Source organism: Enterobacter sp. DC4 (assembly GCF_000568095.1).
Lineage (GTDB): Bacteria > Pseudomonadota > Gammaproteobacteria > Enterobacterales > Enterobacteriaceae > Enterobacter > Enterobacter pseudoroggenkampii.
In genome coordinates this window covers 1-115343 of sequence record NZ_AZUB01000006.1, presented here as the reverse complement: position 1 = coordinate 115343, position 115343 = coordinate 1, and the positions used below count along the sequence as shown (strand labels likewise).

Annotated in this window: 98 protein-coding genes and 3 tRNA genes (1 of these 101 running past the window's edge); 31 read left to right on the top strand and 70 right to left on the bottom strand. The window is 55.8% G+C overall.

Annotated elements, in window-relative coordinates:
- From ispF to cysG, 8 genes are all read right to left on the bottom strand, one after another.
- Positions 1–60 carry the 5' portion of a 2-C-methyl-D-erythritol 2,4-cyclodiphosphate synthase gene (gene ispF, locus P349_RS06840; protein ID WP_008499607.1) on the bottom strand. The gene continues 420 nt to the left of window position 1, outside the view, so the window shows 60 of its 480 coding nt (coding positions 1–60); its start codon is at positions 58–60; the stop codon falls past the left edge of the window.
- On the bottom strand, positions 60–770 hold the full coding sequence (gene ispD, locus P349_RS06845; protein WP_024909255.1) for a 2-C-methyl-D-erythritol 4-phosphate cytidylyltransferase: 711 nt from the start codon (positions 768–770) through the stop codon (positions 60–62). Before ispD ends, ispF begins: the two co-directional genes overlap by 1 nt.
- 19 nt (positions 771–789) lie before the next feature.
- Positions 790–1101, bottom strand: coding sequence for a cell division protein FtsB (gene ftsB, locus P349_RS06850; RefSeq protein ID WP_008499609.1), 312 nt, complete (start codon positions 1099–1101; stop codon positions 790–792).
- Between the two features lie 166 nt (positions 1102–1267).
- Entirely contained in the window at positions 1268–1594 is a 327-nt protein-coding gene (locus P349_RS06855; RefSeq protein ID WP_008499610.1) for a DUF3561 family protein, read from the bottom strand.
- Between the two features lie 58 nt (positions 1595–1652).
- Positions 1653–2258 (bottom strand): adenylyl-sulfate kinase, encoded by a 606-nt coding sequence (gene cysC, locus P349_RS06860; protein WP_010434543.1) that lies wholly within the window; start codon positions 2256–2258, stop codon positions 1653–1655.
- Entirely contained in the window at positions 2258–3682 is a 1425-nt protein-coding gene (gene cysN / locus P349_RS06865) for a sulfate adenylyltransferase subunit CysN (RefSeq protein WP_032648081.1), read from the bottom strand. The genes cysC and cysN overlap by 1 nt, the downstream gene beginning before the upstream one ends.
- 9 nt (positions 3683–3691) lie before the next feature.
- Entirely contained in the window at positions 3692–4600 is a 909-nt protein-coding gene (cysD, locus tag P349_RS06870) for a sulfate adenylyltransferase subunit CysD (RefSeq protein ID WP_006811770.1), read from the bottom strand.
- Between the two features lie 9 nt (positions 4601–4609).
- Positions 4610–5968 carry a siroheme synthase CysG gene (cysG, locus tag P349_RS06875; protein WP_032648082.1) on the bottom strand — a complete coding sequence of 453 codons (1359 nt, stop codon included), beginning with the start codon at positions 5966–5968 and terminating at the stop codon, positions 4610–4612.
- Positions 5969–6205: 237 nt separating this feature from the next.
- Here cysG and P349_RS06880 point away from each other — a divergent pair, with 237 nt between their 5' ends.
- Positions 6206–7249 carry an aminopeptidase gene (locus P349_RS06880; protein WP_032648085.1) on the top strand — a complete coding sequence of 348 codons (1044 nt, stop codon included), beginning with the start codon at positions 6206–6208 and terminating at the stop codon, positions 7247–7249.
- A gap of 70 nt (positions 7250–7319) precedes the next feature.
- On the opposite strand, the gene cysH is transcribed toward P349_RS06880, so the two are convergent.
- Genes cysH through cysJ form a run of 3 tightly spaced genes read right to left on the bottom strand, consistent with a single transcriptional unit; the run spans position 7320 to position 11587 of the window.
- A complete protein-coding gene (cysH, locus tag P349_RS06885; RefSeq protein WP_024909260.1) occupies positions 7320–8054 on the bottom strand; it encodes a phosphoadenosine phosphosulfate reductase in 735 nt (244 codons plus the stop codon).
- Between the two features lie 15 nt (positions 8055–8069).
- Complete coding sequence (gene cysI, locus P349_RS06890) at positions 8070–9782, bottom strand: assimilatory sulfite reductase (NADPH) hemoprotein subunit (protein WP_032648087.1); 1713 nt, start codon at positions 9780–9782, stop codon at positions 8070–8072.
- Positions 9782–11587: an NADPH-dependent assimilatory sulfite reductase flavoprotein subunit gene (gene cysJ / locus P349_RS06895; protein ID WP_032648088.1), complete on the bottom strand. Its 1806-nt coding sequence runs from the start codon at positions 11585–11587 to the stop codon at positions 9782–9784. The genes cysI and cysJ overlap by 1 nt, the downstream gene beginning before the upstream one ends.
- A gap of 306 nt (positions 11588–11893) precedes the next feature.
- Here cysJ and queD point away from each other — a divergent pair, with 306 nt between their 5' ends.
- Positions 11894–12256, top strand: a complete 363-nt coding sequence (gene queD, locus P349_RS06900) for a 6-carboxytetrahydropterin synthase QueD (RefSeq protein WP_014885039.1) — start codon at positions 11894–11896, stop codon at positions 12254–12256.
- A gap of 86 nt (positions 12257–12342) precedes the next feature.
- Here the strand turns inward: queD and queE are convergent, their stop codons facing one another.
- From queE to P349_RS06915, 3 genes are read right to left on the bottom strand one after another with little or no spacing between them, the layout of a single operon-like run.
- Positions 12343–13014 (bottom strand): 7-carboxy-7-deazaguanine synthase QueE, encoded by a 672-nt coding sequence (gene queE / locus P349_RS06905; protein ID WP_023333236.1) that lies wholly within the window; start codon positions 13012–13014, stop codon positions 12343–12345.
- Positions 13015–13068: 54 nt separating this feature from the next.
- A complete protein-coding gene (locus P349_RS06910; RefSeq protein WP_032648091.1) occupies positions 13069–13776 on the bottom strand; it encodes an N-acetylmannosamine-6-phosphate 2-epimerase in 708 nt (235 codons plus the stop codon).
- Positions 13776–15335 carry a maltose/glucose-specific PTS transporter subunit IIC gene (locus tag P349_RS06915; protein ID WP_024909264.1) on the bottom strand — a complete coding sequence of 520 codons (1560 nt, stop codon included), beginning with the start codon at positions 15333–15335 and terminating at the stop codon, positions 13776–13778. Before P349_RS06915 ends, P349_RS06910 begins: the two co-directional genes overlap by 1 nt.
- Positions 15336–15500: 165 nt before the next feature.
- Between P349_RS06915 and P349_RS06920 the strand changes: the two genes are divergently transcribed.
- Positions 15501–16325 (top strand): MurR/RpiR family transcriptional regulator, encoded by an 825-nt coding sequence (locus P349_RS06920; RefSeq protein ID WP_024909265.1) that lies wholly within the window; start codon positions 15501–15503, stop codon positions 16323–16325.
- 358 nt (positions 16326–16683) lie between these two features.
- The gene (locus P349_RS06925; RefSeq protein WP_032648092.1) at positions 16684–17793 is read left to right on the top strand and encodes an SDR family oxidoreductase; all 1110 of its coding nucleotides are present in this window, start codon (positions 16684–16686) and stop codon (positions 17791–17793) included.
- 53 nt (positions 17794–17846) lie between these two features.
- Here the strand turns inward: P349_RS06925 and eno are convergent, their stop codons facing one another.
- The 5 genes from eno to rlmD all read right to left on the bottom strand — a co-directional run bounded on the left by eno (position 17847) and on the right by rlmD (position 25528).
- Positions 17847–19145 (bottom strand): phosphopyruvate hydratase, encoded by a 1299-nt coding sequence (gene eno / locus P349_RS06930; protein WP_024909267.1) that lies wholly within the window; start codon positions 19143–19145, stop codon positions 17847–17849.
- 82 nt (positions 19146–19227) lie between these two features.
- Positions 19228–20865, bottom strand: coding sequence for a glutamine hydrolyzing CTP synthase (gene pyrG / locus P349_RS06935; protein ID WP_032648095.1), 1638 nt, complete (start codon positions 20863–20865; stop codon positions 19228–19230).
- A 223-nt stretch (positions 20866–21088) separates the two neighbouring features.
- The gene (mazG, locus tag P349_RS06940) at positions 21089–21880 is read right to left on the bottom strand and encodes a nucleoside triphosphate pyrophosphohydrolase (protein WP_032648097.1); all 792 of its coding nucleotides are present in this window, start codon (positions 21878–21880) and stop codon (positions 21089–21091) included.
- A 66-nt stretch (positions 21881–21946) separates the two neighbouring features.
- Complete coding sequence (gene relA / locus P349_RS06945; RefSeq protein ID WP_024909268.1) at positions 21947–24178, bottom strand: GTP diphosphokinase; 2232 nt, start codon at positions 24176–24178, stop codon at positions 21947–21949.
- 51 nt (positions 24179–24229) lie between these two features.
- A complete protein-coding gene (gene rlmD, locus P349_RS06950) occupies positions 24230–25528 on the bottom strand; it encodes a 23S rRNA (uracil(1939)-C(5))-methyltransferase RlmD (protein WP_032648099.1) in 1299 nt (432 codons plus the stop codon).
- 57 nt (positions 25529–25585) lie between these two features.
- Between rlmD and barA the strand changes: the two genes are divergently transcribed.
- The gene (gene barA / locus P349_RS06955; RefSeq protein ID WP_024909270.1) at positions 25586–28345 is read left to right on the top strand and encodes a two-component sensor histidine kinase BarA; all 2760 of its coding nucleotides are present in this window, start codon (positions 25586–25588) and stop codon (positions 28343–28345) included.
- Between the two features lie 97 nt (positions 28346–28442).
- Here barA and P349_RS06960 read toward each other — a convergent pair whose 3' ends face one another.
- The 8 genes from P349_RS06960 to syd form a co-directional block, all read right to left on the bottom strand.
- Complete coding sequence (locus P349_RS06960) at positions 28443–29582, bottom strand: glycerate kinase (protein ID WP_032648102.1); 1140 nt, start codon at positions 29580–29582, stop codon at positions 28443–28445.
- 77 nt (positions 29583–29659) lie between these two features.
- Positions 29660–30997, bottom strand: coding sequence for a glucarate dehydratase (gene gudD, locus P349_RS06965; RefSeq protein WP_032648104.1), 1338 nt, complete (start codon positions 30995–30997; stop codon positions 29660–29662).
- Positions 30998–31012: 15 nt separating this feature from the next.
- Complete coding sequence (locus P349_RS06970) at positions 31013–32353, bottom strand: enolase C-terminal domain-like protein (RefSeq protein WP_032648105.1); 1341 nt, start codon at positions 32351–32353, stop codon at positions 31013–31015.
- Positions 32353–33708, bottom strand: coding sequence for a galactarate/glucarate/glycerate transporter GudP (gene gudP / locus P349_RS06975; RefSeq protein ID WP_024909274.1), 1356 nt, complete (start codon positions 33706–33708; stop codon positions 32353–32355). The genes P349_RS06970 and gudP overlap by 1 nt, the downstream gene beginning before the upstream one ends.
- Before the next feature lie 307 nt (positions 33709–34015).
- Positions 34016–34465 (bottom strand): flavodoxin, encoded by a 450-nt coding sequence (locus P349_RS06980; RefSeq protein WP_032648107.1) that lies wholly within the window; start codon positions 34463–34465, stop codon positions 34016–34018.
- 24 nt (positions 34466–34489) lie between these two features.
- A complete protein-coding gene (gene truC / locus P349_RS06985; protein ID WP_024909276.1) occupies positions 34490–35266 on the bottom strand; it encodes a tRNA pseudouridine(65) synthase TruC in 777 nt (258 codons plus the stop codon).
- Positions 35263–35592, bottom strand: a complete 330-nt coding sequence (locus P349_RS06990; protein WP_023309024.1) for a YqcC family protein — start codon at positions 35590–35592, stop codon at positions 35263–35265. Before P349_RS06990 ends, truC begins: the two co-directional genes overlap by 4 nt.
- Positions 35593–36223: 631 nt before the next feature.
- Complete coding sequence (syd, locus tag P349_RS06995; RefSeq protein WP_032648111.1) at positions 36224–36769, bottom strand: SecY-interacting protein; 546 nt, start codon at positions 36767–36769, stop codon at positions 36224–36226.
- Between the two features lie 69 nt (positions 36770–36838).
- Between syd and queF the strand changes: the two genes are divergently transcribed.
- The 5 genes from queF to xni all read left to right on the top strand — a co-directional run bounded on the left by queF (position 36839) and on the right by xni (position 43274).
- Positions 36839–37681 carry an NADPH-dependent 7-cyano-7-deazaguanine reductase QueF gene (gene queF / locus P349_RS07000; protein ID WP_021241894.1) on the top strand — a complete coding sequence of 281 codons (843 nt, stop codon included), beginning with the start codon at positions 36839–36841 and terminating at the stop codon, positions 37679–37681.
- Between the two features lie 116 nt (positions 37682–37797).
- Complete coding sequence (ppnN, locus tag P349_RS07005) at positions 37798–39162, top strand: nucleotide 5'-monophosphate nucleosidase PpnN (RefSeq protein WP_008499641.1); 1365 nt, start codon at positions 37798–37800, stop codon at positions 39160–39162.
- Positions 39163–39677: 515 nt separating this feature from the next.
- A complete protein-coding gene (locus P349_RS07010; protein WP_024909280.1) occupies positions 39678–40973 on the top strand; it encodes an HAAAP family serine/threonine permease in 1296 nt (431 codons plus the stop codon).
- 65 nt (positions 40974–41038) lie between these two features.
- A complete protein-coding gene (sdaB, locus tag P349_RS07015; RefSeq protein WP_032648113.1) occupies positions 41039–42406 on the top strand; it encodes an L-serine ammonia-lyase II in 1368 nt (455 codons plus the stop codon).
- A gap of 112 nt (positions 42407–42518) precedes the next feature.
- Positions 42519–43274, top strand: coding sequence for a flap endonuclease Xni (xni, locus tag P349_RS07020; protein ID WP_032648115.1), 756 nt, complete (start codon positions 42519–42521; stop codon positions 43272–43274).
- Between the two features lie 109 nt (positions 43275–43383).
- On the opposite strand, the gene rlmM is transcribed toward xni, so the two are convergent.
- The 4 genes from rlmM to P349_RS07040 all read right to left on the bottom strand — a co-directional run bounded on the left by rlmM (position 43384) and on the right by P349_RS07040 (position 46406).
- A complete protein-coding gene (gene rlmM / locus P349_RS07025) occupies positions 43384–44484 on the bottom strand; it encodes a 23S rRNA (cytidine(2498)-2'-O)-methyltransferase RlmM (RefSeq protein ID WP_023309030.1) in 1101 nt (366 codons plus the stop codon).
- Complete coding sequence (locus tag P349_RS07030) at positions 44477–44872, bottom strand: DUF423 domain-containing protein (RefSeq protein ID WP_023309031.1); 396 nt, start codon at positions 44870–44872, stop codon at positions 44477–44479. Before P349_RS07030 ends, rlmM begins: the two co-directional genes overlap by 8 nt.
- A 39-nt stretch (positions 44873–44911) precedes the next feature.
- Positions 44912–45829 carry a glycine cleavage system transcriptional regulator GcvA gene (gene gcvA, locus P349_RS07035; RefSeq protein ID WP_024909282.1) on the bottom strand — a complete coding sequence of 306 codons (918 nt, stop codon included), beginning with the start codon at positions 45827–45829 and terminating at the stop codon, positions 44912–44914.
- A gap of 349 nt (positions 45830–46178) precedes the next feature.
- On the bottom strand, positions 46179–46406 hold the full coding sequence (locus tag P349_RS07040) for a YgdI/YgdR family lipoprotein (protein ID WP_008499648.1): 228 nt from the start codon (positions 46404–46406) through the stop codon (positions 46179–46181).
- Between the two features lie 192 nt (positions 46407–46598).
- Between P349_RS07040 and csdA the strand changes: the two genes are divergently transcribed.
- On the top strand, positions 46599–47804 hold the full coding sequence (gene csdA / locus P349_RS07045; RefSeq protein WP_032648116.1) for a cysteine desulfurase CsdA: 1206 nt from the start codon (positions 46599–46601) through the stop codon (positions 47802–47804).
- Complete coding sequence (gene csdE, locus P349_RS07050; RefSeq protein WP_024909284.1) at positions 47804–48250, top strand: cysteine desulfurase sulfur acceptor subunit CsdE; 447 nt, start codon at positions 47804–47806, stop codon at positions 48248–48250. The genes csdA and csdE overlap by 1 nt, the downstream gene beginning before the upstream one ends.
- Here the strand turns inward: csdE and tcdA are convergent.
- Both tcdA and mltA read right to left on the bottom strand, forming a co-directional pair.
- Positions 48241–49047, bottom strand: a complete 807-nt coding sequence (gene tcdA, locus P349_RS07055; protein WP_006811804.1) for a tRNA cyclic N6-threonylcarbamoyladenosine(37) synthase TcdA — start codon at positions 49045–49047, stop codon at positions 48241–48243. The two genes, csdE and tcdA, sit on opposite strands and share 10 nt — an antisense overlap.
- A 75-nt stretch (positions 49048–49122) precedes the next feature.
- Positions 49123–50220, bottom strand: a complete 1098-nt coding sequence (gene mltA / locus P349_RS07060) for a murein transglycosylase A (RefSeq protein ID WP_023309035.1) — start codon at positions 50218–50220, stop codon at positions 49123–49125.
- A 208-nt stretch (positions 50221–50428) separates the two neighbouring features.
- On the opposite strand from mltA, the gene P349_RS07065 reads away from it, so the two are divergent.
- From P349_RS07065 to P349_RS07075, 3 genes are all read left to right on the top strand, one after another.
- Positions 50429–50505, top strand: a tRNA-Met gene (locus P349_RS07065).
- 44 nt (positions 50506–50549) lie between these two features.
- A tRNA-Met gene (locus tag P349_RS07070) sits at positions 50550–50626 on the top strand.
- A 44-nt stretch (positions 50627–50670) separates the two neighbouring features.
- A tRNA-Met gene (locus tag P349_RS07075) sits at positions 50671–50747 on the top strand.
- Between the two features lie 87 nt (positions 50748–50834).
- On the opposite strand, the gene amiC is transcribed toward P349_RS07075, so the two are convergent.
- On the bottom strand, positions 50835–52088 hold the full coding sequence (amiC, locus tag P349_RS07080) for an N-acetylmuramoyl-L-alanine amidase AmiC (protein ID WP_032648118.1): 1254 nt from the start codon (positions 52086–52088) through the stop codon (positions 50835–50837).
- 227 nt (positions 52089–52315) lie between these two features.
- On the opposite strand from amiC, the gene argA reads away from it, so the two are divergent.
- Positions 52316–53647: an amino-acid N-acetyltransferase gene (gene argA / locus P349_RS07085; protein ID WP_008499655.1), complete on the top strand. Its 1332-nt coding sequence runs from the start codon at positions 52316–52318 to the stop codon at positions 53645–53647.
- A gap of 34 nt (positions 53648–53681) precedes the next feature.
- Here the strand turns inward: argA and recD are convergent, their stop codons facing one another.
- From recD to rppH, 12 genes are all read right to left on the bottom strand, one after another.
- Positions 53682–55502 (bottom strand): exodeoxyribonuclease V subunit alpha, encoded by a 1821-nt coding sequence (recD, locus tag P349_RS07090; protein WP_032648119.1) that lies wholly within the window; start codon positions 55500–55502, stop codon positions 53682–53684.
- Entirely contained in the window at positions 55499–59041 is a 3543-nt protein-coding gene (gene recB, locus P349_RS07095; protein ID WP_032648121.1) for an exodeoxyribonuclease V subunit beta, read from the bottom strand. Before recB ends, recD begins: the two co-directional genes overlap by 4 nt.
- Complete coding sequence (gene ptrA / locus P349_RS07100; RefSeq protein ID WP_032648123.1) at positions 59038–61905, bottom strand: pitrilysin; 2868 nt, start codon at positions 61903–61905, stop codon at positions 59038–59040. Before ptrA ends, recB begins: the two co-directional genes overlap by 4 nt.
- A 140-nt stretch (positions 61906–62045) precedes the next feature.
- Positions 62046–65420 carry an exodeoxyribonuclease V subunit gamma gene (gene recC / locus P349_RS07105; protein WP_032648124.1) on the bottom strand — a complete coding sequence of 1125 codons (3375 nt, stop codon included), beginning with the start codon at positions 65418–65420 and terminating at the stop codon, positions 62046–62048.
- A gap of 12 nt (positions 65421–65432) precedes the next feature.
- A complete protein-coding gene (locus tag P349_RS07110; protein WP_032648126.1) occupies positions 65433–65756 on the bottom strand; it encodes a prepilin-type N-terminal cleavage/methylation domain-containing protein in 324 nt (107 codons plus the stop codon).
- Positions 65741–66142 carry a DUF2509 family protein gene (locus P349_RS07115; protein ID WP_032648128.1) on the bottom strand — a complete coding sequence of 134 codons (402 nt, stop codon included), beginning with the start codon at positions 66140–66142 and terminating at the stop codon, positions 65741–65743. The genes P349_RS07110 and P349_RS07115 overlap by 16 nt, the downstream gene beginning before the upstream one ends.
- Positions 66139–66699 carry a prepilin peptidase-dependent protein gene (locus P349_RS07120; RefSeq protein WP_032648130.1) on the bottom strand — a complete coding sequence of 187 codons (561 nt, stop codon included), beginning with the start codon at positions 66697–66699 and terminating at the stop codon, positions 66139–66141. Before P349_RS07120 ends, P349_RS07115 begins: the two co-directional genes overlap by 4 nt.
- Positions 66693–67154 (bottom strand): prepilin peptidase-dependent protein, encoded by a 462-nt coding sequence (locus tag P349_RS07125; RefSeq protein WP_032648132.1) that lies wholly within the window; start codon positions 67152–67154, stop codon positions 66693–66695. Before P349_RS07125 ends, P349_RS07120 begins: the two co-directional genes overlap by 7 nt.
- A gap of 184 nt (positions 67155–67338) precedes the next feature.
- On the bottom strand, positions 67339–68133 hold the full coding sequence (thyA, locus tag P349_RS07130; RefSeq protein WP_032648134.1) for a thymidylate synthase: 795 nt from the start codon (positions 68131–68133) through the stop codon (positions 67339–67341).
- Between the two features lie 6 nt (positions 68134–68139).
- Positions 68140–69015 carry a prolipoprotein diacylglyceryl transferase gene (lgt, locus tag P349_RS07135; protein WP_023309046.1) on the bottom strand — a complete coding sequence of 292 codons (876 nt, stop codon included), beginning with the start codon at positions 69013–69015 and terminating at the stop codon, positions 68140–68142.
- A gap of 193 nt (positions 69016–69208) precedes the next feature.
- Positions 69209–71455 carry a phosphoenolpyruvate--protein phosphotransferase gene (gene ptsP, locus P349_RS07140; RefSeq protein WP_024909296.1) on the bottom strand — a complete coding sequence of 749 codons (2247 nt, stop codon included), beginning with the start codon at positions 71453–71455 and terminating at the stop codon, positions 69209–69211.
- A 12-nt stretch (positions 71456–71467) separates the two neighbouring features.
- Positions 71468–71998, bottom strand: coding sequence for an RNA pyrophosphohydrolase (gene rppH / locus P349_RS07145; RefSeq protein WP_013098553.1), 531 nt, complete (start codon positions 71996–71998; stop codon positions 71468–71470).
- A 683-nt stretch (positions 71999–72681) separates the two neighbouring features.
- Between rppH and mutH the strand changes: the two genes are divergently transcribed.
- The 3 genes from mutH (at position 72682) to P349_RS07160 (ending at position 74893) form a co-directional block, all read left to right on the top strand.
- A complete protein-coding gene (mutH, locus tag P349_RS07150; RefSeq protein ID WP_032648136.1) occupies positions 72682–73374 on the top strand; it encodes a DNA mismatch repair endonuclease MutH in 693 nt (230 codons plus the stop codon).
- A gap of 128 nt (positions 73375–73502) precedes the next feature.
- Positions 73503–73721, top strand: coding sequence for a YgdI/YgdR family lipoprotein (locus P349_RS07155; RefSeq protein ID WP_008499668.1), 219 nt, complete (start codon positions 73503–73505; stop codon positions 73719–73721).
- 131 nt (positions 73722–73852) lie between these two features.
- Positions 73853–74893 (top strand): NADP(H)-dependent aldo-keto reductase, encoded by a 1041-nt coding sequence (locus tag P349_RS07160; protein WP_024909298.1) that lies wholly within the window; start codon positions 73853–73855, stop codon positions 74891–74893.
- A gap of 93 nt (positions 74894–74986) precedes the next feature.
- On the opposite strand, the gene lplT is transcribed toward P349_RS07160, so the two are convergent.
- Both lplT and aas read right to left on the bottom strand, forming a co-directional pair.
- Positions 74987–76180, bottom strand: coding sequence for a lysophospholipid transporter LplT (gene lplT / locus P349_RS07165; protein ID WP_032648138.1), 1194 nt, complete (start codon positions 76178–76180; stop codon positions 74987–74989).
- Positions 76173–78332, bottom strand: a complete 2160-nt coding sequence (aas, locus tag P349_RS07170; RefSeq protein ID WP_032648140.1) for a bifunctional acyl-ACP--phospholipid O-acyltransferase/long-chain-fatty-acid--ACP ligase — start codon at positions 78330–78332, stop codon at positions 76173–76175. Before aas ends, lplT begins: the two co-directional genes overlap by 8 nt.
- A gap of 425 nt (positions 78333–78757) precedes the next feature.
- On the opposite strand from aas, the gene galR reads away from it, so the two are divergent.
- The gene (gene galR, locus P349_RS07175) at positions 78758–79774 is read left to right on the top strand and encodes an HTH-type transcriptional regulator GalR (RefSeq protein WP_032648142.1); all 1017 of its coding nucleotides are present in this window, start codon (positions 78758–78760) and stop codon (positions 79772–79774) included.
- On the opposite strand, the gene P349_RS07180 is transcribed toward galR, so the two are convergent.
- Complete coding sequence (locus tag P349_RS07180; protein WP_032648144.1) at positions 79735–80220, bottom strand: GNAT family N-acetyltransferase; 486 nt, start codon at positions 80218–80220, stop codon at positions 79735–79737. The genes galR and P349_RS07180 overlap by 40 nt on opposite strands.
- Positions 80221–80441: 221 nt before the next feature.
- Here P349_RS07180 and P349_RS07185 point away from each other — a divergent pair, with 221 nt between their 5' ends.
- On the top strand, positions 80442–81479 hold the full coding sequence (locus P349_RS07185) for a LacI family DNA-binding transcriptional regulator (protein WP_032648146.1): 1038 nt from the start codon (positions 80442–80444) through the stop codon (positions 81477–81479).
- Here the strand turns inward: P349_RS07185 and lysA are convergent.
- Positions 81449–82711: a diaminopimelate decarboxylase gene (lysA, locus tag P349_RS07190; protein ID WP_032648148.1), complete on the bottom strand. Its 1263-nt coding sequence runs from the start codon at positions 82709–82711 to the stop codon at positions 81449–81451. The genes P349_RS07185 and lysA overlap by 31 nt on opposite strands.
- 121 nt (positions 82712–82832) lie before the next feature.
- On the opposite strand from lysA, the gene P349_RS07195 reads away from it, so the two are divergent.
- Positions 82833–83765, top strand: a complete 933-nt coding sequence (locus tag P349_RS07195; RefSeq protein WP_032648150.1) for a LysR family transcriptional regulator — start codon at positions 82833–82835, stop codon at positions 83763–83765.
- A gap of 19 nt (positions 83766–83784) precedes the next feature.
- On the opposite strand, the gene P349_RS07200 is transcribed toward P349_RS07195, so the two are convergent.
- On the bottom strand, positions 83785–84333 hold the full coding sequence (locus P349_RS07200) for a flavodoxin family protein (protein WP_032645441.1): 549 nt from the start codon (positions 84331–84333) through the stop codon (positions 83785–83787).
- 190 nt (positions 84334–84523) lie between these two features.
- Between P349_RS07200 and P349_RS07205 the strand changes: the two genes are divergently transcribed.
- A complete protein-coding gene (locus P349_RS07205) occupies positions 84524–84916 on the top strand; it encodes a winged helix-turn-helix transcriptional regulator (protein WP_081758216.1) in 393 nt (130 codons plus the stop codon).
- A gap of 15 nt (positions 84917–84931) precedes the next feature.
- On the opposite strand, the gene P349_RS07210 is transcribed toward P349_RS07205, so the two are convergent.
- The 7 genes from P349_RS07210 to P349_RS07240 form a co-directional block, all read right to left on the bottom strand.
- Positions 84932–85624, bottom strand: a complete 693-nt coding sequence (locus P349_RS07210) for an aspartate/glutamate racemase (RefSeq protein ID WP_024909311.1) — start codon at positions 85622–85624, stop codon at positions 84932–84934.
- A 90-nt stretch (positions 85625–85714) separates the two neighbouring features.
- Complete coding sequence (wzz(fepE), locus tag P349_RS07215) at positions 85715–86839, bottom strand: LPS O-antigen length regulator Wzz(fepE) (RefSeq protein WP_032648152.1); 1125 nt, start codon at positions 86837–86839, stop codon at positions 85715–85717.
- A 215-nt stretch (positions 86840–87054) separates the two neighbouring features.
- Complete coding sequence (gene araE / locus P349_RS07220; RefSeq protein WP_032648154.1) at positions 87055–88470, bottom strand: arabinose-proton symporter AraE; 1416 nt, start codon at positions 88468–88470, stop codon at positions 87055–87057.
- A gap of 312 nt (positions 88471–88782) precedes the next feature.
- Entirely contained in the window at positions 88783–89544 is a 762-nt protein-coding gene (gene kduD, locus P349_RS07225) for a 2-dehydro-3-deoxy-D-gluconate 5-dehydrogenase KduD (protein WP_032648156.1), read from the bottom strand.
- 63 nt (positions 89545–89607) lie between these two features.
- Positions 89608–90444: a 5-dehydro-4-deoxy-D-glucuronate isomerase gene (gene kduI, locus P349_RS07230; protein ID WP_032648157.1), complete on the bottom strand. Its 837-nt coding sequence runs from the start codon at positions 90442–90444 to the stop codon at positions 89608–89610.
- A 235-nt stretch (positions 90445–90679) separates the two neighbouring features.
- Positions 90680–91858 carry an acetyl-CoA C-acetyltransferase gene (locus P349_RS07235; RefSeq protein WP_024909316.1) on the bottom strand — a complete coding sequence of 393 codons (1179 nt, stop codon included), beginning with the start codon at positions 91856–91858 and terminating at the stop codon, positions 90680–90682.
- A gap of 93 nt (positions 91859–91951) precedes the next feature.
- Complete coding sequence (locus tag P349_RS07240) at positions 91952–92818, bottom strand: LysR family transcriptional regulator (RefSeq protein ID WP_032648159.1); 867 nt, start codon at positions 92816–92818, stop codon at positions 91952–91954.
- A 105-nt stretch (positions 92819–92923) separates the two neighbouring features.
- Here P349_RS07240 and P349_RS07245 point away from each other — a divergent pair, with 105 nt between their 5' ends.
- Positions 92924–93385 carry a multidrug/biocide efflux PACE transporter gene (locus P349_RS07245; protein ID WP_024909318.1) on the top strand — a complete coding sequence of 154 codons (462 nt, stop codon included), beginning with the start codon at positions 92924–92926 and terminating at the stop codon, positions 93383–93385.
- Positions 93386–93504: 119 nt separating this feature from the next.
- On the top strand, positions 93505–94734 hold the full coding sequence (locus tag P349_RS07250; protein ID WP_032648161.1) for an amino acid permease: 1230 nt from the start codon (positions 93505–93507) through the stop codon (positions 94732–94734).
- 55 nt (positions 94735–94789) lie between these two features.
- Here P349_RS07250 and P349_RS07255 read toward each other — a convergent pair whose 3' ends face one another.
- A complete protein-coding gene (locus P349_RS07255) occupies positions 94790–95242 on the bottom strand; it encodes an Lrp/AsnC family transcriptional regulator (protein ID WP_029742214.1) in 453 nt (150 codons plus the stop codon).
- A gap of 115 nt (positions 95243–95357) precedes the next feature.
- Between P349_RS07255 and P349_RS07260 the strand changes: the two genes are divergently transcribed.
- Positions 95358–95969: a LysE family translocator gene (locus P349_RS07260; RefSeq protein ID WP_032648163.1), complete on the top strand. Its 612-nt coding sequence runs from the start codon at positions 95358–95360 to the stop codon at positions 95967–95969.
- A gap of 27 nt (positions 95970–95996) precedes the next feature.
- On the opposite strand, the gene P349_RS07265 is transcribed toward P349_RS07260, so the two are convergent.
- Together P349_RS07265 and yjdI are read right to left on the bottom strand one after the other, a co-directional pair.
- A complete protein-coding gene (locus tag P349_RS07265) occupies positions 95997–96269 on the bottom strand; it encodes a GNAT family N-acetyltransferase (protein WP_008499687.1) in 273 nt (90 codons plus the stop codon).
- A 10-nt stretch (positions 96270–96279) separates the two neighbouring features.
- Positions 96280–96510 (bottom strand): 4Fe-4S mono-cluster protein YjdI, encoded by a 231-nt coding sequence (gene yjdI, locus P349_RS07270; protein ID WP_008499689.1) that lies wholly within the window; start codon positions 96508–96510, stop codon positions 96280–96282.
- Between the two features lie 249 nt (positions 96511–96759).
- Between yjdI and P349_RS07275 the strand changes: the two genes are divergently transcribed.
- The 5 genes from P349_RS07275 (at position 96760) to P349_RS07295 (ending at position 103249) form a co-directional block, all read left to right on the top strand.
- The gene (locus tag P349_RS07275; protein WP_032648167.1) at positions 96760–98400 is read left to right on the top strand and encodes an ATP-binding protein; all 1641 of its coding nucleotides are present in this window, start codon (positions 96760–96762) and stop codon (positions 98398–98400) included.
- Positions 98384–99079 carry a response regulator gene (locus tag P349_RS07280; RefSeq protein WP_032648187.1) on the top strand — a complete coding sequence of 232 codons (696 nt, stop codon included), beginning with the start codon at positions 98384–98386 and terminating at the stop codon, positions 99077–99079. The genes P349_RS07275 and P349_RS07280 overlap by 17 nt, the downstream gene beginning before the upstream one ends.
- Positions 99080–99247: 168 nt before the next feature.
- Entirely contained in the window at positions 99248–100336 is a 1089-nt protein-coding gene (locus P349_RS07285) for an ABC transporter substrate-binding protein (protein ID WP_032648169.1), read from the top strand.
- 80 nt (positions 100337–100416) lie between these two features.
- Positions 100417–102186 carry an ABC transporter permease gene (locus P349_RS07290; RefSeq protein WP_023294491.1) on the top strand — a complete coding sequence of 590 codons (1770 nt, stop codon included), beginning with the start codon at positions 100417–100419 and terminating at the stop codon, positions 102184–102186.
- Positions 102179–103249 (top strand): ABC transporter ATP-binding protein, encoded by a 1071-nt coding sequence (locus tag P349_RS07295; RefSeq protein ID WP_032648170.1) that lies wholly within the window; start codon positions 102179–102181, stop codon positions 103247–103249. The genes P349_RS07290 and P349_RS07295 overlap by 8 nt, the downstream gene beginning before the upstream one ends.
- 210 nt (positions 103250–103459) lie before the next feature.
- On the opposite strand, the gene P349_RS07300 is transcribed toward P349_RS07295, so the two are convergent.
- The 9 genes from P349_RS07300 to P349_RS07320 all read right to left on the bottom strand — a co-directional run.
- Positions 103460–103912: a hypothetical protein gene (locus tag P349_RS07300; RefSeq protein WP_032648172.1), complete on the bottom strand. Its 453-nt coding sequence runs from the start codon at positions 103910–103912 to the stop codon at positions 103460–103462.
- Between the two features lie 236 nt (positions 103913–104148).
- Entirely contained in the window at positions 104149–104502 is a 354-nt protein-coding gene (locus P349_RS07305) for a hypothetical protein (RefSeq protein WP_050597510.1), read from the bottom strand.
- Positions 104499–104747, bottom strand: a complete 249-nt coding sequence (locus P349_RS26405) for a hypothetical protein (protein WP_071995320.1) — start codon at positions 104745–104747, stop codon at positions 104499–104501. The genes P349_RS07305 and P349_RS26405 overlap by 4 nt, the downstream gene beginning before the upstream one ends.
- A 99-nt stretch (positions 104748–104846) precedes the next feature.
- Positions 104847–105035: a hypothetical protein gene (locus P349_RS26870; protein ID WP_238550732.1), complete on the bottom strand. Its 189-nt coding sequence runs from the start codon at positions 105033–105035 to the stop codon at positions 104847–104849.
- A gap of 6 nt (positions 105036–105041) precedes the next feature.
- Positions 105042–105206: a hypothetical protein gene (locus P349_RS26865; protein WP_238550733.1), complete on the bottom strand. Its 165-nt coding sequence runs from the start codon at positions 105204–105206 to the stop codon at positions 105042–105044.
- A gap of 413 nt (positions 105207–105619) precedes the next feature.
- Positions 105620–106231, bottom strand: a complete 612-nt coding sequence (locus P349_RS07310) for a hypothetical protein (RefSeq protein ID WP_071995319.1) — start codon at positions 106229–106231, stop codon at positions 105620–105622.
- A complete protein-coding gene (locus P349_RS26860; protein ID WP_238550734.1) occupies positions 106221–106355 on the bottom strand; it encodes an HNH/endonuclease VII fold putative polymorphic toxin in 135 nt (44 codons plus the stop codon). The genes P349_RS07310 and P349_RS26860 overlap by 11 nt, the downstream gene beginning before the upstream one ends.
- A 661-nt stretch (positions 106356–107016) precedes the next feature.
- Entirely contained in the window at positions 107017–107472 is a 456-nt protein-coding gene (locus P349_RS07315) for a hypothetical protein (RefSeq protein ID WP_032648175.1), read from the bottom strand.
- A 3-nt stretch (positions 107473–107475) separates the two neighbouring features.
- The coding region (locus tag P349_RS07320) for a hemagglutinin repeat-containing protein (RefSeq protein ID WP_193745670.1) at positions 107476–115343 on the bottom strand (7868 nt) is incomplete at its 5' end.

The window sequence follows — 115343 nt, the reverse complement described above, 5'->3', positions numbered from 1 at the left end:
AATGATAATTGGGCCTTCTCCGCCAAAGGCGTGTACATCAAAACCGTGTCCAATTCGCATTATGCCTTCTCCTGATGGGTCGAACGGGTAAGATAGAATTCCGCGAGCTGTAAATCTTCCGGACGCGTCACTTTAATATTATCAGCGCGTCCTTCAACAAGCTCAGGGTGGAAACCGCAATATTCCAGCGCAGAGGCTTCGTCCGTGATGGTTGCACCTTCTCTAAGCGCACGCGTTAAGCAATCGTGGAGTAATTCGCGGGGGAAAAATTGTGGCGTCAGCGCGTGCCATAAATCGACGCGATCGACGGTGTGGGCGATAGCCTGTTTACCCGGCTCGGCGCGCTTCATGGTGTCGCGCACCGGTGCGGCCAGAATCCCGCCAACCTTGCTTGTTTCGCTCAGGGCCAGCAGACGCGCAAGGTCGTCCTGATGCAGGCACGGACGCGCCGCGTCATGCACCAGCACCCACGGCGCGTTTCCGGCGGCCTGAATGCCCGCCAGCACGGAATCGGCGCGCTCGGCGCCACCGTCAACGACGGTAATCTGTGGATGATTTGCCAGCGGCAGCTGCGCAAAGCGCGCATCGCCAGGGCTGATAGCGATGATCACCCGCGTCACCCGTGGGTGCGCCAGCAGCGCCGCCACGGCGTGCTCGAGGATCGTTTTATCGCCAATAGAGAGGTACTGCTTGGGACATTCTGTCTGCATGCGCCGGCCAAAACCTGCGGCCGGCACCACGGCGCATACGTCCGAAAAAGTTACTGCCATGTCGTAATCCTGGGCCTGATTATCGATTGTTTTGTGCTGAGCCCTGATTGCGTTTAGACGCATCCGGAACCAGACGATAAAAGGTTTCGCCCGGCTTAGTCATACTGAGTTCATTGCGTGCGCGTTCCTCAATCGCCTCTTGCCCGCCATTGAGGTCATCAATTTCAGCAAAGAGTTGATCGTTTCGCGCCTTAAGTTTGGCGTTTGTTGCCTGCTGAGCCGCGACGTCATCGCTCACCCGGCTATAGTCGTGCAGTCCGTTCTTACCGAACCACAGCGAATATTGCAGCCAGATTAGCAAAGCCAGCAACAGCAGCGTTAGTTTACCCATCCTGCCCCCTGAAAAACGGCATCATCATCCCAAGACTTCCCCAGAGCACTACGCCGGGGTAACAGAGATGCCGCAACATCGCGGGCAAATGTACCACATTTTTTCCGCAGAATCGTCCTGCACAATATCGTTACACAGTTGGTTACGGTTTGAATTATGGCTGAAGTTAGCCCATGAGCCACAAAAATAACAGACCAAACATCAGAACCACCGTCACAATCGTGACCACGGTGCTGTACAGGAGCTTACCGTTGAGCAGCGAGTGCAGCGCAATGCCGACGACAACCGCCACGGGCATCAGCGCCAGAAAGAAAGGCCAGGTGTAGAGAAAGAAGAACAGCGTGTTACCGCCGTAGATGAGAAACGGGATACCCAGCGCCAGCAACCATGAGACGAAGCCGATGATGGCCCCAGGAAATGACCAGGTCGTTTCGTCGTCGGTCGCGAGCGGCTCCGACCCGGTGGTGGTGATGTAATGTTCACTGTTGCGCATAGCTAGTCCTGTGACCGTGACTCATCGTTCGGGAAGACAGCTCCCGAACGATACCGTCTCAGGATCTGATAATATCGTCCCGTCTGAGCAGGTCTAATAATTGGCTTACTAAATTTGTTACCAATTGTTGACCCTCCAGGTGAATTTCAGGCGATTCAGGCGCTTCGTATACCGCGTCAATTCCGGTGAAGTTTCGCAGTTCTCCGGCACGCGCTTTTTTGTACAGCCCTTTCGGGTCGCGCGCTTCGCAAATCTCCAGCGGCGTATCAACAAACACCTCGATAAAGCGATCCTGGCCCACGCGTTCACGCACCATCTGGCGCTCGGCGCGGTGCGGAGAGATAAACGCGGTCAGCACCACCAGCCCGGCGTCAGCCATCAGGCTGGCCACTTCGCCCACCCGGCGGATGTTCTCTTTACGGTCGTCGTCGCTAAACCCTAAATCGCTGCACAGGCCGTGACGCACGTTGTCACCATCCAGCAGGTACGTGCTTACGCCCTGCTGATGCAATGCCTCTTCCAGCGCGCCCGCCACCGTTGATTTACCCGAGCCGGACAGCCCGGTAAACCACAGCACAACCCCACGGTGACCGTGGAGCTGTTCGCGCTGGGCGACGGTGACCGGATGAGGATGCCAGACGACGTTCTCATCATGGGCGGCCATTACTTGCCTCCCAGCAGATCGCGTGCGCCCCAGTGCGGGAAGTGTTTACGCACCAGCGCGTTCAGTTCCAGCTCGAAGGCACTGAATTCAGACGCCACGACAGACTGTTTAATCGGTTCGCGGACCATACCGGCCCCGACGGTAACGTTGGTCAGCCTGTCGATAAAGATAAGCCCCCCCGTCACCGGGTTCTGCTGATACGGATCCAGCACCAGCGGTTCGTCGAAGGTCAGATCGACCAGACCAATGCCGTTCAGCGGCAGTTCGGTAACCTCGCGCTGGGTGAGATTGTTGATGTCCACCTGGAACTGAATACCGTCCACGCGGGCGCGGGTTTTCTTGCCGGCAATTTTGATGTCGTAGCTCTGGCCCGGCGTCAGCGGTTGCTCCGCCATCCACACCACATCCACGGAAGCCCCCTGTACAGCGGCCAGCGTTTCCTGGGCATCCACCAACAGATCGCCCCGGCTGATATCAATTTCGTCTTTCAGCACCAGCGTTACGGCTTCACCGGCGCCCGCTTCCTGCAGGTCACCGTCGAAGGTGACGATGCGGGCGATGGTCGATTCCACGCCGGATGGCAGCACCTTAACGCGCTGGCCGACCTTCACGGAACCTGACGCGAGGGTGCCTGAGAAACCGCGAAAATCGAGGTTTGGACGGTTCACGTACTGCACCGGGAAGCGCATCGGCTGGGTGTCGACCACGCGCTGGATTTCAACCGTTTCCAGCACCTCAAGCAGCGTCGGGCCGCTGTACCACGGCATGTTCGCGCTCTGGGACGCGACGTTATCCCCTTCCAGCGCCGAGAGCGGTACAAAGCGAATATCCAGATTGCCCGGCAGCTGTTCGGCAAAGGTCAGGTAGCTCTGGCGGATCTCCTCGAACTTCTCTTCGCTGAAGTTCACCAGATCCATCTTGTTGACCGCCACCACCAGATGTTTGATCCCCAGCAGCGTGGAGATAAAGCTGTGACGACGGGTCTGATCCAGCACGCCTTTACGCGCGTCCATCAGCAGGATGGCCAGGTCGCAGGTAGAGGCGCCGGTTGCCATGTTACGGGTGTACTGCTCGTGCCCCGGCGTGTCGGCGATAATAAATTTGCGTTTCTCGGTAGAGAAATAGCGGTAGGCCACGTCGATGGTGATGCCCTGCTCACGCTCCGCCTGCAGGCCGTCCACCAGCAGGGCCAGATCGAGTTTTTCCCCCTGGGTACCGTGACGTTTACTGTCGTTATGCAGGGAAGAGAGCTGATCTTCGTAAATCTGGCGCGTATCGTGCAGCAGGCGGCCAATCAGGGTACTTTTACCGTCATCCACGCTGCCGCAGGTCAGAAAACGCAGCAGGCTTTTATGTTGCTGCGCGTGCAGATAGGCTTCCACGCCGCCTTCGTTGGCAATTTGTTGAGCAATAGTGGTGTTCATGGCGGCTCCTTAGAAATAACCCTGACGTTTCTTCAGCTCCATGGAGCCTGCCTGGTCGCGGTCAATCACGCGCCCCTGTCGCTCACTGGTGGTGGACACCAGCATCTCTTCAATGATCTCCGGCAGCGTCTGCGCGCTGGATTCCACCGCGCCGGTCAGCGGCCAGCAGCCGAGGGTGCGGAAACGGACCATCTGTTTCTTGATCACTTCACCCGGCTGCAGGTCGATGCGATCGTCGTCGATCATCATCAGCATGCCGTCGCGCTCCAGTACCGGGCGCTCGGCGGCCAGATACAGCGGAACGATCTCGATGTTTTCCAGATAGATGTACTGCCAGATATCCAGCTCGGTCCAGTTAGAGAGCGGGAAGACGCGAATGCTTTCGCCTTTGTTGATCTGACCATTGTAGTTGTGCCACAGCTCCGGGCGCTGGTTTTTGGGGTCCCAGCGGTGGAAGCGGTCGCGGAAGGAGTAGATACGCTCTTTGGCGCGGGATTTCTCTTCGTCACGGCGCGCACCGCCAAAAGCAGCGTCAAAACCGTATTTATTCAGCGCCTGCTTCAGCCCTTCGGTTTTCATGATATCGGTATGCTTGGCGCTGCCGTGCACGAACGGGTTAATGCCCATCGCCACCCCTTCCGGGTTTTTATGCACCAGCAGCTCGCAGCCGTAGGCTTTGGCGGTACGGTCGCGAAACTCATACATCTCGCGGAATTTCCAGCCGGTATCCACGTGCAGCAGCGGGAACGGCAGCGTGCCCGGATAAAACGCTTTACGCGCCAGATGCAGCATGACGCTGGAATCTTTACCGATGGAGTACATCATCACCGGGTTAGAAAACTCGGCGGCCACTTCGCGGATGATATGGATACTCTCCGCTTCGAGCTGCCGCAGGTGTGTAAGACGTTTTTGGTCCATAACCGTTCCTTAAGCCAAATTTACGACAGAAGAACCAAAGCCTTCTGTATCGGTTGTGTGTTGGAACCAGGCGAGCGTGCTGTGCAGCTGCACCACTTCTCCCACCACGATCAGGGCGGGCATCGGGGCGTCTTTCGCCAGGGTTGCAAGATGTTCCAGGGTGCCCGTCGCAACGTGCTGATCGACGCGCGTGCCGCGAGAAATGACGGCAACGGGCGTCGTCGCCTCGCGACCGTGCTGAATAAGCTGTTCGCTGATATCCGCCGCCTTCATCGTGCCCATGTAAATCGCCAGCGTCTGGCGGCTCTGGGCGAGATGGGACCAGTCGAACGGTGTGCTGTCGGCCTTGTAGTGGCCGGTCACAAAGGTCACGCTCTGGGCGTAATCGCGGTGGGTCAGCGGGATACCGGCGTAGGCCGTTACCGCAGAGGCCGCCGTAATGCCCGGCACCACCTGGAACGGTACACCCGCTTCGGCTGCCGCCTGCAGCTCTTCGCCGCCGCGACCGAAGATAAACGGGTCTCCCCCTTTCAGGCGCACCACGGTTTTACCCGCTTTGGCGGCGTCAACCAGCATCTGGTTGGTGTCGTGCTGCGGCACAGAGTGCTCGCCAGCCCGTTTGCCGACGCAGATTTGCTCCGCGTCGCGACGGATCAGCTCGCGCACGCCGTCGGTAACCAGATGGTCGTAAAACACCACGTCCGCGTCCTGCAGCACCTGCAGTCCGCGCAGCGTCAGGAGCCCGGCATCGCCCGGTCCTGCGCCTACCAGAATGATCTCCCCGCCGGTGCTGCCGGGGTTATCCAGTTCGTCTTCAAGAATTTTCTGCACCGCCGTCTCATTGCCGGCATGCATCAGGCTGGCAAAGCGGCCGCGAAACACGCGTTCCCAGAAGCGACGGCGTTCCGTCACGCTGGTCAGGCGGGTTTTCAGATGGTTGCGCCAGTAGCTGGCTTTTTCCGCCATGCGCCCGAGGCTGGTCGGCAGCAGCGCTTCGATTTTTTCCCGCAGCACGCGCGCCAGCACCGGTGCGGTACCGCCGGAGGAGATCGCCACCAGCAGCGGCGAACGGTCAACGATCGACGGGAAGATAAACGAGCATAAAGGCTGGTCGTCCACCACGTTCACCAGGCGGTAGCGGGCCTGAGCGGCCTCGGAAATCCGCCGGTTCAGGTCGCGATCTTCGGTCGCCGCAATCACCAGCACGACGCTGTCGATTTGGGATTCATCGAAATCCGCTTCTGCTACTACCCGCACCTGCGCCCCTGCGCGCTGCAGAAACGCAATTTTGCGATCGGCAATTTCACCCGTGCCAACAACCAGCACCGGCTTCTCTTTTATCGCGGCAAATAAGGGCAGATAGTCCACAAGCAACAACTCACTAACAACGAGGAATAGAGGGACTATAGGGGGCGGCTTAGACCGAATGAAATTACGAATTGGAATGAGTAGTTACTCAATGGAATAACGCCGTGAAAAAGCTAATACCAAAAAGTGCTTAACACGCGAAATTTCGGGCATTTAAGAGCAATTCAAATTGTGTATGGACGATCACAGTTTCATACTAAGCGGGTTATTATTTTGCTCAGTTTTTAAGGACTCACTATGTTCTCCGCAACGCGCCACCGTATTGCTGCCCTGGCGCTCGGCGTTTGCTTTATTCTTCCTGCCCAAGCAAAAAACCAACCTTATGGTGAAATCGCCACTATGCAGGCGCGGCATATTGCCACCGTCTTTCCTGGCCGTATGACCGGTTCGCCTGCGGAAATGCTCTCCGCGGACTATCTTCGCCAGCAGTTTGCCGGAATGGGCTACCAGAGCGACATCCGGTCGTTTCACAGCCGCTACGTCTATACCTCACGAAACAAAACGAAAAACTGGCATAACGTGACCGGCAGTACGGTTATCGCGGCGCATGAAGGTAGCGCAAAAGAGCAAATTATTATTATGGCGCACCTTGATACCTACGCCCCGATGAGTGACGCCGATACGGATAACAACCTCGGCGGGCTAACGCTGCAGGGCATGGACGACAACGCGGCAGGCCTGGGCGTGATGCTCGAACTGGCCGAGCGGATGAAGGATATTCCAACCCAGTATGGTATCCGTTTCGTGGCCACCAGCGGTGAAGAAGAGGGCAAACTCGGCGCTGAGAATCTCCTTAAACGCATGAGCGCTGAGGAGAAGAAAAATACGCTGCTGGTGATCAACCTCGATAACCTGATCGTCGGCGACAAGCTCTATTTCAACAGCGGGCAAAGTACGCCGGGTACCGTGCGGAAACTGACGCGAGACCGTGCGCTGGCGATTGCCCGCAGCCACGGGGTTTATGCCACCAGCAACCCCGGCGGTAACCCGGATTACCCGCGAGGAACGGGCTGCTGCAACGACGGGGAAGTGTTCGATAAGGCGGGCATTCCGGTCCTATACGTGGAAGCGACAAACTGGGCGCTGGGCAAAAAAGATGGCTACCAGCAGCGGGCTAAATCGAAAGCCTTCCCGGACGGGACAAGCTGGCACAACGTGATGCTGGATAATCAGCATCACATCGATCGCGCGCTGCCGCAGCGGATTGAACACCGCAGCCGTGATGTGGTGAAGGTGATGCTGCCGCTGGTGAAGGAGCTGGCGAAAGCGGGGAAAGCCTGATGTTTTAAAGCCTGGTGCGGCCTGATGCCCTCACCCCAACCCTCTCCCACAGGGAGAGGGAGGATAAGGATCACCCTTCATGCAACCCGCACTCGCGCTTCAGCCCAAAGAATCGCGTCTCTTCTTCCGCCATTCCCGGTTCCCATTTGCGCGTGGTGTGGGTGTCACCCACCGACAGATAGCCCTGGTCCCACAGCGGATGGTACTTCAGCCCGTGCTTTTGCAGATACTGATACACCGTCCGGTTATCCCAGTCGATAATCGGCAGTACTTTAAACACCCCGCGCTGGACCGCCAGCACCGGCAAGGTTGCCCGGCTGCCGGACTGCTCGCGGCGCAGGCCAGCAAACCACGTCTGCGCATTGAGCTCTTTCAGCGCCCGGTTCATCGGCTCAACTTTGTTGATCTCATTGTATTTCTCAATGCCCTCAACGCCCTGTTCCCACAGCTTACCGTAGCGCGCCTCCTGCCAGGCCGCGCTTTCCGTCGCGCGGTAAACTTTGAGGTTCAGCTTGAGCTTGTCCGTCAGCTCGTCAATAAACTGGTAGGTTTCCGGGAACAGGTAGCCGGTATCGGTGAGGATCACCGGAATGTCCGGACGGATCTGATTCACCAGATGCAGGCTGACCGCCGCCTGAATACCAAAGCTCGACGACAGCACATAGTCTCCCGGCAGGTTTTCCAGCGCCCACGCCACGCGCCCTTCGGCGTCCAGCTTTTCAAGGTGGGCATTGGTTTCTGCGAGTGCCAGAATGCGTTCGACTTTTGGCAATGCGTTAAGCGCGTTTAGATCGAGTACGGACATAATTACCTCTCGTGGTTACTCCCAGAAATCCCTTGCGGGATCGAGCACCGGGCGAATGATGCCCGCACGCACCGTAAAGTCGCCGAAGCCTTCACCCGCTTCACGCTCTTTCGCCCAGCGCCCGACAAGCTCGTCGATGGAATCAAGAATTTCCGGCTCGGTGATGTTCTCGCGGAACATACGCGGGATGCGCGTACCGATTCGGTTACCGCCCAGGTGCAGGTTATAACGCCCCGGCGCTTTCCCCACCAGACCCAGCTCGGCCAGCATCGCGCGGCCGCAGCCGTTCGGACAGCCGGTGACGCGCATAACAATATGCTCGTCCGGAATACCGTGTTTTTCCAGAATCGCTTCTACCTTGTCAGTAAATGACGGCAGGAAACGCTCCGCTTCGGCCATCGCCAGCGGACAGGTCGGGAACGACACGCAGGCCATTGAGTTTTCACGCTGCGGCTTCACCGCATCCATTAACCCGTGATCGCGCGCCAGCTTCTCGATCTTCGCCTTCTGGCTCTCCGGCACGCCGGCAATAATGAGATTCTGGTTAGCGGTAATGCGGAACTCGCCTTTATGGATCTTAGCAATTTCCAGCAGACCGGTTTTCAGCGGACGGCCCGGATAATCCAGAATACGGCCGTTTTCGATAAACAGCGTCAGGTGCCATTTATTATCGATGCCTTTCACCCAGCCGATGCGATCGCCGCGACCGGTGAATTCGTAAGGGCGGATCGGCTCGAATTTGATGCCCGCGCGACGCTCCACTTCCGCTTTGAACGTCTCAACGCCCACACGCTCCAGGGTGTATTTGGTTTTCGCGTTTTTACGGTCTGTACGGTTGCCCCAGTCGCGCTGGGTGGTCACTACCGCTTCCGCCACGGCCAGCGTGTGCTCCAGCGGCAGGAAGCCGAACTCGCTTGCGGTGCGGGCGTAGGTTTTCTTGTTACCGTGCTCAATGGAGAGGCCGCCGCCCACCAGCAGGTTAAAGCCAATCAGCTTGCCGTTTTCGGCAATCGCCACGAAGTTCATGTCGTTGGCGTGCAGGTCGATATCGTTCTGCGGTGGAATAACGACCGTGGTTTTAAACTTACGCGGCAGGTAGGTCTGGCCAAGGATCGGCTCTTCGTCGGTGGTGGCGACTTTTTCCTGATCGAGCCAGATCTCCGCATAGGCGCGCGTGCGCGGCAGCAGGTGCTCGGAGATCTTCTTCGCCCACTCGTACGCTTCGGCATGCAGCTCGGATTCATACGGATTCGAGGTGCAAAGCACGTTACGGTTCATGTCGTTGGCGGTCGCCAGCGCGTCCAGCCCAACGGAGTGCAGCATCTGGTGCACCGGCTTGACGTTCTTCTTCAGAATACCGTGGAACTGGAAGGTCTGACGGTTGGTCAGACGGATGCTGCCGTAGATTGTGTTCTCACCGGCAAACTTGTCGATCGCCTGCCACTGTTTGGTGGTAATCACCCCGCCCGGCAGACGGCAGCGCAGCAGCATCGCGTGACGCGGCTCCAGCTTCTGTTCTGCACGCTCGGCGCGGATGTCGCGGTCGTCCTGCTGGTACATGCCGTGGAAACGGATCAGCAGGAAGTTGTCGCCTTTGAAACCGCCGGTGAGACCGTCATTCAGATCTTCAGCAATGGTGCCGCGCAGATAGTTGCTTTCCAGCTTCATGCGCTCGGCGTCTGTCAGTTTACCTTCGACCACCAGTGGCCCTGGATGTTTTTCGCTCATTAGTAGACATCTCGCTGATAACGGCGCTCAACGCGCAGCTCACTTAAAAATTCATCCGCCGTTTCGGCATCCATACCGCCGAATTCGGCAATCACTTCCAGCAGTGCCTGCTCAACGTCTTTCGCCATACGATTGGCGTCGCCGCAGACATAAATGTGGGCACCGTCATTGATCCAGCGCCACAGCTCTGCGCCCTGTTCGCGCAGTTTGTCTTGTACGTATACTTTTTCTTTCTGGTCGCGGGACCAGGCCAGGTCGATGCGGGTCAGAACGCCTTCTTTCACATAGCGCTGCCACTCAACCTGGTAGAGGAAATCTTCGGTAAAGTGCGGGTTGCCGAAGAAGAGCCAGTTTTTACCCGGCGCTTCATCTGCCGCGCGCTGCTGCATAAAGGCGCGGAACGGCGCAATGCCGGTGCCCGGGCCAATCATGATGACCGGGGTTTCCGGGTTCGCAGGCAGGCGGAAGTTGTCGTTGTGCTCGATAAAGACGCGCACTTCGCCCTCTTCTTCCACGCGATCCGCCAGGAAGCCTGATGCCCCACCCGTGCGGGCGCGGCCTTCGATATCGTAGCGCACCACGCCGACGGTAATATGCACTTCACTCTCCACTTCAGCCTGGGAAGAGGCGATGGAGTACAGGCGCGGGGTGAGCGGGCGCAGCAGACCGATCAGCGCATCGGCATCCAGCTGAGCCGGAGAGAAGCGCACCATATCGACAATCGGCGTCGTCGCGGCGTAATGCTGCAGCTTCGCTTTATCGCCCACCAGCGGCAGCAGGGATTCGCTGCGCGTCAAGGTGGCATAGTTTTCGACGATATTCGGGGTGTTCACCGTCAGTTCGAAATGCCACTGCAGCGCCTCTGAAAGCGGCTGGGTTTTGCCGTCAACGGTGACAGGCTCGTCGCCTTTCAGCCACAGCAGCTCAACCAGTTCTTTCACCAGCGCCGGATCGTTCTGATACCAGATACCCAGCGCATCGCCCGGCTGATAGCGCAGGCCCGAGTCGCCCAGATCAATTTCGATATGGCGGACATCTTTTTCTGAATCGCGGCCTGTAATTTTCTGGTTCACCGACAGGCTCGCCGTCAGTGGAGCCTCTTTGGTGTACGGGCTGGTGTGGATGTCGTTAACAGCACCCGTCGCGGTGAACGCGGCCTGCGCCGACGTCTCTTTCGGCACGCGCGCTTTTAACACCTCAACGATGCGGGCGCGCCATTCGGCGGCGGCGGCCTGGTATTCGACATCCGCGTCAACGCGGTCCAGCAGGCGCTCCGCGCCCAGCTCCGCCAGCTTGCTGTCGAAGTCTTTGCCGGACTGGCAGAAGAATTCATAGGAGGTATCGCCCAGGCCAAAGACGGCAAACGCCGTGCCATCCAGCTTCGGCGCTTTTTTCGAGAACAGGAACTTGTGCAGGGCCACCGCTTCTTCAGCGGGTTCACCTTCACCCTGCGTAGAGGCAACCACCACCAGCAGTTTTTCTGACGCGATTTGTTTGAATTTATAATCCCCGGCGTTGACCAGGTTCACGTTCAGTTTGGCGGCCAGCAGGTCGTCACGCAGCGCCTCGGCCACGCGGCGGGCATTGCCGGTCTGCGAGGCGGAAATCAGGGTAATGGCCGGAATTTCAACGGCCGTTACCGGTGCACCCGCCACAGCGCCAGGCTGCTGATTGAGCATTCCCCAGAAATAACCGGAGACCCAGGCAAGCTGAGTGGGAGAAAAATCAGAGGTGGCAGCCTGAAGGCGCGCCAGTTGCTCCGGGTTCAGGGGAAGCAAGTTTGAAGGTGGGGCCTGTGTTGTCATGCGTCGTTATGTTCCAGTAGCCAAGCGGACTTTAAGCGAATAAATCCAAACTGAAGATAAGGTTAACGGCGAGGATAATAACAATTAAAGAAGGGATGGAAATAATAAATAACCAAATGGACTAACCTGTTTTGGTTGTCATGCTTAGCGATAAAACCGATTAAATAACATCATGAAATAAAACAACAAATAGCGATAAACACCCTTAATACGAGGCGGTTGCCGCTCAGAGCCGTTTTAGTTAATGCTAAAAATTGTGCTTTCCGGTACTATGCGGCGGTTTTTTCCGCATTACTGAGAGCGATCATGTCCACCACACTGTTTAAAGATTTCACCTTCGAAGCCGCCCACCACCTTCCGCATGTCCCAGAAGGACATAAATGCGGCCGTCTGCACGGGCATTCGTTCATGGTGCGTCTTGAGATCACCGGTGAAGTTGATCCGCATACCGGTTGGATCATGGATTTTGCCGAGCTGAAGGCGGCGTTTAAGCCGACCTACGATCGGCTGGATCACTACTACCTGAATGAGATCCCGGGCCTTGAAAACCCGACCAGTGAAGTGCTGGCAAAATGGATTTGGGATCAGATGAAGCCGCTGGTACCGCTGCTGAGCGCGGTGATGATCAAAGAGACCTGCACGGCAGGCTGCGTGTATCGCGGAGAGTGATGCTTGCCGGGTGGCGCTGACGCTTGCCCGGCCTACAAGAGCATCGAACCATAGGCCCGGTAAGCGCTCGCGCCACCGGGCTTTTTTTATGCAATATTCAGATACTTGTGCGTCTGCATCGACAGGCGCCAGTTGCGCGCAATACAGGTTTCAATGCACAGGCGCGTCGCGTCATCTTTCTGGCTGATCGGCTGAAGCGCAATGACGCGCTGCTTTTCATCCGTCAGCGTGGCCAGCAGTTCATCCAGCGCTTCGATATCACGCACGCGCCCTACCGGGTGCTTAATCTCATCCGCGCGTTCCAGCGCCTGAGACAGCACGTCATACCCGCCGCGCATATTCACTTTTGGCGATACCGTCACCCAGGTCGTGTGTGAACAGCGCACTTCATGGGTGCCGCTGGTTTCAATCTGGCAGCTGTAGCCGTTCTTTTCGAGCAGCTCGGTCAGCGGAGTCAGATCGTGGATGCAGGGTTCACCGCCGGTGATCACCACGTGGCGTGCCGTCCAGCCCTGACGACCAATAATGGCCAGCAGATCTTCGGAACTGCCCGCCCCCCACTTATCGCTCTCTTTGGTTTTCGCCAGAATGCTAAACAGCGACACTTCCCGATCTGCGAGCTTATCCCACGTATGTTTGGTATCACACCAGGCACAGCCAACCGGGCATCCCTGTAAACGAATGAAAATAGCGGGAACGCCGGTAAAGTAACCCTCGCCTTGCAGGGTCTGGAACATCTCGTTAATCGGGTACTGCATAGTCATCTCAGTAAAGGGGATAAACGATAAGTATCGCAGATCCCCGCCGGATGGTCATGCTCCATCGGTGCTTTGCGCGCCAATCGCCGCCATAAACCGTTCCGTGATTTGCTGTGGGCGGGTGATCGCACCGCCGACGACGACCGTATGCGCGCCCAGCGCCAGGCATCTGGCCGCGCGTTCAGGCGTATCCACGTTGCCTTCGGCAACCACGGGAACCGTCACGGCCGCCAGCACCGCTTTCAGGAACGCGCAGTCATTGTCAGGCAATGTATGACCCTCGGTTTCCGCCGTGTAGCCGTAAAGCGTGGTGCCGACGCAGTCAAAGCCCAGCACCTGCGCCGTCACGGCTTCGTCCACGGAGGCGATATCCGCCATCAGCCGCACCGCGGGATAGCGTGAGCGGATGCGCGAGACCAGCGTTTCCAGGGATTCTCCGCCGGGACGCTCCCGCGCCGTCGCATCAAGCGCAATGATTTCCGGAGAGACGCTCATGAGCTCATCCACCTCTTTCATCGTGGCGGTGATAAACACCTCGCTTTCCGGGTAATCCCGTTTGATGATGCCGATGACCGGCAAAGAGACCTGCTGCTTAATGGCCTCGATATCTACCACGCTGTTGGCACGAATGGCAGCGGCCCCGCCCTGCGCCGCCGCCAGCGCCATCCGCGACATAATAAACGGGCTATGCAGCGGTTCATTCTCCAGCGCCTGACAGGAGACGATCAGTTTTCCCTTCAGGTTATCCAGTACAGTTTTCATTACGATAAGATCTCTTCCACTTCGTTTTTGATAATCGTGACATGCGGGCCATAAATGACCTGAACACCGTTACCGCGCACGATAACGCCGCGCGCCCCGGTGGCTTTCAGCGCCGCGTCATTCACCTTGCTGCCGTCCTTCACCGTGACGCGAAGACGCGTGGCGCAGCAGTCCACCTCTTCAAGATTGTCTTTTCCGCCCAATCCGGCGATTACCGCAGCAGCGCGTTCGTTTTGCGGCAGACTGACTTCGTCAGCCATCGCCTCCTTTTCCCGACCCGGCGTAGCAAAATCAAAGCGGTTAATCAGGTAGCGGAAGGTGAAGTAGTAAAGGAAGAACCACGGCACGCCGACCAGCGGAACGAACATCCAGTTGGTTTTGGCCTCCCCCTGCAAAATGCCGAACAGCACGAAGTCGATAAAACCGCCGGAGAAGGTTTGCCCGATGGTGATATGCAGCATGTGTGCAAGCATGAACGCCAGCCCGTCAAACAGCGCATGAATGACGTAAAGCACCGGTGCAATAAACAGGAACGAGAATTCGATAGGCTCGGTAATCCCGGTCAGGAACGAGGTTAACGCGGCAGAAAGCAGCAGTCCGGCAACGCGCTTTTTGTTCTCGGGTTTTGCCGTGTGGTACATCGCCAGGCACGCGCCGAGCAGGCCAAACATCATCGTAATAAAGCGCCCGGACATGAAGCGTGACGTGCCTTCGTAAAACTGACGCGTGGTAGGATCGGCCAGTTGGGCGAAGAAGATCCGCTGCGTGCCTTCCACCAGATGACCGTTGACGATTTCACTGCCGCCAAGCGCGGTGGTCCAGAACGGCAGATAGAAGATGTGGTGCAAACCAAACGGGCCCAGCATGCGGAGAATAAAGCCGTACAGCAGGGTGCCCAGATAGCCGGTGGCATCCACCAGCCCGCCCAGACCAAAAATCAGCTTCTGGAAATGCGGCCAGACCACGGTCATGAGCGCACCGACGAGGATCGCCGCCAGGGAGCTGATGATGGGAACAAAGCGCGAGCCACCAAAGAACCCGAGGAACTGCGGAAGCGCTATTTTATTAAACCGATGATGGAGCGTGCAGGTCACCAGACCAATCACCACGCCGCCAAACACGCCGGTTTCCAGCGTCTGAATGCCCAGTGTCATGCCCTGCCCCACGGCGCCCGGGTTGTCGTGCGCCAGTTTGCCAGTGAGGATCAGCAGCGCGTTAATGGTGGCATTCATCACCAGAAACGCGAGTAATGCCGCCAGCCCGGCCGTACCCTTATCGCTTTTTGCCAGCCCTACGGCCACCCCAACGGCAAACAGCACCGAGAGGTTCGCAAACACGATGGATCCTGCGCTGCTCATGATGGTGAAAATGGCCTGAAGCCAGCCCACATCTAAAAACGGATAAGCCGCCAGCGTATTGGGATTCGATAACGCGCCGCCTATCCCCAGCAGCAGACCCGCCGCAGGCAACACGGCAATCGGCAACATAAAGGATTTGCCAAAGCGCTGCGCTTTTTCAAACCATCCCCCTGAAGAAGCCCCACTGAATATTTGCATCATTTTTTCATCCCCCCATTAAACGATGAAAATTTTTACCATATAAATATTTAATAGTGAAAATTATCATCAAAAACCAGGACGACGATCATACTTTTTCAAAATGACTGGCATCTTTCCCCCGCTTTCCGCCACACTAGTCGCAGAGAAACGCATTAAGGATCGAGCATGTCAGACCATGAAAACCTGCTGCTGAAGCTACGCCAGGAGGCTTCCGGGTACAGCCCAACACAACAAAAACTCGGTGAATTTGTCCTCAGCGATCCTGCCCGGGTGCTCTACCTGACGATCACCGAGCTGGCGCGCGAGAGCCACACCAGCGAGGCCAGCGTCACGCGTCTTTGCCGCACGCTGGGCTGCAAAGGCTATAACGAATTTAAAATGGCGCTTGCGCTGGATATTCAGCAGGGCCAGCCCGCGCGTCAGGCGGGAGATGAGATTGATAACGTCGTGGATGAGTCGGTGCAGGCTTTGCAGGATACCGCCAGACTCCTCGACCGCACGCTGCTTGAAAAGGCGGCGCTGGCGCTGCACCAGGCGCAGTCGGTGCAGATTTATGGCGTTGCGGCCAGCGCGATCCTTGGGGAGTATCTGCACTACAAGTTGTTGCGTCTGGGCAAACCCGCACAGCTGTTTAGCGATATGCACCGCGCGGCCATGAATGCGACAACGCTTTCGAAAGAGACGCTGGTTGTGGCCATCTCCAGTTCGGGTTCAACGCGGGATTTACTCCACGTGGTGAAGCTTGCCCGCAAGCGCGGCGTTAAAGTTCTGGCACTCAGCAATACGCCCCGCAGCCCGCTGGCGTCCCTGAGCGACATGCTGCTGGTGGCTGCCAAACCAGAGGGCCCCCTTAGCGCAGGCGCACTCAATGCTAAGGTTGGGGTGATGCTGCTGGTCGAGCTGCTGACCACGTCCATGATTGCGCTGGATGGTCATTACGGCGACGTTAGCCAACAAACAGCCAGCGCTACGCTTCCTCTGTTACTCTAAAAATCCTTCGCAGGCTAAATAAAATAGCCTGCAATTTATGCCGTCTGATTTTAGTTAAGTGGCGTTTAAATCATTTATTTGATAAATGTTTGGTGTAACAAATTATTATATTTATTACATTTTGAATTAAGTTCACCGTTCGGGAGCACCTCTATAAAAAACATTAAATTCAATAAGTTAAAATTTAAATTTTAATAGAGTGAATTTTTACCCTTCCGCTAATGTCCAAAATATCCGCCCGATTTCCTTTCCTTAAAATAAGCTTAAGATGCAGTCGGTTTCGGCGATTTATTATTTAAATGCCGTTTACTTTTGCGCGCCTACAATCCGCCTCATCAATCATAATGAGACGGTATTAATGAAGATGTTATTGATTACAGGCGTGACCGGATTTCTGGGCGGTGCAGTTCTTGAAAAAATCCTGACCAACGATCAATCCGTAGAACTCCTTTTGCTTGCGCGTGCCGGCGATCCGCAGAGCGGGCTGGAGCGCGTGCTGGAGAATATGCGCAAGTTCAACGTTCCTGAGGACAAACTGGCCTCCCTGACGGTGGATAATATCCTGATTGGCGACCTCAGCCAGCCTGAAGCCTTCCTGAACGATCCCCGTCTGGATCGGGTCACGCATGTCGTGAACTGTGCGGCCGTCGCCTCATTTGGTAACAACCCGCTGATCTGGAAGGTCAACGTTGAAGGTACGCTCGCGCTGGCGCGCCGTATGGAGCAGGTCACAGGACTGCAGCGTTTCCTCCACGTCGGCACCGCGATGTCATGCACGCCGGAGCAGGATTCCCTGGTCGCCGAAAGCGCCGAATTCAGAGAGAATGCTGAACACCTGGTGGAATACACGTTTTCGAAGTCAACCATCGAACAGCTGATGCGCCAGGAGTGTCCGAACCTGCCGCTGCTCATCGCCCGTCCGTCCATCGTCGTCGGCCATACCCGTCACGGCTGCACACCGTCGAGCAGCATTTTTTGGGTCTTTAGCATGGGCCTGATGCTGCAAAAATTTATGTGCTCAATGGAAGACCGGATCGACGTTGTTCCGGTGGATTATTGCGCCGACGCGATGTTAATGCTGCTCAACAGCAACGCGCGTCCGGGAGAAGTGGTACACATTTCTGCGGGAGAAGAGAACAGCGTTCGCTTTGCGGATATTGATCAGGCAATGGCGCAGGCGCTGGAGAAAGCCCCCGTCGGTGATAAGTATGCGCAGGTCAGCTACGAAACGCTGGTCAGAATGCGTCGCGAGCTGAAACATATTTTTGGGCCGTGCAACGAACGTCTGATGCTGAAAGCCATGCGGTTATACGGTGCGTTTGCCACGCTTAACGTTCGCTTCAGCAACGATAAGCTGCTGAGCATGGGGATGCCGAAGCCACCCCGGTTTACGGATTATATCGCCCGCTGCGTGCAAACCACTCAGGGGCTGACCATTCCGGAACAAATGGCGGTTGATTTTAAATAGCCAAAAAAAATGCCAGTCATTCGACTGGCATTTTCGTTTTAAGGCTTAGGCGATTATGCCTGGCCTTTGATCTCTTTACGACCGTTGTATGGTGCTTTTTCGCCCAGCGCTTCTTCGATACGAATCAGCTGGTTGTATTTAGCAACACGGTCAGAACGGCTCATAGAACCAGTTTTGATCTGGCCTGCAGCGGTACCCACAGCCAGGTCGGCAATGGTAGCGTCTTCAGTTTCGCCAGAACGGTGAGAGATAACAGCGGTGTAGCCAGCGTCTTTCGCCATTTTGATCGCAGCCAGAGTTTCGGTCAGAGAACCGATCTGGTTGAATTTGATCAGGATGGAGTTAACGATGCCTTTCTCGATGCCTTCTTTCAGGATCTTGGTGTTGGTTACGAACAGGTCGTCACCAACCAGCTGGATTTTGTCGCCCAGTACTTTAGTCTGGTATGCGAAGCCAGCCCAGTCAGACTCGTCCAGACCGTCTTCGATAGACACGATTGGGTACTGTTTGGTCAGGTCTTCCAGGAAGTGAGTGAACTCTTCGGAGGTGAACGCTTTGTTGCCTTCGCCAGCCAGAACGTATTTACCGTCTTTGTAGAATTCAGATGCTGCGCAGTCCATCGCCAGGGTGATGTCTTTGCCCAGCTCGTAGCCTGCAGCTTTTACTGCTTCTGCGATAACAGCCAGTGCTTCTGCGTTAGAACCCAGGTTTGGCGCATAGCCACCTTCGTCACCAACAGCCGTGTTCATACCTTTAGCTTTCAGAACTTTAGCCAGGTTGTGGAACACTTCAGAACCCATACGTACCGCTTCTTTCAGGGATTTCGCGCCAACTGGCTGAATCATGAATTCCTGAATATCAACGTTGTTGTCTGCGTGCTCACCACCGTTGATGATGTTCATCATTGGTACAGGCATGGAGTATTTGCCTGGGGTGCCGTTCAGTTCAGCGATGTGCTCGAACAGTGGCATACCTTTAGCAGCCGCAGCCGCTTTGGCGTTCGCCAGGGAAACTGCCAGGATTGCGTTCGCACCGAAGTTAGATTTGTTTTCAGTACCGTCCAGATCGATCATGATCTTGTCGATGCCAGCCTGGTCTTTGGCGTCTTTGCCAATGATTGCCTGAGCAATAGGACCGTTTACAGCGCCAACCGCTTTCAGTACGCCTTTACCCAGGAAGCGAGATTTGTCGCCATCGCGCAGTTCCAGCGCTTCGCGGGAACCGGTAGAAGCACCTGATGGAGCAGCAGCCATACCAACGAAACCACCTTCCAGGTGAACTTCGGCTTCAACGGTCGGGTTACCACGGGAGTCGATGATTTCACGACCGATGACTTTAACGATTTTGGACATTAGATTTTCCTCAGTACAAGTTAAACTAAAACTCCAGACAAACAACGCGTACCAAAGGTACGCGTTGCCGTTCTAACTTTTTTTACTTCGCCTGACGCTTCTGGTAGTCGCTGGCGGCCTTCACGAAGCCTGCAAACAGCGGATGCCCGTCGCGTGGCGTTGAAGTAAATTCCGGGTGGAACTGGCAGGCGACAAACCACGGATGGTTTGGCACTTCAATGATCTCGACTAACTGATCATCCCCGGAGCGTCCCGCAACACGCAGGCCCGCGGCTTCAATAGGTTTCAACAACATGTTGTTGACTTCATAGCGGTGACGATGGCGCTCGGTGATGACCGGCTCGCCATACAGCTTGCGAACCACGCTATCGTCAGTCAGCTGGCAGGCCTGTGCGCCAAGACGCATGGTGCCACCCAGATCGCTCTTCTCGGTACGGACTTCGACATTACCTTCTTCGTCACGCCATTCAGTGATAAGCGCCACCACAGGGTACTTACAGTCTGGCACAAATTCCGTAGAGTTCGCGTTTTCCATTCCCGCTACGTTGCGCGCAAATTCGATCAGCGCAACCTGCATACCCAGGCAGATGCCGAGGTATGGAATATTGTTTTCACGCGCATAGCGCGCGGTAGCGATCTTGCCTTCTACACCGCGGTAGCCGAAGCCGCCAGGGATAAGGATAGCATCCAGATCTTTCAGGATTTCAACGCCACGCGTTTCAACATCCTGCGAATCAATCAGCTTGATGTTCACAGAGACACGGTTCTTCAGACCACCGTGTTTCAGCGCTTCGATCACTGACTTATAGGCATCCGGCAGTTCAATGTACTTGCCGACCATACCGATAGTCACTTCGCCTGCCGGGTTGGCTTCTTCATAAATAACCTGTTCCCATTCAGACAGGTTAGCTTCCGGACAGTTCAAGCTGAATCGTTTACAAATATAATCGTCCAGGCCCTGCGATTTCAACAGGCCCGGGATTTTATAAATGGAATCGACATCTTTCATTGAAATAACGGCTTTTTCAGGCACGTTACAGAACAATGCAATTTTCGCACGTTCGTTCGCCGGAACCGCACGATCGGAGCGGCAAACCAGGATGTCTGGCTGAATACCAATGGAGAGCAGCTCTTTAACAGAGTGCTGGGTCGGTTTGGTTTTCACTTCACCTGCAGCGGCCATGTACGGCACCAGGGTCAGGTGCATGAACAGCGCGTGTTCACGGCCAATATCTACCGCCAGCTGACGAATCGCTTCCAGGAATGGCAGAGATTCGATATCACCCACGGTACCGCCGATTTCAACCAGCACCACGTCGTGGCCTTCGCCACCCGCAACAATGCGTTCTTTGATGGCGTTAGTGATGTGCGGGATAACCTGAACGGTGGCACCCAGATAATCACCACGGCGCTCTTTACGCAGAACGTCGGAGTAGATGCGGCCAGTCGTGAAGTTGTTACGACGGGTCATTTTGGTGCGGATGAAACGCTCGTAGTGGCCAAGATCCAGATCGGTTTCAGCGCCGTCTTCAGTAACGAACACTTCCCCGTGTTGGATTGGGCTCATGGTGCCCGGATCGACGTTGATGTACGGATCCAGTTTCATCATGGTCACATTGAGGCCACGGGCTTCAAGAATGGCTGCGAGGGAGGCTGCGGCAATGCCTTTACCCAGAGAGGATACGACCCCGCCGGTCACAAAAATATAGTTCGTTGTCATGCTGAACCTGAGAAGTTAGGGTGAAACGATGGAATAACCAGGACGGGAAAGTAGTATACCCGAACACGGCGAGCGCCACAAACTTTCATTCTCCGTCTCCATTCCAGGCCATGACAAACATAAGGAGTGAGAAAATAGCCCCTTTTGGGTAAATGTTTTTGACGCAAATCAAGCGCTTGTCATTTAAAAAATCACACAAATTGCGCTTGATCGCAAAATTCCGTTAGAGATCAGATTCCTGGCGCTTTACTTCCTGCCAGACTTCTTCCATCGCGTCGAGGTCAATACCGCTCATTTCCAGGCCTCGCGAAGCGACAATCCGCTCAACTTCGCGAAAGCGTCGTTCGAATTTTAAGTTGGCTTTTTGCAGGGCGGTTTCCGCTTTTACACCCAGGTGGCGAGAAAGATTGACGGTCGCAAACAGCAGGTCGCCCATCTCTTCCTCAAGCTTTGCTTCATCCACCACCGCCTGCTGCGCTTCGTGCATGACTTCATCAATCTCTTCGTGCACTTTATCCAGCACCGGGCCGAGGGAGGTCCAGTCAAAACCGACGGCGGAGCAGCGTTTCTGGATTTTATGTGCGCGCATCAGCGCGGGCAGGCTCAGCGGAATATCATCCAGCGCGGAGTGCTGGGATTTTTCCGCCCGCTCGGCGCTTTTGATCTGCTCCCAGCGGGCCAGCACCTCGGCGCTGTTCCCTACGGTGGCATCGCCAAAAATATGGGGATGACGGCGCTCAAGCTTGTCGCTGATGGCAGCGCAGATATCGTCAAAGTTAAAGCGCCCTTCTTCCTGCGCCATCTGCGCGTAGAACACCACCTGGAACAGCAGATCGCCCAGTTCACCGCGCAGGTCGTCAAAATCTTCACGGGAAATGGCGTCCAGCACCTCGTAGGTCTCTTCAAGGGTGTACGGGGCGATGGTGGCGAAAGTCTGCTCTTTGTCCCACGGGCAGCCGTTTTCCGGGTCGCGCAGGCGTTTCATGATGCCGAGCAGGCGGTCGATTTGAGTCATAGTACTGTCCTGATGAAAAAATGCCGGGTGGCGGCGTTGCCTTACCCGGCCTACGTAAGAGGATGTTTAACCGCCGTGCAGACGACGCGCGTCAATCACATCCGGCACCTGGTTCAGCTTGCCGAGCACGCGGCCCAGCACCTGCAGGTTGTAGATTTCGATGGTCATATCGATGGTGGCAAGCTGCTCGCGGGTATCGCTGCGGCTGGCAACGCCCAGCACGTTGACCTTCTCGTTGGCGAGAATGGTCGTGATGTCGCGCAGCAGGCCGCTGCGGTCGTTGGCGGTAACGCGCACCACCAGCGAGTAGCCGGCGGAATAGCTCTCACCCCAGACCGCTTCCACGATGCGCTCCGGCGCATGCGACTGAAGCTCGGCAAGCTGGTCGCAGTCGGAACGGTGAATCGAAATCCCGCGCCCCTGGGTGATAAAGCCGACGATATCGTCGCCCGGAATAGGCTGGCAGCAGCGGGCAATGTGGTGCATCAGATTGCCCACGCCCTCGACCACCACGCGGCCATTGTCTTTGCTGCGCTGCTGCGGCGCGTAGGTTTTCTGCTGCAGCTGCTTCAGCGCCGCCGCGTCCTGCTCTGCCGCGCTTGGCTTATTGAACTGCGCCTGCAGGAAGTTCACCATCTGATTCAGACGGATATCACCGCCGCCGATCGCCGCTAACAGCTCGTCAAGCTCGTTGAAGTTGTAGCGCGGCAGCAGGAATTTCTCCGCCTCTTTCAGGCTTATCCCGATATGCTCCAGCTCGTCGTCGAGGATCTGGCGACCGGCAAGGATGTTCTTGTCACGATCCTGTTTACGGAACCAGGCGTGAATTTTCGAGCGTCCGCGGCTGGTGGTGACATATCCCAGGTTCGGGTTAAGCCAGTCCCGGCTCGGGTTGGGCTGCTTCTGGGTAATGATTTCAATCTGGTCACCCATCTGCAGCTGATAGGTGAACGGTACGATTCGTCCGCCGATTTTCGCCCCGATGCAGCGGTGCCCCACATCGCTGTGGATGTGGTAGGCAAAATCGAGCGGCGTAGAGCCCGCAGGCAGGTCGACAACGTCCCCTTTCGGGGTAAAGACATAGACCCGGTCATCAAAGACCTGGCTGCGCACTTCGTCGAGCATCTCGCCGGAGTCGGCCATCTCTTCCTGCCACGCAATCAGCTTGCGCAGCCAGGCGATGCGGTCTTCGTGGCCTGAACGCGCCCCGCCGGACGTGCCTTCTTTGTATTTCCAGTGCGCGGCGACGCCCAGCTCGGCGTCCTCGTGCATCTGTTTGGTGCGGATCTGAATCTCGACCGTTTTGCCGCCTGGGCCAAGCACCACGGTATGAATAGACTGATAGCCGTTCGGTTTGGGGTTGGCGACATAGTCATCGAACTCATCGGGCAGATGACGAAAGTGAGTGTGCACTATCCCCAGCGCGGCGTAGCAGTCCTGCAGACGCTCCGCCACGATACGCACGGCGCGCACGTCAAACAGCTCGTCAAAGGCGAGGTGTTTCTTCTGCATTTTGCGCCAGATGCTGTAGATATGCTTAGGCCGCCCGTAGACTTCGGCGCGCACGTTCTCTTCTTTCATCGACTGGCGCAAGCCGCCGACAAATTCCTCGATATAGTGCTCGCGGTCGATGCGGCGCTCGTGCAGGAGTTTGGCAATACGTTTATATTCCGCCGGGTGCAGATAGCGGAAGCAGTAATCTTCCAGCTCCCATTTCAGCTGACCAATCCCTAAGCGGTTCGCCAGCGGCGCATAGATGTTTGTACACTCTTTGGCGGCGAGCACGCGCTCGTCTTCCGGCGCATCCTTCACCTCGCGCAGGTGGGCAATACGCTCGGCCAGCTTGATGACCACGCAGCGGAAATCATCCACCATGGCCAGCAGCATCCGGCGAACGTTATCAACCTGTTCTGAGGAGACGGAATCGGTGTGCGCGGCTTTGAGCTGGCGGATGGCCGCCATATCGCGCACGCCGTGGATCAGCGCGACGACGGATTTCCCGACGCTGTCGCGCAGCACGTCCTCGCTGACCACGTCCGCATCCGCGAGAGGGAACAGCAGCGCGGCCTGCAGCGTTTCGATATCCATGTTCAGCATGGACAGGATTTCAACCATCTCCACACCGCGCCACAGGAGAAGATCGGCGTCGGGATGCCCCTGCGTGGTGCGCAGACAATAGGCCCAGGTTTCGGTTAAGCGTTCACACGACTGCTGGCTGGAAATTCCCAGACTTGCGATCCATTTTTGTGGGTCAAACTCCCCAGCTTTATTGAGATGTGCACTTCTTACCGCAACCATTGTCCTCTCCTTTAGGGACCAGGGCCTGTCGAAGTCGACAAGCCAAACAAATTAGATGTGCTCGAACAACACCATCGATTCCAGATGACCAGTGTGCGGGAACATGTCCAGCATTGCCAGACGCTGAATCTGGTAACCCGCGCTAATTAATGCCTCACTGTCCCGGGCAAGCGTTGCCGGGTTACAGGAAACATAGACCACACGCTTTGGCGCGAGTTTAATAATATGTGCCATCACACCTGGGGCACCGGCACGCGCCGGGTCAAGCAGGATTTTATCAAAGCCCTGTTTTGCCCACGGCTGTTGGGTGACATCTTCCTCAAGATTTTGATGAAAGAATGTCACATTTTGCAAGCCGTTCTGCTGTGCGTTCTCCTGCCCTTTCGCCACCAGCGCCTCAACACCTTCCACGCCGACGACGCTGGCCGCTTTTCGCGCCAGCGGCAGCGTGAAGTTGCCCATTCCGCAGAACAGATCGAGCACCCGATCGCTTTTCTGAACATCCAGCCACGCCAGCGCTTTCTCAACCATCTGCTGGTTAACACCGTCATTCACCTGAATGAAATCCCGCGGGCTGAACGTTAAGCGTAGTCCGTTTGACGCATACCAGGGCACCTCACCGGTAACCTGCTCAAGTATCTCGCTTTGTGGTGCAAGGAAAAGCGCCAGGTCGTGTGAATGCGAAAAGCGTTCCAGTTTTTCGCGATCTTTTTTCGACAACGGCGCGGTATGGCGCAGGACCATCAGCGGCCCATTGTTGGCCATGACCAGTTCGACATGCCCGAGATGGCGAATGCCGTCCAGCCCGGAGAGGCAGGTGCGCACATCCGGAAGCAATGCCTCAAGATGGGGCACCAAAATGGGGCACTGCTTCACATCAACGATGTCGCTGGAGCCGGCCTTGCGAAACCCCATCTCCAGCCGATCCGTTTTTGGCTGATAGCTGAGGCTCAGGCGTGCGCGCCGACGATAGCCCCAGGGCTCATCGGCGAGAATTTCATTAACGTCATGTTTAAGCAGACGCGCCAGCGCGCGGCTTTTGCTTTTTTGCTGTAATTCTGTGCTCGCGTGCTGTTGCTGGCAGCCCCCACAAACGCCAAAATGTGGACAGCGGGGATTCACGCGCTCCGGACTATCGTTGAGGCGACGCTTAACCTGCCCGCGCGCGAACTGGCGTTTATCTTCCGTCAGCGTAATTTCTGCTCGTTCTGTTGGCAGTAAACCTGTTATAAACAGAGCCTTACCATTGTGACGTGCCACTCCCTGACCAAACGGATCAAGGTCCGTGGCTTCAACAGTGATGATTTGACGCGTCGTCACGCGTCGCTTTGCAGAGTAGAATTGCGCCATCGCCGAGATTTTTCTCACATAAACATAATTATCTTAATTGTCCCATAACGGAACGCCATGACCAACTACAGCCTGCGCGCGCGCATGATGATTTTGATCCTCGCCCCCACCGTTCTCATCGGTTTGCTGCTGAGTATCTTCTTTGTGGTGCACCGCTATAACGATTTGCAGCGACAGCTGGAGGATGCAGGCGCCAGCATTATCGAACCGCTTGCCGTTTCCAGCGAATACGGCATGAACCTGCAAAACCGCGAATCCATTGGGCAGTTAATCAGCGTACTCCACCGGCGCCACTCGGACATCGTACGCGCCATTTCCGTTTACGACGAACATAACCGCCTGTTTGTCACCTCGAATTTTCATCTCGATCCGGCGGCCCTGAAGATCCCGGACGGTACGCCGTTCCCACGCCACCTCACCGTATTGCGGCGCGGCGATATCATGATCCTGCGCACGCCGATCGTGTCGGAAAGCTATTCACCCGATGAGTCTGCGCAATCTGACGCCAAATCCAGCAATAATATGCTGGGATATGTGGCGCTGGAGCTGGATCTCAAGTCGGTCCGGCTACAGCAGTATAAAGAGATCTTTATCTCTGGCGTGATGATGCTGTTCTGCATCGGCATTGCGCTGATCTTCGGCTGGCGCCTGATGCGCGACGTGACGGGCCCCATCCGCAACATGGTTAACACGGTTGACCGCATCCGCCGGGGACAGCTCGACAGCCGGGTGGAAGGGTTTATGCTGGGCGAGCTGGATATGCTGAAGAACGGCATCAACTCGATGGCCATGTCGCTGGCGGCGTACCACGAAGAGATGCAGCACAACGTTGACCAGGCGACGTCCGACCTGCGCGAAACGCTGGAGCAGATGGAGATCCAGAACGTTGAGCTGGATCTGGCGAAAAAGCGCGCTCAGGAAGCGGCGCGTATTAAGTCGGAATTCCTGGCCAATATGTCGCACGAGCTGCGTACGCCGCTCAATGGCGTGATCGGATTCACCCGCCTGACCCTGAAAAGCGAGCTCAACCCGACCCAGCGCGATCACCTGCACACCATTGAGCGCTCGGCCAACAACCTGCTGGCGATCATCAACGACGTGCTGGACTTCTCCAAGCTGGAGGCGGGCAAGCTGATCCTGGAGAGCATTCCCTTCCCGCTTCGCAGTACGCTCGATGAGGTGGTGACGCTGCTCGCGCACTCGTCGCACGACAAAGGCCTTGAGCTGACGCTCAACATTAAAAACGACGTGCCGGATAACGTCATTGGCGATCCGCTGCGCCTGCAGCAGGTCATTACCAACCTTGTCGGGAATGCCATTAAATTCACCGAAAGCGGTAACATCGACATTCTGGTAGAAAAACGCTCGATCAGCAGCAATAAAGTGCAGATTGAAGTCCAGATCCGCGATACCGGCATCGGGATTCCGGAGCGGGATCAGTCGCGTCTGTTCCAGGCGTTCCGTCAGGCGGATGCCAGTATCTCCCGCCGTCATGGCGGCACCGGTCTGGGGCTGGTGATCACGCAACGCCTGGTGAACGAGATGGGCGGCGATATCTCTTTCCACAGCCAGCCGAACCGCGGTTCAACCTTCTGGTTCCACATTAATCTGGACCTCAATCCGAACGTGCTGACCGATGGCCCGGTGACGGACTGCCTGAAAGGCAAGCGTCTGGCCTACGTTGAACCTAACGCTGCAGCGGCGCAGTGCGCGCTCGACATCTTAAGCACCACGCCGCTGGAGGTGGTCTACAGCCCAACCTTCTCCGCCCTGGCCGTTGAGCATTACGACATCCTGCTGATGGGGATCCCGGTCACCTTCACCGGCGAGCTGACCATGCAGCAGGAGCGGCTGGCAAAAGCCGCGTCGATGACCGACTACCTGCTGCTGGCGCTGCCTTGCCACGCGCAGCTCAATGCAGAAGAGTTGAAAAATGACGGGGCCGCCGCGTGTCTGCTGAAACCGCTCACCGCGACCCGCCTGCTGCCTGCGCTCACGGAGTATTGCCGTCTCAGCCAGCATGCCCTCCCGATGATTGACGATGAGCAAAAATTGCCGATGAGCGTGATGGCGGTGGATGATAATCCGGCCAACCTGAAGCTCATTGGCGCATTGCTTGAAGACCAGGTTCAGCATGTGGAGCTGTGCACCAGCGGCGCGCAGGCGGTCGAGCAGGCTAAGCAGATGCAGTTTGATTTAATCCTGATGGATATTCAGATGCCGGGCATGGATGGCATTCGGGCCTGCGAGCTGATCCACCAGCTGCCGCATCAGCAGCAAACGCCGGTGATTGCAGTCACCGCACACGCGATGGCCGGTCAAAAAGAGAAGCTGCTGAGCGCCGGAATGAATGATTATCTGGCGAAGCCAATCGATGAAGAGAAACTTCATAACCTGCTGTTACGCTATAAGCCGGGTCATATTGGCGGGACGTACACGGTATCCAGCGAGCCGGTTGAAATAACCGTCAACCAGAACGCGACCCTTGACTGGCAGCTTGCTCTGCGCCAGGCGGCAGGTAAACCCGATTTGGCCCGCGAGATGCTGCAAATGCTGGTCGCGTTCCTGCCGGAAATTCGCAATAAGGTGGAAGAGCAGCTGGTGGGTGAAAACCCGGAAGATCTGCTGGAAGCAATCCACAAGCTGCACGGTAGCTGCGGGTACAGCGGCGTACCGCGGCTGAAAAACCTCTGCCAGCTGCTGGAGCAGCAGCTGCGTGCCGGTACGCCGGAATCGGAGCTTGAACCGGAGTTCCTGGAGCTGCTGGATGAAATGGATAACGTGACGCGGGAAGCGATGAAGGTGTTGGGGAGCTGAGGTAGAAGCCCGGTGGCGGCTTCGCCTTACCGGACCTACGATTGCGGGTGCGGCCTGATGCCCTCACCCCGCCCCTCTCCCACGGGGAGAGGGAGAACTACATCCCCTGCCCGACTTTCAGCACCGCCGCGATATTCCTTGCGGCCATCCTGACGTTCTCGCCGGCATTTTCCAGCGCGTCTTCCAGCGAGCAGATGGTGTAGATCACGCTAAACACGGCATCAATGCCGTGATCGTGAACCACACCAACGTCCGCCGTCAGGCTGCCTGCAATGCCGATAACGGGTTTGTTAAAGCGTTTCGCCACTTTTGCCACGCCCACCGGGACTTTGCCGTGGATCGTCTGGCTGTCGATGCGACCTTCTCCCGTGATCACCAGATCCGCATCGGCCACCTGGTCGGCCAGGTGTAGCGCATCGGTCACGATCTCAATGCCCTGGCGCAGCTGCGCGCCGCAAAAGGCGTACAGCGCGGCCCCCATGCCACCCGCCGCGCCGCCGCCAGCAAGGTTAAGCACATCGATATCCAGATCCCGGGCAATCACGCTCGCATAGTGCGCCAGCGCGTTGTCCAGGGTAACGATCATCTCGGGAGTGGCCCCCTTTTGCGGGCCAAATACGGCTGACGCGCCATCCTTTCCGGTAAGCGGATTCGTCACATCACAGGCGACCTCTATCCGGCACTCCGCCAGACGTCTGTCCAGCCCGCTCAGGTCGATACGCGCGAGTTTTCCCAGCTCGCCCCCACCCTGCCCAAGAGGCTGTTCGCTGGCGTCGAGCAATTTAGCGCCCAGCGCCTGCACCATCCCTGCGCCGCCGTCATTGGTGGCGCTGCCGCCAATGCCAATGATGATATGCTTAACGCCCGCATCCAGCGCATGCCGAATCAGTTCGCCCGTGCCCCAGGAGGTGGTTTTCAGCGGATTACGCTGCGAAGGCGCAACCAGCTCCAGGCCGCTTGCCGCCGCCATTTCAATAAAGGCACTCTGCTCGTCACCGGATAAGCCATAAAACCCGTCCACGCGCTCACCCAGCGGGCCGGTCACCGGAACATGTACAATGCGTCCCTGCGTTGCCGCGATCATCGCCTCAACCGTCCCTTCGCCACCGTCCGCGACCGGCAGTTTGACGTAAACCGCCTCGGGAAAGATCTCGCGAAAACCACGTTCTATCGCTGTCGCAACCTCAAGCGCACTCAAACTTTCCTTATACGAGTCCGGTGCGATAACAATTTTCATAAGCCATCCTTACGCATAGTCGTTACGTTAAGCATACACCACGTAAAAGACCGCCCTTGGGAGCGGTCCCAATGCGTTTATCGTACCATGCACGGGCGTTTATTGTCGAATGTCCAGTCCGGGATCAGATACTGCATCGCCATCGCGTCGTCACGCGCGCCCAGACCGTGTTTTTGATACAGCTCGTGGGCCTTCATGACCTGATCCATATCCAGCTCAACCCCCAGCCCCGGGGTGGAAGGCACCTGCACCATGCCACCTTTGATCTCAAACGGCTGCTTAGTCAGACGCTGGTTACCTTCCTGCCAGATCCAGTGGGTGTCGATAGCGGTAATCGTCCCCGGCGCGGCGGCGGCGACGTGAGTGAACATCGCCAGAGAGATATCGAAGTGGTTGTTAGAGTGCGAGCCCCAGGTCAGGCCAAACTCATGGCACATCTGCGCCACGCGCACCGACCCCTGCATCGTCCAGAAGTGCGGGTCCGCCAGCGGAATATCAACAGACTGCAATGACAGGGTGTGTCCCATCTGACGCCAGTCGGTCGCAATCATATTGGTCGCGGTCGGCAGCCCCGTAGCGCGACGGAATTCCGCCATCACTTCACGTCCTGAGAAGCCTTGCTCTGCCCCACACGGATCTTCCGCATATGCCAGCACGCCTTTCAGCTGTTTACCGATCGCAATGGCCTCATTAAGCGACCATGCGCCGTTCGGATCCAGCGTCACGCGCGCCTGCGGGAAGCGTTTTGCCAGCGCGGTCACGGCTTCCGCCTCTTCCTCACCGGCCAGCACGCCGCCCTTCAGTTTGAAATCATTGAAGCCATATTTTTCATAAGCGGCTTCCGCCAGGCGCACCACCGCATCCGGAGTCATCGCCTCGTCGTGGCGGAGCCGGTACCAGTCGCATTGTTCGTCCGGCTGGCCCTGGTACGGCAAAGGCGTCAGCTTGCGGTCGCCAACAAAGAACAGATAGCCCAGCATTTCCACTTCGCTGCGCTGCTGACCCTCGCCCAGCAGCGACGCAACGTTGACGCCCAGATGCTGACCCAGCAGATCCAACAGGGCGGATTCAATCCCGGTCACCACGTGAATGGTGGTGCGCAGATCGAAGGTCTGCAGGCCACGCCCACCGGCATCGCGATCGGCAAAGGTGTTGCGCACAGTGTTGAGGACATTTTTGTACTCACCCAGCGTTTTGCCCACCACCAGCGGAATGGCATCTTCCAGCGTCTGGCGGATCTTCTCCCCGCCCGGAATTTCGCCCACGCCCGTATGGCCGGAATTGTCTTTGATAATGACAATGTTGCGGGTAAAGAATGGCGCATGCGCGCCGCTCAGGTTCATCAACATGCTGTCATGGCCCGCAACCGGAACGATCTGCATGGCGGTAACTACAGGGGTAGAAAAAGTACTCATCGTTCAATCCTTTTATCAGTGACGTCCGAAAACAGGGCGCTTACGGTCAAATGTCCAGCCGGGAATAAGGTACTGCATCGGGCCCGCGTCGTTACGCGCGCCGCCCGGCAATTTTTTATACGCCTCATGGGCTTTATGGATCTGATCCCAGTCAATCTCCACGCCCAGGCCCGGCGCATCCGGTACGGCAATTTTGCCCTCTATGATTTCCAGCGGATTTTTCGTCAGGCGGGCTTCCCCTTCCTGCCAAATCCAGTGGGTGTCGATGGCGGTCGGGTTACCCGGCGCCGCCGCGCCAACGTGGGTAAACATCGCCAGCGAAATATCAAAGTGATTGTTCGAGTGACAGCCCCAAGTCAGCCCCCAGTCGTCGCACAGCTGCGCCACGCGCACTGCGCCTGAAAGCGTCCAGAAGTGCGGGTCCGCCAGCGGTATGTCGACGGCGTTCAGCATCACCGCGTGACCCATTTCGCGCCAGTTGGTGGCGATCATATTGGTCGCGACCGGCAGCCCGGTGGCGCGACGAAACTCAGCCATGACTTCACGGCCCGAAAAGCCCTGCTCCGCGCCGCAGGGGTCTTCCGCATAGGTCAGGACATCCCCCAGCCCTTTGCACAGGCTAATCGCTTCATCCAGCAGCCATGCGCCGTTGGGATCGACGGTGATCCGTGCATCCGGGAAGCGCCTTTTCAGCGCCCGGGCCGTGTCAATCTCCTGCTCGCCGGGCAGCACGCCGCCCTTCAGCTTGAAATCCTTAAAGCCGTAGCGATCCTGCGCCGCCTCGGCCAGCTGCACCACCGCGTCGCTGGAGAGCGCTTCCTGATGGCGCAGCTGATACCAGTCGTGGTCGCCCGCGGTTCGGGCCAGATAGGGGAGATCGGTTTTATTGCGATCGCCAACGTAGAACAGATAGCCCAGCACGGTGACCGCATCGCGCTGTTTACCGGGCCCCAGTAGCTCGCAGACCGGGACATTGAGCGCCTTACCCAGTAAATCGAGCAGGGCGGCCTCCAGGGCGGCGACCGCGTTGACGCGCAGTTCAAACGTCCAGGCACCTTTACCGAACGTCTCAAAGTCTGCCGACTGATTGCCCTTATGCACCCGCTGAACCACCTTGTTCAGACGGGCCACTTCCTGGCCCACGACCTGCGGAATGGCATCGACCAGCGTCTGGTAAATCACCTCTCCGCCAGGGGCCTCGCCCACGCCGGTATTTCCTGCGCTGTCTTTCAGCACGACGATATTACGGGTAAACCAGGCGTTATGCGCACCGCCAATATTGAGCAGCATGCTGTCCTGCCCGGCCACCGGGATGACCTTCATCTCCGTGACGATTGGACTCGATTGCGTTGTCATCAGCCACGCTCCGCAACAGGTTTAAGTTCGACGCGTTTGATATCCCCCACCAGCACCAGGTAACTCAGCACCGCCACCAGCGCATGCACCCCTACGTAAATCAGCGCACCGTTAAAGGAGCCGGTGGTACCGACGATGTAGCCGATAGCGATTGGCGTAACAATCCCGGAGATGTTGCCGAACATGTTGAACAGACCGCCGCTCAGGCCGCTGATCTCTTTCGGGGCCGTATCCGCCATCACCGCCCAGCCCAGCGCGCCAATGCCTTTGCCGAAGAAGGCCATCGCCATAAAGCCGATAATCATCCACTCGGCATTGACGTAGTTACAGAACACCATGGTCATGGAGAGCAGCATGCCGAGCACGATAGGCGTTTTACGCGCGATGTTCAGTGACCCCGTGCGGCGCATCAGCCAGTCGGAAATCACCCCGCCGAGCACGCCCCCCACGAAACCGCAGATTGCCGGGACCGAGGCGACGAATCCCGCTTTCAGAATCGACATACCACGGGCCTGAACCAGGTATACCGGGAACCAGGTGATGAAAAAGTAGGTCAAGGCGTTGATACAATACTGGCCCAGATAGATGCCGATCATCATGCGCGAACCGACGAGCTGCTTGATCTGCGCCCATTTCTGGCTGAACGGGACCTTCGCCGTCGAGGATTTCTGATCCATGTTGATCAGCGCGCCGCCTTCCGCTATGTACTCCAGCTCCTTTTTGTTCACGCCAGGGTGCTGGTTGGGTTCGTGGATCACTTTCAGCCAGATAAAGCTGATGACGATCCCGAGTCCGCCCATAAAGAAGAAGACGTGCGACCAGCCCACCTCATGGGTCAGCCAGCCCATGATTGGCGCGAAGATCACCGTTGCGAAGTACTGTGCGGAGTTGAAAATCGCCACCGCGGTTCCCCTCTCCTGCGCCGGGAACCAGGCAGCGACAATGCGGCTGTTGCCGGGGAAGGATGGCGCTTCCGCTAAGCCAACCAGGAAGCGCAGCGTGAAGAGTGCCACGATAATGCCGAAGCCGCTGAAGATATCGACGAAGCCCTGCAGCAGGGTAAAGGCAGACCAGATAAAGATGGACCAGAAATAGACGCGTTTAGATCCAAAACGGTCCAGCAGCCAGCCGCCAGGAATTTGCCCGATGACGTAGGCCCATGAGAATGCGGAGAAAACGTAACCCATGCCCACGGGATCAAGGCCGATATCTTTTGCCATTTCCGAACCGGCAATCGACAGCGTGGCGCGGTCACCATAGTTAAAGGACGTGACGATAAACAGCATCACCACTATCCAGTAGCGGGCGTTGGTGCGCTTTTCAGCGCTGCTCGCCGCGTGGCTTAATGTACTCATTGTTGCACTCCTGAAACATAGCTTTCGCCAGGTTCATTCTGTACAGCACCGGTAGGGTAATCAGAATGAGATTTGTTTTGTCGTTTTGGTACGGCCTGAAGCCGTTTTATCGTGACCAGGAAAGTATATGAAGGAGTGACACCTTCTCTCACCGTGCAAAAACACAGTATTAAAGGGTGTGAGGGAGGTTGTTTAGGGCATAAGCCCAGAGGAGTGGAAGGTGGTTCACGGAAATGGCGTTTGGTGCGGAGTGTAATGCCGGGTGGCGGCTACGCCTGACCCGGCCTACCATTGGTATAGCGCAGGGTTATTTAAGCAGCGTTGCCCAGTGCTCGACCCATGGGTTTGATTCGCTTTCTGGCTCCGGGTGCTCACCCGCATCAATCAGCAGCATCTCGCCGACGCGCTGGGCGCTCTGCTCCTGCAGGAGCGCATCGAACTGCTTGCCGCCGCCGCAGAAGTTGGCGTAAGAGCTGTCGCCGAGGGCGATGATGCCGTAGTGTACATCTGGCTGATAGCCAAGCTGGTCTTTAATGCCCTGGAACAGCGGCACTATGCTGTCCGGCAGATCGCCCTGCCCGGTGGTGGAGGTCACCACCAGAATGTATTTGTCTTTATACTTTTCCCAGTCTGCCAGCTCCGGGTCTTCATAGACCGTGGCTTTATGGCCCTGGCTTACCAGAATCGCCTCAGCCTCTTCCGCGACCAGCAGCGAATTGCCGTACATTGTGCCGACAAAAATGCCTACTTCAGCCATGCTATTTTCCCATAATGAATGCGTTTACTGTTCATCCTGAACGTTGCCCGATACAAACTCAACCCTTTCATTTTCGGGGAGTTGTCCCAACCAGCCAAACTGTGACAGCGCCTGCATCCAGACGTCGTCCAGCCCCGCGCGGATAGTCAGCGGCTCGCCGGTAAACGGGTGCGTCATGCTGAGTTCGCTCGCGTGCAGCATCAGACGATGGCAGCCAAAGTGTTCGGCCGCGCTGCGGTTCTGGCGCAAATCACCGTGCTTGCTGTCGCCAATAATCGGGTGGCGCAGATGTGCAAGATGGCGTCGCAGCTGGTGCTTACGCCCGGTTTTGGGCAGAAGCTCAACCAGGCTGTAGCGCGTGGTCGGAAATTTGCTGGTGGCCACCGGCATTTCCGTCGTCGCCATGCCGCGATAATCCGTCACCGCAGGCTGCGGACCTTTGTCATCGCGGGCAAATTTATCGGCAATTTTGTCCAGTTCCTCCACCAGAGGGTAGTCCAGGGTGGCGGACTCGGTCAGCCAGCCACGCACGATCGCGTGGTAGCGCTTCTGGATCTGGTGTTGTTCAAACTGCTGCGCCAGCAGACGGCCAGCTTCGCTGGACAGCCCCATCAGCAGCACGCCGGAGGTCGGTCTGTCGAGACGATGGGCGGTAAAAACATGCTGACCAATCTGGTCGCGAACGGTCTGCATCACCACCACTTTCTCGTCGCGATCCAGCCAGCTGCGGTGCACCAGCCAGCCTGACGGTTTATTCACCGCCACCAGCCACTCGTCCTGATAGAGGATCTCAAGCGTCATGCATCTTCACCGGCAAACAGGGCATCCAGTTTTTCCAGTTCGACCAGCATCACGTCACGCGCAGGGTGCGTCGCCTCGAGCGCCATTTCATAGTAGGGAGAGACAGCAAACGCCTGCGGCAGCGGGTGACCCCCCTCAAGCAGGGCGTGCATGCGCGGAATTAACACCCACTGCAGCCACTCAAACGGGGCCAGCGTATCCAGGCAGAAGGGCTGGGTGCTCGCGAACGCTTCTGGCTGCGGCGCGGTCTCCTGCCACAGCTGATGTTGGCGCAAAAGGGCTTCGATGGCGTGCAACTGAGCACGAACGCTATCGTGTTGCGTCATAGTAACCTCAACTGAAAAAGTGAACGGCGCGCAGCATAGCATTGCGGAAGACAGAAATAAAAAAAGGGAGCACTGTAAAAACAGTGCTCCCGGTTCGTTCCGCAGCATTCCAGCTACAATTCGTGCTCCCTGCTCATCCGTGACAACTTTTCCTGAAGCCCGAAGGCCTGGTCATCCGTAAACCGATGCATCCTGCACACATCTTCCTGACGTGTTTGTTTCATCCTGAAACGTCCTGGCCTTCCAGACCCACCGACCATCCTGATCGGCTCTCGTTCTCCTTCCTGGAGGTGTCCCTTACGCATCCTGCGTAATCCACTTCGCTTCATCCTGAAGCCTTCCTGCAGCGCCATCCTGACGAGTCCTGAGTGAGATACGCCATCATCCTGATGTTCGTTTCTCGTGTCGGCGTCCTGTCGACGAAGATAGAATCCGCTATTCCGCTTCGTCTTACAACCCACCCTTTCGGGTGTGTAAGCCGTAAGAAATCCCTAAAAACGGTGCAACAAACCCGTAATCTATTGAAAAACAGAGTAATATTAATCTGAACTAAATGAGGTAATACTGAATGTTCCAGCGATCTCTCACAAACCTTGTAAGAGATCTCTCACACGCGCTATAGCATCATGGATTACAGAAGTGGCTCAAGTCGGGTGAGGAAATCCGCAAGAGAGGGGGCGAGAGTCTCGCGATTGCGGGTACCGATAGTCTCTTTAACCACTTCACCTGACAGGTTACAGACGGAGATAACGTCAAGTTCACTGTCCAGCGTGGCAATAAAGAGCGTCGGAGAAAGCTTAAGGCGCTTTTGCGTGACCAGATGACCAATCAGGTTTTCCTGAACACGCTGCAGATCGTCTTCGCTCCAGGTCTGCAACAGCGTCATCGTGATATCAGCAAAGCGCGCGGGCATATCCCCTGCGAACTGCGTGGTATAAAACGCATGAACCGCTGGTTGTACCACAATGTCCATTGCCCGTTCAACCGCATTTACATTTTGCTCGCCGGTATTGGGCTTCGGCTGCCAGATAACGTAATCCTCAAGCGAAGAGATAATGCACGGCGAGGGTACACCATATAAATCAGCACTTTGCGGCCACGAGCCCTGCTTTTCATGCCATGCGTCGCAATAGCGGGTCGTGAAGGTAGTGAGGGCATTTGCAGTTTCGATGTCCACCGATTTCTCTCTTCTTGTCAGACAGGATAAACTCAGCCCATAAGTGTACCTGTAAAGTGGCTATGAAACATGTCTTACGAAAATCATCAGGCGTTAACCGGCTTAACGCTGGGTAAATCGACCGATTACCGCGATACCTACGATGCAAGCCTGCTGCAGGGCGTACCGCGCAGCCTGAATCGCGATCCTCTGGGTCTGCATGCGGACGCATTGCCGTTTGTCGGCGGTGATATCTGGACGCTGTACGAACTCTCCTGGCTCAACGCCCGCGGTCTGCCGCAGGTGGCGGTGGGCCACGTTGAGCTGGATTACGCCAGCGTTAATCTCGTCGAGTCCAAAAGCTTTAAGCTGTATCTCAACAGTTTTAACCAGACAAAATTCAACAGCTGGGACGACGTTCAGCACACCCTGGAACGTGACTTAAGCGCCTGCGCGCAGGGTAAGGTAAGCGTTTCACTGTATCGCCTGCACGAGCTGGAAGGGCAGCCGGTCGCCCACTTCAACGGGACCTGCATCGACGATCAGGATATCGAGGTGGAGAATTATGAATTCAGCGCCGATTACCTCGAAAACGCGGCGAGCGGAAAGGTGGTCGAAGAGACGCTGGTCAGCCATCTGCTGAAATCCAACTGCCTGATCACCCACCAGCCGGACTGGGGCTCGGTGCAGATCCAGTACCGCGGCCCAAAAATCGACCGGGAAAAATTGCTGCGCTACCTGGTGTCGTTCCGCCATCACAACGAATTCCACGAGCAGTGCGTGGAGCGCATCTTTAGCGATATTCAGCGTTTTTGTCAGCCGGAGAAGCTGAGCGTTTACGCGCGCTACACCCGCCGCGGCGGTCTGGACATTAACCCGTGGCGCACCAACACCGATTTTGTGCCGGCGACGGGACGGCTGGTGCGTCAATAATATAAATATTTTCACAATATGCGCGGTATCTTCCGCGCTTTAGGTTGTGAAACGTCACGCGCCAGGGCTATTGTAATCAACAGGGAAAGACGATAATCGTCCCGTAAGGAGCTCACTTGATTACACATATTAGCCCGCTTGGCTCAATGGATATGTTGTCGCAGCTGGAAGTGGACATGCTTAAACGCACGGCCAGCAGCGATCTTTATCAACTGTTTCGTAACTGTTCACTTGCCGTACTGAACTCCGGAAGCCTGACAGATAACAGTAAAGAACTGCTGTCCCGCTTCGAAAGCTTTGATATCAACGTGCTGCGCCGCGAGCGTGGCGTGAAGCTCGAAGTCATCAACCCGCCGGAAGAGGCCTTTGTCGACGGGCGCATCATTCGTTCACTTCAGGCTAACCTGTTTGCCGTGCTGCGTGACATCCTGTTTGTTAACGGGCAGATCCACAACGCAGGCCGTTTCCAGCATCTCGACCTGGAAAGCTCAGTCCATATCACCAACCTGGTGTTCTCCATTTTGCGTAACGCCCGTGCCCTGCACGTGGGTGAAGCACCGAACATGGTCGTCTGCTGGGGCGGTCACTCCATTAACGAAACCGAATACCTTTATGCCCGTCGGGTGGGCACCCAGCTTGGCCTGCGCGAGCTGAATATCTGTACCGGCTGTGGTCCGGGTGCGATGGAAGCGCCAATGAAAGGTGCGGCGGTTGGGCACGCGCAGCAGCGTTATAAAGAGGGGCGTTTCATCGGCATGACCGAGCCGTCAATTATCGCCGCTGAGCCACCTAACCCGCTGGTTAACGAGCTGATTATCATGCCGGATATCGAGAAACGTCTTGAGGCGTTTGTCCGTATCGCCCACGGCATTATCATCTTCCCGGGCGGCGTCGGGACAGCGGAGGAGCTGCTCTACCTGCTGGGTATTCTGATGAACCCGGCCAACAAAGATCAGGTTCTGCCGCTGATCCTGACCGGGCCAAAAGAGAGCGCCGACTACTTCCGCGTGCTGGACGAGTTTATCGTGCACACGCTGGGTGAAGCCGCGCGTCGTCACTATCGCATCATCATCGACGATGCCGCAGAAGTGGCCCGCCAGATGAAGAAAGCAATGCCATTGGTGAAAGAAAACCGTCGCGATACCGGTGATGCGTACAGCTTTAACTGGTCAATCCGAATTGCGCCGGACCTGCAGATCCCGTTCGAGCCTTCACACGAGAACATGGCGAACCTGAAACTCTACCCGGATCAGCCGGTGGAAGTTCTGGCCGCCGATCTGCGTCGCGCCTTCTCCGGTATTGTGGCCGGCAACGTCAAAGAGGTGGGCATCCGCGCCATTGAACAGTACGGTCCGTACAAGATCCACGGCGATCCGGAGATGATGCGCCGCATGGATGACATGCTGCAGGGCTTTGTCGCCCAGCACCGCATGAAGCTGCCGGGCTCTGCCTATATTCCTTGCTACGAAATCTGCACCTGACGCTTAGCGATATCTCATCAAAGCCGGGTCGCCCTGTTGCGCGTCCCGGCTTTTTTTATTCCTGATGTAATTCATAGGCATCACTTATATCTTTTACAAAGTTGTCACATACGCAAACGATTACCTGCATTTCGCAACCGTAAATTATCAGCCTTAATCCAAATTACCTGCCAGAAAATACTAAAAACCCATTTCTTTACAGCGAAAGACACCTATATCACGGGGCGGTCTTTCAGCGCACATGTCGTTGGTGGTAGCCTTCGCGCCCGTAAATTCTCTTTGATGTTTTTTTAACAGATAAATGGTCTAAAGATGCCCACATCATAAGTGGATTATTGCATTTGGGATCACGATCACTGATAGATTCATAACTAGAATGTATCTTTCCGCCCGCCAATAGTTACGGGCAAAAATTATTAAAAAACCGTCACTGAACGAATTTCATATTACCGTCAGGCACTTTTTCATCGGATTTGACTAAAAACCTGACAATTCGCTTCCTCCAGGAGATACAGATGGAAACCACTCAAACCAGCACCGTTGCTTCGATTGAATCCCGAAGTGGTTGGCGCAAAACGGATACCATGTGGATGCTTGGCCTTTACGGCACAGCAATCGGCGCTGGTGTACTGTTCCTTCCTATCAACGCAGGCGTCGGCGGTCTGATCCCGCTGATCATTATGGCTATCATTGCTTTCCCGATGACCTTCTTTGCACACCGCGGTCTGACCCGCTTCGTGCTGTCCGGTAAAAACCCGGGCGAAGACATCACTGAAGTAGTTGAAGAGCATTTCGGCGTGGGCGCAGGTAAATTGATTACCCTGCTCTACTTCTTCGCGATTTACCCTATTCTGCTGGTCTACAGCGTGGCGATCACTAACACCGTTGAAAGCTTCATGATGCACCAGTTGCACATGACGCCGCCGCCGCGTGCGATTCTGTCTCTGATCCTGATTGTGGGCATGATGACCATCGTGCGCTTCGGTGAGCAGATGATTGTGAAAGCAATGAGCGTACTGGTCTTCCCGTTCGTTATTGCTCTGATGGTGCTGGCTTGCTACCTGATCCCACAGTGGAACGGTGCAGCGCTGGAAACCCTGTCCCTGAGCAGCGCATCGGCAACCGGTAACGGCCTGCTGATGACACTCTGGCTGGCGATTCCGGTAATGGTGTTCTCTTTCAACCACTCCCCAATCATCTCCTCTTTCGCTGTTGCGAAACGTGAAGAGTACGGTAATGGTGCAGAGAAGAAGTGCTCCAGCATCCTGGCACGCGCTCACATCATGATGGTACTGACCGTTATGTTCTTCGTCTTCAGCTGCGTACTGAGCCTCTCCCCGGCGGACCTGGCGGCAGCGAAAGAGCAGAACATCTCTATTCTGTCTTACCTGGCAAACCACTTTAACGCACCTGTCATTGCGTGGATGGCACCTATCATCGCGATTATCGCCATCACCAAATCCTTCCTGGGCCACTACCTCGGCGCACGTGAAGGCTTCAACGGTATGGTGATTAAATCTCTGCGCGGTAAAGGCAAGAGCATTGAAATCAACAAGCTGAACAAAATCACTGCACTGTTCATGCTGCTCACCACCTGGGCGGTAGCAACGCTGAACCCAAGCATCCTGGGCATGATTGAAACCCTGGGCGGCCCGGTCATCGCGATGATTCTGTTCCTGATGCCGATGTACGCGATTCAGAAAGTCCCTGCTATGCGCAAGTACAGCGGTCATGTGAGCAACGTCTTTGTGGTTATCATGGGTCTTATCGCAATCTCTGCGATCTTCTACTCCCTGTACACCATGTTCTGATTATCACCCGCGCCGTCTTCGGACGGCGCACTCCTCCCTCTCTGACTGAAAGCAATGGACGCATCATGATTAGCGTATTCGATATTTTCAAAATCGGTATTGGTCCTTCCAGCTCTCACACCGTCGGACCAATGAAAGCCGGTAAGCAGTTCACGGATGACTTGATTGCACGCGGCATCTTGCATGACGTTACCCGCGTGGTTGTCGATGTATACGGCTCGCTTTCCCTGACCGGGAAAGGCCACCATACCGATATCGCCATTATCATGGGCCTGGCGGGAAATCTGCCGGATACCGTTGATATTGATGCGATCCCTGGCTTCATCCAGGATGTGAATACCCACGGTCGCCTGCTGCTGGCGAACGGTGAGCATGAGGTTGAATTCCCGGTTGACCACTGCATGAATTTCCATGCGGACAACCTGTCGCTGCACGAAAACGGCATGCGCATTACCGCACTGGCCGGCGACAAAGCGGTATACAGCCAGACGTATTACTCTATCGGCGGCGGTTTTATCGTCGACGAAGACCACTTTGGTCAAACCGATAACGCTTCTGTCGAGGTGCCGTATCCGTACAAAACGGCGGCGGATCTTCAGCGTCACTGCCAGGAGACGGGCCTTTCCCTCTCCGGCCTGATGATGAAAAACGAGCTGGCACTTCACAGCAAAGAAGAACTCGAACAGCACTTCACCAACGTCTGGGACGTGATGCGCGGCGGTATTGAGCGCGGGATCACCACCGAAGGCGTTCTGCCTGGCAAGCTTCGCGTGCCGCGTCGTGCTGCAGCGCTGCGCCGTATGCTGGTGAGCACTGACAAAACGACAACGGACCCAATGGCCGTCGTTGACTGGATCAACATGTTCGCCCTGGCGGTGAACGAAGAGAACGCCGCAGGGGGCCGTGTGGTCACCGCGCCGACTAACGGTGCCTGCGGTATCGTTCCGGCGGTGCTGGCGTACTACGACAAGTTTATCCGTGAAGTAAACGCCAACTCACTGGCACGCTACCTGCTGGTCGCCAGTGCGATTGGTTCGCTGTATAAGATGAACGCGTCCATTTCCGGTGCGGAAGTGGGCTGTCAGGGTGAAGTCGGCGTGGCGTGCTCAATGGCGGCGGCGGGTCTGGCCGAACTGTTGGGTGCAAGCCCGACACAGGTGTGCATTGCTGCAGAAATCGGCATGGAACATAACCTGGGACTGACCTGTGACCCGGTTGCCGGGCAGGTACAGGTGCCGTGCATCGAACGTAACGCGATTGCCTCCGTGAAGGCGGTGAACGCGGCACGTATGGCGCTGCGCCGCACCAGCGAGCCGCGCGTCTGTCTCGATAAGGTTATCGAAACCATGTACGAAACCGGTAAAGATATGAACGCCAAATACCGCGAAACCTCTCGCGGCGGACTGGCGATGAAGATCGTAACCTGCGATTAAGCCACTCAGGAAGCCTCGTTTTGCGAGGCTTCTTCCTGTTTTCCCCACCATTCATAGTTTCATGCTGCTGACAGTGTTACCCTTCCTGCATTAGATAGAAGGGAGATTATCTGTGGCCGTTCATTTACTTATCGTCGATGCACTTAACCTGATTCGCCGTATCCATGCGGTACAGGGGACGCCTTGTAAAGACACCTGTCTGCACGCACTGGAACAGCTTATCCGCCACAGTGAACCCACCCATGTGGTCGCGGTATTTGATGACGAAGCCCGCAATACGGGCTGGCGACACCAGCGTCTGCCGGACTACAAAGCCGGACGCGCACCGATGCCGGACGATCTTCACGCTGAATTGCCCATGCTGCGCGCCGCATTTGAACAGCGGGGCGTCCCCTGCTGGGGGGCACAGGGAAATGAAGCCGACGATCTCGCGGCCACCCTGGCCGTAAAGGTGGCGAGTGCCGGGCATCAGGCCACGATCGTTTCAACGGACAAAGGCTACTGCCAGCTGCTCTCCCCCACTATCCGCATTCGCGACTATTTTCAAAAACGCTGGCTGGACGCGCCGTTTATTGCCAGCGAGTTTGGCGTCTCGCCTGAGCAACTGCCGGACTACTGGGGGCTGGCAGGCATCAGCAGTTCTAAGGTTCCGGGTGTGGCCGGGATTGGGCCGAAGAGTGCCGCACAGCTGCTGAACGATTTTCAGAGTCTGGAAGGAATTTACGCCCGTCTGGATGAGGTGCCAGAAAAGTGGCGCAAAAAGCTGGAGGCGCATAAAGAGATAGCGTTTATCTGCCGGGAAATCGCAACGCTACAGACGGATTTACAGCTGGACGGGAATTTACAGCAGCTGCGGTTAGAACGTTAATGCCCCCTCACCCTAACCCTCTCCCCATAAGGGAGAGGGAACTGCTCGGTGCGGTCTTTTCCCCCTCGCCCCTTTGGGGAGAGGGCCGGGGTGAGGGGCAATCAGCGCACTATCGCTCGTCGCGACGTCCGCCGACCGCGGCCCACCAGCGACGAATATGCACCGTCACCTCTTCGCGGTCGTGATACAGCTGACGCGCCTGGATCTCCACGTTAATACCGTGTTCGTCCATCTGCTCCTGAATGTATGCCAGGTTCTGCGACACTTCCTCATAGCGCTTTTTCATCGGCAGCTTGAGGTTGAAAATGGTCTCACGGCACCAGCCGTTCACCAGCCAGGAGGCCATCAGCGCGGCGACTTTTGCCGGCTTCTCAACCATATCGCACACCATCCACGAGATGTTGTTACGGTTCGGGCGATAGCGGAAACCATCTTCACGCAGCCACGTGACCTGCCCGGTGTCCATCAGGCTTTGCGCCATTGGACCGTTATCAACGGACGATACCCACATATTGCGTTTCACCAGCTGATAGGTCCAGCCTCCCGGGCACGCGCCAAGGTCGACGGCGTACATGCCGTTTGCCAGACGCTCATCCCACTCATCCGCCGGGATAAAGACGTGGAACGCCTCTTCCAGCTTGAGCGTGGAACGGCTTGGCGCATCGGACGGGAAGCGCAAACGCGGGATGCCCATAAAGAAGGGAGAGTTGTTGGTAGTGTATGAATAGCCTGTATAGCAGCAGCCTGGTGCGATAAAGAAGATATGCACCACCGGACGCTTCGGCGTTTCGTAGTTCGTCAGCACGCCCGCATCACGCAGCGCCGCACGCAGCGGCACGGTGAATTTACGACAGAACTTCATCAGCTCTTTACTTTCGTTGGTATCCGCCACTTCAACGCGCAGATCGCCGCCCTTCTCCACCACGCCCTGCAGCATGCCGACAATTGGCGTGATGCGGTCTTCCGGCGGAAGATCCTTCAGCAACTCACCCGCAACAAACATCTGGCGAGCAAAGATCAGCGAGCTGAACGGCAGCTCGCGTGCCAGCTTGTCTGCGTCTTCAGGCTGATAGCATTCAAATACCACATAGCCCGCGTTCTCTTTTACGCGGGCAAAGCCGAAGACTTCGCGCTTCGCCGCTTTATCGGTAATTTCCGCGGCGCACTCTTTCTCAAACCCCGGGCGACAATATAAAACAACCTTATTCATGAACAACGCCCTTGCGTTTCAGACGGATAGCTCCGATAAACATTAATACCCAACCCGCCAGGAAGCTGAAGCCGCCGACAGGTGTAACGAACGCCCACAGGCGCAGATGTGAGAGCGCAAGGCAGTACAGGCTACCGCTGAACAACACGGTACCCAGCGCCATGAACACGCTGCTCCAGTAAAACCAGATACTGATACGGCGCTGCATCGCCACCGCCAGCCCAAAAATAGCCAGCGTATGGAACGCCTGATATTCAAGGCCGGTCTGGATCCAGCCCATCTCTACTGCGCCTAAAGATTTGCTTAAGACATGTGCGCCAAAGGCGCCCAGTGCAACAAAAATAAAGCCACTCACCGCGGCAAAAATCAGCATGAATCGGCTGGTCATGTTTAAGTCCTGAATTGATGCGTGCCCGGCACACAAACGTTATTGTTCATACCTGAAGCGGAATTTTTCTTGCTCGGTTGCCGCTTTCGCCAGTATCCACTGCCGGAAGGCGGCTATTTTACCCAGTTCTGCCTGACTGTCATGACAAACCAGATAAAACGCATTCTTGCTGACCAGAACATCATTAAAAGGGCAAACCAGGCGGCCTGCCTCAATTTCGGACTGCGCCATGACGTTGTTCGCCAACGCCACGCCCTGCCCGTGAATGGCAGCCTGTAACACCATCGCACTGTGGCTAAAGATGGGTCCCTGCTGCACGTTTATATGAGTAAGACCTAATTGACGGGTATAAGTTTGCCAGTCACGTCGAGAGGCATCATGCAAAAGCGTATGCTGAGCCAGGTCAGCGGGTGACTTCAGCGCCTTTTCACCTGTTAACAGCAGAGGAGAGCAGACCGGCAGGAGATATTCTGCGTATAATTTCTCAACACGCAAGCCCGGCCAGTTACCGCGACCATAAAAAATGGCGACGTCCACGTCATCTGCCAGCTTATCTTCCTGACGATCTACGGCCTGGATTCGAACGTCGATCCCCGGATAAGCTGAGTTAAAGCTTGAAAGTCTTGGCACCAGCCATTGAATGGCAAAACTGGGTAATAAACTGACGGTCAGGGCACCTTTTGCACTGCGAGCCTGCAGCTTACGCGTGGCTTCCGTAAGCTGGGAAAAAATCTCTTTAATATCCTGAAAATAGCTCTGCCCCTCTTCGGTCAACAGCAACGAACGGTTGCGTCGACGAAACAGCTTAAGGCCCAGAAAATCCTCCAGAGACTTGATTTGATGACTTACTGCGGCCTGTGTCACAAAAAGCTCATCGGCTGCGCGGGTGAAGCTCAGGTGACGTGCTGCTGCATCAAAAACACGTAATGCATTGAGGGGTGGCAATCGCTTTGACATGGTTATCTGGCTTAGATGTTAACGGATTTTAACAAACAGGAAACAACGTTTAACCTATTAGTTTTTTTTATCTGAGCCATTATAATTTGTCCGTTGAGGAACTACCAGCAAATACCTATAGTGGCGGCACTTCCTGAGCCGGAACGAAGAGCTTTTTTCGGAATGCGTGTTCTGAAGGGCTTTTGGCTTACGGTTGTGATGTTGTGTTGTTGTGTTTGCAATTGGTCTGCGATTCAGACCACGGTAGCAACGCTACCAATTTTTCACTTCCTGTACATTTACCCTGTCTGTCCATAGTGATTAATGTAGCACCGCCAATTTGCGGTGCTTTTTTTTCGCCTGCGATCTGTTAATGCTCGATCTCTTTCATCTCTTTCACGTCCGTGCGGTTGATCTGCTGCTTGTTCCCGTTAGCATCTTTGTATGAAATCATCCCGGTATCGTTATCAGTAGTCGGTTTCCCTTCCGATACGATAGAACGACCATCGTTGGTGTGCATCACGTAGTTGTTACCGGAACACGCGCTCAGGGCAAAAGTAAACGCACAGGCAGAAATGATTGCAGCTGTCTTATTCATGATTATTCTCCTTTAGCAATTAATGCTATTCAAACCTCGATTTATAACAGGCTAAAACATCCGCCTAACACTATTTAGCATAACCTGCTTTTTTAGGGTTATCAGGATAAGCAGACAATTCTGATAGATATCAACCTCCTTGCCCTGCCGCTGAAATTGCGCGACGATCGCTATATTGAAATGAGGAATCCCATGAACGCTTTCAGCCCTGCGCAGTTCCGCGCACAGTTTCCGGCCCTGGCCGATGCCGGTATTTATCTGGACAGCGCCGCCACCGCCCTTAAGCCCCAGGCGGTGATTGAGGCCACGCAGCAGTTCTACAGCCTGAGCGCCGGGAACGTGCATCGCAGCCAGTTTGCCGAAGCGCAGCGTTTAACCGCGCGCTATGAAGCGGCACGCGATCAGGTCGCACACCTGATCAATGCCGAAAGCGGGAAAAACATCGTCTGGACGCGCGGTACGACCGAGGCCATCAACATGGTGGCCCAGTGCTACGCGCGCCCGCTGCTTCAGCCGGGCGATGAGATCGTCGTTAGCGAGGCGGAACATCACGCCAACCTGGTGCCGTGGCTGATGGTGGCCGAGCAAACGGGTGCACGCGTGGTGAAGCTTCCACTGGGTGCAGACCTTCTGCCCGATGTGGCCCGTCTCCCCGAGCTGATTACCTCCCGCAGCCGCATTCTGGCGCTCGGACAGATGTCGAACGTCACGGGAGGCTGCCCGGACCTGGCTCAGGCCATTCGCATCGCCCATGCCAGCGGGATGGTGGTAATGGTCGACGGCGCTCAGGGCGTGGTGCACTTCCCCGCTGATGTGCAGGCGCTGGATATCGACTTCTATGCCTTCTCAGGACATAAGCTCTACGGACCAACCGGTATAGGGGCGTTATATGGCAAGCCAGATCTGCTGGCAAAAATGACGCCGTGGCTCGGTGGCGGCAAAATGATTACCGAAGTGTCGTTCGATGGCTTCAAAACTCAGGATGTTCCCTATCGTCTGGAAGCCGGTACGCCGAACGTGGCGGGGGTGATTGGCTTAAGCGCGGCGCTGGAGTGGCTGGCAGAAACCGACATTGTCCAGGCTGAAAGCTGGAGCCGGGGACTGGCGACGCTGGCAGAGGAAGAACTCAAAAAGCGCCCGGGTTTCCGCTCGTTCCGCGTTCAGGACTCCAGCCTGCTCGCCTTTGATTTTGCGGGCGTTCATCATAGCGACATGGTGACGCTGCTGGCCGGGTATGGCATTGCCCTGCGTGCCGGACAGCACTGCGCCCAGCCGCTGCTGGCGGCGCTCGGCGTTAACGGTACGCTGCGCGCCTCGTTTGCGCCGTATAATACCCAAAGCGATGTCGACGCGCTGGTTGCCGCCGTTGACCGCGCCCTTGAAATACTGGTGGATTAATGACTAGCGCTGCTTTAGCCGGACATCCGTTTGGCACGGTCATCACAGAAGAGACCTTAAAACAGACCTTCGCCCCGCTCCAACAGTGGGAAGATAAATATCGTCAGCTGATCCTGCTGGGTAAACAGCTCCCTGCGCTTTCAGACGATCTCAAAACGCAGGCGAAAGAGATCGCTGGCTGTGAAAACCGCGTCTGGCTGGGCGTGAGCGTCTCCGGCGAGAAGCTGCACTTCTTCGGTGACAGCGAAGGCCGCATTGTCCGGGGCCTGCTGGCCGTATTGTTGACCGCTGTGGAAGGGAAAAGCGCGGCGGAACTGCTGGCACATTCGCCGCTGGCGTTATTTGATGAGCTTGGGCTGCGCGCGCAGCTCAGCGCCTCGCGCGGTCAGGGGTTGATCGCGCTCAGCGACGCGGTACTGGATGCTGCACGTCAGGCTCAGGCCTGACGTTCCGCCTTCGCCATCATTTTCTTAAGGGCGTGAGACACCGCCACAAAGCCGAAGGAGGCGGTCACCATGGTGGCCGCGCCAAAGCCTGAGGCACAATCCATTCTCTTTGGCCCTTCCGCCGTGCTTTTCATCGCACACACGGAACCGTCCGCCTGCGGGTAGACCAGCGCTTCGGTCGAGAACACGCAGTCGACGCCCAGCTTGCCTTTGCTGTTCTTCACCACGTTAAAGTCGCTCTTCAGGCGCTCACGCAGCTTGGCAGCCAGCGGATCTTGGATCGTTTTCGCCAGATCGGCCACCTGGATCTGCGTCGGATCGATTTGCCCGCCCGCGCCGCCCGTCGTGACCAGCGGCACCTTGTAGCGGCGGCAGTATGCGATCAGCGCGGCTTTTGGCCGTACGCTGTCGATGGCGTCAATCACATAGCTGTAGCCTTTACTCATATACTCCGCGACGTTATCTGCCGTCACAAAGTCGTCGATCACCGTCACGCGGCACTCCGGGTTGATCAAGCGGATACGCTCCGCCATGACCTCAGACTTCGCCAGGCCGACGTTATCACGCAGGGCGTGGATTTGACGGTTGGTATTGGTGACGCACACGTCATCCATGTCAATCAGCGTGATTGCGCCAATACCGGTTCTCGCCAGCGCTTCTGCTGCCCACGATCCCACACCACCAATGCCCACGACGCAGACATGCGCATCCGCAAACAGCTGCAGGGCTTTTTCACCATATAAACGTGCCGTCCCGCCAAAACGCTGGCGCCAGGCGTCGCTGATTACCACAGACATAAAACCTCAGATGTAAAAAGGGTGAGGTTTTCCTCACCCTGAACAGTAATCCGTATTGCGCTCAGAATACCACAATCAGCCGCTGAATACGTTTCCAGCGCCCGGCGCCGCCTTCAGTACCCACACGCGTCCGTAGTGGTTATACCAGCCCGCGCGGTGGCCAGCGTCAGGGCCAATGCCCTGATAGATATCGAAGTGCTGGCCTTTGATCGCCCCGCCGACGTCCAGCGCCACCATCAGACGCAGCTCATACTGGCCGTTGAACTTGCCGTTATTGTCCAGCAGAGGAACCTCAGCCAGCAGCGTGGTGCCTGCAGGAATAATCGAGCGATCCGATGCTACCGACGCGCGGCCAATCAGCGGAACGGCACTCGCCCCTTTCACCGGGGCGAAGTTTTGCGGTTTGAAGAAGACGAACGACGGGTTCTGCTCCAGCAGCTCACGCACCTCGGCTTCGCTGTGTTTCTCGCCCCACTCGCGGATCGCCTGCATCGACATATCTTCTTTCTTCACTTCGCCGCGGTCGATCAGCACCTTGCCAATACTGCGATAGGCGTGGCCGTTTTTACCGGAATAGCTGAAGAAGTTAAGCGGTGAACCGTCGCCAAAATCAATGTAGCCGCTGCCCTGAACGTCCATGATGAAGTTATCCATCAGGGAGTTGCTGTAGGCCAGAACGTAGTTTTCGCTCAGCGCACCGGCGTAGATCTCAGCGCGAGATGGCAGACGACCGCGTTTTGGCGGCATACGGTAGATAGGATACTGGAACTCGCCCTGACGCGAGTGTCGTGCCTGGATAACCGGGGTGTAATAGCCGGTAAACTGAACGTTGCCGTAGTTATCAGCCCCTTCCATCTGCCAGGCGTCGATACCAAACTGGCGCATGTTGCGCGTATCGCCGCCTGCTTTCAGCCAGTCCTGGACCGCGTTATACACGCTACTCTGGGTGCCATACAGACGCGGCGACGCGTTGCGGATCTGGTAGACCTGCTCGGAGAAATCACCGGCATTAATCGGTGCGCCGACCGCATCAGGCTGATTAACTAAAGAGAAAGGCTGGGATAACTTCCCGTCTTTATACTGTTGACCGCGATCGGTCGGTTTGGAAGAACAGGCCGCAAGAATCGCTACCATTGCGCCCGCCATCAGATACTTCGCCCAACGTCCTTTCATTATATCTCGTCTTTAAGTTGCCCATTTCCGCGTGATGAAGATAACAAACCGCCAGGGCTAATGAAATGCGATCGCATGCCCTTTGGCAAATTTTGCGCAAAAAGTAGTCCAAACAACGCCATGTCGTTCAATTTGCATACAAAATCATGATAAATGTGAAAAAGGGGTTGCATCACAAACCTATCCGAGTATAGTGCGCATCCACGGACGCGGGGTGGAGCAGCCTGGTAGCTCGTCGGGCTCATAACCCGAAGGTCGTCGGTTCAAATCCGGCCCCCGCAACCAATTAAAATTTGATGAAGTATCTTCTACGACTGTAGAAAGACGGACGCGGGGTGGAGCAGCCTGGTAGCTCGTCGGGCTCATAACCCGAAGGTCGTCGGTTCAAATCCGGCCCCCGCAACCAATCAAATTTGAAGAAGTAAGCTTCTACAAGAGTAGAAAGACGGACGCGGGGTGGAGCAGCCTGGTAGCTCGTCGGGCTCATAACCCGAAGGTCGTCGGTTCAAATCCGGCCCCCGCAACCAACACTTCTAAAACAATAAACACCCTTAAGGGTGTTTTTTTGTATCTGTAGTTTGTGAATTTGCCGGGCGTGAACCCGGCCAAAAGATCTACCCGCGCCGCGCCAGCGTCGCCCCGTCAGAGAAATACGCACGAATCCCCGCCAGAATCGACTCCGCAACCTCCTGCTGGAATTTTGCCGTCTTGAGCTTACGCTCCTCTTCCACGTTACTGATAAACGCGGTTTCAACGAGGATGGACGGGATGTCCGGCGCCTTGAGTACCGCAAACCCGGCCTGTTCAACGCTGTTTTTATGCAGCTTATTGATGTTGCCCAGCTTGCCCAGCACCGCTTTACCAAACTTCAGGCTGTCGTTAATGGTCAGCGACTGCACCATATCAAACATGGTGTGGTCGACGTAGCGATCGCCGCTTTTACCCACGCCACCAATCAAGTCAGAGGCGTTCTGGGTGTCCGCAAGGTATCTCGCGGCGGTACTGGTCGCGCCTTTGGTCGAGAGCGCAAACACCGATGAGCCGCTTGGCTGACGACTGGTAAACGCATCCGCATGGATCGAGACGAACAAATCGGCGCGCTGCTTCTGCGCTTTTGCGACGCGCACTTTCAGCGGAATAAAGACGTCTTCATTGCGCGTCATATAGGCGCGCATATTGCCTTCTTTATCAATCAACGCTTTCAGGCGGCGCGCAATTTGCAGCACCACGTCTTTTTCACGCGTACGGTATTTCCCCACCGCGCCAGAGTCTTCGCCACCGTGGCCAGGATCAAGCATGATCACAATCGGACGATCGCGCCCTGCTTTCCCCGGCTGCGGACCGCTTTGCGCAGGGGGCACCTGACGCTCCAAATCGCCCTTGTTGTAATCCTCCAGCAGGGCAAGAAGCGGATCCTGAATATCCGTCGCATTGGCCGGGTAGAGATCCATCACCAGGCGCTCTTTGAAGGTCGCAACAGGCGCCAGGGCAAATAGCTGCGGCTTAACGTTCTGCTTCAGTTCAAACACCATGCGCACGGTTTGCGGATCAAACTGCCCGACGCGCGCCGATTTAATAAACGGATCGTCACCGCGGATCTGCGCCGCCATTCCTTTCAGCACGGAGTTGAGGTTAACGCCTTCGAGATCCACCACCACACGCTCCGGGTTGCTGAGGGCAAATTGCTTATATTTCAGCACGCGATTGGATTCGACCGTCACGCGCGTATAGGTCGACGATGGCCAGACGCGCACCGCCACGACCTGGCTGGTGGCGGCAAGACCGACCTGACTGACGCTAAGCAACCACATTGCCCCGGCCCCTTTTAACAAACGGCGGCGGCTTATTGCTGAATTGGATCCCGACATGCTTCTCCCGAGCAAGAACACTGACTGATATACAAAATGTCCAGATTGACCGAAAACTTTAACGAATGACGCATAAACTGTCATCTATAAAAGGGTAAACAATCATACGCTAACGCACGGATTACTTACCAATTTCTGTGGGTCGCGGAAAATTTGCGCTTGCACACGCGACCACAATCGAATAAAAATACATAAATTACGAATAAACATTCATTAAGGGTTGTGCCATGGTGAAGGAACGTAGAACCGAACTGGTCCAGGGATTCCGCCATTCTGTTCCCTATATCAACGCCCATCGGGGAAAAACGTTTGTCATCATGCTTGGCGGCGAAGCCATTGAGCATGAAAATTTTTCCAGCATCGTCAATGACATTGGCCTGCTGCACAGCCTGGGGATCCGCCTGGTGGTGGTGTATGGCGCGCGTCCACAGATCGACGCCAACCTGGCCGCTCACCACCACGAGCCGATTTACCACAAACATACCCGCGTCACCGATGCCAAAACCCTTGAGCTGGTGAAACAGGCGGCGGGTCTGCTGCAGCTGGATATTACCGCTCGCCTGTCCATGAGCCTGAACAACACGCCGCTGCAGGGGGCGCATATCAACGTCGTGAGCGGCAACTTCATCATTGCCCAGCCGCTTGGCGTGGACGATGGCGTGGATTACTGTCACAGCGGCCGTATTCGTCGTATTGATGAAGAAGCCATTCATCGCCAGCTGGACAGCGGTGCCATCGTGCTGATGGGCCCGGTCGCCGTTTCCGTGACCGGCGAAAGCTTTAACCTGACGTCTGAAGAGATTGCCACGCAGCTGGCGATCAAGCTGAAGGCGGAAAAAATGATTGGGTTCTGCTCCTCCCAGGGCGTGGTGAACGATGAAGGAACAATCGTGCCGGAACTCTTCCCGAACGAAGCCCAGGCCCGCGTGGAGGCGCTGGAAGCCGAAGGCGATTACCACTCCGGCACCGTCCGCTTCCTGCGTGGCGCCGTGAAGGCCTGCCGCAGCGGTGTGCGCCGCAGCCACCTGATCAGCTATCAGGAAGACGGCGCCCTGCTGCAGGAGCTTTTCTCCCGCGACGGTATTGGTACACAGATTGTGATGGAGAGTGCGGAGCAGATCCGCCGCGCCACCATCAACGATATCGGCGGCATTCTGGAACTGATCCGCCCGCTGGAACAGCAGGGTATTCTGGTGCGTCGCTCACGCGAACAGCTGGAGATGGAGATCGACAAATTCACCATTATTCAGCGCGATAACCTGACTATTGCCTGCGCCGCGCTCTATCCGTTCCCGGAAGAGAAGATCGGTGAAATGGCCTGCGTGGCGGTGCATCCTGATTACCGCAGCTCTTCTCGCGGTGAAATGCTGCTTGAGCGCGTGGCGGCACAGGCGCGCCAGATGGGGCTGAGCAAGCTGTTCGTCCTGACGACGCGCAGCATTCACTGGTTCCAGGAGCGCGGGTTTACGCCGGTGGATATCGATTCTCTGCCGGAGACGAAGAAAGAGATGTACAACTATCAGCGCCGCTCAAAAGTACTGATGGCTGACCTGGGATAATACGACGCCCTCACCGTCCGGCGAGGGCTTTCGTTCAGAGGGACTCAAATATCGCGCCCAGCCCGCTTCGACGTTCCGTACGGGTGGCAATCGCCTGCACCAGCACGCGTTCATCGGTATAGAGCGACAGGCGCTGACGCGCGCGCGTTATGGCGGTATAGATCAGCTCTCGGGTAATGACGGGGGAAAGCTGCGTGGGCAGGATCAGCGCCGCGTGGTTAAATTCGGAGCCCTGGGATTTATGCACCGTCATCGCCCAGGCGGTTTCATGCTCGGGCAAACGGCTGGGCTGGAAAGACTTCACGCTCCCGTCCGGCATCTGGAACCAGACGCGCAGTCCCTGACCGCAGTCGAGCGCAATCCCGATATCCCCGTTAAACAATCCCAGCGCGCTGTCGTTACGGGAGATCATCACCGGTCGCCCTTCATACCAGCGCGAGTGCGGGGTACGGTTAATTTTGCGTTTTTGCGCCAGCAGCTGTTCCAGCCTGTCGTTAAGACCCCGGACACCAAAGGGGCCTTCCCTCAGCGCACAGAGCAACTGATATTCGCCAAACGCGGCAATGACCTGCTCCGGCGTACTTTGCTGTTGTACGTCCGTCAGAAAGCGCTGGTACCCCTGCAGGGCGTCGTCAAGCATCGCCTGATACTCTTCCGCGCTTTGCAGCGATTTTTTCTCAATATCCTTAAAGGTTCCGTCAAATACCGCCGTGGTGGCGAGCCGGTCGCCCCGGTTCACCGCTGCCGCAAGCTGGCCGATGCCGGAGTCGCTGCCGAAACGGTAGCTTTTTTGCAGCAGACACAGGCTGTCGCGCAGCGCCCCTGCTAGCGAATGATTTTCAGAGGTGAGCGAGCATCCGGTGAGACGGGCTAACTCCTGAGCGCGTTCAGCGGTATATCCCAGGCTGGCATAGGTGCAGATATCACCCAGTACCGCCCCCGCCTCAACGGAGGCAAGCTGGTCACGATCGCCGAGGAAAATGACGCGCGCGTGCGGCGGGAGCGCATCGATCAAACGCGACATCATCGTCAGGTCAATCATTGAGGCTTCATCCACCACCAGCACGTCAAGGTGCAGCGGATTACCGGCATGATAGCGCAGACGCTGGCTACCCGGCTGTGCGCCAAGCAAACGGTGCAGCGTGCTGGCCTCATTAGGGAAAAGCGCAAGCTGCTCCCCGGTTAGCGGCAGCTTTTGCAGCGCGCCGCCTAACGATTCCGTCAGACGTGCCGCCGCTTTACCGGTGGGGGCCGCCAGGCGAATACGGCACTTTTGCTCACCCGATAACTGAATCAACGCGGCAAGCAGTTTTGCCACGGTGGTCGTTTTCCCGGTACCCGGGCCGCCAGAAATCACCGAGATCCGTCGCGTTAAGGCCACGGCAGCCGCCACTTTCTGCCAGTCTGTCTCGTCGTCAGAGGTGAACAGCGTATCCAGCGTTTGCCGCAGCCGCGTTTCATCGCAGGGAAGCGGGGCGTTGGTCTCGCTGAAGAAGCGCGCTACCGTCAGTTCGTTACGCCAGAGCCGGTTAAGATACAAACGCTCGCCGACCAGGATCATCGGCGTCCCGGTATCGGCTCCGCTCACGGCAGGCGAGCCGAGTAATATCTCCTGCCAGTCCACTGTGTCACCCAGCAGCGCGAAGCACGTCTGTAAAACCGGAGGCATCTTCTCATCCACCGCCAGACGCGACAGCGGCAGACACACGTGCCCCTCCCCCGCGTCTTTGCTCAGAATGGCGGCGGCAAGCATGACGGCAGGCTCATCACCTGCCACCATCATGGCGAACTGCACATCCAGGTGGCGCAGTAATCGTTGTTCTACCGCGTCCAGCAGTAGTGCCTGCATCGTCATGCCACCTCCTCCGTGCCTGCAGCAAACAGGTTATCCATTTTTTCAATCAGTTCCGCAGCCGGACGCGTGCTAAAGACGCCGGAACGCGGGTCGTTAGCATCCACTCCGCGCAGGAACAGGTAAATTACGCCGCCAAAATGCGCTTCGTAGCGGTAGTCGGCCATGCGATGACGCAGGTAACGGTGCAGCGCCAGGGTGTAAAGCTGGTACTGCAGATCGTAGCGATGCATTTGCATGGCCGCGGCCATCGCGTCTTGCGTGTAGGCTTCGCTGCTTTCACCCAGCCAGTTCGATTTGTAATCCAGCAGGTAGTAGCGCCCTTCGTGGCGGAAAACCAGGTCGATAAAACCTTTGAGCATCCCCTGCACCTGGCGGAAGTTCAGCGGCGGGCACCCGGCGGATAACGGATCGTACTCGCGGATCACCGCATCAAGCGCCTCTGCCCTGAGCGGGCTGGCGATGGGGAGATAAAACTCCATCTCCACCTGCTTATCTTTGGTAGTCAACTGGCTAAGCGAGATCCCCTGCGCGGTGAGCGGAGCATGCAGAACCGCGCGGATCCAGTCGGTGAGAACCGGCTGCCACTGTGCGTCGTAACCACCGCTCTGTAACATCTTCAGCACCCACTCTTCGGAAACCGGCTGGGTAAAATCCAGCTCTTCAAACAGGCTGTGCAAAAACGTGCCCGGAGAAGCGCCGCGCGGGAACTGGTGCGGCGTGAGCACCGGCTCAACGGGTACGCTACCGGCCCCCGCGGCATCCACGTCCAGTTTTGGCATCAGATCCTGCGCAATACTCTGCCCGTGCTGTTGTAAACCGGAGTAGCTGGTGACGCGCCAGTCGTCGGCTATCGTACGCACAACCTGGCGGGCATGGAGCGCAGAATCACGCAGCTCCGGCATCTGCCAGCGGCTGTTGTCGGGCAGCGAAGGAATATGCAGGGCAACATGCTCAGAGCAAAGGGATTCGATGCACTGGCGCAGGCCCGCCGCGTCTTTGGGTTCACCCTTCTGAATAAGCCGTCCCAGCGCGCTCAGATGAAAATCGCTCTCCCCGCTCTTTTCGCCCCGACGCCGGAACAGAGGCGCAACGCCCAGGCTGCAGTGCCAGACCGAACGGGTCAGCGCTACGTAGAGCAGGCGTAAATCTTCCGCCAGACGTTCGGCCTCTGCCAGCTCAACGCTGGACTCCGCGTTGCTGAGATCGAGCACCGCCTCAAACGATTCGCGATCGTGGTAAAAGGCCTGATCCTGCACGCGGTAATTGGCGATAAACGGCAGCCAGACCAGCGGATATTCCAGGCCTTTTGATTTGTGAATGGTGATGATCTGCACCAGATGTTTATCACTCTCGAGGCGCATCTGCTGGCTGGACGAATTGCTGTTCGGATCGGCAATCTGCTGCGCCAGCCAGCGCACCAGAGCGTGCTCGCTCTCCAGCTGCATACCCGCTTCCTGCAACAGTTCGCTGATATGTAAAATATCGGTCAAACGGCGCTCGCCGCCTGCTGTCGCCAGCATATTCTCCGCAATGTGGCGCTGCGCCATGAGATCGCGCACCATTGCCATTACCCCGCGCTTCTGCCATTTTTCGCGGTAGCGAACAAACTCTTCGACCACGGCATCCCATGCGGCTTCGTCATTGTTGAGCGCATCAATATCCCGGGCATTCAGCCCGAGCATCGCGCTCGCCAGTGCGCTGCGCAGCGTGCTTTCCCGCTCCGGGGCCAGCACGGCCTGCAGCAGCCATAGCATCTCCTGCGCTTCCAGCGTTTCAAAGACGCTGTCGCGGTTTGAGAGGTAGACGGAGGGGATATTCAGTAACGTCAGGGCGTCGCGGATGAGCGCGGCCTCCTGACGGCTACGCACCAGTACCGTAATATCCGATGCCTTTACCGGGGTGGGGTTATCCCCCTTCCACAGCCGCGCGTCACCGCGCGCGCCCGCACTGAGCCAGTCACGGATTTGCGCGGCGCAGTGCTGGGCCATGGCATGTTGATAGTCGGCAACGCCACAGCCTTCCCCATCCAGCAGCCAGAAGTTCATGGCAGGCTGCGTCTCGCCGTTGAACTCGAAGCGCAACGAGGCATTTTTCTCAGCAAACTTTACCGGCTGAAACGGGATCTCCCGGAACATAAACGCCGTATCCATGCGGCTGAAGAGCCCGTTGACGCTTTCCACCATGCCGGGAGAGGAGCGCCAGTTGGTATCGAGCGTGTAGTGCGCGTCAACCTCGCTGCGGGCTTTCATGTAGGTGAAAATATCCGCACCGCGGAAGGCGTAGATAGCCTGTTTCGGATCGCCGATTAACAGCAGTGCGGTGTCGGGCTGCTGGCGCCAGATACGGCGAAAAATGCGGTACTGCTGCGGGTCGGTATCCTGAAATTCGTCGATCATCGCTACCGGGAAACGGGTGCGGATCGCGGCGGCAAGCGCTTCACCGTTTTCACTGCACAGCGCCGCATCGAGGCGGCTCAGCATATCGTCGAAACCCAGTTCACCCCGGCGGCGTTTCTCACGCGCGACGGCTTCGCGAATTTCCGTCATGGCGCGGGTAATCATCAGATCGTTGAGGGTTAAGGGCTCCGCCAGCAGGAATTCAATCGCCACAAACAGGGGATGCTCAGGGACAATGCCGTCGGCTTTGGTCCGCTCAACCAGGAAACGTTGGGAGAATTTCTCCAACGCGTCCGGGAGCTGGTAGCCTCGCGTCTCTTCCTGCGCCCAGGCGCTGATCTTGTCGATCCATTTCCCCTGATTGCCACGGTTAAACTTGCGTCGGTCAATCCCGGAATTTTCGATGATTGCGTCAATCTCGCCAACGGACTCAAGCCATTTTTGCTTGATGTCGGCAATCTGCGCGATGATCTTTTCATGCCGTGAGGCCAGCGTTTCATCTGCCGGCGGCGGGGATTTGATGACCGGCGCTTCCCCCTGCAGATAACGATCGATAGCGCGCAGCAGCGCCTCCGGGCCCTTCCACAACGCGTGTACGGCTTCGGCGATATCGCGCGGTAACGGGTAGCAATGGCGACGCCAGAAATCCGCGCAGGCCTGATAGCGAAGCACGGATTCATCTTCAATAAGCTGCTGTTCGAACAGCATGCCGGATTCAAACGCATTCAGGCTCAGCATGCGCTGGCAAAAACCGTGAATGGTGAAGACGGACGCTTCGTCCATCTGTCGTTCGGCGAGGAGCAGCCACTGGGCTGCCTGTTGCTTATCGGCAATCTCTTCCAGAAGGCTCGCGTAGAGAGGGTTATTCGTGCTCTGACGCAGACAGGCGATGCGCAGCTCGTGGATATTGGTACGAATACGGCCCCGCAGCTCAGCGGTGGCAGCCTCGGTGAAGGTCACCACCAGCAGCTCTTCCACGCTCAAAGGGCGTGGAAAAGCGGCGTTGCCGCCAAGCCCCAGCAGCAGACGCAGATAGAGGGCGGCGATGGTGAAGGTTTTTCCCGTTCCCGCTGAGGCTTCAATCAATCGTTCACCCTGCAGAGGTAAACGTAAGGGATCAAGGGACTCAGCGGTATCGGTCATTCTTTCTTACTCCAGGGCATAGATTGCTGCAGCGCGCTGACGCTTTTCCAGACTTTCCAGCCTTTCGGGTTCACGTACTCCGTTTTCCCGTTCTGGCTACCGGAAACCTGGGACAGGATGGTGATTCCCTGCGGCTTAATGACCGCCTGATGGAAGAAGTCGGCAACCTTCTGCGGCGTCAGCTGTTTTATCTCGGCCACTACTTTATCACGCGAATCAAAATTCAGATTACCGCGATCGAAATCTTTGCTCAGCTGCGAGGCTTCTTCACCCAGCGTCTGCGGCGGCTGCATTACCTGCGCGATGACGGCCTGCTGGATCTGAGCAAACTCTTCCGGCTTCATCGCGCGCAGCTTTGCTTCCACCTGCGGGAAGAAGGCCTGGTAACGCTGCCAGAGATACGCCGGCTGTTTGTCGCTGCTTTGCAGCAGGAAGCCCAGCCCCCACTGTCGGCCGACGTTCATGGAGAAGGCAAATACCGCGTAGCCAAGCTGCTCTTCTGTGCGTAACTGGTTATAGAACCACGGCTGAATAATTTGTCCCAGCACGGCGCTCTGCGCTGAGCTGGCGAATTCATCATACCCCGTTGGCACAAAGACCGCGGCCAGCGCGGAATCCGTGCTGTTACCCGTCTTTTCAAAAATCACATTCTGCTTTTTCTCAACCAGCACGTCCTGGTTGCGGCACCACTCGTCGCCTTTCGAACCGAGCTGAGTGCGCACATTCTCCGCCAGGGTTTTGGCCTGATCCTCACTCATGTTGCCGACGATCAGGAACTCCGGGCGCGTGTTAGTTTTCAGCGCGTCACGGTACGCCAGCACGTCTTTTAAGGTGATCGAAGGCAGCAGCGCGCGGCGATCCTCACGCTGGAAATAAGGAACCTGCGACAGCATTTGCGCCGGCATAAGCGCCAGATCGTAAGCTTTGCCCTTCTCCGCAGAATCCATCATCTGCGCATACCACGATTTGGCCTGCTCAAGCTGCTCTTCCGTCGGCGTGTAGCTGAAATACCCTTCCAGCAGTGCCTGGAACAGCTGAGGCAAACGCTGGGTATAGCCGTTTGCATTGAGCATCAAACCGTTGTTGGCGTTGGTGGAGAAGCTGATGCCGCCCACGGCCGCCTGGTTGCTGAGCTGATCGAGCGCGATACCGGCGAGATAGTCATTGAGCGCGAACATCACCTGATTTTTGGCGCTGTTCATGGCTTTCGGATTACGCAGCACTACGCTGACATCGGCCTTTGGCTCGCTGGCGAAATAGCGGCTTGGTGTATACACGACGCGCAGCGTTGGCTCATCAATGATCAGCGCCGGGTGCGGGTAATCTTTAGTCGTTTTGGTCAGCGAGAAGTCATCCGGAATATAGGGGTTCAGCTCCGGCAGCTTCAACGCAATCTCCCCGGCCTTTTTCTGCCAGTCGGCGAAGGTCTGTGCGCTGATTTTATCTACCTGATAAGGGGCATCGACAAAGTACGCCGTCTTGTTATGCGGTTCGTTCGGGCTGATGAACCAGATGCGGGCATTCTCCGGCGTCATCATCGCCAGGCGGGATTTTACCGCCCCGGCGTCATACCGGTCGGCAATATTTACCGCATCGAGGGTATGTTCCACCGGCACGCGGATCATGGTATCCGCCAGCCACTCAACGTAATCCATGTCGCGGGTGATGGACGGGTAACGGAAATCGAGATCCAGCACGTGGGCAAGTTCATCAAAATAGCGCTTATCGACGCCTTTCTCGCGCAGTAAAGCGAGGTAGCTGAAGATCGCCGCCACGACTTCATCACGGTTGGCCTGTCCTTTGTCGGTCAGGGTGGCGGAGATCGCCAGCACGCCGCTATTGCCGTTCACAACCGGATCGGAGTCGGCGCGAATGCCTTCCACCAGCCCCTGTTTTTGCAGCCAGTCAGAAAGCGTACCCGGGCTACGGTTACCTATCAGGTAGGTCACCAGCTCATCGGTTTTACTGCGAAACTGCGCGGTGTTGTTATCGATGCGGAATTCCACGCGCAGCACTTTGCGCGGCAGCGCCGGCACGTAGTGGATAACGATGCCTTTTTGCGCGTCCGTAACCACCGGGACGTTTATTTGCGGCAGGTCGATATTTTTATTCGGCACCCGGCCAAACGTTTTAGCCGCCATGTCTGCCAGTTCTGGCAACGGTTTATTGCTGTAGATGACCGCTTTCATCAGGTTGGCGGAGTAGTATTTATCGCGAAACGCGTGCAGGGCATCCAGCACCGGGCTGTTCGGTTTGTCGCTTAACGTCTCAAGGTTACCGCCGGAGAAACGCGAACCCGGGTGTGCAGGGTTGATGGTTTCGGCACTGACCTGGGCCATGCGCATACCGTCTCGCGTGCGGGCCATGGTCAGCTCGGCATTCACCGCATTGCGTTCACGATCGGCATATTTTTTATCCAGCAACGGCGCGGCGATGGAATCAGCAAGGCGATCGACCGCCCCTTCCAGCGCATCATTTTCGACTTCAAGATAAAAGGCCGTGCGGTACGGCGCCGTGCTGGCATTGTGGCTGCCGCCATGCATTTTCAGAAATTCGGACAGGCTATCTGGCTGCGGGTATTTTTTTGACCCCATCAGCGTCATATGTTCCAGATAGTGCGCAAGACCAGGATGAGCGTCAGGATCTTCCAGCGATCCAACCGGCACCACCAATGCCGAAAGGGATTTCACCGCCTGAGGATCGGAAACCAGCAGTACGGTCATGCCGTTATCAAGACGAATAGCTTGATATTGACGGGTATCTTTTTCGCTTTTACGAATAGTTTCCTGAACGGGTTGCCAACCGGAGTCTGCCTGAGTGACGGGTACCCAGAGGGCGAAAAACAAAACAAACGCTTTAAACAAGGTGCTACCTCTTTATCACGGCTACATCATTAACACATTGCGTGCTGGACACGCCAACATCTCTTTATTGGGTACATCAGTCCGTGATAAGAAGTGCATCATAAATGAACACCCCATGCTGCGCAATTTTTATACAGCACTCAGGACTGATTAAATTTAAACAACGGCAGCAGGTAGCGCTGCGCCTCTTCCGTGATAGCCTCGAAGTACTCTGGCTCAAGGGTTCGCCATAAGCGCTGATACCAGACATCTTCACCTTCGCCACGCACCATCATGTTACCTTCATAGGCCTGCATAAATTTACTGCGTGCTTTCTGCAGCGAAGCCTCATCCGTTAACATCGCATCATTCTGCGCGTCATAACAGGCTTTTATCCACGCCCCGCCACTTTCCGGCAGTAACAGGAGCGGTTTGTTCATTCCCTGACGGTAGCCCTCAATGTACAAAGAGAGATACCCTAAAGCCTGCTCGGCTTCCATCGGCGGGAAGCGCCATTCCCCCTCTTTGCGCACGAAAATCCGGCTTTCGCCTTTATGCCCACCCGCACTGTAGACAAGATGTTCCAGCCAGAGTTGCAATCCCTGCGAAACGCTCAGCATTGAGGGCCGCCAGCGCAGCAGCCCGTCCGGCTGAACCTGGGTTAACCAGCCCGTGAGCTGTACCCCGTTGCAGTTGAGATCGATTTCAATACTTTTCCCCGGCTGTCGGCACGCTCTTACGCGCTCCGCCAGAGCGGTCATCTCCTGGCACTGCGCCTCCCAGACAATTTCCCCGAACGCTCCATAGGGCAACTGACCCGCAGCGCGGTAGCGGCGGTAAAGCTTGTCCGCATCTTCCTCTTCAACCAGCGCATTCAGCAGCTGCAGGTTTAACTGGTAGCGTTCCAGACCTTCCAGCGTAAACGGCTCTGCCTCAGGAATTTCGCTCTCTTCAGAGCGGAAGTTGACCTGCAGTCGTTGCTGGAAGAAGGCGCGCACCGGATGCGCCCAAAACCGCTGAAGCTGTTCGAAGGTCAGAGTGTCGATTGGGCGCGGATCAAGTTCCTGAATGAAATCGGTATGCGCACTTCCCTCTTTTTTCGCCGCCGGTAGCCACTCCTGTGCATAGCTCTGGCGCTCGCTGGCAATATAGTTCACCGGATCAAACGGCATACGGCTGTGGAAACAGGTGATATGGGCTTTCACCCTCTGCTCGCTTTCATCGCAGTTGCGCGCTTCATCTCCCGGCAGGTAGTGACTCTGGCCGATATAGTCCACCAGCTCCTGCACCAGTACAGAGGGGAAACGCTCGCTGTTGTCCTGAATGGAACGACCGATATAGCTGATATAGAGCTTACTCTGAGCGGAAATGAGCGCTTCAAGGAAGAGGTAGCGGTCATCATCACGGCGGCTACGATCGCCCCGTTTTGGGTTTGCGCTCATCAAGTCGAACCCCAGCGGCGGCAGCGCGCGCGGATACACACCGTCGTTCATGCCAAGCAGGCAGACCACCCTGAACGGGATAGAGCGCATGGGCATCAGGGTACAGATATTGACAGGACCCGCCAGGAAACGTTGGCTGATTCGCTCCTGGTCAAGCCGCTGCGTCAGCTCATCCCGCAATAGCGACAGCGGGATGGCCTCCTGATAGTGGGAATTCACGCCTTCGTCGATGATAGCCTGCCACTGGGTTTCAATCAGCGCCATGGCCGCTTCGGTGTCATTGTCCGGCAGGAAGAAATCATTAAGCAACGCCCTGCAAACCGGGAGCCATTCTTCAAGTGGACGCGGCTGCAACAGCGCATATCTCCAGCGGTTAAGCTGCATTAATAGCGACGCTAAATGCCCCACCAGTTCAGCAATTAACCCGCTGGACTCATCGTAAGGCAGCACCTCATTCCACTCGCCCTGGCTGCTCTCCATGGCGTAGCCCAGCAGCATACGCGTCAGGCCAAATCGCCAGGTGTGCTGCCCGGTTGGGGGAAGTTCGAACTCCTGAACGTTATCGTCATCGATCCCCCAGCGAACGCCAGACTCATTCACCCACTGGCGAAGGTAGCGCAGGCCCTCTTCATTGATGTTGAAGCGTGTAGCCAGTACGGGAACATCCAGCAACGCCAGGACATCTTCGGAGATAAAGCGGCTATCCGGCAGTGACAGAAGAGTGATAAACGCCTGCAATACCGGATGCGACTGACGGGCACGACGGTCAGAGATAGCGTAAGGCAGGTATCGCTCGCCCGTCGCGCTGCCAAAGACGGCCTGAATAAAGGGACTGTAGCTGTCGATATCCGCCACCATCACCACGATATCGCGTGGCGTCAGATCGGGGTCCTCCTGCAGCATCGCCAGCAGTTGATCGTGAAGCACTTCGACCTCACGCTGCGGGCTGTGGCAAACGTGGATCGTGACGCTGCGATCGTCAGGATCCAGTTTTCGCTTATTATCGCTGCGTTCGAACTCGTTCGCCGTCACGCCCATGACGGCACGGTTTTCCAGATCCAGAATATCTAACTGAATATTATGCAGCAGGCTGTCCGGGGCGATCTCAACAAAGGCATCCACGTCACCTTCCCCTGAGGAAGTGATGTCTGAAAGCATATGAATGTAGTCACGTCCCAGCTTCCCCCATGAGGCAAGCAGCGGATTGGGCAGGTTCTGGATACCGTCTTCATCGAAAAGCTGCCCGGCAGTCGAGCCGTCTTTAAACAGCGGGACGGCACGTTCTTCAAAAAGGCGCTTTCTTTGGCGGCTCACCAGCCGCGCAAGCCAGCGTTCGTCGAGGATATCCCCCCAGTATTGTCGGCAGGGGTTGGTAAACAAAATATGGATATCAATATGCTTACCCAGCGCATTCAACGCCTTTAGATAGACAGGGGGTAATGCGGATATTCCGCAGATAAAAACGCGTGACGGCAGTCGGGCCGGGCGCTCCGACGCATTTTCAAGTATCGAGATAAACCGCTCGTAGAGATTGGCACGGTGCCACTTAGGCTGGCCCAGTTTCTCCGTATGCTCTACCAGCGCTTTCCACAGCGGGGCCTGCCATATTTGCGCCTCCGGCAGGCCTTCAACCAACTCGCCCGCTTCCCAACGAATTAACCAGTCAGAACGGTAAACAAGGTATTGGTCATAAAGATCGGCGGTGCGCGATGCCAGCTGGAACAGCTTGCGCTTATCGGTATCGTCATTGAGGTAGTGACGCAGCATGGCGAATTCATCACGCTGCAGCATGTCCGGCAGCAGCGCCATCAGCTTCCAGCTCATGGCCTGCTTGTTGAAGGCGCTCTGCTCGGGGATGTCCGGCAACACGCGAACAAACATCTCCCAGATAAAGCTCGCGGGCAGCGGGAAATCAATATTCGCGGCTATGCCAAATTTACGGGAAAGCGACATTTGCAGCCACTGTGCCATACCGGTGCTCTGCACCAGCACCATTTCGGGCTCAAAAGGATCGTCAAGCCGCTCGCGCTCAACGATAAATTCCATCAGTGCTTCCAGCACATCCAGACGATTTGAGTGGTAGACCCTTAACATAGACGCTCCCGACTACTGGCTAACCGGGCAATGCAGACGCGTTATCTCACCGCGCCGCCCCAGAGGAGAAATTAGTGTAACCGTGATGCTGACACATCCTGCGAGCGTTGTCTGCCCCCGACTGGCCTGCCAGCCTGCGGGGAGAACATTTGTTGAGAGCTGAGACTGATTCCAGGCATGGTGCCAGAGCTGGCGATACTGGTTAAACACGCTAAACCGCGCCGCCAGCGCCCGGTGATAACCCGACAGATCCGTCACGACGATCACCAGCAGCATCATCGCCAGCAGGACCTCCACCATGCTAAACCCTTTTTCTCGGCTCACGGCAGCTGACATAGCGCACTCTCCTTTAATGGACAAAAATCACTCCAGCCGTGAGGCGAAAAGCGAATTTTCCCGTCGACAATCTCTCCTGCGCGCCAGAGCAGCAGGTCACTGTCTCCGGCAATCAACAGCACACGCGCCTCACTCAACTGGCGCAAACAGACTCGCCACGCCGATGTCTTTTTGCACTGAACCTGCAGCTCTGATGACCAGCTCTGAACCCGTCCCCACTCAAGCGCGGACTGTACCTTCGCCTGCTGCTGAAGCGAGCGGCTCTCGCCGCCAACGAGCGCGCTAAATGTTGTCAGCTGTTGATTGAGACCCGACAGGATCAGGGTACCGAGCACCAGTAAAAGCAGAACCAGGGCCAGTGAAGACATTCCGCGTTGACGATTCACAGGTTGTACCCCGTGACCGTATACGAAGCCTCCCAGGGCTCTCCCTGCCAGCCTTTACGCATCGCGGCCAGTTCGATATTTACCTCTGGCGCAAAACCGGCATGTTCAACTTTGCTCACCACAAAGCGCGTGATTACCAGCCTGTCCGGATCCGTGAGCTTTTCCCATCCTTTTCCTTCACACGACGCCGCCCCACGCTGGGTTTCCAGCGCGCCGGATTCCAGACGAAAACCGGTGCTGTCATTTTCTGATGCGCTGCTATCCCAGTTGCCGTTACTGTTGGCATCCCAGCGTACAATGACGCAGCCTCCAAGCCTCGCGGTCACCAGCGCCTGTCCCTGACAGTTTCCCGCACAGTACCCCGCACGCTGAAGCTGTTTGCCCAGGGCAAACAGGTGTTGCCAGACCTCTTCCTCCAGCTCTCTCTGGCCGGATTGCAGTAAGACTGCCCGCTGCAAGCCGGGTAAAAAACGCGACGCGCTTATCAGCAAAAGGCTGCTAATCGCCGTGGCAATCAGCACTTCAGTCAGTGAGAAACCGCGCTGCCTCATCAACATGAACCTCCCTCAGAGACCTGACACATCCTGATGCGTCCTCCATTTGAGACAATAATCAGCCATGCTCCGGCACGGCTTTGAACGCGTATCCGCCCTGCCCACGCTGTATCCCTTAATCCATAAAACCCCAGCGACGGCGTGACCTCTCTGACCTCGACCTCAGGCCAGGGCGGAATCAGCACAAAGGGACTCTCCTTCTTACAGCCCTGCACGGCAGAGCTCACCAGACAGTCCCCGCCTCCCACCCGCTGAAGGGTAATAAGATGGTCGCTGTTGTGCCGGTTGGCATGGTTGCGCAGAAACAGCAGGTAATCTCGCACCTGACTGGCGGTTTGCCACAGCCGCTGCTGTCGTTGCCAGCTGTCCCAGCCGTACAGACCTGAGGCGCTGAGGATAACGACAAGCGAAACGGCGACAAGCGTTTCGATAAACGTAAAACCGTTCTCTTTTTTCATACCGGGAGTGTGGCGAAGCGCCGTGAAGATGACGAGCGACGGATCCTCGTTTTACGAGGTGTTGTCCGGAGAATTGGGAGAGTTGCAGCGCGTTGCACGCTTTCTGGATAGCGCCTCGGGAAACGGAATAAAGGCGAAAAAAAACCGGCGCTAAACAGCACCGGTTGTGTCACGCTTTATCGCATCAGATAGCGACGGGCGCTTTGATGCCCGGATGTGGGTCGTAGCCCTCAATCTCGAAATCATCAAAGCGGTAGTCGAAGATTGATGCCGGTTTGCGTTTGATAATCAGCTTCGGCAGCGCACGCGGTTCGCGGGTCAGTTGGAGATGCGTCTGTTCCATATGGTTGCGGTAAAGATGGGTATCCCCACCGGTCCAGACAAAATCACCCACTTCCAGGTCGCACTGCTGCGCCATCATGTGAACTAACAGCGCATAGCTGGCAATGTTAAACGGCAGGCCGAGGAACACGTCACAGGAGCGCTGGTAGAGCTGGCAGGAAAGCTTTCCATCCGCCACATAGAACTGGAAGAACGCGTGGCACGGTGCCAGCGCCATTTTATCCAGCTCGCCGACGTTCCAGGCGGAAACAATGATTCGGCGCGAGTCCGGATCGTTTTTCAGCTGGTTCATCACGGTGGTGATCTGGTCAATATGGCGGCCATCAGGCGTTGGCCATGCGCGCCACTGCTTACCGTAAACCGGGCCCAGGTTGCCGTTTTCATCTGCCCACTCGTCCCAGATTGAGACGTTATTTTCGTGCAGATACGCAACGTTGGTATCACCTTGCAGGAACCAGAGCAGTTCATGAATGATCGAGCGCAGGTGGCAGCGCTTTGTCGTCACCAGCGGGAAGCCTTCTTGCAGATTGAAGCGCATCTGGTGGCCAAAAATGGAGAGCGTACCGGTACCGGTGCGGTCGTTTTTCGGCGTGCCCTCATCGAGCACTTTTTTCATCAATTCAAGATACTGTTTCATGGTTCCTCAGGAAATTTGTTGCTGTGGACGACGACGATACGCCCAAATCATCATAATGGCACCCGCGACAATCATCGGAATGGAGAGGATCTGCCCCATGCTGATGTACTGTACCCACTCGCCGGTAAACTGTGCGTCAGGCTGGCGGAAGAATTCGACGATGATGCGGAACGCGCCATAGCCAATCAGGAACAGCCCGGAAACAGCCCCCATCGGGCGCGGCTTGCGAATAAACAGGTTGAGGATGATAAACAGCACCACGCCTTCCAGCGCCAGCTCATACAGCTGAGACATATGGCGCGGCAGAACGCCGTAGGTATCGAAAATGGACTGCCACTCCGGATGCGATGGCAGCAGCGCGATGTCTTCTGCGCGGGAGCCCGGGAAGAGCATCGTGTACGGCACGCTCGGGTCGACGCGGCCCCACAGTTCACCGTTGATAAAGTTGCCCAGACGACCAGCGCCGAGACCAAACGGGATCAGCGGTGCGATAAAATCTGAAACCTGGAAGAAGTTGCGTTTAGTGCGTTTGGCAAAAATCACCATCACCAGGATCACCCCAATCAGGCCGCCGTGGAAGGACATGCCTCCGTCCCAGACGCGGAACAGATAGAGCGGATCGTTCAGGAATACCGGGAAGTTATAGAACAGCACATACCCGATACGGCCACCGAGGAACACGCCGAGGAAGCCCGCATACAGCAGGTTTTCAACTTCGTTTTTGGTCCAGCCGCTGCCCGGACGGCTGGCGCGACGGCCAGCGAGCCACATGGCAAAAATGAAGCCCACCAGGTACATCAGACCGTACCAGTGAAGCGAAACAGGTCCTACTGAGAAAATGACCGGATCAAATTCCGGAAAATGCAGATAACCACTGTTCATCTGTCACCACAAGATGTTGTTATTCCGCTGAAAGTGGACAGCGGTAGAAATGCGATTCTGCTGTAAGCAGAGGCTCCAAAGTTGCGAATCATAGCACAAGGCTGGCGCGGAGGATGCGCCAGAGATGTAAAAGATGTGTATAGGGTTTTATGCGCGCTGGCGCCCTCACCCACAGGGAGAGGGCGAAAAACGATTAGCGGCCGCCGCGGATCAGACCGCCCATACCGCGTCGTTCCATAAACGCCGCGACCTGGTGGCGGACTTCCGTTGCCAGCTGCGCCTCAAGGCTGCGTTCAGCCAGCTCGCGGGCATCATTGATGTCGATATGCCGCAGCAGATATTTCACGCGGGCGACGGCGCGACCGTTCATCGACAGATGGCGGAATCCCAGACCAATCAGGATCGCAACACACATTGAATCCCCGGCCATTTCACCGCACAGGCGTAAATCAATACCGTACTGCTCCGCTTCACGGGCGATCATCGCTAACGCGCGAATAATCGCCGGATGCAGGCTGTCGTAGATACTGGCGACGCGAGTATTGTTACGGTCAACGGCCAGGATATATTGCGTCAGGTCGTTCGTGCCGACAGAGATAAAATCAACACGGTTTGCCAGCTGCGGCAGCATAAAGACCATAGACGGCACTTCAAGCATCACACCAATCCGCGGTTTCGGGATCGCATAGCCGATCATCTCTTCCACTTCGCGGCCAGCACGTTCGATCAGCCGCCGGGACTCGTCGATCTCATCGATGCTGGTGACCATCGGCAGCAGGATGCTGAGATTGCCCGTCGCCGCGTTGGCGCGCAGCATCGCACGTACCTGGATCAGGAAGATCTCCGGCTGATCGAGCGTAATGCGGATCCCACGCCAGCCCAGGCACGGGTTTTCTTCGCTGATCGGCATATAGGGCAGCTGTTTATCCGCCCCGACATCCAGGGTACGCAGGGTGACAGGTTTGTCGTTAAACATCTGCAGCATCCCCTGATACTGTGCCACCTGCTCCTCTTCGGAGGGGAAACCGCTCTGTAGCATGAACGGGATTTCAGTACGGTATAGGCCAATACCGTCGATGCGGCTGCCAAGCTTTTCTTCATGTTCAGGGCTTAAACCGGCGTTGAGCATGACTTTGATCCGCTCACCGCTCTTCAGCTGTGCGGGCAGGTTAACGTCATCTTCAGCCAGCTTGCTTAATTCATTCTCTTCGCTGATAAGACGCTGGTACTCCTGGAGCAGAACCGGCTCAGGATCGACCAGCAGCTCACCGCGATAGCCGTCGACCACCAGCGTACGTCGGTGCAGTACCGACGGCTGAATGTCCGCCCCCATAACGGTAGGGATACCCAGCGCGCGCACCATAATGGCGGCGTGTGAGTTGGCGGCACCATCGCGCACCACCACACCGGCCAGCCTGTCCTGGGGCAGTTCAGCCAGCGTCGTTGCCGAGAGTTCGTCGGCGACCAGAACAAACCGTTTTGGCCAGGCATTCGGGCCCTGAATGGTGTCATCAAGATGGAACAGCAGGCGCTGCCCCAGCGCGCGCAGATCCCCTGCCCGCTCTTTCAGGTAACCGTCGGTCAGTGCTGCAAACTGGTCGGCAAATTTTTCGATGACCTTCTTAACCGCCCACTCCGCGACCGAGCCTTTATCCACTTCCGCAAAAAGCTCACGACGCAGACGCGCATCGGAGAGCAGGTGCGAATAGAGGTCGAAGATGGCCGCCGTCTCTTTTTGCGCGCCTGCGGCAAAGCGCTTGCTGTAACGACGAAATTCATTTGCCGCCTCTTCCAGCGCGGCGGTGAGACGCTCGCGCTCCAGCGCTTCATCAAGCGTTGAGGCTTCGTAAACCTGCTCCATCAGCGGCAGCGTAGCGTCCATCCAGCCTTCCGCTATCGCCACGCCTGGCGATGCTGGAAGGGCTCGAATACGCGTATGGCGATACTGACCAAAAAGCGCGGCAAGCTGGGACTGAGAGAGGATCGCCGCCATCTGCGTGGCCAGCGTGACGAGGAAAGACTCCTCGCTTTCGTCGTACTGACGTAGCTCACGCTGCTGGACGACCAGCACGCCGAGCAGCTGGCGACGCTGGATAATCGGCACGCCAAGGAAAGCGCGGAAGCGCTCTTCTTTTACGGAAGGGATATATTTAAAGCTGGGGTGTTTTTGTGCGTCAGCAAGGTTGATGGGTTCAGCCAGCCGCCCGACCAGACCCACGATACCTTCATCAAATGCGAGCGTTACGGTGCGTCCGCGTGGTTTTTTCAAACCACGGGTTGCCATCAGGTAATAGCAGCGCCGATCGTGGTCGGCCAGATACACCGAACAGACCTCGGTCTCCATCGCAAGGCAGATGTCGGTGACCAGAATATTCAGCGCCTCGTTCAGACGCGGCGCGCTGGCCACCTTCTCGACTATTTCTCGCAAGCGGGTGAGCATGATTTGCGTAGCTTAACCTCTTTTACGTCGCCAGGCAGGTGCGCTCTGCGGCTTAGGCGGGATCTCCTGAAGCTGCATTACCACACTTGCAAACTCTTTCATCACCCTACGGTAAACATCGCGTTTAAATGACACGACCTGACGAACAGGATACCAATAGCTCACCCAGCGCCAGCCATCGAACTCCGGCGTACTGCTGGTTTGCATATTGATGTCTGAATCGTTGCCCACCAACTGCAACAGAAACCACTTCTGTTTCTGGCCGATACAAACCGGCTTTGTGTCCCAACGCACCAAACGTTTCGGTAACTTGTAACGCAACCAGTTGCGGGTCGAAGCCAGGATGCGAACATCTTTTCGGCTTAAACCGACCTCTTCAAAAAGCTCCCGGTACATCGCTTGTTCTGGGGACTCTCCCGGATTGATCCCGCCTTGCGGGAACTGCCAGGAGTGCTGACCATATCGCCGGGCCCACATTACCTGGCCCTGACGATTACAAATTACTATTCCTACGTTCGGGCGGTAGCCATCGTCATCAATCACCGGACTACCCCAAACTAAACCTTATATATGAATGATTGTTTCACACTACAGGGAGGCGGTAAACCACTCTCTTACAGGGCTGCAACCTAATAACATTTGAATAACTCACAAATAAGTGCTGAGTTATAAACAGATGAGTGGCAGTGAAGGGAATTTTATTCACCTTTTCTGTGGATATAGTTGTGAAGAAGTGTCTGATTACCGATGAACAACCTTAAACGCTGCCATATCCCCTCTTTCACCTGAATTCAATAATGCAATTATTTTCATATAGTTAAATGTATTTCCATGAACACAAAACAGAATAGCGTGACGATCGTCACATCAGGGATCGTCGTGCTGATGAAAGATCGAACAGCGTCGGTTTTATCCACAGATTGTGCCAATAAGTTAGTCACAATTTGTTTGAAAATTCGATTTTCATCGCACGTCAAGGCTGTAAATTGAAACAGTAGTCAGGGTTATGCCCAGTTATCCCATTTTTCTGTGGATAACATGGTGTAAGATCCTGTTCATTGTCAGTGACCAGATTTGAACAACCGGTTTTCTGACTCGGGTGAAACGATTTCAAACCCATAAAAAAACCTATAAATCATACACATGGAATATTGGTACAGAAATAGTTAAACTCTATCCACAGGGGACAATTTCTTCGTTTATTTTTTAATCAAAAGGTTACCGTCATGCATCCGCTTACACCCTTGCTCTCACCGCCGTCCAGCGAGGGCCAGTTGCTCCAGCAGGCACAGCGTCTTGCGGGTTTTTCGCTTGGCGAGCTGGCGGCAATGGCAGGGCTTCCGATCCCGAAGGATCTTAAGCGGGATAAAGGCTGGATCGGCATGCTGCTTGAGCTGTGGCTGGGTGCGAGCGCAGGGAGCAAACCCGAGCAGGATTTTGCAGCACTTGGCGTGGAGTTAAAAACCATCCCAATAGATAGCCAGGGCAAGCCGCTTGAGACCACCTTTGTCTGCGTTGCGCCATTAACCGGCAACACCGGCGTGACGTGGGAAACCAGCCACGTTCGCCACAAGCTGAAGCGCGTGTTGTGGGTACCGGTTGAAGGCGAGCGACAGATCCCCCTGGCTGACCGTCGCGTTGGCGCGCCGCTGCTCTGGAGCCCGAACGAGGATGAAGAGCATCAGCTTCGGCTGGACTGGGAGGAGCTGATGGACATGATCGTTCTTGGGCAGGTAGAGCGCATCACCGCCCGACACGGAGAAGTATTACAACTGCGTCCGAAAGCGGCCAACAGTAAAGCGCTTACCGAGGCAATCGGCGCACAGGGTGAGCCGATACTGACGCTGCCGCGCGGTTTTTATCTCAAAAAGAATTTCACCGGCGCGCTCCTGGCACGTCATTTCCTGTTAAAAACATAGTTTTTTACTTATTTTGCGAGCTCTCAAACATAATCGACTGCTTTTTAAGATTTTACTGCTTCCTCAAGTCGCCATATCGAGTTAATACTAGATTATGATTTGATACGCGCCAGATGAGGACGATAACGATGAAAAAATGGGCAGTGTTAGTTTCAGCAGTCGGTTTAGCGTTTGCCGTATCGGGCTGTAGCAGCGATTACGTCATGGCGACAAAAGATGGTCGAATGATCCTGACCGACGGCAAACCCGAAGTTGACGATGATACCGGTCTGGTCAGCTACCGCGATCAGGAAGGCAATAAAATGCAGATCAATCGCGACGAAGTATCGCAAATTATCGAGCGATAAACAGAGAGAGGTCAGTCGCTTGCTGACCTTTTTGATTTTTTTCTTCCCCTTTTGCTTCCCCTCTGCCATGTTTATATTCCTTTGTCGGGCACGCCCTGACGCGGTCTATAAGTCTACTGAGGAAGCCGGCTATGCATTATCACCGTATCCCCCACAGCGCTCTGGAAATAAGCCAACTGGGGTTGGGCACGATGACATTTGGTGAACAAAACAGCGAAGCCGATGCCCATGCACAACTCGATTACGCCGTCAGCCAGGGGATTAACCTGATTGATGTCGCGGAGATGTACCCTGTTCCGCCACGTCCGGAAACGCAGGGACTTACCGAAACCTACGTCGGTAACTGGCTGGCAAAACACGGCAACCGTGAAAAGCTGGTGATTGCCTCCAAAGTCAGCGGCCCCGCGCGCAACAACGATACCGGGATCCGCCCGAATCAGATCCTCGATCGCAAGAATATCCGCGCCGCACTGGACGCCAGCCTGAAGCGCCTGCAAACCGACTATCTCGATCTGTATCAGGTGCACTGGCCTCAGCGCCCAACCAACTGCTTTGGTAAGCTCGGCTACAGCTGGAATGAGAGCGCCCCCGCCGTGACGCTGCTGGAAACGCTGGAAGCGCTGACCGAATGCCAGCGCGCGGGAAAAATCCGCTATATTGGCGTCTCTAACGAAACGGCCTTTGGGGTCATGCGCTATCTGCACCTGGCGGATAAACACGATCTGCCGCGTATCGTGACTATTCAGAACCCGTACAGCCTGCTTAACCGCAGCTATGAAGTGGGTCTGGCCGAAGTGACGCAGTATGAAGAAGTGGAACTGCTCGCCTACTCCTGTCTCGGCTTCGGCACACTGACGGGGAAATACCTGAACGGCGCGAAACCGGCCGGGGCTCGTAACACCCTCTTTAGCCGCTTTACCCGTTACAGCGGAGAGCAGACGCAGAAAGCCGTTGCCGCCTATGTGGATATCGCGAAGCGTCACGGTCTTGACCCTGCGCAGATGGCGCTGGCCTTCGTGCGTCGTCAGCCGTTTGTTGCCAGCACCCTGCTGGGCGCGACCACGATGGAGCAGTTGAAAACCAATATTGCGAGTTTCAATCTGAACCTGAGTGAAGAGGTGTTAGCGGAGATTGAAGCGGTGCATCAGGTTTATACTTATCCTGCACCGTAATAAAAGCAAAACGGCAACGCACGTTGCCGTTTTTAGGGTTTGCTCCCTCTCCCTGTGGGAGAGGGCCGGGGTGAGGGCATCAGGCCGCACTTATCAGCGGCGACGTTGCCACATCCACAAACCCGCAATCGCCAGCGCAAACAGCCCACCAAACCCGACGCCAATCCCCACCACCGGCACGCCCACTTTTACCGCCAGCGAGTAGAGCCCCAGCATTAACAGCATTGCCAGGTTTTCCCCCAGGTTTTGTACCGCGATGGCATTGCCTGCCCCGACGGTCTGCTTGCCCCGCTCCTGCAGTAACGCGTTCAGCGGCACCACGAAGAAGCCCCCCAGAATACCAATCAGGATGAGGAGGACATACGCGGGCAATAACGCATGCTGCAGCGAGAAGATCAGCACCACGACGCCAATCAGGATCCCTGCGGGCATGCAGCGTGCTACCGTCTCGAGCGTTACCAGCTTCGCCGCCGCGCCAGCCCCCACCACAATGCCGATGGCCACCATCGCATTCAGATAGGTCGGTGTCGCGTTGTCAGTAATCCCCAGCGCCACCGGCACCCACAGCACCAGCAGGAAGCGCAGCGTGACGCCCGCACCCCAGAACATACTGGTCCCCATCAGGGAAAAACGCGTTTCACCGTTACGCCACAGCACGCGGCAGGCGGTAAAGAAACTGCCGGTCATCGGTTTAAAACGCCAGGATTGTCCCGGGCGAGCCACCGGCAGTTTAGGAATAAACAGGTTCGCTACGACCGCCCCGCCATACACCGCCGCGCATACGCCCAGTGCCGCCAGGACATGCCAGTCGGCCAGCACGCCGCCCGCAACGGATCCGAGCAGGATAGCGGCAATGGTTGACGACTCCATCAGACCATTGGCTTTCACCAGCTTATCTCCGGTGGTCAGCTCGCCGAGAATGCCATACTTCGCCGGGGAGTAGGCGGCGGCGCCAATGCCCACCAGCGTATAGCCAATAAACGGATTGAAGCCAAAGCAAATGCTGGCCGCCCCCAGCAGCTTGAGGCCGTTGGCAAACATCATCACCCGACCTTTCGGGAAGCTGTCCGCCACCTGCCCGACGAACGGAGCAAAGATAATGTAAGCGCCCACAAACACCATCTGCAGGATCGGCTGACTCCAGTCGGGGTAAAACTCGGCTTTCAGCAGCGCCAGCGTGGCAAACAGCAACGCGTTATCACCGAACGCAGAGAGAAACTGTGCGGCGATGACGGCCATCATGCCTTTCGATCTGAGCGATGTGTTAGTGTGTACTGACTCACGCATTTTGCTGTTCCGCCTCTTCAACCATGCCTTTCAGGGTCACGAAATCGGGCTTCCCGCTACCCAGCACAGGGAGCTGTTTCAGGTAGCGAATATCGCGCGGCACGGCCAGTTCAGGAATACCGTGTTCACGCGCATAGCTCAGTAACCTGTCGCGCTTAAGCTCACCGTCGGTCGTAAACAGCACCAGCGCCTCGCCTTTGCTGGCGTCACTCTTCACCACCGTCGCATGCATCTTATCCGCGGACACGGCCGTCGCCAGTTGCTCAACCATTTCCAGAGAGACCATTTCACCGGCGATTTTGGCGAAGCGTTTCGCGCGTCCCTGAATCTGTACAAAGCCCTGTTCATCAAAACGGACAATATCGCCGGTGTCGTACCAGCCGGTTTCAATATCGCCGTTGACGTTTTCCGCTGTGGGCACCTCCAGCACGCCCGGGTTTTCCACGCGCAGATACCCGTTCATCACGTTTGGCCCTTTGAGCTGCAGACGGCCACCGTCCTCAATGCCCGGCACGGCCAGCAGACGCGCATCCATTCCCGGCAGAATTCGGCCAACCGTACCCGGTTTCGCCGCCATCGGCACGTTAATCGAGACCACGGGCGCACACTCGGTAACGCCATACCCTTCGAGAATGCGCAGGCCAAACTTGTCCTGCCAGATCTGACGCGTGCTCTCCTGCAGTTTTTCCGCACCGGCCACCACATACCGCACGCGATAGAAGTCATACGGATTGGCGAAACGCGCATAGTTGCCGAGGAAGGTTGAGGTGCCGAACAGGACGGTGCAGTTACGGTCATACACCAGCTCCGGCACAATCCGGTAATGCAGCGGGCTTGGATAGAGGAACACTTCTGCGCCGGTCAGCAGCGGCGTAAACAGCCCCACCGTCAGGCCAAAGGAGTGGAACAGCGGCAGCGCCGACATAAAACGGTCATCCGCGGTAAAGTCAGCAATGCTTTTGATCTGCTCAACGTTCGCCAGAATGCTCTTGTGGCTGTGGACGACGCCTTTCGGGTTGCCCTCCGATCCCGACGTGAAGAGGATAATGGCGTCATCTTCCGGCTGCTGTTTGACCTGCGCCAGACGTGGCACCAGCAGGTGAGCAAAAATCCACAGCTTGTCGCCGGTGGTCACGTCGGCTTTCAGATCCTCCAGGAAGACCCAGCGTACCTGGGTGAGCTGCTCGGGAAGATGCCAGAGCTTGCCTTTGTCCAGGAACTGACGAGAGGTAAAGACGGTATTAATCTGGGCAGCGGTGATGGCGCTGGTCAGCCCTTTCACGCCCGCCGTGTAGTTCATCATCGCCGGGATCCGGCCCCTGGAAACCGCACCAAAAATCACCGCCGCGCTGATGCCCGCGTTAGGCAGCATCAGGCCAATCTTTTCGCCCTTTTTGCTGTACTTCTCCAGAATGCGACCCACAAACAGGGTCTTGGTCAGCAGTTTGCGATAGGTATCCGGGGTAAAGTTGATGTCTTCGATGCAGTTTTTCTTCGCGCCATAGCGGTGCTGCGCGGAAAGTAGAGATTCGTACAGCGTTTCGCGCGGACGCACGGCCATGCGCGCTTCCATCATAATCTGGTGCAGCATTTCCCCGGCGATTTTACGGCGATCGCGGGCACGCGTCGCGTCGGGCATCGGTAACGACGTTGGCGGCAGAATATGCAGCGTGATTTTGGGGAACAGACGCTGCTTCACCAGTCCCTTCAGACGGCTGAAATGGGTCAGCTCTGCGCCTTCAATTCGCAGCGGCACCACGGTCGCTTTTGACTTCGCCGCGACAAACCCCGCACCGTCGTAGATTTTCATCAGCGAACCGGTCACGGAGATACGCCCTTCCGGGAAAATGACCACCGGACGACCCTGCTCGACCAGACGCACCAGATGCTTAATCATCATCGGCTTTGTCGGGTCGAGCGGCACAAAATCAATCAGCGGCGTGAGCCAGCGCATGTACCACTGCTGGCTGATGGAGGTATAGACCGCAAATACCGGGCGCACGGGCAGAAACAGCGCCAGCAGGATACCGTCTATAAAGGAAACATGATTTGGTGTGATAAGAACGCGTTCGCCGCGAAGCGCCTGGGCATCGCCAGTGACGCGGATGCGAAAGAGAATACGGAACAGTGTACGGAAGAACCCAAATAGCATCTCAACTCCCTTTGCCAGCCAGTGTGGAGGGTTGATAGTAAATGGTGGCAGATTACACGAGAAGTGATACGGGAGCGACAGCAAAAGTGGAGGCGAAAAAAAACCTGCGCATCCGCGCAGGTTGGTGCAAGAGATGAGTACGAAACCGTACTAAGAATTCTCACCAATCAATACCTCTGGGATCTCAACTGTATCAATCTCATTAACATCCTCGCCATCGGACAATCGCAACAGCCTGAGGCAAAGTGTAACCAAAGGTTCAGATTGACATTCTTCAGACATGACTGCGCGTGTAACGATTACACCACCAGGGTTGTTCTGCGTCACGTTTGTGGAGAGCGGAAATCCGCTCCCCTTGAATGCGCGCCGCTTTTCCGCAACACTATTTGGTGTGTAAACGCTTACCCCCAATAAGAAGGTAATGAATGGCGACAATAAAGGATGTGGCCCGTCTGGCAGGTGTGTCGGTGGCAACCGTCTCCCGCGTGATTAACGACTCCCCAAAAGCCAGTGACGCATCACGCCAGGCGGTACAAAACGCCATGGAATCCCTGAACTATCATCCCAATGCCAATGCCCGCGCGCTCGCCCAGCAGTCCACAGAAACCATTGGTCTGGTGGTAGGAGATGTCTCCGATCCCTTTTTCGGCGCGATGGTGAAAGCCGTTGAGCAGGTTTCTTATCAGACAGGCAATTTTTTGCTGATCGGCAATGGCTATCATAATGAACAAAAAGAACGCCAGGCCATCGAGCAGTTGATCCGCCACCGCTGCGCGGCGCTGGTAGTACACGCCAAAATGATCCCGGATGCCGAACTGATTCATCTGATGAAGCAGATCCCCGGGATGGTCATCATCAACCGCATTATTCCCGGCTTTGAGAAACGCTGCGTGGCGCTCGACGACCGCTACGGCGCGTGGCTTGCGACCCGTCATCTGATTCAGCAGGGCCACACCCGGATTGGCTATCTCTGTTCAAACCACCCGATTTCTGATGCAGAAGACCGTCTACAGGGCTACTACGATGCCCTGCGCGAAAACGGACTGCCGTGCAATGACCGCCTGGTGGCCTATGGCGAACCGGATGAGAGCGGCGGTGAACAGGCCATGACCGAGCTGCTGGGTCGCGGACGGAATTTCACGGCGGTTGCCAGCTATAACGACTCGATGGCCGCAGGGGCAATGGGGGTGTTGAACGACAACGGGATTGAGGTACCGGCAGAAATTTCGCTGATTGGCTTCGACGACGTGCTGGTCTCCCGCTACGTTCGCCCGCGCCTGACCACCGTGCGCTACCCGATTATCACCATGGCCACACAGGCCGCCGAGCTGGCGTTAGCGCTGGCGGAACAGCGCCAGCCGCCGGATATTACGCATCTGTTTAGTCCGACGCTGGTTCGTCGTCACTCCGTTGCGTCGCCTGCGGAAGCGCAGAGCGAATAACGGTAGAGGTGAACCCGCGTGTTGGGGTATTCCAGCCCATCGCCGATATACTGCCAGCCGTAACGTTCGTAGAAGTCACGGCAGGCAGACCAGAGGTACAGTTCTTCATATCTCGCCTGCGCGGCCCAGGTAATAACATGCTGCTGTAACTTTCCTGCCAGCCCCTTACCTCGCGCCGCGTCGTCAACGTACAGCGCTGCCAGCCACGGAAAGAGATCCTGACGGGTGATCAAATCGCAGCGCCAGATCCCCACCGTACCAAGTAGCTTTTCGTCCTCAACGGCAATAAACGTCAGCGGTAATTTTCCCGGCGTCTGGCTGTGCTCAACGATGCTGTGGAAAAATTCCCGGGGAAGCCCTTCGCCAAAGGCCTGCCAGATCCAGTCAGTAACCTGCTCAGCATACTGCGGTGCATCGTAAAGGGGGAGGATAACAGTCTTTTTCACGTTTCACCTGCGTATTCTCATTAATGGGCTGGCCTGACGCCTCCAGCTCGTTTTGGCGATTATTTTACCAGAGTCAGACTATTTAGTTTTACTTCAGGCAGGCCAGACAAATCGTTACCGAAAAGCGTGATCGTGGCGGAATTTTTGCGCTTCCCGCATCGCTTATACGGCGTAAGCTCTGTGTTAAACTGCAGATCATTACGTGAAAGCAGGAATGTAGAATGGTAACAATGCTGGATGTCTCACTGCGCGCGGGCGTGTCGAAGGCCACGGTATCGCGCGTGCTGAACGGCACGGGTCAGGTTAAAGAGAGTACGCGTCAGCAGGTGTTTGCGGCGATGGAAGAGCTGGGCTATCGGCCGAACTTTCTCGCGCGCTCGCTGGCTAACCAGACCAGCAACAGCATTGGTCTGGTCGTCTCCACCTTCGACGGCTTTTACTTTGGCCGCCTTCTCCAGCAGGCGTCGCGGCAGACCGAAACCCACGGGAAACAGCTTATCGTCACCGACGGTCACGACGCGCCGGAACAGGAAGAACAGGCGGTGCAGATGCTCGCCGATCGCCAGTGCGATGCCATCGTGCTTTATACGCGCTACATGAGCGAAAAAGCGATCATCAAACTGATGAACACCGTAAAAACACCGCTGGTGGTCATTAACCGTGAAGTGAGCCAGGCGCCGGATCGCTGCGTGTTCTTCGAACAGCAGGATGCCGCATTTAAGGCCGTGGATTATCTGATTGAACAGGGCCATCGGGAGATCGCCTGTATCACCGTCCCGATCCATACCCCAACCGGAAAAGCGAGGCTGATGGGCTATCGTAAGGCGCTGGAAAAGCACGGCATCCGTCTGGACGAGCGTCGGATAAAGTACGGCGATGCGGGGATGACCGGGGGATACGAGCTGTGCAAGGAATTGATTGCCGACGGTGTATCGTTTAGCGCCCTGTTTGCCTGTAACGACGATATGGCACTGGGCGCGTCCAAAGCGTTACACCAGGCGGGGCGTAAAATCCCGCAGGATATTTCACTGTTCGGCTTTGACGACGCCCCAAGCGCAAAATGGCTGGAGCCTGCGCTCTCATCGGTTTATCTGCCCATCGACAATATGATTGTCACGGCCATCGATCAGGCGATCCGGCTGGCAAAAAACCAGCCGGTCGATGCCATCCCGCCGTTTACCGGCACGCTGGTCTTACGCGATTCGGTCACGACGGGGCCGTACTTTCATCAGATGAGCTCTAACGCCAGCAGTTCCTGAATGGTCTGGCGGCGGCGGATCAGCCGCGCCTTGCCGTTATCAAACAGCACTTCCGGCAGCAGCGGGCGGCTGTTGTAGTTAGAGGACATTGACGCCCCGTAAGCGCCGGTGTCGTGCAGCACAAGATAATCACCCGGTTTGACCTCTGGCAGCGCGCGGGTCTCCACTTTGCCGCCCTCCTGTTGGGTAAACACGTCACCCGATTCGCACAGCGGCCCCGCTACGACCGTCTCAACGCGTGGTGCCTGCGTTAAATCGCGTCCGTCGGCAGCCAGGGCGGTAATGTGGTGATAGCTGCCGTACATGGACGGACGCATCAGATCGTTAAAGCCTGCGTCAATCAATACAAAGTGGCGAGACCCCATCTCTTTCACGCTGCGCACCTGCGAAACCAGCACGCCGGCTTCCGCCACCAGGAAACGACCCGGCTCAATTTCCAGTTTCACCGCGTGGCCCAAATGCGCGGCGATTTGATCGCGCGCCGCGCTCCACAGACCGTAATAGTGATCGGTATCGATCGCCTCTTCGCCCTCGCGATAAGGAATGGAGAGACCGCCACCGGCAGAGATCGCCTCCAGATCCTGACCGAAGTCAACAACCTGGCGCACCATCGCACCGCACACCTGCTCCAGGTGGCCGTAATCGACGCCAGAGCCAATGTGCATATGAATCCCCACCAGCTTCAGGCCGTAGCGCTGTAATACCGCCAGCGCGGCAGGCATATCGGCATACCAGATCCCGTGCTTGCTGTTTTCGCCACCGGTATTGGTTTTTTGGCTGTGGCCATGACCAAAGCCCGGGTTCACGCGCAGCCAGACGCGATGGCCGGGAGAAACCTCGCCCAGTTGCTCCAGCATATCTACAGAGCCGGCATTCACCGGGATCTGCAGCTCGTGGACGCGCTCAAGCGTCGCATCGTCGATCACATCGGCGGTAAAGACGATCGCGTCGCCGTCGGCTTTCGGATCGAATCCCGCCGCCAGCGCGCGCTCGATTTCGCCGAGTGAAACGGAGTCCACCTTCACGCCCTGCTCACGCATCAGGCGCAGAATGTGGATATTGGAGCAGGCCTTCTGGGCAAAACGCACCACGTCAAACTGATGCAGGGCGGCGATCTTTTCGCGAACGATCTGCGCGTCGTAGACCCACACCGGGCAGCCAAACTCGGCGGGCAGGCGCAGCAGGTTGTCGGCGTTCAAATCGGTATCAGTCTGGTTCAGCGGGCGTGGCATGGTCTTCTCCGGATAAATGCGTTTTCATGATTACGCCACAGCACAAAGAGAATAAAAAATATCGTTTTATCGCGAGTCTATGCAAAAATGATATGGTCAGTTCTCTGCTTTCAGGTGCCCTATGCCCGCCGTCAATTTACGCCATATCGAGATTTTTCACGCCGTGATGACCACCGGCAATCTCACCGAAGCCGCACAGATGCTGCATACCTCGCAGCCAACGGTGAGCCGCGAGCTGGCGCGCTTCGAGAAAGTGCTGGGGTTGAAGCTGTTCGAACGCACCCGGGGCAGGCTTCACCCGACGGTACAAGGGTTACGCCTGTTCGAGGAAGTTCAGCGCTCCTGGTACGGGCTGGACAGAATAGTAAGTGCCGCGGAAAGCCTGCGCGAGTTTCGTCAGGGCGAGCTGTCGATCGTCTGCCTGCCCGTCTTTTCGCAATCCTTTTTGCCGATGCTGCTGCAACCCTTTCTGGCCCGATACCCGGAGGTCAGCCTCACCATCGTGCCTCAGGAATCACCTCTGCTTGAAGAGTGGCTTTCGGCTCAGCGCCATGATTTAGGCCTGACCGAAACCCTCTCCACACCAGCGGGAACGGCGCGCACGGAATTGCTCTCGTTAGATGAAGTGTGCGTTCTGCCCGCCGGGCATCGGCTTGCCGGTAAGGCAGTGCTTGCGCCGGAGGATTTCCACGGGGAAAACTACATCAGCCTGTCGCAGACTGACAGTTATCGACAGCTGCTGGATACGCTGTTTGCCGAGCATCAGGTCAAACGCCGAATGGTGGTAGAAACACACAGCGCGGCCTCGATTTGTGCGATGGTACGCGCAGGCGTCGGCGTCGCGGTGGTGAATCCGCTCACGGCGCTGGATTATGCAGAAAGTGGGATTGTTGTACGTCGGTTTAGTGTCTCAGTTCCTTTCACCGTTAGCCTAATCCGCCCACTGCATCGTCCGGCATCAGCGCTGGTGGAGGCGTTCAGTGAGCATCTGCAAGGAGGGTTAAGTCTGTTGGCTGACCAGCTAAATAAGATGTTGAATCAGACGCCCCACTGAACAGCGGGCGTCTGAAAACTCAGTTAAAACGTTTCGCGATGGCCGCAACACGCTCGCCGAATTTCACAGCGGTTTGCAGATCGCCACTGGCAATGGCGCCAGCATCAGCATCTGATGGTGACTGCACCAGCAAACCGACTGAGCCGCCCAGATTATTAATGTCCTGACGTGTTGCCGCGAGAGTATTTGACGGCGGTAGCCCCAGGCTCACCCAAATCCCACCGTGTTGAGAGGCCAGCGTTTGCAGGTATTGTAACGACACCTGCTTATCACCGTTCAGGCTGGCGCTGTTGCTGAAGCCCGCGAATACTTTGTCCTGCCAGCTACGCACGAACCAGGCTTTTGAGGTCGCATCAGCGAATTTCTTAAACTGCCACGGTACGCTTCCCATGTAGGTTGGCGCGCCAAAAATAATCGCTCTGGCATCGTTAAGTTTTTGCCAATCGCTTTCCTGAATATCGCCATTGCTGTCAATGGCGATCAGCTCAGCCTGCGCGCCTTCGGCGACTGTTTCAGCAACGCGTTTGGTGTGGCCGTAGCCAGAATAATAGATAACTACAACGCTCATGATAGATCTCCTGATGCAATATTGCCTTGTGAGTCAAACGATTAAGACGACTTTAAAATTGCTCTGCGAGCCCGTTGCCATTTTCGGTTCCCTGGTATCAAATAGAAACCTTACGTCGTTTTATACACGCAAACATTCACGGGCGTAAGAAGGCACCTTTATCTCACCTGGTTACCTCGAGGGAACCACCATGACCCAAACAGCAGTTCTGAAAAAGGAGATGCCTCCTTACAACGTGTTCGATGAACGCTGCCCGACCCGCGGCGTGCTGACGCGTATCGCCGATAAGTGGGCACTGTTAATTCTTGCGCGCCTTGAGAATGGACCGATGCGCTTTAGTCATCTTCAACGTGATATTCAACGAATCACCAAAAAGGTGCTGACCCAGTCTTTACGCAAACTGGAACGTGATGGGCTGGTGTCGCGAAAGATATTCGCCACGGTACCTGTAACAGTCGAGTACAGCCTGACACCGCTTGGCCAGACGTTAACCGAAACGGTGACGGTGCTTGCGCACTGGGTGGAAAATAATATTGATGCCATTGTGGCGGCGCAATCCGCTTATGACGCCGCCAACACGTAAACCTAAACCGGGAGCTCAGGACAACATAAACGCCACGGCATCGGCGGCATGAATTGCAGTGGTATCAAATACCGGGAGAGGGCTTCGCTCGACGGGTACCAGCAAACCAATCTCAGTGCAGCCGAAGATCACCCCTTCGGCCCCCTGCTGCCTAAGTTTATCGATAACGCTGACGTAATACGCGCGGGAAGCTTCGCTGAAGGTACCGAGGCAGAGCTCGTCAAAGATAATCTGATTGATGCGCGCCCGATCTTCTTCATCCGGGATCAGGCTTTCTATCCCAAATTCACTGTGTAAACGTCCGCGATAAAAATCCTGCTCCATGGTGTAGCGTGTACCCAAAAGCGCTACGCGGCGCATTCCGGATGCCGCAATCGCACGCCCGGTCGCGTCCGCGATATGCAGAAACGGCAGCGAGCAGCGGTCTTCAATATGCGACGCCACTTTGTGCATGGTATTGGTACAAAGCACTATCCCCCTGGCGCCGGCGCGCTCCAGTCCCAGCGCCGCCTGAGCCAGGATCTCTCCGGCTTTATCCCACTCACCGCTCGACTGGCAGGCTTCGATTTCATGGAAATCAACGCTGTGCAGCAGCAGACTTGCGGAGTGCAGACCACCCAGACGCTGCTTTACCCCTTCATTAATCAGACGGTAATAAGGGATTGTCGATTCCCAGCTCATACCACCTAACAGGCCGATCGTTTTCATCATCCCTCCTTTTCGTTGATTTCTTCTTTTAACATAACCGATGCCAATAAAAAAAGGCGCTCAATTTAGCGCCTTTTTAAACTGCAGGGTTTATTCCATCACCGGCTCGGGGAGTGGATTACGGGTGAGCATCGCCTCGCGCAGTAAAACGATACCGCAGGCAAACAGGCCCCCCAGGAGCGCCGCCAGAACAACAATCAGAGCCTTGCCCGGGCCATCCTTTTTCACCGGCATGGAAGGAGTGAGCTGGTACCGGAATGGCTCAAGTTTAACATCGGCAAAGGAGAGCTTTTTCAGCTGTGCCAGATAGTATTCCCGGTTCTGAAAGTCCGCATTCAGTTCAGTCACGTCCTTCAGATTTTTTTCAATCTTTAGTTTTTGCGCGATACCATCAGCACCGAGCGCAACGGAATAATCCGGGTCATCCTTTACGGCCTGCCCGTTGCTGTAGACCGGCTTCTTGATACCGGCGGCATTCGCCACTTCCAGGGAATAATTCAGTCGCTGCAGGTTGGTATTGTGAACATTGGTCAGACGAACACGATCCAGTTCCAGCTGCTGCTCAACAACGTTCGTTTTCAGGGCGATCTGGTTGCGGATATTCTGCACCGTCTCTTTTTCGACGATAGCCACGATGTAATTGATATACCCCTCCAAAACGGTTTGCGCATCGCCTGCTGTTGGCGCAGTGAAGCTCAATGTCCAGGAGACAAAAGGCACTTTATCCGCGCCTTTTCCCTGATCGTCATTCACCGCTTTCATTCTGTCTGAGATGTTGACTATCGCACGATGCAGATCGAGCGGATCCACCTCAACACCTTTAAGCTGCGATATCACATAAGGAGAGGATTTCATGTACTCTTCGAGCAATGACTGAGACTGAAACTTTTTAATAAAGAGATCAAAAATTTCTGGACGGGTAATTTTCACGTCCACGTCAAGCACCTGCAGCGCAACCAGCATCTGGCGCAGCGGGTTCCACTGCGACTGTTCTGCCGGGGTGATCACCGCTTTACTGGTCCATTTCTGCGGCAGTAAAAATGAAACGGCCAGCCCCACCAGCGCGAAAGCAAAGACGATGGCGACGATACGTTTTTTCGCCGCCAGAAGGACCTCAAAAAGTCCCAGAAGATCGATCTCTTTTGCGCTTACAGCCGGGCCGGCATAACGGGGAAAGTCGAGGTCCGTGCTTTTTTTGAAATCCATTTCTGACATAGTGATTCTTCTTTTTCCGGATGCAACGCATCTCTTAACATTGATGGCGGTGGTCCGATAATACATCAACATAAGAAAAATCCTAATGCCTGTTCCCTCTCTATGTCTACTCCCTACCAGAGTTAGTAGTGATCTTAGTCACATTATAATTGTGATTAAGCCACCTTTCCCTTTCCAGTTACGGCACGTATTAAAACCTTCGGACGGGCAAAAAATCATCCGCCGATGTTCCGCAGTTTCTCTCCAGCCATCAGCTTGCGCTCGATGTGTTCCAGCGTCACGCCTTTGGTTTCCGGGATCAGCCAGAACGTGACGCCAATAAATGCCACATTCAGTACCGTATAGAGCCAGAACGTTCCCGCTGCGCCAATCGCGTCCAGCAGCGTCAGGAACGTCGCGCCGATGATCATGTTCGATACCCAGTTGGTTGTCGTGGAACAGGTGATGCCAAAGTCACGGCATTTGAGCGGCTGAATTTCGGAGCACAGGATCCACACCACGGGCGCAGCGCTCATCGCGTAGCCAGCGATGCACATCATGGTCATCCCGACAGAAAGCCAGGAAAGTCCGCTTGACGCCGTGCCGTTATCAAACTGCATCAGGCAGTAACCGAGGATCAGCGTGCCGAGCGCCATCACGCTAAAGCCAATCTTCAGCGCAGGTTTACGGCCGGCTTTGTCCACGGTGAATACGGCAATAAAGGTGGCGAACATGAAGGTCAGCCCGACCACCAGGGTGGCGATCATCTGCTGTTCCGTGGTGGTGAACCCGGCCATTTTAAAAATACGCGGCGCGTAGTACATGATGATGTTCATGCCGGTGAACTGCTGCATCGCCTGCAGCAACATGCCGAGGAAGACCGCCCGGCGCACGTTGTGGTTGATCTTAAATAGCGCCCAGCCACCCTGCTTCAGCTTCAGGCTTTCGCGGATCTCGTTCAGCTCTTCCCGCGCTTTCTCCGAGGTATCGCGCAGCATGCGCAGGACCTCTTCTGCCTCCACATGGCGCCCTTTTTGCGCCAGCCAGCGCGGACTGTTTGGCAGGAAAACCACCAGGACGATCAGCACCAGCGCCGGTAAGGCCAGCACCCCCAGCATCGCGCGCCAGTTGCCGCTGTAGCTGAAGTAGGTGTCAGACAGGAACGCCAGCACAATACCCAGCGTGACCATCAGTTGATACATGCTGATCATCTTGCCGCGCACGTTCTCACTCGCCATTTCGGAGAGATAAAGCGGCGCGGTGTAGGAGGCTATCCCCACCGCCACGCCCAGCAGCACGCGGGAAAGCAGCAGCACTTCTACGTTTGTCGCAAACGCGGAGCCGATCGAACCCGCGACGAACAGGATCGCCCCGACCATCAGGCTGTATTTGCGCCCCAGGCGGAACGATAGCCAGCCGTTAAACAGCGCCCCGATGGCCGCGCCGAGCATCATGCTGCTCACCACCCACTCCTGCAGACGGTTACTGAGGGTAAAGTGATCGGTAATAAACGGCAGCGCTCCGGCAATGACGCCGATATCCAGTCCAAATAACAGGCCCGCCACGGCGGCGGCAATAGAGACAAACTGGTTCATGCGCCGGGTATCACGCAGCGCAGCGGGCATTAGGTTAGAGTCATTGATAGATGTCATATTTTTCCTGCCTCAACAGCAAAATTCGTTAACTGAAATTACGAGAAAGCGAGGAAAAGTGTCAGGCGGGAATTCGTGAAGATATGGATTATTTCGCTATGGCATAGCGATCTGTGATGGACATTACAATTTCAACTAATGCTGAAATAACCACGTTTATTATTAATTACCTAATATTTAAGCAATAAAAATGTGATATACGTCATTTGTGAATTCTCAGTATGGATTTTTCATCTTATGTCATATGGATAATGGCAATTTTTAGCCAAAAAAACCTCCACCCGAGGGCAGAGGTTCGTCATGCAGGTGGAATTAACGTGCCAGCCAGCCGCCATCGACCGCCACGGTGTAGCCGTTGATGTAATCCGATGCCGACGAGGCCAGAAAGACCACCGGCCCCATCAGATCGCGCGGAAGACCCCAGCGCCCCGCCGGAATACGGTCGAGGATTTCCGCGCTACGCTGCTCGTCTGCACGCAGCTGCTGCGTGTTGTTGGTCGCCATGTAGCCCGGCGCAATCGCATTCACATTGATGTTGTGTTTCGCCCACTCGTTTGCCAGAAGGCGGGTCACGCCCATCACGGCGCTTTTGGACGCGGTGTAAGACGGCACGCGGATGCCGCCCTGGAACGAGAGCATGGAGGCAATATTCACGATCTTGCCGCCGTTCCCCTGCGCGATAAAGTGCTTTGCCGCCGCCTGGGACATGAAAAATACGCTCTTGATGTTCAAATCCATCACGTCATCCCAGTCGCGCTCGCTGAAGTTGATCGCATCTTCGCGGCGAATCAGCCCGGCATTGTTGACCAGAATGTCGATATGACCGAATTCCGCCACCGCGCGATCCAGCAGTTCAGGAATGGCATCGATTTTACGCAGGTCGGCGGTCAGGCTCAGGAAACGGCGGCCCAGCGCCGTCACGCGCTCGAGGGTTTCAGTCGGTTCAACGATATTAATTCCGACGATATCGCAGCCCGCTTCCGCCAGGCCTAGCGCCATCCCCTGCCCCAGCCCGGTGTCACAGCCGGAAACCACAGCCACTTTCCCCTGCAGAGAGAATGCATCCAGAATCATGTTTATTCCTTACTCTTTCAGAGCCTGTCACTCACAGGCAGGTTTATGCTTCACTGCCCGCGACTAGCGCAAATCGCTGACCGCAACATGGTCCATATCATCGAAGACCTGATTTTCGCCCACCATTCCCCAGATAAAGGTGTAGGCTTTCGTCCCTACGCCGGAGTGAATAGACCAGCTCGGTGAAATCACCGCCTGCTCGTTGTGCATCACGATATGGCGCGTTTCCTGCGGCTGTCCCATCATGTGGAACACGCAGGCGTCATCCTCCATGTTGAAGTAGAAGTAGACCTCCATTCGGCGCTCGTGGGTATGGCACGGCATGGTGTTCCACAGGTTACCTGGCGCAAGCTCGGTCAATCCCATGCTGAGCTGGCAGGTCTCCAGCACGTCCGGCACGAAGTATTTATTGATGGTGCGGCGGTTGCTGGTGAGGTTGTCGCCCAGCGTCACGGGTGCGACGTCTGCCGGGGTCACTTTTTTGGTTGGACAGGTGGTGTGAGCCGGCGCGCAGTTGTAGTAAAACTTCGCAGGCTTGCTGGCGTCGATGCTGGCAAAGACCACGTCTTTCGCCCCTTTCCCCACGTACAGCGCCTCGCGATGGCCAATCTCATAGCACTGTCCGTCTACGGTGATGGTGCCCGGCCCGCCGATGTTGATCACCCCCAGCTCGCGACGCTCGAGGAAATAGCTCACGCCCAGCTGTTTACCGACCTCGCCGCCCACGGAGACGGTTTTCGTGACGGGCATAATGCCGCCCACAATAATACGGTCGATATGGCTGTAAACCATGGTGTACCTGTCGGCCTCGAATATCTGCTCGACTAAAAATGCCTTGCGCAGCCCCTGAGTATCCAGCGTTTTGGCGTGCGCGCTGTGGATGCTTTCTCTGACGTCCACGGTAACCTCCAGATGTGGTCATGCCCGAAGGCGGAAATAAACGAAACAGCGTTCCGTTTTTCATATTGAACACATACTATCGGCATAAAGCGGGCTTTTCAATTATATTTAAAACAACGTTTCATTTTTATTTTTGTTTATGACGAAAATGATGTTCGGATCACAATTAAACCGTCGGGAGAAAAAGGGCGCGAAAAAAAACCTCCCGGAGGAGGTCATTTTCAATAAGGAGAAGTTAGCGTTCGATGGCCAGTGCCACCCCTTGCCCGCCGCCTATACAGAGCGTGGCAATCCCTTTGCGGGCATTGCGCTTTTTCATTTCGTGGACCAGCGAAACCAGGATCCGGCAGCCGGACGCCCCGATCGGGTGCCCCAGCGCGATCGCCCCACCGTTCACGTTAACCCGCAGGGGATCCCACTCCAGCATTTTTCCGACGGAGATCGCCTGCGCGGCGTAGGCTTCGTTCACTTCGATCAGATCCACATCCGAAAGCTGCCACCCGGCACGCTCCAGACAGCGGCGGGTCGCGTAGACCGGTGCGATCCCCATTAACGCAGGATCAACCCCCACGCTGGCGAACGCCTTAATGCGGGCCAGCACGGGAAGATCAAGTTCGAGGGCTTTGCTTTCGCTCATCATCATGACGGCGGCAGCGCCGTCGTTAATGGAAGAGGCATTTCCCGCCGTCACCGAGCCCTGCATTTCAAACGCAGGATTCAGCCTCGCCAGCCCTTCAGCACTGGCGTCGGTGCGCGGCTGTTCATCGGTATCCACGACAATAAACTCACCGCTCTGACGCTGCGTGCTGACAGGGACAATTTCGTCGCGAAAACGACCGGAATCAATCGCCGCACGCGCTTTTTGCTGCGAGCTTAGCGCATAGGCATCCTGCACCTCACGGCTGATGCCGTATTCGCGCGCCAGGTTTTCCGCCGTCACGCCCATATGATAGTCATTGAACGCATCCCACAGCCCGTCATGCACCAGGCTGTCGAGCAGCTGACTGTTGCCCAACTGTGCGCCGGTACGGCTGTCGGTCAACACGTGCGGCGCGCGGCTCATATTCTCCTGCCCGCCCGCAATGATCACGTCCGCTTCACCACACTGAATGGCCTGCGTCGCGAGATGCAGCGCTTTTAATCCTGAACCACAGACGTCGTTAATGGTGATGGCGGAGACGGTATTGGGCAGCCCGCCCTTCAGCGCCGCCTGACGCGCAGGGTTTTGCCCGGCACCGGCCGTGAGGACCTGTCCCAGGATCACCTCATCAACTTCATGTGCTGCGATCCCGCTACGTTCCACCAGCGCTTTCACCACCACGCTCCCCAGGTCAACCGCCGAGTGACGCGCAAGCGCTCCCTGAAAACAGCCGATAGCTGTACGCAACGCACCCACTATTACGACATCTTTCATCACGACCTCTGTGTTAAATGACATGACGATAGTAGAGGATTGTTACTGGCAATTATCTTAATTGTTTAAAAATAGTGAGTTTAATCACAAGGATCAGCGCGCATCCTGCAGATACTGCCGCAGCCAGCTTCCGGCTACGCCGGGAGGAGATCGCTTATTCCACAGCAGATCGATGCCGATCGCCCGCGGCCAGCCGGGAACATTAAGCTGTACCAGGGATTTCGCGGCGGCAAACTCATCCACCAGCGCGCACGGCAAGACGCACCAGCCAAATCCCTGAACTGCCATACTCAAGAGTAACAGGTAATTCGGGGCTGACCAGACGGGCCCGCGCGCGATCTCAGCCTCGCGCTCAAGATAGGTGCTCAGCCGCAGCTCTCGCCAGCCGTGGAGCTCGTCACGCTGAACGTCATGTTGTCCGGCCAGCGGATGCGTGGTCGCGACATAGATCGCCATGCGGGTCTGCATCGGCAGCCGGATGGCGCCGATATCCGTAGGATAACCGTCTCGCGCTTCGGTGAGGCCAACCTGCGCTCGCTCCTTTTGCAGCAGATCGATCACGTCCTCCTCCTCGCCAATCAGACATTCGAATTCCGTATGGGGAAAGCGCGCGTCAAACTGTTTCATCATCTCTTCCAGCACGTCCGGGTTAAGGGTATCGGAAAGGACAAACGTCAGACGCGCCTCCGTTTGCGCCGTTAACGACACCGCCAGCTCATCCAGCCGCGTGCTGGCGGCCAGGATGGCCTGCACGTAGCCCAGCACCTGTTCCCCTTGGGCCGTTAACACCGGCTGGCGCGCCGAGCGGTCAAACAGCTCGAAACCGAGATCGGCTTCAAGATTGGCAATGGACGTGCTGATCGTCGACTGGCTTTTACGCAGCCGGCGGGCAGCCGCAGAAAAAGAGCCCGCCGCAACGGTCTCGACAAATGCATTAAGGGCTTCGGGTGAATAGCGCATAACCTATCTGTTTTAGCGATGGATACTATCTTTAATATATCAGCTTTAGCGATGAAAATAGGCCGCATCAACGCCCATACCGGCGAATTAATGAGGTCTGTGATTATGCAACATCAGGATGCACTCCAACGTAAACTGCCGGAGCGGATCTTTCATGCTGTCTGTTTTGAAGGGATTGCGACGGCGATCCTCGCCCCTACGGCGGCGTGGCTCATGCAGCGTTCCGTTGTGGAGATGGGTGGGTTGACCATTATTCTGGCCACCACCGCCATGCTGTGGAACATTATTTATAACTTCGGCTTCGACCGTTTCTGGCCGGTTCAGCGCGTCAAACGTACGGCAAAAGTGCGTGCGCTGCATGCGCTGGGGTTTGAATGCGGGTTTATTGTGATTGGCGTGTCGATTGTCGCCGCCGTGCTGGGCGTCACCCTGCTTCAGGCATTCACGCTGGAAATAGGTTTCTTCCTGTTCTTCCTGCCGTACACCATGTTCTACAACTGGGCATACGATTGCCTTCGCGATAAATTTCTTAAGCGTCGCCAGCAACGGCGCGCCCTGGCAGGCTAAACCACCTCTGGCCGGACGCCCGTTCCGGCCAAACTCCTTCGAAGCAACTGCGCTCTCCGTGCATAACTATGGTAAATTGCACTCCATTCCGATGGTTTGATAGTTGATACGTTGCTCTAATGTCGAAAATTTGGTCAAAAGATGAGACTCTCTGGAGTTTCGCTCTCTACGGCACGGCCGTGGGCGCAGGAACGCTGTTTTTGCCCATTCAGTTGGGCTCAGCAGGCGCTATCGTCCTGTTTATTACTGCCCTCGTGGCCTACCCCTTAACCTACTGGCCGCACCGGGCGCTGGCGCAATTTATCCTGTCGTCCAAAACAAAAGGCAACGAAGGGATCACCGGCGCCGTGTCGCACTACTACGGCAGGAAGATTGGCAATCTGATCACCACGCTCTATTTCATCGCCTTCTTTGTGGTGGTGCAGATTTATGCGGTGGCCATCACCAACTCACTCACGGAACAGCTGGCAAAACACCTGACGGTGGATACCGCCGTTCGCGTGCTGGTCAGCCTGGGGGTGGTGCTGGTCCTGAATCTGATCTTCCTGATGGGACGGCATATCACGATAAAAGTGATGGGCTTCCTGGTGTTTCCGCTGATTGCCTACTTCCTGTTTGTCTCGCTCTATCTGATCGGCAGCTGGCAGCCCTCGCTGCTGACCAGCCAGATGGCCGTCGATCGCCATACGCTGCACCAGGTCTGGATTTCGATTCCGGTGATGGTGTTTGCGTTCAGCCATACCCCGATTATCTCCACATTTGCCGTTGACCGTCGCGAGAAATTTGCCGACGGCGCAATGGATAAATGCAAGAAAATCATGAAGGTGGCGTATCTGATTATCTGCCTGAGCGTGCTGTTCTTTGTCTTCAGCTGCCTGCTCTCTATTCCGCCGTCGTACATTGTGACCGCCAAAGAGCAAGGGGTGACGATCCTGTCCGCGCTATCGATGATGCCTTCTTCACCGGCGTGGCTGGGAATTTCCGGGATTATCGTGGCGATTATTGCGATGTCGAAATCGTTCCTCGGCACCTATTTTGGGGTGATTGAAGGGGCGACGGAGATCGTGAAGTCGTCGCTCCATCAGGTGGGCGTGAAAAAGAGCCGCGCCTTTAACCGCGCGATATCCATTATGGGGGTGTCGTTAATCACCTTTGCCGTCTGCTGCATTAACCCGAACGCCATTTCGATGATTTACGCCATCAGCGGCCCGCTTATCGCCATGATCCTGTTTATCATGCCGACGCTGTCGACGTATCTGATCCCCTCCCTGAAACAGTACCGTTCCATTGGCAACCTGCTGACGCTGATCGTCGGGGTGCTGTGCGTATCGGTGATGTTTGTAGGCTAATCCCTTTTCCTGCCCGGCGCTCTGCCGGGCAGGCCATTAAGTTTTGGCCTGCTGCTTACAGCGGAAAAGGCCTGTCCTGCACCACCGTTTTCATCACCAGCGTAGAGCGAAGATGCTGCACGCCAGGCATGGCGGAAAGCTTCTCGTCATAGAGCTTCTGGAAAGCGGAGAGGTCGCGGGTCACGACGTGCATCAGATAATCGGGATCGCCAAACAGACGCTGCGCCAGCACGATCTGCGGAATTTCCTCCACCGCCGCTTCAAACGCGCTAACCGCCTTTCGGTCCCCCTCTTTCAGCGTCGCAAAGACGATCGCCAGGAAGTTAAACCCCATTTTAGCCGGATCCAGGCTGGCACGGTATCCCGTTATGGCCCCGCTTTGCTCCAGCGCCCGCACGCGTCGATGGCACGGCGAGAGGCTCAGATTCACTCTTTCAGCCAGCTCGGTAAGGGATAAGCGGCCATCTGACTGTAGCTCAGCAAGAATTTTTCGATCGATGCTATCCATGTGGAAGATTTTCTCAATTTCACCGTGTTATGAGCATAACATTGAAAGCCTATTTCGCAGGGTTAACGATATTCTTTTTCGCAACGTTTGACGCACTGCGGGAGTTTTCAGGACGATGGAAATGAGTATTGTGGCCGGCTTTTGGGTGGTTTCTTTTCTGCTTATCATGACCCCGGGGGCCGACTGGGCCTACGCCATTAGCGCCGGGATCAACGGCCGCCGCGTGGTACCGGCGGTTATGGGGCTGATGTCCGGGCATCTGCTAGCCACGTTGATTGTGGTGGCAGGCGTGGGGGTACTGATTGCTCAACATCCGCTGGCGTTAGCCGGGCTGACCGTGGCGGGAGCGCTGTATCTCCTGTGGCTTGGCATAACGTTGCTGCGTCACCCGGCCGCACCGGAAAAGACCACCCAACACGCGGGAAACTGGCGACAGTGGGCGGTGAAAGGGCTCTGCATTAGCGGCCTAAACCCGAAGGTTTTTTTGCTGTTCCTGGCCCTGCTCCCGCAGTTTACAGACCCGACCGGAAGCTGGTCGATAGCGATGCAGATGTCTGCGCTTGGGATCATGCACCTTATCACCTGTACGCTGGTCTATCTGCTGGTGGGGTATGGTTCGAAAGCGGTGCTGGCGACCCGACCACAGGCGGCGCGTCTGGTGAGCAGGGCATCGGGAGGGTTGATGGTGCTGATAGCGCTGGTATTGCTGTATGAGCAGGTGAGATAAAAAAACACCGGCCATCGCCGGTGTTATTTACGCCCGAATATCGTCATATTCTCGCGTTTTATCAAACTCATGCTTCGCGAACGGGCACAGCGGAATAATTTTGCGGTTCTCACCGCGCATCTTCTCCACCACTTTCGCCACCAGCTGTTTACCGACCCCCTGCCCTTTCAGGCTCTCATCCACATCGGTATGCTCAATGATGCTTAGGTGCTCGCCGGTCGGCACGAAGACAATCTCCGCGACCTGATTGCCGTTCGCATCATTCACGTAAAACTTGTTATGGCCTTCCAGAATATCCATGGTTCCTCGCTTATTTTTGGCGATACTTCAGCGCACCGCTCGGGCAGGTATCAATTACGCGGACAACCGTTTCAACGTCCACTTCATCGGGAATAATCCACGGTTTACGTTTCAGATTAAACAGCTTTGCGCTGCCGCGCACGCAGTTACCGGAGTGTTTGCAGATCCCGGTGTTGAAGTAAACGTCAATTTTCTCGCCGGTATAGGCCCGGTAACCCGCATCCAGTAGTTCTTTATCCATGACATTGCCTCTGTAATTATTATCGTGCTGAATGAAGCATAGCCTTACGGGATCCTGATGGCTATATACCCGTCATACTTCAAGCTGCAGGACAAAACGGCAAGCCGTTTTGTCCTGCAACTCGAATTATTTAGGGTATACGCCGAAAACGAAAAGCCAGGTCACAACTCTTTTCTCGCCAGATTGCGTCCACTACTGGCGCATGTCAGGCTCGGCAAATGTCACTTTTACATAACTTCCGCAGGTTGAATGAAACGCAGACTCTCTTTTCAGGTAAAGCTGTTTTTAGCGCTGGTGTGCTTCTCCTGCCTGCTGTTAGTTCTGCTGGGAACAATCCTGTTTCATTTTATTGACCGACAGCTCCATCACGATCTCGGCCAGCGCGCCCGGGTTCAGGCCAGCCAGATCGCGCTGATGCCGGGTCTGGCGGCAATGGTTGTGGCCAGAGATATCCCCGGTATCGCCCGGTTAATTCAGCCGCTGCGCGCCGAAAGCGATGCCAGCTACATTGTGATTGGCGATACCGAGGAACAGCACCTCTATCATTCGGAATCCCCGGAGCGTATTAATTTACCGATGATCGGCGGGGATAATGCGGAGGTGTTAAAGGGTAAAACCATTATTTCCGTGCGTCAGGGTGGGATTGGCGTGTCGCTACGCAGCAAAGCCCCCATCTTCAATGCGCAGCATCAGGTGATCGGTATTGTCTCGGTCGGCTATCTGACATCCTATATTGCCAATATTAATGCCCGCATTCTCTGGCAGTCCGGGCTGTACGGCGCGGGTCTTCTTCTGCTGCTGTTTATGTTCTCCTGGCTGTTTACCCGCAATCTCAAAAAACAGATGTTCCGACTGGAGCCGAAAGATATCGCTCAGCTGGTTTTGCAGCAGCGCGCGCTATTAGAAGCCATGTATGAGGGGGTATTTGCCGTCAATGAAGAGAAGCAGTTGATTTTAATTAACCGCGCCGCACGAGAAATGCTGGATATCCGGCAAAGTGAGAAAGAACTTATCGGCAAACCGCTGGAAGACGTTCTGCAGACGTCACCGGGTTTTTTATCTCAGCGCTACGCCTCGGTGAGCAGCGGCCGCCACGATCAGATTGCCGTTCTTAACCAGCGCGAGGTGATCGTCAACCGCGTGGCGATTGAGGTCGAACCCGGCGTTGAAAGCGGCTGGGTCTACAGCTTTCGCGACAAAAATGACATCAACACCCTCAGCAGCCAGCTCAGTCAGATCAAGCGCTATGCGGATAACCTGCGCATTATGCGCCACGAGCAGCTGAACTGGACTGCCACACTGGTGGGATTACTGCAGATGAAACACTATGACGAGGCGATCCGTTACATCCAGGTACAGTCCGAAGGCGCGCAGCGCGTGCTGGATTTTGTCTCCGCTCGCTTTTCCTCTCCTGCACTGTGTGGGCTGCTGCTCGGGAAATACGTCAGCGCGCGCGAGAAAGGGATCGAGCTGCTGTTTGACCCCGCCTGCCAGCTCACCCGTATGCCTGCCACGCTCAACGAAACGGAGCTGATGTCGGTTATTGGTAATCTGCTGGATAACGCGGTGGACGCAACCCTTAAAGCACCGGTCCCCGCGCCGGTGGAGCTCTACATTTCTGACCGTAACCAGGAGCTGCTGATCGAGGTGGCTGACCGGGGCTGCGGGGTGGAGGATGCGATGAAGCCGCATATCTTCCGCCAGGGGTTCAGCAGCAAACCGGACAGCGAAAACGACATTGTGGGCACCGAGCACGGTATTGGCCTGTTTCTGGTGGCAGGATATATCGACAAGGCTGGCGGCAGTATTGAGATTGCCGACAACACGCCGCAGGGTACTATTTTTTCTGTGTTTATTCCGAATGGGCAAAAGCATGACCCGAGCACTTGATGTTGTGATCGTTGAAGATGAGCCGCACCTGGCGGAGCTGCATCGCGAGTATATCGAGCAGAATTTTCATTTGCGCGTGGTGGGCATCGCCGCGTCGATTGAGCAGGCATGCAGCCTGATTCGTCAGCATCAGCCGCGGCTTATCCTGCTGGACAACTATCTTCCTGACGGCAAAGGCGTGGAGCTCATCGATAACCCGCTGCTGAAAAGCTACGAATGCTCGGTGATCTTCATCACCGCTGCCAGCGATATGCAAACCTGCAGCCACGCCATGCGCAGCGGTGCGTTTGATTACCTCATCAAGCCCGTCTTTTTCCAGCGCCTGCACGCCTCGCTGGAGCGGTTTATGCGCTTCATCCACACCATGCAGCAGGTGAAGGTGGTCGACCAGCATGCGCTGGATCGCCTGTTTCATCTGCCTGCCGCTGAAGCCTCCGTTACGCCGTCCACAAAGGGCATTGAGCCCCAGACGCTGGAGCGGATTAAACGCCTGTTCGCCGAGCATCCCGACAGTGCGATGTCGGTTGAGGAGGTGGTGGAAAACGTGGGGATCAGCAAAACCACGGGGCGCCGCTATCTTGAATACTGCGTGGAGAGCGGGTTAATCAGCGTTGAAATGCTGTACGGCAATATTGGTCATCCTCGCCGGTTATACCGCAAAGCTCCCGATAAACCGTAATCAGCAACCGTTCGTTGGCTAACGTTCGCGGATTTTATGGTGTTAATTGCTGAAACGACGGCGACAATCACACTTCGGAATCATTGCCCTCGCCTCCCTATTGTCGGAGGCTCGCTTTACGCTATGTTGACAATTAGTTCCTCAAATGTAACTAAAAGGTTAACTATAATGTCGAACACGTTCCGAATTTCTCTGCTTACCGCTACTGTACTGTTCTCTGCTTCTGCACTGTCTGCCCTGCCGCAGGGCTATCCTGCTGAGTATCAAAAAGTGGTTGATGCCGCCACGAAAGAGGGCAAGGTTGTCATCTATTCCACCACCGACATCAAAGCCGCCGGACCGCTGATCCAGGGCTTCGAAAAAACCTACCCGGGCATTAAAGTCGAATACAACGACATGAACAGCACCGAGCTGTACAACCGTTTCATCAGCGAACAGGCTTCCGGCGGCGTGAGCGGCGACGTGGTCTGGAGCTCCTCGATGGACACCGGCCTGAAGCTCGCCACCGACTACGCCATGGAGTATAAATCTCCGGAGCAAAGCCAGCTGCCGAAATGGGCGGTCTGGAAAGATAAGGCCTACGGCACCACCTATGAGCCGGTGGTCTTTATCTACAACAAGCGTCTGATCCCGACCGGCGACGTGCCGGATTCTCACGCCGCGCTGGCGAAGCTGATTGCCAGCCAGACGGACAAATTCAAGAACAAAGTCACCACCTATGACATCGAAAAATCGGGTCTGGGCTTTATGCTCTCGGTGCAGGATCACAACGCCGATCCAAACTACTTTAAGACCCTGGCCGACGTCGCCAAAGGGGGCCTGTCGGTACAGTCGTCTACCGGCACCATGATGGAGCGCGTCTCCTCCGGTGAAAACCTGATTGGCTTCAATATCCTCGGTTCCTATGCGGAAGCACGTGCGAAGAACGATCCGTCGCTCGGCATTGCCTATCCAAAAGATTACACCCTGGTGCTGTCGCGCGTGTCGTTCATCAGCCAGCAGGCGCAAAACGGCAACGCTGCGAAACTGTGGCTGGACTACGTGCTGTCTGAACAAGGGCAAAACATTCTGGCCAATCAGGCGGACATCCCCTCCATTCGTAACGATATCGAAGGCAAGAACGATATCGACGGCCTGACAAAAATCCTCGGCAACGCGCTGAAGCCGATCCCGGTTGATGAAACCCTGCTGGAATACCTGCAGCCGAAAAAACGCCTCGAGTACATCAAAGAGTGGCGTACCGCCGCCGGTAAATAAGCGTCTGAGCGCGGCGCTGGCCGCCGCGTTTCCTTATCGACTGAGTTCATTTTTCTGGGCTGCAATACCAGGGATACTCCATGAATACATTACGCAGAAAGTGGCAAAGCCTGCCGCGAGGCATCGTCGTGCTGATAACCGCCCTGGTTATCTACACGCCGCTGTCGTTTATCGTGATACAGAGCTTCCTGTCCGCGCCGTTCTTTTCGCCGTCAAAAGAGTGGAGCTTTGAATCATTTGATTTTATTTTCACCGATCCTGATTTTTATAAGGCCCTGAAAAGCGGCTTTATTCTGGCTTTCGGGCTGGTCTTTATCTCTATCCCGCTGGGCGGCGTGCTGGCGTTTCTGATGGTGCGTACCGACCTGCCCGGTCGCCGACTGATTGAGCCGCTGATCCTGGTGCCGATTTTCGTTTCACCGATGGTGCTGGGCTTCGGCTACGTGGTGGCCGCCGGTCCGGTAGGCTTTCTCTCCCAGTGGGCAGAGGCGCTGATTGGCTTTGTGCCGTGGAACATCTACGACATGTCGAGCATTGTGGTCATCGCCGGCCTGACGCACGTCCCGCACGCCTATCTGTATATCTCGTCAGCGCTGCGCAGCGTGGGCTCCGACGTGGAAGAAGCCGCACGTACCGCGGGCGCGTCGCCCTGGCAGGTGATGACCTCCGTCAGCCTGCCGATGGTGCGCCCGTCTATTCTGTACGCCACTGTGCTGCTGTTCTTCCTGGGGCTGGAGGTGTTCGGCCTGATGCTGGTCCTCGGCGACCCGGAAGGCAACATGGTGCTGGCGACCTATCTCTATAAACTGACGAACAAGATGGGCACCCCGTCCTATAACCTGATGGCGGCGGTTGCCGTGGTGCTGATCTGCATCACCATCCCGCTGGTGATGCTCCAGCGTCGCCTGATGCGCACCGCCAACCGTTTCGTCACCATGAAGGGCAAGGCCTCGCAGGCACGCGCGCTGCCGCTGGGTAAATGGCGCTGGGTGGCTGGCGCGGTGATTGCCTTCTGGCTCACCGTCACCATTGGCGTTCCATTGCTCGGCGTGGTGCTGCGCGCGTTTATCTCCAACTGGGGCGTGGGCGTTTCGCTGTGGGACGAGCTTTCTCTGAACACCTTCCGCACCATCTGGGCGCAGCCCAACCTGCTGCGCGCCATCGTCAACTCCATGGCGATTGGCGTCATTGGCGGCGCGCTGGCCGTGGTGTGCTACCTGTTTGTCGGCATTGCCATGCACCGCAAGCCGGATAACACCACGCGTTTCCTGGACTACAGCGTGCTGGTGCCGCGCGCCGTGCCTGGCCTGCTGGCGGGTCTGGCCTTCCTGTGGGTGTTCCTGTTCCTGCCGATGTGGCTGGATAACTCGCTGAAATCCGGCTGGCTTTCCGGATTCGCCTGGACCGACTGGATGCGCGAAAACGTCATCGTCTGGCTGCGTTCGCTGCGAAGCACCATTTTCAGCGTCTGGCTGGCCTATACCGTAGTGTGGATGGCTTACGGGCTGAGGCTCATCTCTTCCACGCTGCTGCAGGTAGGGCCGGAGCTTGAAGAGGCCGCGCGCAGCACCGGAGCGACGCGCGGGCAGATCACCCGCCACGTTACCATCCCGCTCTCCCGCTACGGCCTTATCGGTTCGTGGCTGCTGATGTTCCTGATCTTTGAGCGCGAATACTCAACGGGTGTGTATCTGCTTTCGCCCGGCACGGAGACCATCGGCTCGATGCTGGTTTCCCTCTGGGCCGCGGGTGCCATTGATATCGTGGCGGCGCTCTCTTTCATTAATATCCTGCTGGTCGTGGTAGGTCTGGGCATTGCCCTTCGTTTCGGAGTGAAAATACATGATTGAATTAGCGGTTGACGATCTGCACTTAACCTACGGCGACAATCCTGTTTTAAAAGGTGTCTCCATGAACCTGAAGCGCGGCGAAGTGGTCTCCCTGTTAGGCCCCTCCGGCAGCGGCAAAACCACCCTGCTCCGCGCCGTCGCGGGTCTGGAAAAACCGACCCAGGGCTCGATTGTGATTGGCAACAATAAAGTTTACGACGGCACGCCGCGCAGTGAGGTCCCGGCGGAAGAGCGTAACCTGGGGCTGGTATTTCAGTCCTATGCCCTGTGGCCGCACAAAACCGTGTTTGAGAACGTGGCCTATCCGCTCAAGCTGCGCAAAGTCCCGGCCAAAGAGATCCAGCAGCGCGTGCAGGACGTGCTGGACCAGCTTGGTCTGGGCCATCTTGGCAAACGTCACCCGCACCAGCTCTCCGGTGGGCAGCAGCAGCGCGTGGCGATTGGCCGGGCGCTGGTCTACAACCCGCCGGTGATTTTGCTGGACGAACCGCTCTCTAACCTCGACGCCAAGCTGCGCGAAGAGGCCCGCGTGTTCCTGCGCGAGCTGATTATCAAGCTCGGGCTATCCGCGCTGATGGTGACCCACGACCAGAACGAAGCGATGTCCATTTCCGACCGTATCCTGCTGCTGAACAACGGCAAGATCGAACAGCAAGGCACGCCGCAGGAGATGTACGGCTCGCCGAAAACGCTATTTACCGCCGAGTTTATGGGCAGCAACAACCGCCTGCACGGCAAGGTCACCGAAGTACGCGACGGCAAAGCGCGTATTGAAGGGAAAGGCTGGGTGCTGTGGGGCCAGGCCGGTGAAGGGGTGCAGAGCGGTAATGACGCCACGGCGGTGATCCGCGTCGAGCGCGTCGCGGTGGTCGAGGGACCAGGGGAAAATCAGCTTGAGCTGCCGCTGCTCACCAGCATGTATCTCGGCGACCGCTGGGAGTACCTGTTCCGCACGGTGGGGGATGATTTTGTGATCCGCGCGTATGGGCATGAGGTTCGGGATCCGCAGCACTGCCATCTTTCGCTGCCGGAGAAGCATGTTTGGGTGTTCCCGAAAGGGTGATGAGTCAATAATTAATCTGCCATGGCCCGGTAGCGATTCGCTTACCGGGTCTACAAAATAAAGAAATGCGCAGATGCCAGGTTAGATGGCGCTAGCCATTATTGTTAAGGCATTCTGACTAAAATAGCCAACTGACACTTCTTTCCGTCCGTACGTATAACGGGTTAAGACTTCATATCAAAATGTTATTACAGAGCATATAAAGAAAATTTATGCGTCATATCCAGCATTTTTGAAAACTGATTGAACATGCTCCGTCAGTCCGACAAGATCTTCATAGGCGATTGGGCCAAAATCAGGATAATGGTTTTCAATATACTCGTTAACATCTTCCATACCTTCACTGACTCTGAGATTCTTAACAAATGTAGGCAAAATACGATGATTAACACCAGTACCATACTCTTTCGGATGATGGGTCATACACCACTCAACTTTACCTTTATATGATTGAATCGCATCTTCCAGTAAGGTAATAACTTCTGGGACCTCTTTTTCAAAACGAAAACTGGTATAAGGAGGATACTTAGAGCGTTCAATTTTTTCAAAATGGTCATTTATCCATTCATCTTCAATACGGCTCTGATAATGTAACCACTCCAGTTTTCCAAGAGAACCAATGAAGTCCAACAAGATTGTTTCTTTCTTACCTATCGGAAACATTATTCTATACCCTGTAATTTGTCAGAGATCTTAACACTTCCCTGATTTATAGATTTGATATGTTTTTCCCAATCTCCTTTAGGAATTGGTTTTAAGGACACTCTTGGATCGTAAACATACTGACCATCGATATAAACCTGATGGAAAGCTTGTTCATGTACAATTTTTCCATTTTCATACACATTTAAGCCGTTGCGGAGCAAAAAACCACCAACTATGGGCGGATTTCTTGTTAATCATCTTATTAATGTACTCCATTGAACTGATACATAAGGCTTTAACCTAATCTCCATTCGCGTTACGGTTTCTCCTAAATTGATATCAGATGACAGATATTCACCTTTTGTTTCGCTCTTGATTTCAAAATAGTTAACACCTTCGCTAAGATGTTGAGATATTTTCTCACCATTAACTTCAATTATGGTTTGGATCCACCCTTCTAAAGCTGCATATGAGAAAATTAATTTCCCACCATTACTATCTGTATATTCATACCCATAGTGATGATCTATTTCATTAGAAAAAAACGGTTCACTTTCAAAAAACGAAAGGAGATCTATAGGATCTGGAAGATTTTCGATAAAAATCATTTTTTGCCATCCTTCGGTATTGTTGTTATGAATCGACGAGAACCATCATCCATTATTTGGAATGATGTTTCTAACTTGGCAGCCTTACCTGATGGCCCCATTAGCAATGACTCTCTAATTTCAAACCTTCCGAATTTATTACTATAAACATTTATAATACTGCCTGGTATTTTAGGAACCTGAGAAATATGTTCCATTATCAACTTGGCCCATACATCATCTAAAGGAATACCAAGACGATACATTGATTGAGCCAATTGAGTCGAACGGGGGGTGTTATGAGCACTACTATTGATCTCTCCAAATAGAAATTTAAGCTTGTCTTGTTCTATGATGACATTGCTTTATGAAGCCTGTAGATCAAGCACCGAATAATTCTGTTTTGAATTAAGGTTAGCTGTATTTTTCGAGTTCTGAGCAATTTTTTCTAATGCTTCTTTTTCAGCCGAAATTTTCCCAGCATTAACAGTACCTTCAGGAACTTTTTTGCCAGGCAATATAATACTAGCCAGTATTCCCCCAGTTGCTTCCAAGGAAGCCTAGTTTCCGCCCCATGCTCCAGTCAGCGTATTAGCAACAGCGTACCAGGTATCACTTTTCATCAGCGCCTTAACGCTGTCTGCTACCGCCTGATTTTTCCCGGCCAGGTCGCTCATCGCCTTGCTGCAGTAGCTGTCGCCCGCAGCACACGAAGCCAGTGCCATTGCCGCATCAGCGGCTTAGTCCGCCGAGCCTAGTGCTGCTTCACTGGTATCAGCGAGAGTATTGATAATACCATTCGCGATGGCAGAGGTTGCACCTTCGCCCAGCTTGTCTCTTACCTGATTTTTCAGGGATTCAGCAGTCTGTTTTGCCGCTTCGCTAGCCCGGTCACCACTCAGCGAGTTATTCTCAACAACAACTCGTTCCGACGCGATTATTGAGGGCCCAAAGCCAATTTCCCTCTAGTCAGCAGGTTATAAGTCATTTTGCTGATGCATTTCCAAAGCAGCAACTTTTTGGCCCGACGTTTTTTTGTCGGAACACACAACTATCCCGGTGAAAATCGCCATGCATATTAGCATGTCCATAAGGCGTGTCATCGTTATTTCCATATGTGTATAATGATTAACAAAAATCATATAATTTTTTCCAAAACAATTCTTTTGCCGATAGCAACAACCTCTGAGTCATTTTCATCAAACCGCCCCAACATAAAAAAAACAACCCCATTATTATGCAGTATATTTTCAATCCATTTTATTAGTCGCTTTGGTTGAGATTCACAAGAAATACTCAAGTCTGGCGATAAATTAGAAAAAAACAATTTCTCTTCAGAGTTTATTAGCTGCTGAATCTCACCATGAAGAGAACAAGAAATACGACAAGTTCCTGTTAGTATTAACCCACGACTTCCCTTATCAATAAAAGAAGACTTATCTTGAAAAGATTCTAATTTCACACCTGAATTTTCAATCAACCCCCATGTTTTTTTATAATTAACTATCGCCGTATCAGGCTGCTCTGGAACTAACTCTACCATTACATGATAACAATTTAATTCACCATCAGTAATTGTAGAGAACATTTCATTTAACAGGAAGGCACCAAACTCCTTACGGGAACAATTAGGCAATTCCCAACTTACGACTGCTATCTCATTCATACCAGGGAGTAAACCGCTAAGATCACAAATATTATTTTTGATATTTATATTTTCAGCATATCGCTTGACATAGTTAGTAGTCATAATGATTACCTCTTTCATCATTAAAATGTGGGCCTCTATTTTGGCTTAGGTCATCCGTAAAGAAATGACCACCCGCATCATCACGAATATATACTTTCTGTGTTCCGCCGCCAGGTCTGGGCACTTCAAATTCATATATATATCCTGGTTGAGGGTTATTCCGTTTATCAACATTTGGATATACTTTACTCGGGCTTTGGCTTACAGGGATACCCGATTTCCTTTTAGCTTCATTGAAAGCTCCAGACCTTGCGGAACCTTCAGGTGACAATTAACAAACTATCTGTTCCCGGACTGTTTTCCCAGATCGCTTTGATAATGTTTTCGCTCTCCGGTAAATCACCGCACACAATATCCTGTAATCCAGACTAAACCTGCTCCGGCGAAAGATTGCTGTCCTCTGCATACTGTGCATAGGACTGTACCAACTGGCAGTTATACATCATCCCTTTTGGCAAATCGAACCCATCACTCAGAGAGTTATTCTCCACAACAACTCGATCCGACGCACATTGCTCTGATAATGTCTTATTCCTTTTCTTTTAGTGCCTTATTGACCCTATTGTATTTTATGCCCAAGCCTTTTTCGCTGTTAAGCATTTTGGAGCCACAGACGCTACCGCCGCTCAGTGACGCTCAGGTCTGCCACGCATTTATCATATAAATAGCACGCAGAAGAGCTCCCAACGAACATAACACGGTGTAACCTACTGATATCGCTTAATATCCTGCCAGAATAAATTCATATATTATCGAATAATATCGCTATACCTCAAATTCATGTATCAACGATTTGATTCATGCCATTTTTTTAGAGTTTTATAAAAATTAATAACACTATCTAAATCAGTGTTCCACTCTGAAATTTTAACTCCATCTTCATTATGTGTTTTGCGCGAATCAGTAAATTCATTTATCATTTCAGGATTGAATCCCGGACACTCATCCAAAAATAAAATTTTATTTTGAACAAAAACATCATTACCCGAGAAATATAAAACCCAAGTAAATATAAAGTTCGCATTATCAGGCTCATACATTGAAACAACCAAAGCAGCATGCTTTTTATTTGTCAATCCCTCTTTAAGAGAGTTTAGCCAGCTAACTTTGTAATTATCTATATTCCAGTAAGACAGTGGAATATTTATTACCTCTGAAAAACCACCAATAATTACCGATGATGGCAAGAAACATTCACCTTCATTATTCACTGGTTTATCCTCAGGGAAAATGCCAAACATATGTTAGTCCTTAATCCTGTTCAAGTTACTGTCATAAGTTCCAATTCTGTTGCCTTTACGATCAAACATTTTCCAACCATTTGTAACATTATGACTATCAATATCGGGAGTAATGTATTTTTTACCATCAGAATAAACTGGCTGCCCATGAGAATTAAATGGTGCTTTCTGTGGTGGGATTCTGGTATCGAATCCTAATTTTTTAGCTGCTTCTTCAGCCTCTTTACCCTTAAGGGCCAGATAAGCTAAATCATCCTTATTCGGCCCTTCTGGAATCGGTGTAACCGTAGTATTGCCGCCAGTATCCGGATTTCCATCATTGTTACCTGTATTGGTTGCCCCCTGACCCGAGGACTGATTATTCCCTGTATTTGAAGGCACATTTCCAGTTACAGTCTGGTCTCCACCGGTGTTTGATGGTCCCGGGTTGATGACCTGCGTACCACCAGTACTGGTGATCGTCTTACCTGTCAGGGACTCATAGGCCGCTTTCTGAGCATCATTTAACTGACTGAGCTGGGAAGGATCATTGAGCGAGGCCACATAGATCAGATGCAACTGCTCATCTTGTGACAATGTATCCATTGCTGATGTGGATGCACCAATGCCCAGTAAAGCACCCAGACCACTGGCAACCAGGCGATCACGGCAAGCAGAAATTTTCAGACATCCCTGTGCAGCCAGTTTACCGCCCTGTATAACGACACCCAGCGAGTTATTCTCAACCTCCACCTTCGCCGTTTCCGACGCCGTCGCCGCCATGGAGACGCTGCCATCCGTCACCGCAGCGCCTGCCAGACCACCCGCGATACTCACCAGGCTACTGACCAGCCGTTTTTCCTCTGGCGTCAGGTCACTGGATTTTTTATCTCCATACAGCGCACTGACCAGATGGTTGGTCATCGCCGAGGCCGTAATGGCCCCTATAGCTCCGGCCTTCAGGCCATCCGCACTGCTCCCGCCACTCAGCTGCGTCAGCGCCGCCGCCACAATACCGTGCAGCGCGGCACGGGCTGTCGGGTCTTTCTGCTCCTTGACCAGGGTCGCCAGCAAAGGGGCCGCCCCTGCTGCCGCGCCTGCCTTCAGGTTACCGCCAAGCGCACCTGCCAGTAATCCCGCCGCTGCGCTGCCCTTAGTCCAGAAGGCACTCCCCGGACCGTACTCGGTATTCTGATATCCGGGCTGCGTCTTCAGGAACGCTTCCTGCTCCTGCGGCGTATCGCCCTGCAGTTTTCCTTCAGATGCTAGTTTCGCGCCCAGCGCCGCATTGGACTCCCGCGCTTTCTGCTCCGCATACTTGCCGTAAGCATCCAGCGCAGAAGTGGCCAGCGCCGCGCCTTCGCTCTGGACCGCCAGGTTATCCCTGACCTTTTGCACATCGCCGCTCACGTTCACGCCGTGGTGGGCGTCAGCCGTATCACGGCTCAGGTCAGCAATATCCTGTTTCTGTCCCGCCGGGTTGCGAATGACAATGCTACCGCCACTCACCGCTGATGAGGTCGTTCCGGTGTGGCTCTCTTCTGCCTGGCCCGTACCGATGGCCGGTGCCAGGTTGCGATTTTCACCGTTTCCGCTGCCGCCCGCGCTGCCGGAAAGCGCCACCGTGTAGCCGTTGCCGCTGGTCTGGCTCTCGTTGTGGAGATTACTGAAACCCAGCGTACCGGTGTCGAGGCTATTTTTATCTGCAGACGCCGTGGATGCAATCACCGCGCCGTCAAGCTGGGTATGATTTCCGGTGGTGACAGCAAAGCCGCCCTTGCCTGCGAATATCCCACTCTGTTCAACAACGCTCTTACCATTCTGGGTGATATTCTCACCCGATGCACTGACGCTACCGGAAGAGGCACCATAACACAGTGGCGGTATGCACAGACTGAGGGACGCGCCTGACGAAGACTGCTTGCTGTCATAACTGGCCGTATCCTGCACGCTGCTGATGGTGAGATCGCGTCCGGTATTCACCACCACACGGTTACCTTCCAGCTCCGCACCTTTCAGGGTGGTGTCGCGTCCGCTGTTCACCGTAAGCTGTTCATCAGCATGGACAACGCTGTTCGTATTGCGCTGTGACTGGCTGTTTTCCTTACCCTTATGCTGTGACGCTCCCAGCTCCACCGAGATGCCGTTTTGCGCACCAATCAGGCTCACACCGACACCGACGCTGAACTGGCTACCGCTGTTTTTACTCTCAGAGTGGGTTGTGTTCTGGGAGGCAGACAGCAGAATATCCCGCCCCGCATCCAGCGCCGCGTGTTTACCCGCGATCTGTACCCCCATACCGGCAATGTCGTTTCCGGCACGGACAGAGACATTCTCACCGGCAGTAATGGTGGTGCCCTGCGTGTCCGTACTGTTGTAACGACTGTCCTGAGATGACGTCCCCGCCGTTAAAGACACTTTAGCCTTGATGAGCGACGAGTCCGACATAGCGCCCTGCGCCGCGGTTGCCGCCGACTGACCTGTTCTGATGGCGGTCAGCCTCGGGTCATCGCCGTTTTCTGCGCTGCGGGCAGCCGTCTCAGCGGCTTTTGCAGCCTCAACAGCCCAGCCGCCAGCAGATGCCGTCACACCATACTGGGCGCTGCTGCTGTGGTTTTCACCGTCACGGGTATCCCGGCTCACCCCCATGAGGACATTTTCGCCACTGAGTGACACCGATTTACCGGCACGGATATCCGTACCTGACAGGGAGAGATCGTTACCGGCCTGCGCGACAACGTTACCGTTTTTGCTGCTTAGCTGGCTGCGCAATCCGTTTTCGAGGCTGCTATCTTCCCGACTGCTGTTTTTTTCATGGCGGTAGCCTGCCGTGGCGCTGTAACCATCGCCTCCCAGCGTTCCCAGCAATTTGCTGCTGCCGCTGCTCTCACTGCGCGATGTATCGCGTCCGGCAGAAACGGAGATATCCCCATTTGTGGCTGATAGCAGAAGATCGTCCGTGGCGGTCATCAGGCTGCCGCTGATATTCACGCTGCCGTCACGACTGTTAACGAAAATATCTGAGCCCTGAATGACCGACGCGTTTTGTGTGGTTCGGGTGCCACTACTGTTGCTCTCCGCCTTGCTCATCCCGCCCGGCAGGAGCTGATTACCGTGGGAACCCCCACCCGCGATGGCGCGAACAGCACTTCCGGCGCTCAGGGCGCTCGAGAGATTCCAGCCGCTATTTTTTGCGCTGCTGCCGTATTTCTCGCTGTCAGTGGAGGTGGTGATATCAACGTCGCGTTTCGCATCGAGGATCACCGTTTCACCGGCCTTAGCCTGGCTTCCGGCAATCAGGATATTGCCGCTGTTGCTGCCTCCCTGTTTACCGGTGGCAGTCATCTGGATATTGCCTGCGGCGGCAAGATGACTGCCGCTGTTAAACTCGCCCTCGTAGTGCGACTCAGAGGAAGACCGGGTGCTACCTGCGGCAACGGCCATCATCTGCCCTGGTCCGTCAAGCGCGAGCGCACCGCCTTCCGCCACCAGTCCCTTCACTTTATCGACGGTGCTGTTGCCACTGTTGCCCTTACCACGAACGATATCGCGCACGTTACGCACAGTGTCTTCAAATGGCGCTTTCACACTGACGGTGACGCCAGACGATTTGGTCTCCTGCTTCATGGACTCAGTGGTCGTATCACGGCCAGGAAGGATGGCGATGCTGTCGCCAGTGATATCGATATGGCCGGTTTTACGGGAGGAATCATCCTTCGCTCTTCCGGCAACCACATCTGCCGCACTCAACTGGACATCATTTCCGGCGCTGATAATGACATTACCGCCAGTAGTACCCACCGTGCTGCGGGCATCACTTTGCGTCGTATTTGCCCCATGTCGGGTGCTTTTTGAAGACTGCGACCCGATGGTAATACCCAATCCCGACCCGCTGGAGAAAACGCCGGATTTTTTCGTCTTCTTCATGTCGTAGAACGTGTCGGTGTTGGTTGCTGCCTCCACGGTCAGATCATTCCCAGCCTTCAGGGCCACATCGCGCTCAGCGGCAACTGATGAGCCCTGCACCGTCAGGTTGTTACCAGCCCGGAGAGCAACGTTGTCGCCGGAAAGCTGCGTACCTTTCTCACGCGTATGCGTTTCTTCGTGGACGGTGTGAGTGGTTTTCTTGCTGAGGAATCCACCGGACGTCTTTTTCTCCTCCCGGTATGCATAGTCACTTTCCGTTGCAGTGGAAAGGGTGATATCCCGCCCGGCGGCCACGGCTGTATCGCCTGCGGCATAGACATCTGCTGCCTGCGCCGTTACATCACGTCCGGCGACAACAGTCACATTCCCACCCGCAGTGATGTCGGTTCCCGACTGGCGAACCGACTCGTTAATCACTTTTTTACGGCCTGACTTATAGCTGTCGCCCTGCGTGGTCTCTTCCGCAGCCAGATTCACGTCGCGACCCGCCTGCAGCCCGACGCTTTTCTCCGCCGCCAGCGCAGCGGCCTGAGCGTTGATATCCTGCCCGGCCTTCAGCACCAGGTTATCGCCTGCGGAAATCGTGGTGCGGTCGAGCCCGGTGCTGTGGGATTCGCTTTTCCCTTTACGGCTGCTTTCGCTGGTCTGTGCCGCGTTCAGATTGAGATCGTTGCCCGCGCTCAGCCCCGCGCTGCCGCCCGCCTTCAGGTCGCTGGCGGTCACGTCAAGGTTGTGCCCGGTATTCACCAGCAGGTTGCCGCCCGCGGTGACGTTACTGCCCTGATACGTGACGGACGAACGGCTGGTTTTCGCCCGGCTGGAGCTGAATGCGTCGTTGATCTGATTCGCGTTGACGGCAATATCACCCCACGCGTTCAGCAGCATATCGCCGCCGGAGGCCAGGTTCGCCCCGGTAACGGTGATGTTTTTCCCCGCCTCAAGCGACAGGCCATCCTGCGCGGTAATCGACGCCGTGTTGCCCAGCAGCGTGTCTTTCAGGCCGATCTTGCCGTACTTCCCTCCGGCGTTGATATCAATCTGCTCAACCTGGGTCAGGTTGTTGATGCTGCCGTCCAGGCTCTCCAGCGCGACCGTTTTGCCGCTGATGGTTGAGCTGATGTTATTGATATCGCCGATGGCGCTCAGGTTCAGGTCGCCGCCCGCTTTCATCAGGCCGTTGTTGAGGTTGCTGATGCTGTTCTGGCTGTCGAGCGTCAGGCTGTTTTTAGCCAGCAGCGAGCTGCCGCTGTTGGTGATGTCGCCGCCCTTCAGGGTGACGTTGTTGCCCGCGATTACGCTGCCGTTATTGACGGTGACGTCCTTCGGCGACAGGTAGAGTTTCGGTACCATCACGGTTTCGCCGTTGACGGTGGCTTTCTCCCACCACAGCAGGCTGTGGTCGAGTGCGGCAATCTGATCGGCGGTCAGCGAGACGCCAAACTGCAGGCCCAGCGACTGCTGCGCCGCCGCGGCGTTGTCCATCAGATAGCGCATCTGATCCAGATCGGAGCCGATGCCGTTCAGGTAGCGGTTACCGGTCTGGTTGAGCACCACGTTGGAGACATAGCGGGTATCGAACGCCGCATCGCCGAGGAAGCGGTAGTCGTAATCCGGGTTCAGGTTGAGGCGGCCGAGCATGTAGGACGAGCCGAGGAACTGCTTCTCGTCGGTAAACGCCAGCCGCGTCTCCTGCGGCGCCGTGGACGACGGTTTGACCCCGAGCATCGCGTTCAGGTCGGCAAACAGGGCGGGATCAAGCTGTCCGAGACCGTTCAGTTTCGGGTTGATGCTGATCAGGTACGGACTTTTCGGATTGTCGGAGAAAACAAAATAGCCGTTGTTGCCCGACGGCAGCGGGTAAGCGCTGGTATCGACGCGCTGTCCCTGATAATGCCCGACGGCTCCGCCCTGAGCGGTTCTGAGATCGGCGGTGGTGACCCCCGCGTTCGCCAGCGCGCCCAGCTGGCCGAGGTTGGCGTTGCCTTTCTGCGTGGTGCCAATGTTGCTGAGAGGCGTGCCGGACGCACCGCCGTTTTCCAGCGCGCCGCCGCCGTTAATCTGCTGCAGCGCACCCTGGAGCTGATCGTTCCACTGCGGCGAGTTCACCGCCACGGTGCCGGTATTGCTCAGCCCCTGTTTTTGTACGCCGCTGCCGATAGACGGGTTGGTGAGCGAATTCAGCGATGGAGCCACGATGGCGTTGCTGATCCGACCAGTGCCGGCGCTTGTGGTTTCATTACCAATAGAGCTGGCAAACCTGGCGTTGACATCACCACCAGCCTGAATGACTGAGCGATATATTTCACCGCCTTCCTGAATGCTGTCAGTGCCAATCAGTTTGAATTCTATTGTTCTTTCGCGAGGAAGACGTACCGTCTTGCCGTCATATTTTATTCCGGTGTTGTCATTACGCGGTAGAGCGCTGACATCATCATTCGCAAACTGCTTGTTCGAATATTTCTGGGGGGAATATTTATAAATCAGGTAATTAGTAAACGTTCCTGATTGCCAGCTCTGGTTGTTTAATGTATCGCCAGAAAGGTCAATATTGTTATTAGCCAGAATGCTGCTAGCCGCATTATCGAGCGCGTTGGCACCAATTGTCAGAGTTCTCCCCGAAGCAATTCGGGATGCGCCACCAGAACTGGAAACATCTGTTTGGCTCTGGCTGGAAATGAACTTTTGCGTCGCCTTATCGGCAAAAGGTGCGTAGTAGTACTGATAATAATGGTAATAGTCGCAGGCACCATTTGCATTACAGGCACCCGATTGTGTTGTATAGGCATAACCATTGATGCCATAGGATCCTTCAGGCAACTGGCTGATATCAACATTAATGGTCGCATTACCCATCCCAGGTATAAGGTCTGTTCCTGCAATTGAGGTTTGGATTGCTTTAAGCCCATCCCTTTGGTTCAGCAAATGCCCCGTTCTGATCGTAATATCACCATTCTGCGTCTCAATATTCCCCGACGTGTTCACCACCTGGCTGTTCGCATTCCCTGCCGCATCCCGCTGCATCCACAGGTTGTTCCCCGCCATGATGTCGCCGCGCTGGTTGGTGATGCTGTCGGCAAACAGCGTCAGGTTATTCGCCGCATAAAGCAGCGCGGTGTTGACGATGGCGCCCGGCGCGCTCAGGGTCAGCGAGCCGCGCGTGCCGGTGAAGCCGTCCACGGTAATATTGCTCCGGCTGGCCACGGTGATGTCGCCCCCGCCCTGCACCGAGCCCGCGGCGTTCAGCGCCACGCTGCTGCCGGAGAGCGTACTCGCGCCGCCGCCGGTTGTGATTTGTCCGTTGTTGTTGAGCTGCCCGCCCGCGTTCAGGTTGACCGCCTGCCCCTGCAGCACGCTGCGGTTATCGATGTCGCCGCCGCTGTTGATGGTCAGGGTTCTGCCTGCCGCCACGGCGGTCCGGCTGGTAAACGCGTTCGTCAGCTGCAGCGTTAAGTCCCCCAGGGACACCAGCTGGCCGGTAAGGTCCAGCCCCCGGCTCTGCAGCCACAGGTTGCCGCCGCTCAGCAGCTTGCCGCCCGCGCTCTGGGTTACCTGGTCCGCGCCAATATTCAGCTGCGCGTTGCCGAGCAGCGTGCCGCTGTTGTTCAGCTGGCTGTAGTTAACCGTCAGCTGTCCCGCCTGGGTGGTGCCCTGGCTGGCGAAGTTGGTGCCGGTCAGGGTGGCGCGATCGGCCACCCACGTGCCGCCGTTGATGGCGTTTGCCGCATTGAGTATGAGGTCGGTGGCCTGCAGCCAGCCGGTGCCGGTGAATTGCGGGGTGCCGAGCGTCAGGCGCGCGCCGGACAGGAGCCTGCCGTCGTTACGCGCCTGCGAGGAGGCGGTCACCCGCGTCTCACCGCCGCCCTGGATCAGGCCGTAGTTAAACAGCGCGGGCGTGGTCAGCGTCAGCGCATCGCGGCTGACGATTTCGCCTCCGCTGTTGTTGGTCAGCGTCCCGCTGAGGGCCA

Excerpts from the sequence above, each read along its gene's own strand:
- cysJ (WP_032648088.1), bottom strand. The coding sequence starts at position 11,587 with ATGACAACACAGGCCCCACCTTCAAACTTGCTTCCCCTGAACCCGGAG.
- P349_RS06880 (WP_032648085.1), top strand. The coding sequence starts at position 6,206 with ATGTTCTCCGCAACGCGCCACCGTATTGCTGCCCTGGCGCTCGGCGTT.
- aas (WP_032648140.1), bottom strand. The coding sequence starts at position 78,332 with ATGCTATTTGGGTTCTTCCGTACACTGTTCCGTATTCTCTTTCGCATC.
- ftsB (WP_008499609.1), bottom strand. The coding sequence starts at position 1,101 with ATGGGTAAACTAACGCTGCTGTTGCTGGCTTTGCTAATCTGGCTGCAA.
- P349_RS06970 (WP_032648105.1), bottom strand. The coding sequence starts at position 32,353 with ATGACAACGCAATCGAGTCCAATCGTCACGGAGATGAAGGTCATCCCG.
- gudP (WP_024909274.1), bottom strand. The coding sequence starts at position 33,708 with ATGAGTACATTAAGCCACGCGGCGAGCAGCGCTGAAAAGCGCACCAAC.
- P349_RS07010 (WP_024909280.1), top strand. The coding sequence starts at position 39,678 with ATGGAAACCACTCAAACCAGCACCGTTGCTTCGATTGAATCCCGAAGT.
- P349_RS06980 (WP_032648107.1), bottom strand. The coding sequence starts at position 34,465 with ATGGCTGAAGTAGGCATTTTTGTCGGCACAATGTACGGCAATTCGCTG.
- amiC (WP_032648118.1), bottom strand. The coding sequence starts at position 52,088 with ATGTCGGGATCCAATTCAGCAATAAGCCGCCGCCGTTTGTTAAAAGGG.
- P349_RS07305 (WP_050597510.1), bottom strand. The coding sequence starts at position 104,502 with ATGATTTTTATCGAAAATCTTCCAGATCCTATAGATCTCCTTTCGTTT.
- rlmM (WP_023309030.1), bottom strand. The coding sequence starts at position 44,484 with ATGAATAAGGTTGTTTTATATTGTCGCCCGGGGTTTGAGAAAGAGTGC.
- csdE (WP_024909284.1), top strand. The coding sequence starts at position 47,804 with ATGACTAGCGCTGCTTTAGCCGGACATCCGTTTGGCACGGTCATCACA.
- rlmD (WP_032648099.1), bottom strand. The coding sequence starts at position 25,528 with ATGGCGCAATTCTACTCTGCAAAGCGACGCGTGACGACGCGTCAAATC.
- P349_RS07120 (WP_032648130.1), bottom strand. The coding sequence starts at position 66,699 with ATGTTGATGAGGCAGCGCGGTTTCTCACTGACTGAAGTGCTGATTGCC.
- P349_RS06960 (WP_032648102.1), bottom strand. The coding sequence starts at position 29,582 with ATGAAAATTGTTATCGCACCGGACTCGTATAAGGAAAGTTTGAGTGCG.
- csdA (WP_032648116.1), top strand. The coding sequence starts at position 46,599 with ATGAACGCTTTCAGCCCTGCGCAGTTCCGCGCACAGTTTCCGGCCCTG.
- P349_RS07110 (WP_032648126.1), bottom strand. The coding sequence starts at position 65,756 with ATGTCAGCTGCCGTGAGCCGAGAAAAAGGGTTTAGCATGGTGGAGGTC.
- P349_RS07195 (WP_032648150.1), top strand. The coding sequence starts at position 82,833 with ATGCCCGCCGTCAATTTACGCCATATCGAGATTTTTCACGCCGTGATG.
- lplT (WP_032648138.1), bottom strand. The coding sequence starts at position 76,180 with ATGCGTGAGTCAGTACACACTAACACATCGCTCAGATCGAAAGGCATG.
- P349_RS07200 (WP_032645441.1), bottom strand. The coding sequence starts at position 84,333 with ATGAGCGTTGTAGTTATCTATTATTCTGGCTACGGCCACACCAAACGC.
- P349_RS07250 (WP_032648161.1), top strand. The coding sequence starts at position 93,505 with ATGTCGAAAATTTGGTCAAAAGATGAGACTCTCTGGAGTTTCGCTCTC.
- recB (WP_032648121.1), bottom strand. The coding sequence starts at position 59,041 with ATGACCGATACCGCTGAGTCCCTTGATCCCTTACGTTTACCTCTGCAG.
- P349_RS07185 (WP_032648146.1), top strand. The coding sequence starts at position 80,442 with ATGGTAACAATGCTGGATGTCTCACTGCGCGCGGGCGTGTCGAAGGCC.
- P349_RS07290 (WP_023294491.1), top strand. The coding sequence starts at position 100,417 with ATGAATACATTACGCAGAAAGTGGCAAAGCCTGCCGCGAGGCATCGTC.
- P349_RS07310 (WP_071995319.1), bottom strand. The coding sequence starts at position 106,231 with ATGACTACTAACTATGTCAAGCGATATGCTGAAAATATAAATATCAAA.
- kduD (WP_032648156.1), bottom strand. The coding sequence starts at position 89,544 with ATGATTCTGGATGCATTCTCTCTGCAGGGGAAAGTGGCTGTGGTTTCC.
- sdaB (WP_032648113.1), top strand. The coding sequence starts at position 41,039 with ATGATTAGCGTATTCGATATTTTCAAAATCGGTATTGGTCCTTCCAGC.
- P349_RS06925 (WP_032648092.1), top strand. The coding sequence starts at position 16,684 with ATGAAGATGTTATTGATTACAGGCGTGACCGGATTTCTGGGCGGTGCA.
- barA (WP_024909270.1), top strand. The coding sequence starts at position 25,586 with ATGACCAACTACAGCCTGCGCGCGCGCATGATGATTTTGATCCTCGCC.
- P349_RS26865 (WP_238550733.1), bottom strand. The coding sequence starts at position 105,206 with ATGGCACTGGCTTCGTGTGCTGCGGGCGACAGCTACTGCAGCAAGGCG.
- tcdA (WP_006811804.1), bottom strand. The coding sequence starts at position 49,047 with ATGTCTGTGGTAATCAGCGACGCCTGGCGCCAGCGTTTTGGCGGGACG.
- yjdI (WP_008499689.1), bottom strand. The coding sequence starts at position 96,510 with ATGGATAAAGAACTACTGGATGCGGGTTACCGGGCCTATACCGGCGAG.
- P349_RS07255 (WP_029742214.1), bottom strand. The coding sequence starts at position 95,242 with ATGGATAGCATCGATCGAAAAATTCTTGCTGAGCTACAGTCAGATGGC.
- pyrG (WP_032648095.1), bottom strand. The coding sequence starts at position 20,865 with ATGACAACGAACTATATTTTTGTGACCGGCGGGGTCGTATCCTCTCTG.
- cysH (WP_024909260.1), bottom strand. The coding sequence starts at position 8,054 with ATGTCCGTACTCGATCTAAACGCGCTTAACGCATTGCCAAAAGTCGAA.
- P349_RS07295 (WP_032648170.1), top strand. The coding sequence starts at position 102,179 with ATGATTGAATTAGCGGTTGACGATCTGCACTTAACCTACGGCGACAAT.
- mltA (WP_023309035.1), bottom strand. The coding sequence starts at position 50,220 with ATGAAAGGACGTTGGGCGAAGTATCTGATGGCGGGCGCAATGGTAGCG.
- P349_RS26405 (WP_071995320.1), bottom strand. The coding sequence starts at position 104,747 with ATGTATCGTCTTGGTATTCCTTTAGATGATGTATGGGCCAAGTTGATA.
- P349_RS07245 (WP_024909318.1), top strand. The coding sequence starts at position 92,924 with ATGCAACATCAGGATGCACTCCAACGTAAACTGCCGGAGCGGATCTTT.
- P349_RS07210 (WP_024909311.1), bottom strand. The coding sequence starts at position 85,624 with ATGAAAACGATCGGCCTGTTAGGTGGTATGAGCTGGGAATCGACAATC.
- P349_RS07300 (WP_032648172.1), bottom strand. The coding sequence starts at position 103,912 with ATGTTTCCGATAGGTAAGAAAGAAACAATCTTGTTGGACTTCATTGGT.
- P349_RS07155 (WP_008499668.1), top strand. The coding sequence starts at position 73,503 with ATGAAAAAATGGGCAGTGTTAGTTTCAGCAGTCGGTTTAGCGTTTGCC.
- P349_RS07280 (WP_032648187.1), top strand. The coding sequence starts at position 98,384 with ATGACCCGAGCACTTGATGTTGTGATCGTTGAAGATGAGCCGCACCTG.
- P349_RS07205 (WP_081758216.1), top strand. The coding sequence starts at position 84,524 with ATGACCCAAACAGCAGTTCTGAAAAAGGAGATGCCTCCTTACAACGTG.
- queD (WP_014885039.1), top strand. The coding sequence starts at position 11,894 with ATGTCCACCACACTGTTTAAAGATTTCACCTTCGAAGCCGCCCACCAC.
- gcvA (WP_024909282.1), bottom strand. The coding sequence starts at position 45,829 with ATGTCAAAGCGATTGCCACCCCTCAATGCATTACGTGTTTTTGATGCA.
- P349_RS07260 (WP_032648163.1), top strand. The coding sequence starts at position 95,358 with ATGGAAATGAGTATTGTGGCCGGCTTTTGGGTGGTTTCTTTTCTGCTT.
- P349_RS07040 (WP_008499648.1), bottom strand. The coding sequence starts at position 46,406 with ATGAATAAGACAGCTGCAATCATTTCTGCCTGTGCGTTTACTTTTGCC.
- P349_RS07285 (WP_032648169.1), top strand. The coding sequence starts at position 99,248 with ATGTCGAACACGTTCCGAATTTCTCTGCTTACCGCTACTGTACTGTTC.
- lysA (WP_032648148.1), bottom strand. The coding sequence starts at position 82,711 with ATGCCACGCCCGCTGAACCAGACTGATACCGATTTGAACGCCGACAAC.
- P349_RS06910 (WP_032648091.1), bottom strand. The coding sequence starts at position 13,776 with ATGAAAACTGTACTGGATAACCTGAAGGGAAAACTGATCGTCTCCTGT.
- mutH (WP_032648136.1), top strand. The coding sequence starts at position 72,682 with ATGCATCCGCTTACACCCTTGCTCTCACCGCCGTCCAGCGAGGGCCAG.
- P349_RS06920 (WP_024909265.1), top strand. The coding sequence starts at position 15,501 with ATGTCAGACCATGAAAACCTGCTGCTGAAGCTACGCCAGGAGGCTTCC.
- cysN (WP_032648081.1), bottom strand. The coding sequence starts at position 3,682 with ATGAACACCACTATTGCTCAACAAATTGCCAACGAAGGCGGCGTGGAA.
- P349_RS07160 (WP_024909298.1), top strand. The coding sequence starts at position 73,853 with ATGCATTATCACCGTATCCCCCACAGCGCTCTGGAAATAAGCCAACTG.
- P349_RS07275 (WP_032648167.1), top strand. The coding sequence starts at position 96,760 with ATGAAACGCAGACTCTCTTTTCAGGTAAAGCTGTTTTTAGCGCTGGTG.
- lgt (WP_023309046.1), bottom strand. The coding sequence starts at position 69,015 with ATGAACAGTGGTTATCTGCATTTTCCGGAATTTGATCCGGTCATTTTC.
- galR (WP_032648142.1), top strand. The coding sequence starts at position 78,758 with ATGGCGACAATAAAGGATGTGGCCCGTCTGGCAGGTGTGTCGGTGGCA.
- queF (WP_021241894.1), top strand. The coding sequence starts at position 36,839 with ATGTCTTACGAAAATCATCAGGCGTTAACCGGCTTAACGCTGGGTAAA.
- queE (WP_023333236.1), bottom strand. The coding sequence starts at position 13,014 with ATGCAGTACCCGATTAACGAGATGTTCCAGACCCTGCAAGGCGAGGGT.
- P349_RS07235 (WP_024909316.1), bottom strand. The coding sequence starts at position 91,858 with ATGAAAGATGTCGTAATAGTGGGTGCGTTGCGTACAGCTATCGGCTGT.
- cysC (WP_010434543.1), bottom strand. The coding sequence starts at position 2,258 with ATGGCCGCCCATGATGAGAACGTCGTCTGGCATCCTCATCCGGTCACC.
- eno (WP_024909267.1), bottom strand. The coding sequence starts at position 19,145 with ATGTCCAAAATCGTTAAAGTCATCGGTCGTGAAATCATCGACTCCCGT.
- cysD (WP_006811770.1), bottom strand. The coding sequence starts at position 4,600 with ATGGACCAAAAACGTCTTACACACCTGCGGCAGCTCGAAGCGGAGAGT.
- gudD (WP_032648104.1), bottom strand. The coding sequence starts at position 30,997 with ATGAGTACTTTTTCTACCCCTGTAGTTACCGCCATGCAGATCGTTCCG.
- P349_RS06915 (WP_024909264.1), bottom strand. The coding sequence starts at position 15,335 with ATGATGCAAATATTCAGTGGGGCTTCTTCAGGGGGATGGTTTGAAAAA.
- cysI (WP_032648087.1), bottom strand. The coding sequence starts at position 9,782 with ATGAGCGAAAAACATCCAGGGCCACTGGTGGTCGAAGGTAAACTGACA.
- ispD (WP_024909255.1), bottom strand. The coding sequence starts at position 770 with ATGGCAGTAACTTTTTCGGACGTATGCGCCGTGGTGCCGGCCGCAGGT.
- P349_RS07265 (WP_008499687.1), bottom strand. The coding sequence starts at position 96,269 with ATGGATATTCTGGAAGGCCATAACAAGTTTTACGTGAATGATGCGAAC.
- P349_RS07125 (WP_032648132.1), bottom strand. The coding sequence starts at position 67,154 with ATGAAAAAAGAGAACGGTTTTACGTTTATCGAAACGCTTGTCGCCGTT.
- argA (WP_008499655.1), top strand. The coding sequence starts at position 52,316 with ATGGTGAAGGAACGTAGAACCGAACTGGTCCAGGGATTCCGCCATTCT.
- P349_RS06855 (WP_008499610.1), bottom strand. The coding sequence starts at position 1,594 with ATGCGCAACAGTGAACATTACATCACCACCACCGGGTCGGAGCCGCTC.
- P349_RS06990 (WP_023309024.1), bottom strand. The coding sequence starts at position 35,592 with ATGACGCAACACGATAGCGTTCGTGCTCAGTTGCACGCCATCGAAGCC.
- ptsP (WP_024909296.1), bottom strand. The coding sequence starts at position 71,455 with ATGCTCACCCGCTTGCGAGAAATAGTCGAGAAGGTGGCCAGCGCGCCG.
- truC (WP_024909276.1), bottom strand. The coding sequence starts at position 35,266 with ATGACGCTTGAGATCCTCTATCAGGACGAGTGGCTGGTGGCGGTGAAT.
- P349_RS07315 (WP_032648175.1), bottom strand. The coding sequence starts at position 107,472 with ATGTTTGGCATTTTCCCTGAGGATAAACCAGTGAATAATGAAGGTGAA.
- recD (WP_032648119.1), bottom strand. The coding sequence starts at position 55,502 with ATGACGATGCAGGCACTACTGCTGGACGCGGTAGAACAACGATTACTG.
- recC (WP_032648124.1), bottom strand. The coding sequence starts at position 65,420 with ATGTTAAGGGTCTACCACTCAAATCGTCTGGATGTGCTGGAAGCACTG.
- P349_RS07240 (WP_032648159.1), bottom strand. The coding sequence starts at position 92,818 with ATGCGCTATTCACCCGAAGCCCTTAATGCATTTGTCGAGACCGTTGCG.
- thyA (WP_032648134.1), bottom strand. The coding sequence starts at position 68,133 with ATGAAACAGTATCTTGAATTGATGAAAAAAGTGCTCGATGAGGGCACG.
- araE (WP_032648154.1), bottom strand. The coding sequence starts at position 88,470 with ATGACATCTATCAATGACTCTAACCTAATGCCCGCTGCGCTGCGTGAT.
- relA (WP_024909268.1), bottom strand. The coding sequence starts at position 24,178 with ATGGTTGCGGTAAGAAGTGCACATCTCAATAAAGCTGGGGAGTTTGAC.
- mazG (WP_032648097.1), bottom strand. The coding sequence starts at position 21,880 with ATGACTCAAATCGACCGCCTGCTCGGCATCATGAAACGCCTGCGCGAC.
- P349_RS07030 (WP_023309031.1), bottom strand. The coding sequence starts at position 44,872 with ATGACCAGCCGATTCATGCTGATTTTTGCCGCGGTGAGTGGCTTTATT.